A 115,343-nucleotide genomic window follows, 5' to 3' on the forward strand; every position below is an offset into this window, starting at 1 on the left:
AGGCGTGATTTGCACCTGACGGGTGCGCATAGATGAAAGAATTTGATACGTTGTTCCGTTATACTTGTTCGTCTCATCGACGATGAAAGCGCCAGGTCGGCTCTTGCTGTAAGCGGCAATGACATATCCATAGTCAGCAACACCGTCTGCAAGATGGGATTCCACTTCGAAAACATCATTGGTCACTTGGTCCGTGGATTTCAGGGCGATTTTCTCAGTGCTCGCTGTGAATGTTCCGGCAGGCTGACCTTTATAGGTTAGTGTGTAGGTTGTCCCTGCTTTTTGAGTCGGAACCGGAATAAGGTAAGTGGAAGTGGAGCCTGTTTTGAGTCGTGGAACGTTGCTGATCGCCAGGCCATTGTCAAAAACAAAGTTTTTGGAAGCGGGCTCCAGCTCTAATTCAGCCGTCGGAATCGGCGCCGAGAAGGTAACTTGCAGCGTAATGGCATTCAATGCCTGCAGCTTGGTCACTTGAATTGGCGCTATTTGCTGCGCTTCAACAATCAAAAGAGCGGCTTGACCGCGAGTCACTTGACTGCCTGTGAGCGAAGCGAAGCTTGGCAGCTGCTGTACAGCTGTTTTTTCTACTTTTAACACGTTGACAATCCATTCGGACAGTTGGTCTGCAGAGACGGATTGGGTTGGTTGAAATTGTCCGTTAGTCCCTTTCATGATGCCAAGAGAGCTGAGCGAAACCGCATAATCATAAAACCAATCGGCTTTGGCAACATCTGTGAAGCTGTTAGCTGCTGCCGCATTCAAATTCACATGAAACGCCAGAGAAATCATTTTAGCTAATTCTGCGCGAGTTACCGATTGATTGGGCTTGAAGGTATGGTTCTCGTAGCCAGAGATAATTTGCTGCTGAGCTAATTGTTCAATCGCGGTCTGTATTTGAGCAGAGCTGGCGGAATCAGTGAAAGGACTGGCGGCAAATGCGTTAAACGGAACAATAGCGGACAAACCTACGGCGGCTGTAATGGTCAAAACGGCTAGTGCTTTTTTGTTGTTTTTCATCTATAACACTCCTATTCGATATTAAGTTTTGTTAGCGTGCTGTCGTCTACAAGAACAAGCTTACACGTCAGAGCATTACAATCGAATAAAAAATCAGGCATCCACATTACAAAATCGTAAAAATGAATGGTTGCAGTTTTACACATGGAGAGACGAGGAGCTTCTTTTGCTGCATCTGCATTTTTACATTTTCACTTCCAAAGTAGAAAGATAAAGGCCCTACAACTGTCAAAGATGCGAGTGAGGGCTCAGATCTTTAACGGCTGTAAGGCCATTTTGAGGATGAATATGGAAATTAACTAGCGAAAGTATCTCGCTTGCTGTCTTGTTGAATGATGCTGTGTGAAGAGGAACCCGTGAGTCTTTGCGGCGGAAAGATCTGACGAACAGAAGCTACAATAAACGCGGCCACTGCGGCTTTGATCGCATCGCCAATTAGGAAAGGATAGCAGCCTTGTACCATTGCTGTAGCAAACGTATAGGCAGGAACTTTGTACATCAGCCAAGGAACTCCGGCAAGGTAGAGCAGTAAAGAACCGAATATTTCAAGAACAAGGAAAGTAGAAATGAATCCTATTACACCGTTTTTCACGCGAATACGAGGTAAAATTAGACCAATTAATAGAGCTGAGAAAGGCCAGATCATGATAAAGCCTCCAGTGGGACCAAGGACAATGCCAATTCCGCCACTCCCATGCAGCATAGGGAAGCCAAGCGCAGTAAGGACTACGACGAGAGCCATACTAAGAAAGCCGTATCTGGCGCCCAATAAACCACCGGCTAGCATAACGGCTAGCGTTTGCAAGGTAATTGGTACAGGGGAGACTGGGAGTGAGATTTTGAAAAAGCTGAATAAGACGAGAAAAGCTGCAAAAAGTGCACTGAAAATAACGCCGCGCAAAGTAAGTTTCATATTGTTCATCGCTCCTGTTTCTGTTATTGTTAGGTTATTGTCAACCTTATGTATTTGCGTTAGTTTACAATCAACAATCAGATAATAGCATATCTTTTGGGAAAGTGGAAGGAACAATTTATATATGTCAAAAAGAGAGATTTTAGCTTCATTACAGCAAGCTTCGGTTGTTTATCGAACAGAATCGGGAGAAGGCCGGCGTGTATGGTCCGACGTTACTATGGACATTTGCAAGGGAGATTGGATCGTAGTTATAGGTCCAAACGGCAGCGGCAAGAGCACTTTAGCCAGTGTACTGCTAGGGTTATGTTCGCTATCCAGCGGCGGGATGGAGCATCGTCAGAAGTCTCTCGTCACCCGAGGTGTGCTGCAAATTCCAGACGCACAATTCGTAGGAGACACGATTAGGGAAGAGCTGGACTATGTGCTGCCCCAGCGGAAATTCGAGGCAGAATCGCTTGCTGCATGGTATGCAGAAACGTTGTCGGCTGTTGGATTAACACTCCCTATCGAGCGATCGTTGAATACGCTGTCCGGCGGACAAAAGCAGCTGGTGAATCTAGCGGCAGCACTTGCCGTGCAACCTGAGCTTCTTATCTTGGATGAACCTACAGCTATGTTGGATCCGGCAGCAAGGAAAGAAGTAAGACAAGCTGTAAGAGAAGCTTATCAGCGAGGGACTACGGTGGTGTGGATTACGCATCGTTTGGAAGAAGTGGCGGATGCTACGCGGGTCATTGGTTTCGGCGAAGGCCGGATATCGTTTGAGGGGGAGCCGAGGGCATTTTTTTATGGCGAAAATGGGTACGATCTTCCCGTTGTGACACCTTGCATGGAGCTCGGGCTCGATGCGCCTTATGTCATTAAGACAGCGATAGGTCTCTTGCAGCAAGGATGCCGCTTGGGATTGCTCCCTCTTAGCATGGAAGAACTAGCTGAGGCGGTGGCATCATCATGGGCCTAAAGCTCACGGATATTCGGGTGCAAGCTCCCGATGACCCCAGCAATGATCTATTGAAGGACATCCAATTTGATCTGGCTGATGGATCGGTTACGGTGTTGATCGGACATACAGGATCAGGAAAATCAACACTTTTGCAAGTTATGGCGGGTATCCTTGAGCCTACTGCAGGAGAAATTACGCTAGATCAGCAGCCTTTGTGGCAAAAAAGGAAAGTCAACCAAGCTCAGCTGCTTCGGCTGGGCTTGACGTTCCAATTCCCTGAGCAGCAATTGTTCGCACGCAGCATTCGTCAAGAATTTGCTTACTCCCTGCGTCCTTATAAGCTGGAGAAGGCAGAACGAGAGCGCCGTATGACTGCGGCATGTGCCGACCTCGATCCGCATGGCGTCTTCGTCATGGATAGGTCGCCTTTTGCGCTGAGCGGCGGCGAGCAGCGCCGGCTCGCGCTCGCCACAACTTTCGCCACAGGGCCGGACTGGCTCCTCATGGATGAGCCAACCGCCGGCCTTGAGGCGGCGGCCGTCCGCGAATTGCTGCGCCTTATTCGCGAGCGGGAGCGTGGCGGCTTCGTCATCGCCACCCACGATCTGGACACGTTCCTGCCGTTGGCAGACCGTGTCCTCGTGCTAGACCGCGGCGAGCTCGTCTTCGACGGCACGCCGGAAGCCTTGTGCCGCGCGCCGGAGCTGCTGACGCGCGCGGGAGTCGGCCTCCCGAGCTGCGCGGAGGCCGCGGCCGCGATGGCGCGCTATGGCATCGCCGTCGCGCCAGACCTGCTTACGCCGGCGCTTGCTGTGCCGGCGATCGTCGCGGCGCTGCGCGAACGCGGCAGCATTGCTCCGGCGCCGCGCGCGGCAGCGCCGAGCTCAGCGGCCACGCGCGAAGCGAGCGTGGCTTCGCCGCCGCCTCAGGCCGCGTGGCTGCGGGTCGACCCGCGCGCGAAGTGGCTGCTCTACCTGCTGCTCGTCATCGGCACGATGCAGCAGCAGCAGTGGAGCGGCCTCGCGGCAGCAGGCCTGCTCCTCGGCTTCGCCTTTCTCGGCCTGCCGCGTGCGTTGCTTCGCGGCAGCTGGAAGATCGCGGTGCCATTTCTGATCTTTATGGCACTTTCGATCCTGCTGGCCGGAATGGATTGGACCACGCCAGAGGGACAGTTCCGCCTGGGCTACTCTATGGAGCGCGGCTGGAGCACAGCATTTACCGTGACCCGGTTGTTTCTGGTCATTTTGGACGGCTACTGGTTAGCGGTGACGACACCATACGGACAGCTCGTCGAAGGGCTGAATTGGGCCTTGAGATATTTCGGCAAAATGAAGCTCCCCGTCGCCTCCTTCTCCTTAGCCGTGTCGGTTATGTTTCGCTTCATACCGATGATACTGCGGGAATGGCAGCGATTCTCAGCCATCGTCCGAGCGCGGGGCAAAGCCGCCATTCGCCCGGGTACGGTAAGATCGCGGGATATCCCAGCGCTCGTTGTTCCTTTGCTGCTCGCCATGTTTCACAATGCGGAGCAGCTGACGGTTGCTATGGAAATGAAGCAAATCGACGGAAACAAGCTGCTTCTGAAGAAAAGCACGCTGAGCTGGAAGCGCAGAGATAGCTTCTGTGTCGTTCTGGGCGTTGTTGGTTTTGGACTTCTTATTTTGGTCCGTCAATAGGTGGGACTGATGCTGAGGCAGGGTAAGGCATGGAATGCGTGGAATGCGTGGGGATGATGCATGTATGTATGGGTAGCGGAAATGCAAAGTAAGACAAGGCGTGAAGTTCGTGGAATGGAGTTGGAGGGGCGGGTCCAGCATAGAAGGGCACGTGAGAGCATGAAATCGGCTGCTAGAGCGATGTGCAAAGCAGTGAATTATTGGAGGATGGAGATTCCTCGGATCCTACTAGCGCCGAAGCTGAAACGGAACTACGATACGCTATTTCCGAGAAAAATGGCAAATTAGACTCGAAACGGAACTACGATACGCTATTTGTCCCCAAAAGCTCAATTTGAGTTAAAAACGAAGCAAATAGCGTACCGTAGTTCCACTTGCAGAGAAAAAGTCGCTATTTTGCCCAAATAGCGCCCTCTAGTTCCGTTTCACTTGAAACGACCGTCGTTTCTCGTCTACCAGCGTGCAAAATGGCATATTTACAGGAGAAATTTCATCAGAAGGGGATAACCCCCTTGAAATCTGATATCTTGTAAGACAGTACCAGTACTCTTAGCCGTACAATGTCATCCTACTAGCCAATTCTGCTTGCTCCTCGCTCACTCGTGCCAAGCGCTATCTTCTTCCACTATCCTCATATTGCGTCATCCATCACGATCCTTCCTCATCGCCCGCCTGTCAGCGTATTTTCTAGCTCCCATCCTTCTACATCCTCATTCATCACCTGGCTCATTCCAGTTCACTCCTCGTCCCCAACCCCACCATTTGTCTAACTGCCCAACAGCTTTATACACTCGACAGACACCTCATAAGCACTCCTCATCCCAAACTCATAATTTGTCTAACATGCCCAAGCTTTGCACGCTCCACACCTCACAAGCACTCCGCATCCCAAGCTCATAATTTGTCTAACATGCCCAAGCTTTGCACACTCCACACCTCACAAGCACACCTCATCCAACCCCACCATTTATCGAACTCTCCCAAACTTTACACACTCGACACCTCACAAGCACTCCCCATCCCAACCCCATCATTTATCCATCTCCATTCCCTTTGTGCTCCCCCTAAACAAGTCATGTTGAGACTAAGAGCCTCGTATACTATACTTTGATTAAGAATATGGACGGCGGTGAACTATGGAAGCGGAATACACCTTATATGAGCAGCAAATGGCAAGACAACTGAAACGCTGGGAAATCAGGCAGCAGATAACTCCGAATTTCGTGGAGAGGGCTTCCAAATCGGTCCAAACCGGGATTAATAATCTGATCCCCGACAAGGTTCACAAAACGATAACGGCAACGGTCAAAGGCATCATCCAAACGACCTTATTCGGCATCAATTATATTCCGGCGCAAGAGCCGCTCTATGATGTTTCTTTAGCAGACAGGGATGCGAAGGCAGAAGAGCTGTTATCTCTTTATAAAAAGATTGCCGCAGCCGAAGGCGCAGGGGCGGGAGCGGGAGGCATTCTGCTTGGACTCGCCGATTTTCCCATTTTGCTCGGCATTAAATTGAAATTTCTTTTCGAGCTTGCTCACGTGTACGGCTACTCGACCAAGGACTATAGGGAGCGTTTGTTTATTCTCTACGTTTTTCAGTTGGCCTTCTCGAGCCCGAAGAAGAAAACCGAATTGCTTAAAACGATCAAGAATTGGCATGTGATTTCGGATTCCTTTCCGCCTGCAGCAGCTTATTTGGATCAAGTAGATTGGCAGCAGCTGCAACAGGAATATCGGGATACGATTGATTTTCGCAAAATGCTGCAACTTATTCCCGGAATTGGCGCCGTTGTGGGGGCGTGGGCGAACTTTGGTTTGCTGGAGGAGTTGGGTGTGGCAGGGATGAATTGTTTTCGGCTGCGCAGGCTGCAGGATAAGGTAAACACCGGAAGCAAAGAACAGTAAGAGGGAAACCTCGATGTTTTTTGCTATGCCCGCAGTCCCGCGCCGGCAGTTCCGCACCAGCACTTCACCAGCACGATCGTGCCTTACTCTTCCTCGCCTAACCTTTCTCACGGTAATCCTAATGCCTTTTCTCCTCCAAGCCGTGCATCTTCGCCCTCCAAGCCGTGCATCTTCGCCCTCCAAGCCGTGCATCTTCGTCCTTCAAGCCGTGCATCTTCGCCCTCCAAGCCGTGCATCTTCGCCCTTCATGCCGTGCCCCTTCGTCCTTCATGCCATGCCCCTTCGTCCTTCATGCCATGCCCCTTCGTCCTTCATACCGTGCCCCTTCGTCCTCCAAGCCGTGCATCTTCGCCCTCCAAGCCGTGCATCTTCGCCCTCCAAGCCGTGCCTTTTCGCCCTCCAAGCCGTGCATCTTCGCCCTCCAAGCCGTGCATCTTCGTCCTCCAAGCCGTCCCCTTCATCCACCCTTCATCCTTCGTCCCCCTCATCCTTGTTCTTAATCATCCAGCCCCTTCTCTCTTGCTATCATCAACCCTTCACTTCTTCCCTCGCTCTTAAAAACCGCCACCTCCCAATCTCTAAATAATCTACCTCTAGCCTCTAAATGCCCTTACTTTGCTTATGTGTAATCAAGACCACGGAAGACTCATATGATAAGGAGAGAGCCAAACCGCCTCAACACCCTGATCTAGAATGTGATTATTTTCACATACTTTTCTTTCTCGGTTTGGTCATCAGATTTTACCGCGATTCATTAGATCATACAGAGATTCATCGGAGGAGAGGATGGTTTAGATGAAACCAGCGAAAGTGGTTATTCTGGGTGCCGGGTATGGCGGGATTGTTACCGCGATCAGGCTGCAAAAACTGATCAGAGCCGAAGAAGTGAAGGTCACTTTGGTAAATAAGCACGATTATCATTACATGACGACGCATTTGCATATGCCGGCTGCTGGAACCGATCATCATGAGAATGCCCGTGTTGCGATAAGTGAGCTTATAAATGAGCGGAAAATTCACTTCGTGAAATCGACGGTACAGCAAATTTTGCCTGAGGAGAAGAAGGTCATACTGGCTGATGAAACGCTCACCTACGATTACTTGGTTGTGGGCTTGGGCAGTGAGACCGAGACATTCGGCATCCCCGGCTTGCGGGAGCATGCGATGTCAATTAACAGCATTAATAGTGTACGATTCATTCGTCAGCATATCGAGTATATGTTTGCCAAATATAAGCTAACTTCCAAGCATAAGGAGTACCTGACTTTTGTTGTGGGAGGCGCAGGTTTTACGGGTACGGAGTTTGTTGGAGAATTAGCTGATCGCCTTCCGGTACTTTGCAGGACTTATGATGTGGATCCCGCCCTTGTGCAAATTATTAATGTGGAAGCCTCGCCTACGGCTCTGCCCCCGGGCTTGCCGCACGACCTGGTGGAATACGGCATGGAAGTCATGCGCCGCAAAGGGGTCCAGTATAAACTTTCTACCGCGATCAAGGCTTGCGAGTCGGACGGTGTGCTGTTAGGAGACGGGCAATTTATTCCTGCGGGAACGATTATTTGGTCGGGAGGCGTTCGTGGCAATTCTTTGCTTCAGCAGGCCGGATTTGATGTGCAGCGCGGTCGTGTTCGAGTGGATGACTACTTGCGCTCCTTCCAGTATCCCGACGTGTTTATTACGGGTGATTGCTCTATTGTTATGAGCCCGGAAGGAATGCCTTATCCGGCCAACGCCCAAATTGCGGTCCAGCAGGGCTGCAATACAGCCCGAAATTTACTTTATACCTTGCGAGGAAAGCCGCTGCGACCTTTTGCTTATGATTACAAGGGGACGGTAGCTTCGTTAGGCAGGGGGGAAGCCGTAGGCATTCTGAAAGTGAAGAAGGTGAAAGGGAAATTCGCTGCTTTGATCAAAAAAGTGATTGATGCTCGCTATTTATTTCTGATTGGCGGCATTCCCTTGGTGTGGAGAAAAATGATTTTCAAACAAAAAATAACGACACGCAATCATCATGTCAGAAGTTAATGTCAAAAAAGCTGCCGCTGAGGTAGCTTTTTTTTGTTAAAAAGCTCCAGATTAGCGAAATCCGAAGAGAATAGAAGTAAAACAAAGATTTAAATCGTTGTAAGCGAATTTATGAGTGTTTGAGAGGATGGAATTCAGCTTTTTAAGACTTTTCAATCCTTTACTATGGATAAAGAAGAGAGTAGTATTCAGAACGTACGTTACAACTGAATATTTCGCTTAATTTTCTTGATAGAAAAGCGGGGGAACCAATGGTTTCAACGGGGTGAGTAAGGTCCGTTCTTATGCGACCTTTAGGGCAGATTTCTCGCGGCCCGAACCCGACAGCTAACCTCGTAAGCGATCGTGAGAAAGGAGAACATGTGGCTAAGCACAAGGTCGATCCTTGTGTTTTTTTGCGTCCTAAATGGGAAAAAAGTACTCAACACTAGGTTAATTTGGGGGAATTTCGCAGCATGACAAGTGATTCACTGAAAAAAATTGTATTCGGCAAGCCGCTCAAATCGGCAGAACTCGAATCTGAGAAAATGCAGGTCTGGAAGGCACTACCTATTCTATCTTCAGATGCACTCTCATCGGTAGCATATGGTACGGAACAGATTTTACTTGAGCTTGCAACTGTCGGGATTGCCGCTTTTGCGTTCTCATTGCCGATCGCAATCTCCATTATTGCGCTGATTACGCTGCTTGTTCTCAGCTATCGCCAAGTGATTGAGGCCTACCCTATGGGTGGTGGCGCCTACATGGTTGCCAAAGAAAATTTAGGCATGGTATGGGGGAGACTCACCGGGGTCTCGCTGCTTATTGATTATACGTTAACCGTCGCAGTCTCGATTTCGGCCGGTGTGACGGCGATTACTTCGGCTTTTCCGATTACGGTACCTTATATTATACCCATTGCGTTAATCCTTGTTTGGTTGATGGTTTGGCTTAATTTGCGAGGCACATCTGAATCAGGCACCGTTTTTGCGATTCCGACTTACTTTTTTATCTTTTGTATTTTATTGCTGATCGGCAAAGGGATTTATGATATGCTGAGCGGCTCGATGAATATGCATGCCATTCATTTCGCACCAAGCTCGATGACGAGTTCTTTAACACTGTTCGTGATCCTCAAAGCTTTCTCTTCTGGTTGTTCGGCCGTGACAGGAATCGAGGCGATTTCTGATGCGGTACCGCATTTCCGTACACCGTCCGTGAAAAATGCCAAGCGCACACTCGCTTCGCTAGGGACTCTACTGGCGATTGTATTTGGCGGCGTGACCTTGCTCAGCTTGGGCTACGGGATTGTGCCTGATCCGCACGGACATACATCGGTGTTGTCGATGGTGACGGAGCAAGCCTTCGGGCGTGGTACGCTGTATTTTGCCACACAAATTGGCACTATGCTGATCTTGGTGTTAGCGGCCAATACGAGCTTCAACGGCTTCCCGATTTTGGCGTCCATTATGGCTCAAGACAAAAACTTTCCACGCATGTTCTCCTACCGGGGAGACCGCTTGTCCTTTCATTACGGGATTGTCACATTAGGGGTTCTGGCTAGCATTCTTTTGATTATTTTCAAAGGCAAGACCGATGCACTTATTCCTTTATATGCCATTGGCGTCTTTTTATCTTTTACATTGGCTCAAAGCGGCCTGGTCCGCAAATGGTTGAGAGAACGCGTGAAAGGCTGGGTCGGCAAATCACTTATTAATGGTTTAGGAGGCATTGTCTCTTTTGCCGTGCTGCTGATCTTTTGTTTCACCAAATTCAGCGAAGGCGCTTGGATCGTCATTATTGTGACGCCAATCCTGCTCTGGCTCATTACGAAGGTGAGTCATCATTACGATGACGTTGCCAAACAACTGCGCATTGATATTGAGCATGAGCGTGTTTGCACCAAAGAGCCTGTGATTATCGTGCCTGTTGCGGGAATTCACCGCGTTGTTGCGCAATCTTTGAACTATGCCAAATCCTTATCTCCTAACGTCATAGCTTTCTATGTATCGTTCTCAGACGAGGATGAAGAAGCGATGCAGGAGAAGTGGGATAAATGGGACCCTGGCGTTCGTCTCGTTGTGTTCAAATCACGTTACCGGACGATTCTGAAGCCGCTGGCTGAATTCATCGAACGCATTGATACCCATGTCTCGGATAAACAATCCATTATGGTGATCCTGCCCCAATTTATGCCCAAAAAATGGTGGCACCGATTGCTCCACAATCAGTCTGCTGCGCGTATTCGTTCCAAACTCCAATCGGACAAAGATATCGTTGTCGCAACAGTACCCTATCATTTGCATGAGTAGAGTTGTACAATAAAGGGGAAAACTGTGTGAGAAATAGAACAGAGGTGAACCCGTTATGGCAAAGAAAAAATGGTCGTCTACAACCGCTGATACCAGTGTGCAAGATAAACCAGCAACGCTAAAGGACTTACTGCGCCCAGAAATTCTGGAGGGGCTGAAAGCTCAAGCAGATGCAATGAAAGCGGAGGAACAAGCGCGCAAGGATGCGATCCGAGCTGAGGCAGAAGCTGCACGCAAGGCGGAGGAGAAACGGCTGGAGAACGATTTTGGACACCTGCTCGAGAAGAGCAGCCTGGACTGGAGAAAGCACAAATGAGGGAGCGCAGATTGTGCTTCCTCTTCTTTCTATTTGCGATGATTGCGCTATCAAGCTGCGAGGCACGCAGTTCGCACACAGCTTCTGTTCCAACAACAAAGACAGCCCCTGACGCAACATCAGGGCTGGTGCCAAAACAGACATCAGAGCAGATGCCCAAACAAGCATCAGAGCAGGTGCCAAAACAAATATCAGAGCAGGTACCCAAACAAACATCAGAGCAGATACCCAAACAAACATCAGATCAGATACCTGCTCCAACTACAGACCGCACACCGAGCCAAGCTTTAGAGCCTACACTGGAATTAAACACACAGGCCCATACTGTTGAGCCTACACCAAGACTGCCTTCTGAATTTACGTCATCCTTATCCACGTCTGCGTTGACAGCGCTAATCGACCGTTATAGCAAAGCGGTCCCGAAGAAGTGGGGTGAGCAAGTTTCTGGAGTACGGACACATCTGGTGACAAAAGAAAAAGCAATAGCGCTGACATTTGATGCATGTGGCGGCAAAGAAGGCAGCGGATATGATGAGAAGCTGATCAACTATTTGATCAAAGAACATATTCCAGCTACCTTATTTGTTAATTCCAGATGGATCATTGCGAATCCAGACACCTTTACCAAGCTCGCTGCAAATCCCCTATTCGAGATCGAAAATCACGGGACCGAGCATCGGCCCTTATCTGTCAATGGGAAGCCTGCTTATGGCATCGCAGGGACGAAAAACGTGAGCGAAGTCATTCACGAAGTGATCGACAATGCGGACCGGATTGAGCAGCTGACAGGGCGGCGGCCTGTATTTTTTCGCTCAGGCACGGCTTATTACGATGATGTCGCCGCAGCGATCGTTCACGATTTGGGCGCCCAGCTGGCAGGCTACAATGTCCTAGGAGATGCAGGTGCGACGTACAACACCGATCAGGTCTACCATGCACTAATGAAAGCAAAGAGCGGTTCCATCATTCTCGCGCACATGAACCACCCCGAAAAAGACACAGCAGAAGGCGTCATCAAAGCAATCCCTGACTTGCAAAAGGCAGGCTTTCAATTCGTCCAGCTTTCTACATATCCGTTAGAGTAGAAAGCAACCTCATTCCGCACAAAAGAAAGCTGAGCCTGCCGAAAAAGCAGTCTCGGAGGTGGAAAAGCTGCTACTGCCGCTGAGCCTGCCAAAAAGGCCGGCTCAAGCTCGGAAACGGCTCAAAACCGACCAAAGTCGCACTGAGCCTGCCGAAAAGGCCGGCTCAAGCTCGGAAAAGGCTCGAAACCGACCAAAGTCGCACTGAGTCTGCCGAAAAAGCAGTCTCGGAGGTGGAAAAGCTGCTACTTGCCGCTGAGCCTGCCAAAAAGGCCGGCTCAATACGCGAAAGCACCCACCCCGCGCTCTTATCTTCTTTTCATCTCGAAAAATTCACATGCATCGCGATCATAGTACGTCAAATCGCTGACACGCGTTTGCACGACAATCGTTTTCTCGCTGAAACGGAGGATGATGGCATTCGTATCGACGATATGATCATCTTTGAAAATGCGGACAGGAGCCTGTCGATCCATGGCTTCCTGAAAATCGACATTCGTTACTAAACGCTGATTACTAGCCATTGTGGTACATGCCCCTTACTTGTTTAAAATAGTTCCTTTATTGTACCACAAGGTGCCTGTGAACTCCCGAAATGCGCGAACGCCTACGCCTAGCCGAGCATATAGTGTAGCACCAAGTGCTGCTTAGGCAGAGAGGATGCGTGATTCGAGTGGAGATTCAATTATTGCCGATTCATTGGGTCTATCTCGTATTTATTGGCTTTATTCTTGCGCTTTTGATCAAGCGAAGAGATACAACGATGATTTGTGTAGTCGGTATATTTGCTCTGGGCTTACTGGCAACTGAAACGTTGAGCGGCTCGGTGTCCGGAATTTTCAACAGCTTTCTGTATGCAACGAAAGAACTGATGGGTACGATCATGATTATCTCCATTGTTGTGGCGATGAGCAGGGTACTCATTCGAACGGGCATCAATGAAGCGATGGTAGCCCCATTGACGCGGTTTCTGCGAACACCGGCACTCGCTTTTTGGGGAATTGGGATCATCATGATGGTGACCTCATGGTTTTTCTGGCCTTCACCTGGAGTGGCCTTGATTGGAGCGGTTCTGCTTCCGGTGGCGGTTCGTGTTGGTTTGCCTGCACTAGGCGCAGCGATGGCGATGAACTTGTTTGGTCATGGGATTGCACTATCGGGAGATTATATTATTCAAGGAGCGCCCAAGCTAACAGCAGATGCAGCCGGATTGCCGGTTAGCTCGGTCATGGAGGCCAGCATTCCACTTGTGATCGTGATGGGGCTGGTGACGACGGTCACGGCATTTTGGATGATGCGCCGGGATATTAAGAACGGAACCTGGCGGGATGGTCTTGTAGCAAGCGGCACAGGGGATAGCGGCTCGCTCCTTGCCTCAGACGAAAAAGCGAAGGTTAGCTTAACGCCAAAGGTGAAAAAGACACTGGCGATCCTTATCCCGCTGCTTTTCGCTTTGGACGTCGTGGCGATGTTCGTACTCCATCTGCAAGGCGGAGATGCCACCGCGCTCGTGGGCGGCACTGCTGTGTTCATCTTGATTGCAGTAACGCTGCTCGCGCACCGCAATCAAGGTCTGGAACAAACGACTTCTTACCTCATCGAAGGTTTTGTATTCGGTTTCAAAGTGTTCGGCCCCGTTATTCCGATCGCGGCCTTTTTCTACCTTGGCGACTCGGCGTTCACGGAGCTCTTCGGTAAAATACTACCCGAAGGGTCGCACGGGATCGTGAACGATCTCGGCGTCGCACTGGCGGGGCATGTACCCCTGAACGGCGCGGTTGGCGCCGTGACGCTCACTGTCGTCGGCGCGATTACCGGCCTCGACGGTTCCGGCTTCTCTGGCATCTCCCTCGCGGGCTCGATTGCCCAGCTCTTCGCGACGGCAATCGGCTCTGGCGCGGCTGTGTTAACCGCGCTCGGGCAAGTGGCCGCCATCTGGGTCGGCGGCGGCACCTTGATTCCGTGGGCACTCATTCCGGCCGCGGCGATTTGCGGCGTCAGTCCGTTCGAGCTTGCTAGACGGAATCTGAAGCCTGTACTCTTCGGCCTCGGCGTGACGACGGTCGTGGCGATGTTTTTGGTATAAACGGAGTAAGCATACAGCGGCAGTTCTGGGCATGTTATTTCCTAGGCAGCTGCTGTGTGCTTTTTTATTGTCTTTCGAAATCAGCGATATTTCGAGACAGGTGCAGGTAGGATCTCCTGCGTTGGAGACAATGGACGGAAACCACGCGGAATCGGAGTTGCCTATTGTCCACTTGAAGCAGTAAGCTTACAGAACAGATGAATCTAGGAAGTTGGAGATGAGGCAGATGGAAGCTAAATTTTGTATGACTTGCGGAGCCGCAATGGAATCGCGCGATGTGGATGGCACGGTACGCAGAGCCTGTACGGTTTGCAGCTTTGTGCATTGGGGCAACTACAGCATTGGGGTGGGTGCGCTGGTGATGAAGGATGAGAAAATTCTGCTTGTACGCAGAGCGCAGGAGCCAGGCAAGGGCCGATGGACGAACCCCGGCGGATACATCGAGCAGCATGAGCTGATTCAAGAGACGATTGTGCGCGAGGTGATGGAGGAGTGCGGTGTTAGGGCAGAAGTCACACGCTTGGTTGCAGTGCGCGATTTGCCTAGAAGCATACATAATGTTTACATTGCATTTGAACTGGATTATATCAGCGGAGAGCCTACTCCGGACGGTGTTGAAGTGGATGCGGCTGGCTTCTTTAGCTTGCAGGAGATGGAGACTATGCCAGTGGCCGATTTTACACGTTGGCTCATTGATGTAGCTCTCCATTCCACACAGGCCGGACTCGTCGAAGACGAAGACCCCATTATCCAAATGGATGGATATGGCTTGTATCGCGTACCGAAGGTGTCTGCTCAATGAGTGGGCCCATTGGACTCAGAGGCCATCACTTGCTTTGTCTATTGGGTTACCGGGGCATGGGGTACTCCAAAGAATTTTGCGAGAATATGACCGAAGTTTATGAAACACTGCGCCAGCAGCCGGAGACGATCATAGAAGTCGTTCTTGGACCCGACGATCTCTGCGCAGCTTATCCAGCGAACGAAGTCGCGCATTGTGAGAACAGATCGGTCTATGAACGGGATGCGGAAATCGTGGAAAGGCTTGGCCTGCAGGTAGGCATGAAGCTCAGTTGGTCGGAGGTTTGCGGCCAAGTGGCCGATTTTGTGAAGCCGGGGGATATCGGCCAGCTTTGCGCGACATGTCGTTGGGAGCCTTATGGCGTATGTGCGGAAGGTGTGCGCTTGATCGGGGAAGGCGGCGAATTGCCGCCTGTGCCGCAGAATAAATAAAATTTTCCGACCCAAAAAAAAAAAGCTGCCCTCAAGTAGTTTTATCTACTTATAGGACAGCTCTTTTTTTAGGCAAAAACACTCAGATCGGAGCCCATTTCCAGCTTTTCTTCCGGAGAAGAAAGCACATTGGCAACCATTAGAAGATCGTCGACAGGGCGAAGGAGCGACCGAAGTAGACGACTGTCCCGCTGCTCAGGCGCAAGCCACATCTCCGCTTGATCTTGATCGAGGATCGCAGGCATATGGCGATGATAAGGGGAGACCAGAGAGTTGGCATCCGTCATCAACATCATACAGGTACGCATTTCCTCTTGGCCGGACGGAGCTTGCCACACATCGTACAGACCTGCGATGCCGAACGTGCCGCTGCGCATTTTGAACCTAGTCCACTGGGTTTCCTTACCTTCTGTCACACTCACATAAAAGCTGCTGCACGGAATAATGCAACGCTGCTTTCTAACGATACGCTCGAATACGTGATTGGAGAAGATCGAATCGCGATCCCCGCAGACGGCATCCTTGGCCCAGAACGGCATTAATCCCCAACGGAATTCATCAAGGAGACGTTCGCCCTTTTTGTTCATCATGACCGCAGAAACCGACTCCGTCGGCTTCACCTCATAACGATTGGAGCTGCAGGAGAGCAGCCGATCAATACGGAATTGCTTCATAATATCGTTAACGTCAGCAAGCATAGCTATGGAATGGCACATCGTTATCACCTCATTTGATTTTGGCTATTATTGGCGGAATTCACCAAAATCATGTATGAGGTTTTTTCTTTTTTTGCAATAAGGTCACTTAATTGAAAAGTATCTTATGTATTATAGTGAAAAATGCGCATGAATGCGGTTTTTTCCGTTTCTTTTGGCTACGTACAAGCACTCGTCCACCTGTTGGAACCAGGCCTTCTTCATCGTATTCCGATTATAGGGAGCGAGACCGATACTCATCGTTAAGGCTTGACCGGGCATCTCGGGGATTTCCGTTTCGCGAATGATTTGCATTAATTGTTCGCACACTTCCATTACTTCCTTATGCGATTTGCCCACGAACAGAACCGCAAATTCCTCACCGCCATAGCGGAAAGACATATCATCGGGTCCGAGCACTTCTTTCAGCAGGGAACCAATGGTTTTGAGCACAACATCCCCAACCCAGTGGCCGTAGGTATCATTAATTTTTTTGAAATTATCAATATCCATCAGCGCAAGCTCAAGGGGAGTATCGAAGGGCATATGTGAAATCAGATGATCCGTATGGTCTTGAAAAGAGCGGTGATTGAACAGTTCGGTGAGCGCATCAACTTTGGAAAGCCGATCGATCATCACATTTCGAATGAGCAGATCCTGCTCGCGAACGACTGATTCTTTGAGCAGCGTAATAAGGGCCAAGCCTTTATTCATGATAGCGAAACAGACGAGCGCCGTTGAGGTGACAACCGTTATGGAGACAATGACTTCATAAGGGGTAATCGTTATGTCATTATTAGCCTGGTTAAATAATAAGGCTATTAAACAAACCATGCCTAAACTATAAGCGAAGACAATATATTTTTTCTGAAAATAGATAGATGCCATAATAATAGGAATGCTAATTAATTCATAGCTTTTCGAGAGTTCAGGAATACAGATGATATAAATACTAACCGTGGTCATGGTCCATATAATCATGATAAAATCACTGTATTGTTTCAGATAGCGGACGGCCAGATAACCGGCTCCCATGAGGGAAAGCTGCAAGCAAGTCGGGATGACTTGAAATTGCATGAAGCTGGTGCGCCACTGTGCAGGCTGATCATACAAATCAAAGAAAAATCCAATCATAGCGGCTACTTCATAGATGAGCAGGATCCACCATAGAAGATGTATTAGCTTACGATTCCAAATATGATCATTCGCCGGAAGTTGTTCCATCGGAGGAAGGCCACTTTCCTTTCAAGGTAGCAGTTATTGGAAAAACGTTTTGTGCCTTATCAGATCATTGTAAAGAATAACACCCCATTTAGGCAAGCAATGAAAATAGAGAGTCATTCAGGAGGGCTATGGCAGTTCAAGGGTATATCCATGCATGGGAACATTATAAAGACGAGCTTGCTTTGTTGGATAAAAAGCTGGAGCTTCTATATAAACGCCGCCAAAAGCTAACCCCAGATCCGCAAACAGATTCGTTTCGTGGGATGTTTGTGTCCGAAGATGAATTCATCCGTTTGGTGGGCGGGATCGGCGAGCAGGCGGAGATCGACGAGGAAGAACGTCAGATTCTAGCAGCGATAGGGGACTTAGAGACGTTCGTAGCAGAGCGTCTGGACCAAAGCCGGGAAACCGGCGTGTTCCTTCCTCTGTCCTATATCACTTCAGTTTTCGGACTATCTCAGGTAGAAGAACGGTTCGTGATGCTCGGACTGGCTGTGGAGCTGGACCGCAAATACGAGCGGATTTTCGGCTTTCTGCAAGATGATTTGACCAGCAAAACACCGAATATCAGTTTGGCGCTGCAAATAGCCTGCAGCCATCCGGAAGAAATGCGGGCAGCACGCACTACCTTCATGGCTCCGGAAGGCAGACTGGCTCGCTATCTTCTTCACAGGGACGAGCAGCCAAACAGCAGTCAGTCGTTATTGTCCAGGCCGCTGCTGCTCGATAAGAGAATCATTACCTTCCTGATGGATTCCGGTGAAGTGGATCCGAAGCTGAAGCCGGCGGTTCAGATGGTTTACCCGGATGACGAGCTGGACCCTCTGCTCGTCCATGAGGATTTTCAACTGCGGCTGCGAGGCTTCATCGGCGAGATGCTGCAGTCGCCGGCAGCTGAGCGCAAGCGGCTCGCGTTCCACGTGTGGGGGAACGCGGGCGCCGGCAAGAAGCTGCAGGTCATGCACCTCAGCCGCTTCTTCAAGAAGCCGCTGCTGCTCGTTGATCTGGCGGACGTGCTTTTGCACGCCGTGAGCCTGGAAGAGCAGCTGAGCGTGATTATTCGCGAGGCGATCCTGCATCAGGCCGTGCTGTGCTTCACACGGCTGGAGGTGCTCTACCCAGAGGAGCCGGATTTGGCGGCGCAGCAGCGGCTCGGACGGTTTCACGAGCTGCTGGACGGCTACGGCGGCATGGTGTTTCTGCTCGCCGGGACGTACAACCGGCAGAGCTGGAAGTCCAAGGAGCGGCTGCTCCTTGAGCATGAACTGCAAGTGCCGGACGAGGGAGGGCGTGAGCGCCTCTGGACGGCATTCGCGCGCGAGCTTGGCGTGAGCGCGGATCTTGACTTCGCGGTGATGAGCGGCAAATTCCGCTTCACCCCGGGACAGATTCGCCGCGCGCTGACGCTGGCTCGCGGGTACTCCGCCTGGCAGGCGGGAGGGGAAAGCCCCGCCGCTGCGCCGCTGCGGGTCGATGCGCTCTACAAAGCATGCTACCAGCAGGTGCAGCATAAGCTGGAGCGCAAAGCGACGCGCATTGAGCCGCGCTACGGGTGGGAGGACATTGTCCTCCCGCCCGAGCAGAAGGATCAGCTGCGCAACGCTTGCAATCAAGTGAAATATCGCGGCGTCGTCTACGGCGATTGGGGCTTCGAGAAGAAGCTGGCCTACGGCAAGGGGCTCAGCATGCTGTTCGCCGGCCCGCCGGGCACAGGGAAGACGATGTCTGCGCAGGTTGTGGCCGGCGACCTGCAGCTTGAGCTTTACAAGGTTGATCTTTCGCAGGTGATCAGTAAATACATTGGCGAGACCGAGAAGAACCTGCACGAAATCTTCGAGGAAGCGCAGCTCAGCAATGCGGTGCTGTTCTTCGATGAAACCGATGCGCTGTTTGGGAAGCGCTCGGAAGTGAAGGATTCGCATGACAAGTATGCGAATATCGAAACGGCCTATCTGCTTCAGAAGATGGAGGAGTATCAGGGGATCACGGTGCTGGCGACGAATCTATTAAATAATATTGATGAAGCCTTTCTGCGGCGGATCAATTATGTCATTAAGTTTCCTTTTCCGGATAGTGAATACCGTGAAAAGATTTGGCAGGCGATGTTTCCGGCAGCAGCCCCTCTTAGCGACGACGTCGATTTCAAATACTTGGCGCAGCGCTATGAGATTGCTGGGGGAAATATTAAAAATGTGGTGGTTTCATCGGCATTTTTGGCTGCTGAAGCGGGTCAACCCATTCGCATGCAGCATATCATCAAATCGATCCGGCACGAATTGCAGAAATCCGGTAAAATTTTGGCTCGACAAGAATGGGAAGAGTATTGAGGCATAGGGCGATAGTATGAATGCAATGCAGCGTCATTAATGTGAGCACAACAGCGCTTCTCGGAGCGTGAAACGGAACTAGGGTACGCTATTTGCCTGAAAATGGCCTATTTCCAGTTGAAACGGAACTACGATACGCTATTCGCTTCCGTTTCCTTCTGAAACGTGCTTTTTGGAGCAATTAGCGTACTGTAGTTCCCTCGCTGCCCATTTCTCCTGATAACCCGCATATAGCGGATCTCAGTTCCCTTTCAGGCAGCGTTTAGGCACGTTTCAGTTTCCTTAGGCACCCTTTAGTCACCCTTCAGGCACCTTAGGCATATTCAGACATATCAAGCCTCCAATTCCACCGATTCAAGTGGTTTTGGAGGTTCTTTTGTCTACCTAAGAATTGGGCGGCACCAGGCATCAACCATGTTCAGGCAGAAAAATAAAATCTCATGTAAGGTATTTTCGATCTTTCACGAAACTCTTAAATAATCGCTATAGTCATCCTAGCAATTTGCAATTATAATAGAAAAAGGTACACAATGTGACATATTCCCCATAGTTTCAACACATGAAATAGGTATTTTGAGGCAGGAAGTGAATCCCATAGGCGATTATTCGGTAATTGCTGATGTAAGTGCATCTTTAATCAAGCTGCTTAGAGAAAACATGACCCCGGATCCCATTCCCCAACCAGAGATGATTGGGCTCGCTTCGCCTGTCGATAAAGGTGATTTCTACTTATCTCTTTATTTGTACAACATTCGCGAAAGCGGCGATAATCGTCGTACACATATGATTGCCCGAGGGACGAATGAAATTCAGTTTCCGCCTATGGTGGTTGATCTCAGCTTTTTGCTGACGGTACAATCCCCAGCCGAGCTTCAATCCAGAGCGTTGGATGAGCATCGGATCATAGGCAGAGCCATGCAAGTGCTTTATGATCATTCCGTACTTCGAGGTTCAATGACCGTAGGCACCCTAGCCGAGCAAGATGAAGAAGTGCGTATTGTGATGGACCCTCTTAAGGGAGAGAGTATGTTGAATTTATGGAATTTCGCTGAAACCCCTTACCGACTTTCAGTCAGCTACACAGTTGGGCCTGTTAACATTGATTCAACGCGCATTCGAACGACCAAAAGGGTTTCAGAAACCGATTTTCGTATCCAAGGTTAGGAGGGGTAGGTTGTGGACCATATTCGTGTATCGCAATTCAAAAACCGCGTCTCCCTTGTTGTGTACGTCATCGATGCAAGCACCTCCAAAACCCCACTTGGCAATACCACCACCGTTTATCTCGAAGGCACCCGTTCGAAAGCAATCAGCAAGTCGAACGGTTCCTATATATTCAATGATTTGCCGCCTGGTGATTATCGTTTAACCGTAAACAGCGAGTACTATTTTCAAGAACAGTCTCTGATCACCATAGGAACTGACAATTACATAGAGATTATTCAATTGAAGCCGCTTCCTTCTTATCCTTTTTCCCAAGGCATCGGGCTGATCCGAGCTATGCTGCAGAATGCGGCGGGTTCTCCGATACGGGATGCTCAGCTGCAGGCAACAATTCTGACTGAGGAATGTGCCCGGGCTCGATTAATGGTCGACCAAGCAGAAAAAGGCGCAATAGAAGTGACACTTGGTTCGTTTACAGGAACGATTGCCGCAGGTGATTCCTACATACTGCGTGGCCGAGGTGCCAAGCCTTCTGAGGAGTATATTCGTATCGCAGAGGTGCTGGAGCATCAGAAACGGTTTCGTTTAGAGCGGAAGCTGACCAAAGCCTTCACTAGAGGAGCCTTGCTGCTGCCTGTTCAAGAAACCCGCGTAACCGAACGGGGTGAGGTTGTTATCGCCTTTCGCGGAAATCGCGTGCAAGCCTTTCAAACAGAGCTAATGATTACCTATGGCACGGATCGCCGAGCGCTCACGAAGGAAGTTTTCGTCGCAGAAGGTACCACAACAAACCTTGGTATCGTTCGTCTCACCTAACCCTATTTAGTAGAATGGACACGTCCATCTTCTATACAAAATGACAAGCAGAAAGGAGAGAACTGGTTTCATGTCTATGGCCGTATTCATTTGCAAGAAGAGCCATCTGACTGAACTGGGGAACAATGGCTGACTATTTATCACCTGGAGTCTATGTGGAAGAGTTTGACAGCGGGGCACAACCGCTTGAGGGTGCAAGCACAAGTACGGCCGGGTTTATAGGGCTTGCGCAAAGAGGGGAAATTGAAGGTGTCCCCCAATTGGTTACAAGTGTAGCTGATTTCCATCGTTTATTCGGCAGCTACTTGTCAGAGAACGAATTTGGTGAGTACCGCTTCCTTTCTTATGCTGTTGAGCACTTTTACTTAAACGGGGGTTCCCGCTGTTATGTTATGCGCGTAGCGCCAACTGACGCTAAAGTAGCTAAGAACAAAGCGGACAGCAACAAAGAAGCTTCCATTCTAGAAATCTCATCCAAAAACCCTGGTACTTGGGGCAACCAAGTTCGCATCGTGGTTGTACCATCCAGCAAAGCCAAAACACAAATCTACGAAGTGCTTAGCGAAAAACAATACCGTGTGAAAAATAACGCGGGGTTCAACGTTGGCGACGTCGTGGCTTTCGAGGCAGCTGGCCAAAAGCAATACAACAAAGTCATCGCTTCCCAAGATAACATCATCGAGCTTGCTGAAGAGCTGGACGGCGATGTTGTGGATGCGGGTCTGCTTCCTTCCAAAGTGTTAACTACTTCTGAGTTCACGCTGCATGTTTTCTATGGCGATGAAGCTGAGACTTACGAGAAGGTATCTCTGAACATTTCCGCTGCCAACCATATCGAGAAAATCGTTTCCCGTTCCAACATCATCACGGTGAAGGATTTGACAGAAGGCAAGGATCTCGGCGCAATCGCTCCTTTTGAAGTGCTTTCCGGCGAGAACGAGTCGGTTGGCAAATTCCAAATCGCTTTGTCAGGCGGAAGCAACGGTTCCATCGCGCAAGTGACGCCTGATGTGTTCATGGGTGTAGACCGTGGTCCTGGCAAACGTACAGGTATCCAGTCTTTTATCGATAACGATGTCGTCAGCATCATTGCGATTCCGGGTGTAACAGAGCCTACTGTGCAATTATCCCTAGTTGCGCACTGTGAAAACTTGGGCAGCCGCTTTGCGGTTCTCGATATTCCGCGCGAGAAGACCAAAGTAGCGGATGTTATGACGCACCGCAATATTTTTGACAGCAGCTATGCAGCTATGTACAATCCTTGGTTGCAAGTTTTTGATCCATTAGATAAAAGAAACATTTACATCCCGCCATCCGGTTCTGTTATTGGGATCTACTCCCGTTCCGACCAAACACGCGGCGTTCAAAAAGCGCCTGCCAACGAAGTCGTTCGCGGCGCAGTTGGTCTGGATTGCCAATATAACAAAGGCGAGCAGGATATCCTGAACCCGCAAGGCGTAAACTTGATTCGTCATTTCGCAGGACAAGGTATTCGTGTATGGGGAGCCCGCACCACTTCTTCCAACGGTTTATGGAAATATGTGAACGTAAGACGTTTGTTCATCTTCATTGAAGAGTCGATCAAGAACGGCACGAACTGGGTTGTATTCGAACCCAATGATGAACAGCTTTGGGCTCGTGTACAACGGACCATCGATGCGTTCTTAACTCGTGTATGGAGAGACGGCGCCTTGATGGGGGGAAGTCCTTCGGAGGCTTTCTACATTAACATCGGGCGCAGTACGATGACGCAGGATGACATTGATAATGGTCGACTCATCTGTGTGATCGGGGTTGCTCCAGTGAAACCTGCCGAGTTCGTGATCTTCCGCATTACTCAGAAAACAAGAGAAGAATAGTTGAAACGTTAGATATTTTTCATATTAGGAAAGGGGTATTATATGGCTGGCGAACGTAGGGATCCATACCGCAATTTTAGATTTCGAATTGAAGTAGAAGGTATTCAGCAAGCTGGATTCAGTGAAATCTCTGGATTTGACGCTTCCCTTTCGGTAATTGAATACCGTGAAGGCAACGAAACGATTACGCCTCGGAAGCTTCCGGGACTTGCCAAATACGGCAACATTACGTTGAAATGGGGGGTTACTGACTCCATGGATATGTACAACTGGATGTCAGAATCCATTCAAGGCAAAATCTCCCGCAAAACGGTCACGATTATCGCGATCAACGAAGAGGGCGGAGATGTAGCGACATGGCAGGTTATCGAAGCATGGCCGTCCAAGTACTCAGCTCCAAGCTTCAAGGGAACTGGGAACGAAGTTGCGATCGAGAGCTTAGAGCTTGCTCATGAAGGCATGACGCGCACGAAGTAATGATAGGTTAGAGTAGGCGCCGGGACGTGAGTTCCGGTTCCTGACTCTTCTTTTTTTCAATCATACAAATAGCTAAGGAGGCACCATGATGGCTTTCAAAACGGAATACGAGTTCGAGCTGCCTAGAGGATATGTGGATGATAATGGTACGCTTCACAAGAGAGGCGTTATGCGACTTGCTACAGCCGCAGACGAAATTCTGCCCATGCGCGATCAACGCGTTCAGCAAAATCCCGGCTATTTAACGATTATTTTACTTACCCGTGTCATCACGAATCTTGGTGATTTGCGTGCCATTGATACTCGCGTAGTGGAGAAGTTTTTTACAGCGGATCTCGCTTTCCTGCAAAATTTCTATCGCCAAATTAATGAAATGGAAGTGCCAAGAGTACACACAAGCTGCCCGAAATGCGAGCATGAGTTTGATGTGGACGTGTCTTTTTTGGACGAGATGGCGGGGGCATAACGGGATATCCCATTGACAAGATCTATGAAGAAGCGGGTTTTATTGCTTACTATTTTCATTGGACACACGATGAAATCATGTCAATGGAGCACCGGGAGCGCCGAACGTGGTGTGAGGAAATCTCCCGCATCAACCGCAATTTGAACGACGATGGCAAGAAGCAGCCTGACAATCCATTTGATGTGTTCGGTAAGAGGTGAGTAAGACATGGATATGTTAAATTTTCATAATATCGGCGGGGCCTTTCGATTCGTGGTCGAGCTTGATGGCCTTATCGCTGCGGGCTTCTCGGAAGTAACCGGCATGAAGTCTGAGGTAGAAGTAAAGCCATTGTGGGAAGGCGGCGTGAATACGCACCCTCACTATATGGTTCAACATACCAAGTTTCCTAATATAGTTCTAAAAAGAGGGATGTCCAACTCCAACGAGCTTTGGGAATGGTATTATGCGGTCTCGCAAGGCAAAATTAAGCGGATGAACGGTTCCATCATTTTGAATAATGCGGAAGGCAATGAAATGTGCCGTTGGAATTTCTTTCGCGCGTTTCCCGTGAAATGGAATGGGCCTGATCTAAATGCAAGCAATGGCAATGTGGCCATTGAGTCGCTTGAACTGGTGCATGAGGGCTTGAAAACCATTTTCAAAAATTAAGTAACGTTAGCTAAAGCAAACCATAAAGGGGGATTGTTTATGAAATCTCGACAATCACATAAACCCCGTGGTAAGAGGAAAAAGGCCGCCCTTCTAGCCTCCGCTTCCTGCATCCCAGCTACTGGTCATGTAGGACGACAATCGAACCTTTTTGCAACTGGCGTTATGGGCAAGTATGGCTTTTGGCGCAATAATTATTTGGGGCTGTTGGCACTTATTTTTAACAAAAAGGGTCCGCTGAATAAGAAAGAATTAGCTGCTTTAACAGATACAAGTGCTCAAGCGTGGGTTATCCAGCTTCAATTGCAGTTAAACAACTTGCAGCATCCCGAATCGGCATCGCTAATCACGAAAAAACAAACCATCCGCCAATTACAGCAATTACTTGCGAATAGCGGATATCAGCTTCCTTCACCGAAGACAAGTGAACTACCTGCCAAACAAGCAGGCACAATGAAAGCTCATCAACAACAATTCGAGCCTACTCGCAATCCATCTAAGAACACCGGAACGAAATCCGGGTTCGTTAACAACGTTAATAAAGGAAGCTCACCACTCATTCAGCGCTCCATCGGGCAAATTGCCGCTTCTATCGGTATGTTGGCAAACAGCCGCAAGAGCAGTGCTGATGCGCAGTTACATAAGGTGAGCGGACCTCAACATACAAGTCTTTCAGCAAATTTCCAGCTCAAACGCATACAGCTGTCCCACAAAAGTGTGACCTCTAATGCTAAAGTAGTTAATCACGTTAAAGCATTTGGCAATACTTCACAATGGCTGGAACAATTTCAAGAAGGAAAGCCAAGCGCAGGCGCATTGGTAACAACCGAACCGAAATTGAGTCCCATAAGACCTCAACCTGCGAAGGAGCTTTCTTTTTTGCAGGAAGCGGGACTTTTGATGCATCAAGTGATTGGGCAGCAAATGCGCCCAACCAGCAGCCTCAGCAACCAGCAAGATCAATTGATTGCCGGGATTAATATTGAAGCCGTTACTGGCCGTATGACATTAGCACGATCAGCTCACAAGGGGTTGCCAAAGCTAGGGGAAGGTCCTTTTAGTGAAGGTGCTGCACCTGCAACTGTTCAATTTATTAAGAGCCTATTAGCTAGGCATATAGCGGAAGAGGCTGCGCCTTCTCCAGTGAATGCAATGCGCCAAGAAGTACCGATAAGCGACGATTCCAAAGCTAGTGGAATATCAGCCAAATCTTCAGCTAGAGGCTTTCTAAAAGGGAGTCATCGGCCATCAGCTATTCAAGCAGCTAGTCTGACATCAACGTTGCCTTTTGCTATGCAATCTGCAGCAACAAGGCCGCCTGCATCTAGGGAGAGCAGTCAGAGCACAACGCAAGTTTGGCGAAAGCAGATCGAACAAGCGAATGATCCTAAAGGGCAAGTGCAAAGCCAACAGCAAGATCACTTGGAAGTGCGAGCACGAGTGCAAGAAGAATTACTAGAGCAAGTGCAGCGCAGCACTCTTCTGCGAGAAGAGCACATACGGGAGCAACAACGGATACAAGAGCAAAGCAGCATGAATTTGCAGGAGCAGTTACAGAACTTGCATGAACGGTCGGAAGAGCAAGAGACTCAAAGGCAACAGGCGCAGGCGTGGGAAGTACGAAGACAAGAAGCGCAAGCGCAAGAGGTACAGGCACAGGAAGTACGTAGGCAAGAAGAACAGAAGCCAGCAATACAGGTGCAAGAGTTACGAGGACAAGAAGTACAGAAGCAAGAAATACAGGCGCAGGAAGTAAGAAGACAAGAAGAGCAGAAACAAGAGATACAGGCACAGGAAGTACGAAGACAAGAAGAGCAGAAACAAGAGATACAGGCACAGGAAGTACGGAGACAAGAAGAGCATAAACAAGAGATACAGGCGCAGGAAGTACGAAGACAAGAAGCGCAGAAGGAAGAAATACAGGCGCAGGAAGTACGAAGACAAGAAGCGCAGAAACAAGAGAAACAGGCACAGGAAGTACGAAGACAAGAAGAGCAGAAACAAGAGATACAGGCACAGGAAGTACGGAGACAAGAAGAGCATAAACAAGAGATACAGGCGCAAGAAGTACGAAGAGAAGAAACGAGTGAACAAGATAAACGCAGTGACGAAGTGCAAGGAACAGAACGGCAAAAGCAGCGAGAAGAACACCAGCAGCTCCTGAGACTGCAAGAGACTGAAAGGGCGACTACTCGGCCCCTCCTGCGTGCAGTTAGCAAGAAGGAGCAAGTGCAAGGCCTCGTTATGGGGAGTTTAATTCATAGGAAGTCTAGTGTGACGGAGAATGGCGTAGACACGGCGAGGAAAATCCAAAGCAATGAGCAATTGTTGCAGCAACTTGTTCAAAAACCAAGACAACGCTCTTCTAATGACTCATTAGTTAGAAGTACATATACAGATTTAATAGGTAAACCAGAGTTATTTTCCAAGGATTCCAAGATGATAGGGCGCAATCCGCGAGGGAGGCAGCCGCTCACACAGACAGGCTCACTGACCCTGGGAGATATCCAGTCGAAGAGTTTGTCTTCTGTGATATCTGCAAATGGGTCGGAAGCTAGTTCGCAGAAAGTGATCCCGACTAGTCCGAGTGAAGGTTATCTTGCCAGTGTTCAAGCAAGCAAGGTTGTACAAGAAGCTCAGCGTCTTTTTAGGACAGCATCGAACTTAAATCACAATGAAGATTTTCAGGCACCTAAAGTGCGTAGTGGTGAGGATTCCCAAAGTTTATCTTCTGAGATATCTGCAAAAATGGCGGAAAACAGCTTAGGTAAGGCGATTTCAACTACTCCGGCGCAAGGGTCTCGTGCAGGTGGAATAGCTAGGGATTTTGCGCAAGAGGCCGAGCGTCTATTCCGGTCTTCTGCCAAACGTGATGGTCAACAAGAAAGTCAAGAAATTGTAGACCGCAGGCAAACCGTCAGTCAAAATGAAAATCAGCGATTACCATCTTCCTCTAATAATACGGATGCGATTGATTTATCTGCTGAGATCTTGGCAAAAGTGGCGCAAAATGGTCTTCAACCAATAGATGATCCAAGTCCATTTGTAGGATATCGTGCTGGGCTTCAAGCCAGTAGTCATTTGCAGGATGTTGGACGTGTATTTCGCAAGGCAGCGGGTACGGAAAAACGGGATGTTGAGGGGCAGAAACAGCAATTGTTTCATGAAGAGCCCCAAAGTGGTTATGTGATTCCGTCGGTGAAGAGCACACCGACCTCTTTAGCAGATGAGATCGCTGCAAGAGCAGCTGTATCGAGCATGAATAAAACTGCTTCAAGCTTTTCGATAGCAGATGATGTTGAAGTCCATGCAGGACACAAAGCTTCGCGTAGATCGGGGCGATTGGGACCCAATATACAAGGAAATGAACTACGTAAAGCTTACCTTGCAGATGATTCGAGTTCTAGAACACGAAGCAATCCAGCTGCTAACAATTTGGCTGCGGAAATCGCTGCAAAGACAGCTGAAAGCAGCTTGAGGAAAATAAGCCCAAGTCTTGTTACGGAAGTAAGATCACTTAGTTTACAACGCAGGTTGCCAAATGATCAGGAGATAACTCCTTCTACTGTTCAAACTGCAAGGCGGCGTGCCCCCAAAGGGCAGACGGAAGAAAGTGCAACCGAGGCAGCGTCCACAACACGCCTAGCAGCAGAAGATCAGCACCTTCCGCAAACGATTTTAGAAAAAAACAATGAAAAGGCAAATCAACAAACGGCCAATACCGCTGTGGAAGTGGTTAGAGGAACAATGAGCCGTTCACCTGTAGAAATTATCAGAAGAACGGCTGAGCCTACGCGAGCGGAGCAGGTTAGACAACGTTTGAAGCAGGGGCAAGCGAGCTTAGTAAGTTTAGTAGGCCGGACGAGCTTCACCAATCGTCCAGGAGAGAATGAAGTTGGGAGTAAGCTACCAACTGAGGCGGCAAGAGCCAGACGAAGCAAGCGTCCGTCTGGCGAAGAAGTTTGGCGCGGGGCGCAAGTCGAGCATCTTCAGAGGCAGGCCAATGCTGCTGAACAAGAGCGCGAGCATCGCAAAGAGCAGGGTTCGGAGAATCTGCTGGAAGCCGAAGGCTTGCAGACAGATTGGGTGGAACGAACCATCAGGGCTAGAGTGAGCGCGCTGGAAGAAGAGCGCGCGCAAGGGGCACAGCCCGCTGCCGCTTCGCGGGCAGCCGAACCTGCCGGCGGCGCGCGGGCTGCGCTCGCGCCGATGGCTCGCCAGCCCGTAAGCATGACACCGCGTGTCATGCCGCTGCTGGCGAGCAGCGCAGGAGCGCTTCGCGCCGCTCCTGCGGGCCTAGCTGCGGCTTCGCCTGCCGCAGCGGCAACCCAACTGTCCGCCCGCGGGACGGGCAGTCTCACACAGGCGGCTTGGCCGAAGGCAGCCGCCGCAAGCACCGCAGCCGGCGCGCAGCGAAGCGCAAGCATGACCCACAGCAGCAGCCCAAGTCTGGCTGCTGCCATAACAGCGAAGCCGCTGAGCACGCAGGTGCAGCGGCAAGCGCAGAACGCCGGCGCATCAAGCCAAGGCGCGCTGGGAAGCGGCGTGATTGGCAGCAGCATAACGCAGGCGAGGCAGGACTACGCAGCCTCGCAGCAGCAACCGTCGATGCTGGAGCACAAACAGGCGCAAGCTGCGCCCATCGAGCAGAGCGCGCTAGCTGTAGCGCCGCTTGAGATGGACTGGCTGCGCGCCAAAGCCAGCGCAGACCAAGCGCAAGCTCCGGCTGCTCCTGTCCTTGAGGCAGCGCCGAAGCTCACAGAGGAGCAGCTGCAGGAGCTGATCAAAGAGCTCCCGCAGCTGGACATCGCCAAAATCGCGGACAAGGTGTACCGCGAGATCGAGAAGAAAATGAAGTTCGAACGGCAGCGTCGCGGACTATAATATTAGAAAGGAATGACCTGAATGGCACTCAAGAAAGCGATGATTATCGTCGATAAAGGAAACAGCAAAGAGAACGTACCCGTTTTATTTAACCCAGGCGAATATACACTCGACACGAAAAACAGCTACTCTTGGAAAACAGTGCCAGGTCTGTCCATGCCGATTGGTCAATTCGTGAGTGGCGGAACAACATCGCTTTCCATGGATTTTTATTTTGATACGTATGAAAAAGGGACAGACGTCCGTGACTATACGAAGAAAATATCCGGCTTGCTGGATGTAGAGAAGGAACTGCATGCGCCGCCGATTTGCCGATTCGTCTGGGGCTCCTTGGATTTTAAAGGGGTCGTAGAGAAAGTGACGCAGCAGTTTACCATGTTTTTGGACACCGGAGTTCCTGTCAGGGCTAAGCTGAATGTCGTTTTTCGTTCTTGGCACAACAAAAAAGAGCAGCTTCAAACGATTCCCCGCCACTCTGCGGACCGTACGAAGCAGAAAATGCTGAACCAAGGCGAGCAGCTCTGGATGCTGGCAGCCCATGAATATGAAGATCCGACGTTGTGGCGGGAAATCGCCAGAGCGAATCAGATTGATAATCCACTTAAAGTCGTAACGGGGCGCCGCATTTCAGTCCCAAGATTGGACTAAGCCGATGGCCACATTACAACTGGATTCAAGCTCTTCGACCTATGATGAACTAGCTAAAAAGTATAAAGAGTTCTTTGCTCCGGCTTATCTCATTACCGTTGACGGAGCGAAAATTTCGGAGAATATGGCGATTGCCACCATCCGAGTGGAAACGTCGATTGATGGCACAGCGGATTCTTTTTCATTCCGAGTCACGAATGCCTATGATGTCATGAAGAACGATTTCCAGTGGATTTCCGAGTTTACGTTAGGCAAGGCCATTGATATCAGCCTGGGTTATGTCGATAAATTTACTCCTGTATTTACGGGATTTATTACTTCTGTTGTTGTTGATTTTCCAGAGGACGGTGCGCCAGGTCTCATCGTGCGGGGGATGGACATGTCTTATCTGATGATGAAGGGCACGAGGTCTCGTTCATGGAATAAAAAGAAATATAGCGATGTGGTTACAGAGATCGCCAAAACGTATGGTGCCAAGGTTCATATTGATGCAACCACGACAGAATTTCCGACGATTTCTCAGAGCCAAATCAATGATTTTCATTTTATTCAAAACTTGGCTAATTTGGTGAACTACGATTTCTTCATCGTTGGCAAAAATTTATATTTTCGCAAGCCGCTTACGGAAATGACGGCTGTCATGACACTCGAAATGGGCAAAACGCTGCGCAGTCTTACGATTGACATGAATCTATCCGAGCAAATTACAGGTGTAACGGTTCGGGCTTGGGATAACAAAGAGCTGAAAGTGATTCAGGGCGAATCAGGCACGATTGCCAAGCTGGGCTCCAACTCCAAGACAGGCAAGGATTTGCTCGCTTCCAAAGGGGATTTCGTGGAACATATTTATACGAATGCGGCATCTGCGGAGGAAGCGAAAACCTATGCGGATGCACTGCTTAACCGGCGGGCGATGAAGCTGATTAGCGGTACTGGGGAATGTATCGGAATTCCGGAAATTCGGGCCGGACGCTATATCAAGCTCAGCGGTGTTGGCAAGAAATTCGATCAGCCTTATTATCTTACTGGGGCTACGCATATTTTTGATGATGAGGGCTACACAACTCGCTTTCAGATTGGAGGGAATGCGGTATAATGTTCAAGGCTCCCGATATCACGATAGGCGGTGTGACGGATTTCGCCAGCCAGAAAATAGGCGGAGTCATGGTCGCTGTTGTCACGAATAATAATGATCCTGATAAGATGGGCCGTGTGAAATTAAAGCTGCCTATGCAGGAAACCGATACCGAAACAGATTGGGTGCGCATCGCAACGTTTATGGGCGGCAAAGATATGGGCAGTCTATTCATCCCGGAAGTGAATGATGAGGTATTGGTTGCCTTTCATCTGGGGGAACTGCGCCAGCCCTTCGTCATTGGCATGCTTTGGAATCCGAAGAATATGCCTCCTGCTCCTGCGGAGAAAAATGATTTGCGTATGATCAAATCACGCTCTGGTCATGAATTATCCTTCAATGATAAAAGCGGTGACGAGAGCATTAAGATCAAAACAAAAAAGGGTCAAATCATCGAACTGAAAGATAAAGATGATAGTATTTCGATTGCCGATCAGAGTGGCAATAACCAAATTCTGATCAAGGGCGGGTCAGCCAATGAGATTTCGATCGTGAGCAGCAGCTCCAAAATCACGTTAAATGCCAAAGGCGATGTAGCCATTGAAAGCACAAAAGAAATCAAAATTAAGTCAACGCAAATTAATATAGAAGCTTCGGCTACGATGGCTCTGAAGGCAGGAGCTACACTGGATCTGAAGTCAGACGGCATTATTAATATTAAAGGCAGCATGGTCAAAATCAATTAGCGAGGGGCGGGGATGGGATGTCGGAAGCATTTTTGGGACGAGGCTGGAAATTCCCAATTCAGGTCGACCCTGCTACAGGGCGAATTCGGATGTCCGAGTATGAGGAAGACATTGCTGAAGCGATCCGCGTCATCCTCGGCACGACGCAAGGAGAAAGGGTCATGCGGCCTAGCTTTGGGTGCGGCGTTCAGGAATTTATTTTCGGCTTAACGGATGACACCTCGCTTCATCTACTGGAAAGCAACATTCAGGAAGCGATCCGCAACTGGGAACCGAGAGTTCACGAGGTGGATGTGAAAGCTGTGCCAGAAGCCGATGACCCCGGCAAAGTGATGATTCGGATTTCGTATCTGGTTCGTACGACGAATAACTTATTCAACCAAGTGTATCCTTTTTATTTATATGAAGGTTCCAAATAGAAAGAGGCTGCGGAAGCGATGACAATATGTACAGAGAGGAGGTGGAGCTGTGCAACCTCCCAAAATTGATCCTAGGGATATTCCTGATTTGATCGCGCAAATGAAGGAAATGGCACCTTATTACACGCCGGAATGGCGGTTTACGCCGGATAACCCAGACCCTGGTTCCGCGTTGTTCCTCATGTTCGCCGATATGTTTCATGACAATATCAAGCGGCTGAATCGTGTGCCTACGAAGAATTTAATCTCTTTCCTCAACATGTTCGATGTGACTTTGCTCCCGGCGCGTCCGGCTAGCAGCTATGTGACGTTTGCTCTGAATGAAGGCACGAAAGAGTCCGTATATATTTCAGCGGGAACTCAAGTTGCGGCCGCTGCCGAGGATGGCTACATTTTGTATGAGACTGCCCGCAGTGCGCTTCTCACTCCCGCATTGCTGACAGACGTCTACATGACAAGCCGGAAGCAGGATCAAATTGTACGCATATCCCAAGACTTTGTTGCCGCATCTCGGCAAGGACAAGCGTGTCCGACGAAGCTATTTTGCTTGCAGGATGGCGACAATTTGCAGGAGCATGCGATTTATTTGCAGCACAGCTCACTTTTCACCATCTCCAGCACAGCGCGTATTGAAATTGAATTCCGCAATTCCAAGAGGCGCTTTGATGAGCTTGCGATGACCAGCCAGCTGGCGGACCCTGCGCTGACGGAGTGGCTGTATGCCACCGCGGACGGCTGGAAGCCATTTGATCACGTCGAAGCTAGCGGCAATCGAATTCTTCTGTTGAAAGGTCAAGCAGGTGAGCTTGCCGAGCAGGAAGTGAACGGAACAGTTGGGCGATACATCCAGTGCCGTTTAAAGCCGCTTGCGCAGGGTGGAAGAACACTGGCAGACAGCAAGCTTTCCATGGATCATATTTCATTCAAAACGGATTATGTGGATACGCTTGAAACAGGCGGCATTCAGCCCGATATGATGTTTTATAATGATATTGCCGCAGATCGGACAGGGTTTTATCCGTTTGGCGATCAGTTTGCGCTGTATGGTTCCTTCTATATCGGGAGTCAGGAAGTGTTTACGAAAAAAGACGGCGATATCAAGCTGAGCTTCGGACTTCAAGCGATTCAGAATCGTTTTCAACCGGAACTGACCGAGCAAATGGATTGGAAAATGGTAATGAAAAAGTCCAAGTTCGATAAGCCGCCGGTTACGCATGTTACCGTCATGCAGGTCGCTTGGGAGTACTGGAACGGCTCATCCTGGGTGCGGCTTGAGGTAGGTAAAGAAGCGGAGAAGCTATTTTATTACCCGCATGAGCAAAAGGTGCGTAAAGATATTCACTTCCGCTGCCCAGCGGATCTGGAAGCTACCTATGTGAACGGCAATGACAATTGGTGGATAAGAGCGCGGATTCTGCATATCGAGAATGCTTATGTGGCACAAGCGATTTACCTTTCGCCGTGGATTGACGAGGTCGCATTAACGTATCACTATGATGATCGTCTGTATCCGGCGGAAAACTGCTTGGCGTTGAATAATACGGTATTTGTAGATCGCACACGTCATAGCCGGCAGTTGGAAGGGGGCTTTGAGCCCTTTCAACCCTTGGAAGGCAGTCATCCCGCCTTGCATCTTGCTTTTGACACACCGCCAGTGAAAGGTCCGATTTCCTTGTTCGTTTCGGTGAAACAGCAGCGATTCTCTGAACAGGATATCCCTTTGTTGGAATGGGAGTACCTGCGGGCTGGATTAATGCCTGGACTTGCGCCGGAATGGGTGGCCCTTAAAGTGATTGATGGCACCAACGGCTTGACGCAGAGCGGAACGGTGCAGTTCGTTGGACCTTCCGATTTTGCCGGAACCTCGTTATTTGGGCGAGATGGCTACTGGGTTCGTGCGGTGAATCGTGATAATAAATATGATGATTTGACAGGCAGTGTCCAAATTCCGATGATCCACGGATTATATATGAATACGGTACATGTGCTGCAGCAGGAGACGATCATTGGAGAGGTTCCTGATCCGAAGGGGCTGGAAGAACTGGAATACCAGTTAAGCCGTGGCAGCATCGTATCGGAAGAAGTATGGGTGGATGAGTCCGAGTTCATAACCGAAGAGGAAATTGTGGAATATGAGCATGCGGGGACCCCGACTATGGATATCAGTCGAGATTCGGAAGGCAACCTGCTGCAGGTATGGGTTCGCTGGACGGCCGTTCGCCAAATGGCGGATTCCGGGCATCGGGATCGTCATTACATGATTGATCGTACCTTCGGCCGAATTCGGGTAGGCGACGGCATTCATGGGATGCATCCTCCCAAGGGCGGACTTGAGCAGTTGAAAGTAACGTATCAAGTGACAGCTGGTCAAATTGGCAATGCGGCAGCACGGCAAATTAATCAGATGCAGGATTCGATTGCTTTTGTCGGTGAGGTATACAACCCAGAGCCAGCCTCTGGCGGGTGCCAAGCGGAGAAGCTGGACTCGGCTTTACAGCGCGGACCTGAGCTTCTCAAGCATCGAGACCGGGCCGTTTCGTCCAAAGACTACGAGTGGCTGGCGCGTGAGGCTTATCCGAACATTGCCAAAGTCGCCTGCATTGCGAACCGCAATGCCTATATGGACAAAGAGGTCGGGGCCATGACCCTTGTCATTTTGCCCAAAGAAGGCCAGCAGGGCAGCTCGACATTCCCGGAATTGAAGAAGCAAGTTGAGCGGTATATTCTGCAACGGGCTTCCAGTTTGGTTGCATTTCCCGAACGATTGCAAGTTATCGAACCGGTATATATGGAAATCTCCGTGTCAGCAATCGTTGCTGTGGAGGGGATGGATGCTGTTGTTGCTACAGAAATTCAAGCGATGGACAAGCTGGATCGCTTCCTCGACCCGCTTACCGGCAACTTTGACGGCAAAGGCTGGGGAATTGGTCAGCAAATTCACCCATCGGTTTTCTACGCGTTATTGAAATCCATTCGAACAATCAGCCATGTAGAGAAGCTCTACATGACCGTATACAAACTGGAAGACAGCGAACGAATTGAACTTGACGTGAACCGTCTCCCAGCTCTGCCGCATGGGATTATCGTGAGCGGGAAGCACAAGGTCGTCGTGAATGCTCTGTAGCTGCTAGGCGGTTGTGAGCAAGTCGTTAAAAGTAGCCTATTCGAAGGAGGTGAGTACAAGTGCTGCCGATTCCTAATTTGGATGACCGCATGTTTGAACAGATGGTGCAGGAAGCCCGGAAGTCGATTCCGAAGCTATTTCCGGAGTGGACGGATGAGAACGAGCATGATCCGGGGATTACGCTGCTGGAGTTGATGTCGTGGGTGACGGAGATGCAGCAGTACTATTTGAATCGCGTGACAGAACGCAGCGAGCGGAAGTTTCTGAAGTTGCTTGGCATTCGTCCGCATGAAGCGGTATCCGCCGTTTGCGAGGTATCGTTCACAGGCTTGCAGCAGCAGCTTGTGCTCCCGAAGGGAACACCGCTGCAAGCGATGGATCAGCGTTATGAGACGGTTGGCACGGTTCAGCTCGTGCCTTCGACTCTGGAGAAAGTACTGGTTCGCACTGAAACAGCGGCGGGTGACTTCACTTCGAATAACCATGCGAAGATCGCATATTATGCTTTTGGCCCTGAGGCGCGTAAAGGGGCGCATCTGTATCTAGGATTTGATCGCGCATTGCCAGAGCAAACGGAGATCTCGATTTCTTTTAAATTGTTCGATCGTTATCCGGTAACGATGGCTAGCACGGTTAACGGAACAGCGCCAATGATATCATCGGCCAAGGTAGCTTGGACTTTCGCGGGCGCAGGACAGCAAGGAATGAGTGAAAGCTGGCTGCCCATCGAATCGGTCAGTGATACGACTGTTCACTTATCGCAAAGCGGTGAACTCCGTTTTCGCGTCACATCCGAGATGAAGCCGATCGCCTTGTACCCAGCGGATGATCGCAGCCGGTATTGGATTTGTTGTACGCTTGAGGAGGATGGCTACGAGCTGTCGCCGAAGATTGAGAAGGTAAGCCTGAATGCTGTGAAGGCGGCTCAGGTGGAAACCTTTAGTGAAGTTACTTCCTTCACGAGCAGCGGAGAGCCGAATCAGAGCTTTGAGGCAAGCTCTTATCTAGCCTACAACGGCCTGCACACGATACAGGTGCAGGACGAGCAAGGGCGCTGGCGCGACTGGCAGGCCGTCGCGCAGCTTGATGCTTGCGGGCCGGCTGATTACTGCTGCGAGCTGCAGCAGGATTCGGCCCGTCGTGTCACCCGTCTGCGCTTCGGCGACGGCGTGCACGGCAGCATCCCGCCGCAGGGCGCGCAGCGGGTGCGGCTTATTGCCTATACGGCCGAGTTCGACTACGGCCGTTATGTCGGGGGCAGCAAAGGTCTGCCTGGGCAGACCTTTGAGGTCAGCCGCGGCCTGATCTATAAGCCCAGCAGCCTGCTGCTGCAGGTGGGCTATAGGCCGCGCGGAGAGACCAGCGTCGTCTGGGACGACTGGCAGGTCGTGGATGACTTTGACAATTCGAAGTCCACGGACCGCCATTACGTCTACGACGCTGCTGTCGGAACCATCCGCTTCGGTAATAACGAAGCGGGTCTTACGCCGCCGAAGTCCGTGGAGCCGAATATTCGGTTCATCCGGCTGCAAGCCGGCGGGGGTGTGCGCGGCAACGTGAAGGACGGTCTGGTGACCGGCTTCACGGAAGTGCCTGGCGTGAGCGTCACGAACGCCTTCCCGGCACGGGGCGGCCTCGAAGCGGAGACGCTCGATCAAGCGAAGCTTCGCGTCCAGCGCGAACTCAGCACGCCGACAAGAGCCGTAACCGCCGAGGATTATGAGGCGATTGCCAAGGCGACGCCAGGGCTGCGCGTCGCGCGGGTCAAAGCGATTCCGCTCTATAAGCCAGGCATGCGGGATTATCCGAAGATCAAAGCGCCGGCGCAGATGACCATCGTTGTCGTTCCATACAGCGAAAGCGATAAGCCGAAGGCAGGCAAGGGCTTTTTGCAAACCATCAAGCAGCATTTGGATCGGCATCGTCTTTTGACAACCGAACTTCATGTGATTCCGGCTGAATATATCAAGCTTACCGTTCATGCCATTGTGGTTATGGAGCCCAAATTCAAAAATGAACAGCGGGCAATTACACAAGCGTTAAGACTATTGCTCCAGCCGATGGATCTTGGACAGGGCTCTGAGGGCTGGCGTTTTGGACGAACGGTCTATAAGGGCGATATATACGGCGTCATCTCACGCATGAAAGGCGTGGTTTATGTGCAGGACATCTGGCTGGATGCGGAAGGTACAGGTTTTCATAAAGATGCCGCTGGTGATATTCATATCCCGCCATATGCGCTGGTTTACTCAGGTGATCATGAAGTAGAAACGATTAGTCAGACCGATGTATAAATTATTATGTAGAGACGAGATGAGGTGACGAACGATGCAGGATGGACAAACTTTTTTTTCACTGAACAAGCCGCTGGATTGGGAGCAAGGTTATGAAGCGAATATCCATATGCAGGAGCACGGCTTCTCGATCGGGCAAACCGAAAAGTACAGCATTCATCGCATCGTTCGTACGGATGAGCTGGAAGGTATTCCTACAATTTGCGATATGGCGGTGGGGCCTGGCCGGAAGCTCATTTTACTGGATGAGGCATCGAATGTGTGGGTCTATGAAGATGAAAGCCGCCATCGGGAGCTGTTATTCCGTCAGGGTCATCACTTGTTCAGCAATCAAGCGATGCTGGCGTCCATGTCAGATCTCCTTGTCATCGCGGATGCGAATCCGGCTAGTGAAAGACGACTTGCTGTGTACGCTATTTCGAATGGACAAACGATGTGGGCTTTGAATGAATGGGATGGACTAGAACTATTCCCGCTGTCGGTTAATACGAAATTAGCATCTGCCACTACATTGTATACGACGGTTCCTTTGGATATTAGTGTTGGTATGAATGGAAATCCGGAAGTCCCCCAAGGCGGCAGAATTGGCATTATTGCATGGAACGCAGCTGGCGAGGTTATGCAGGTATACGAGCATGAAGCTCACCGACTGGAAGCAGCCTCTGAGATAACAGCGCTTCATTCGCGTTATTTTACCGCTGCGGCTGAGGGGACATTAGCGCTGCTGGATGCCAAACTTCGGACGGTGACGATCTTCCATGAGGACGGTCGGGATCCGCTGCATTTTAAGCTCGAGCAAGAGGGGCGGTTTGCAGGCATTTCCATTGATACGAATCATAATCTCTTTATAGGGGATAGCGGGTACGCCCAGCAAGAAGGGGTCACCGAACGCTTTATTTTGAAATATCGCGGCAATGGCGAGCAGATGGATAAGGTGACAGGCTTTCGGGGGCGAACAGATAAATTGCTGCATGACGGGCGCAACCGTTTGTATGTCTTTGATCGGATCAGCGGACAGATTAGTATGCTCGATCTGCGTGCGCGCACGATGCTGCTGGAGGATACTCAATTGCCGGAGGCCGTCTATTTCTCAGCGGAGCTGGATACGACAGAGACGGAGCTCGAGTGGCACAAAATCCGCTTGGAAGCAGACATTCCCGAGGAGACGCAGGTTCGTTTCTCTTATTTCGCATCGGATGAGAGCGAGGGGCTTGTGGATGGCGATTACGTGTCGTATACGAGCTATTTCACGGACCCTGGCATTCCGGTCCATACGAAGTTGACGGCAACGCGTGACCTATGGTCGGAACCGATTTTGAATCCTAAGGATGCACTTCTCATGAATGCCCGGGGTCGTTATCTCTGGTTCAAAATTGAGCTCATCGGCAGTGAACAGAAATCGCCGTTTATCCGTAAGCTGCGGGTGTATTACCCGAGAACCTCCTTAATTGCCTATCTTCCCCCGATGTACCAGCAGGATGCTGAACATAGTCCTTTTCTGGAGCGGTTTCTGGCGATGTTTAGTACGTTTTTCGATGACATGGAAGATAAAATTGATCATATCTCCGCGCATTTTGATCCGGATGCTGTCTCCGGCACTTATCTGGAGTGGCTGGGCCGTTGGCTGGCGATTACGGATCATGAAGCTTGGGGTGAGGTCAAGCTAAGGAAGCTGATTAAGCAGGCTCCTGAGCTCTATAAGCTGCGCGGGACTCGCGAGGGCTTGATCAATATGGTGAAGATTTATACGGGTTCCGAGCCGTTCTTGCTTGAATATTTTCAATTTAAGCAAATGCAGGAGACATCGGAGCTGCGGCAGCTTTTTGCCCAGTTGTATGGCGATAATCCGTATTGCTTCTGCCTCATGCTTAAACCGGAATTCGTCCGTACGGATGCCCAGCGAATGACGATCGAGCAGATCATTGAAGATCACAAGCCCGCCTACACCGAGGGCAAGCTAATCGTGCTTCAGCCGTGGATGTACGCAGATATGCATACGTATTTGGGCATTAACACTTACTTATCTGAACCTACGTTATTAACGCTCGATCAGCGTTCGTCAATGCCTTACAACACGGTATTGATCGATATCGACCGCGATAAACGAATGGATATACATACACGCTTGGGACTGGATTCCGAAATCGAATAAACGAAATGAGCCTTAGAAGGTGAGGGGAAAGTTATGAAAAAAACACGATATTACCCGTTTGAACGAAATCGGTATTTCTATGGAAAGCTGTTGACGGTTAGGGATTTCGAGTCCGAGCAAAAGTATTTCAACGACAAGCGCCGAATGATGAATCGCCTGCTGCATGGCTCCGGCGTGCTGACAGGTCTGCAGGTTGTTGCGGTGGATGATAAATCCGTTTCCGTGGAAATGGGGGCTGCGATCGACGCGCTTGGCCGGGAAATTGTTGTGCCGACACCGATGACGCTGAAGCTTTCGATGATGGATGGATTCAGCAACAATGAGTACGCGAAGAACGTATATCTCTGCATCGCCTATGATGAAAAGGATAAAGAGCCTGTTCATGCCGTTGCCAATTCATCCGTTCGTTCGGATGAAATTAATGATTATAATCGGGTGTTGGAGAGCTACCGCGTATTTATTCGCGAGGATGCGCCTGACCCGGCTTCGCTGCCTTTGGCCAATTTGTCGGATCAGACGGTCGTGCTGTATCAAGATTCCAAAGTGCGTGTTCTGCAAACAACACCACGTTATGTGAACCCAGGGCAATTGTTCGAGATGAAGCTGCGCTTCGAGAAAACGCTTAAGGCCGGCCGATTATCCTTTCAATATGAATTAGCGGCTGATCGTGTAGAAGCGATGGATGGCACAACCATAGCGTTCCAAGAGCCGCAGGATGAACCGGATAGCGAGTATGAAATGAAGGTACTGCTTAGAGCTGACAGTACAGCTTCTGTGAAAAGCACAATTGGCGTTCAGCAGGGTTCGGCTGTTTTGAAGCTTGATGACAGGCAGTTGGATATTCAAGCGCAAGCGGTTGGCGAAGTGCAGATTATCCCAACATCCGTTCATGAGAAGCTTATGAATGATTTCGTGAAGCAGTCATTGGAAGCATCTTTAGAAGCTCCTACGGAACCATGTATTTACCTGGCTAAGATCTGCTTGATCAAAATGGGAGCAACCTATGTTATTGAAAATGTTGAGCAGGTTCCATTCGGCGAATATGTTTATAACTCTTCGGTCATGTACAGACTTGGGCAAACGAGCCAATATCGCGAGGATACAGCTGGTCAGTTCGTGACCAAGTCCAAAGTGAAAACCTTGGCACCGGGTCAGCCTCCGCAGTTCAAAGTGAACTATAATAAAGCGATCAGTGAGCTTTCATTTGATTTAAGCATCCCCGCCGGTGGGGGCAGCGGTATTGCCGGTATTCTGAGCGGTGTGGTGGATATTCCCGTCGAGCCTTTTACGAAGATCGCGGTATCGCCATTCGGGCGAGCGACCAAGAGCTTTTTCTCCGGCGAAATCGCGCATGGCCTCGGGGAAGGCAATGTGCTGATCATCACGAGTCTGGAAGAGAGCAGCGGCGATGCGTTCTCCGATATGCTGTCCAGCGGGGATCGTGTGTATGGCGGAGCTTCCGATGTGTTCAAAGGCAGTGAATTTGAGCCGGATGCGCCTGAAGTGAAGATTGGCACTATCGCTTATCCGCAGAAAGGGACATTCCGTATCGGCGTCAAAGTGCAGCAAACTTCGGAGCCAATGAATGTTCGCGTTCGGTGGTGGGCGTACAGCGCTGAGATGGCTAGCACGGTGCGCAGCGGCGGCGATTCCATTGAGGATGCGCTATCTGCCGCGATGCGGGAAGCGGCTTCGGCAGGCAGTGGCGCGGAGTAGATTTTGATTCAAAGAAATAGGCTGTGATCTAGGGTATATGTAAACAAAGAAATCTCTCCTTTTGTTCAAATGGTTGGGTGGTACCTCCATTTTGCTAAAGAGAGGTTTCTTTTTATTATTCTCTGGGGTCTTTCAGACTTTTGATACAGCTCCTTGTCTGTGGCCTCTAGGAAGGCTTTTTTTGCATTTCACTGGATAAACTCCAGTCAAAGCAGCATTTCCTCCTTCCGAAACCCGATAACACTGTAGTAATTCCAGTGGAATTTGGGTTTGCGGCCTCTAGGAAGGTGTTTTTTGCATTTCACTGGATAAACTCCAGTTAAAGTAGCATTTCTACCTCCCAAGCCTGATAACATTGTAGTAATTCCAGTGGAATTTGCCAACAGGGTTGGGGTTGCAGTCGCAATTGCAGATGCTATTGCAGTTAGCGGTACCCAATTGAGCCACTAAAACAGAAGGGGCTGCCTCGCAGTCATTTTCGACTTTTGAGACAGCCTATTTTTGTTGTTTGTAGTGGTAAATGACATCTGTTTGAGACAAATATAGGTTTGCAGCGCACACTTCTAAATATTCGATAAAGAAGCAGTCTCCGTTTCCTTCAAAATCATAGCTTTCTTCTGCTTCTCTCTACCAAATGCGAGGAAGTAGAGCATGAAAACGACAAGCTGCAAGACGGCTATGACGAGGCAAATATTACTATAAATAGAACCGGATGAGTAGCTGTATAAAGGGTTCCAATGCGGGACTCCTGCTGATCCAAGATCCACGACTTTGCTGTATATGCCAATCGCGATCCCTTGCGAGATGAAATTGACCATCGACAACATGCCCATGCCAACGCCAACTTGATCTGTAGGCAAGGTTCTTGAAACCGAATTGGATAAGGCGATGACGATGAAGGATTGCCCCACATTGCCGAGTATTAGAAAAACAGCAATCAACAGCGGGGAGCCGCCGGTAAAAGTCGATAGCAGCACAAAGCAGCTCAACAGTAAGCTCGAAGCCACTGTAACGACAAACGAGTTGCCTTTGATATCTGCGAGTCTGCCTCCTTTACGTCCAAAAAAGGCAGAAGCAATGGCAGCCGGGACCATCGCGAAGCCGATCCAAACGGAGGGCAGCTTTTGAATCTCCGTCAAGAGGAGCGGACTCAGCACAAAGAGCGAGCAGCAGGTTCCGCTGACGAGGAACGCAATGGTTAATCCAAGGGTATACTTCTTATTTTGAAAAAGTTTGGGAGCAATGAAGGGATCTCCGGCTGTGCAGATACGTGCTATAAATAATCCCAAGGCGATTAGTCCACCCAGTAGAAGCCAGAGGCCCTTGGTTACACTGAGCAGGAATAAGCCGATGGCAGCACCCAGCAGCAAACCGCCGATCCAATCGAACTTGCCAGCCGCCCGCGGTTGTTCATTCCCCAAATATTTCCGGTAAAAGGGAAGTGTGATCAGCACAAGCAAAGTGACAGCGAATAACCAGCGCCAGTGCAGGGTACTCACGATTAAAGCCGCGATGACGGGTCCCAGCGCATTACCGAAAGCCAAACCAACTGCGGTCATGCTCAGTGCGAAACCTCTTCGCTCAGGAGCGAAGTAGCGCAAAGGGATAATCATCGCAATAGCGGGAATAACAGCGGCTCCAGCCGATTGCAGGCATCGTGCGATTAAGGCCATTGCAAAGGTATGGGAGGCCAGACCGATCAAGGAGCCTACAGTGAATAGAAGGAGTCCGAAGGTCACCAAGCTCTTGAGCTTGTAGCGATCTGCCAGCTTTCCATAGGTGACTGCGCCAATGGCATAGATCAGAATGTAGGCAGAGGAGAGCCAACTGACCTGTGCGATCGTAAGGGAGAAATCCAGACTAATCTTAGGCAGGGCAATGTTGAACATGATGCCGCTCATCATGGAGAGTGTCAGGGTGAACATTAAGACACGCATTAATTTGTTGCCGATTTGCTGCTGATCTTGTGTGGATACTTTCATAGGGGATCACGTCCTTTTTAAAATAGACTGTCAGTACTGACTGACAATGCTTTGGTAAAAAAACTAGGGTTTCAAAGCCCTAGCAAAAATTTTTACGCTATTCTGAATAAATGGCTCAAGTGAAATACTGGCATAGTATTTATGGCTGTCGAGATCATTCATGAATGCCCCGAAATGCATCATCATAAAGGCGAAGGCATGCGCCTCCGGGTCGACAGGAATTATTTTCCCTTTTTCGGCCATCGTGATGAAATAATTCGTTAAGATATCCAGCAGCTGCAGCGGATGCCTATGCGTTCGTTCGCGGAATCCGGGCAGTTGGCTTTCTTCTTTGAAGCTGATTTGAATCATTTTCCGGTTGCGGTTCATGATTTCATGATAGGTTTTACTGACCAGAAGCAGGTCCTCTTCCAAGTCCCATACGAGCTTTTCACTAAACAGCTTCTTCATCTCTTCCGCGTAGTGATAGCGGTCGAATGCCGCTTCGAGGAGTTTCTGCTTGCTGCCGAAATGACGGAAAAGGGTTTTCTCGCTTAGCCCAGCGGCGGTGGCAATTTCAAGGGTGGTTACTCCATTGTAGCCTTTTTCCGCAATTAAATTGAGCGCCGCTACCAGAAGCTTTTCGCCGCTTCCCAGCTTGCTGTTCTCCATGCCATCCCTCTTTCGTAACGATGTCAGTACTCACTGACATTATAATAAAATGATTATGGGATAAAGTCAATGTTGAAATAGTCGATTTCAGCAGCGCGCCAAACAATCATTGCCCTGATGCGGTTACAAGGGTGTTCCACTCTGTAGAATAAGGCGTTTGCTTCAAGCGACTGGAAGCCTGCGAAAGTGCAGGTTTTTTCGGAGAAATCGTGTGAAAAGTGGAAATGCCTGCGAAAGTGCAGGTATTATTAGCCTTTTCATCCTCAAATCCAGAAAAATCCTAAAAAGCATGCAGATACGCAGGAATTTTATCATTTTGGTGATACCAAGAGCATAAAGGATGCATAATTGCTGGTTTCTGCTAGGTAACTGGAATGAAGGCTGCCCGCGAGTAGTTTTTCTGCTTCGGGGCGGCTTTGTTTTGCTTGCGGCTGATAGGGCGTCACTTTTAACCAAAGAAGCTAATAACCAGAATGCCGATCAAAATGAGAAGCGAACAAATAATGCGCAGTGTACCTTGTTTTTCTTTGAGTACAACTATGCCCAGAATGGTGGCAAACACGGTGCCGATTTCTCGGATTGGCGAGATATGGGCGACAGGGGCATATTTCATAGCGAATAAAAATAACAAGTAAGAGCCCGGATTAAGGAGCGCACCAAGTAAGATGATTCTGGCATTCAGCTTCCATTCCATGCGGATCTGTTTCGAACGGAGGACGATCGGCGTCAGGGCAGCCATGAACCCGATATTCGTTACTTCTAGCAATGAGATCGCGGAAACATGCTGAAGGTTGATGCGATCAACAAAAACGTAAGAGGTCGTACATAAGCCGACACTAAGGGCCATAAGGAATGGTTTGACTGTACCTGCGCCAATGGATGTTGGTTTACGGGTGAAAATACCGCTAAGCCAAAGAAATCCAAAGACCATGCAAAGCAGTCCAAGCCACCCATATCCAGATAAGGATTCACGAAGAAACAAGACGCTGCCGATGGGAATAAACAGGGTACTGGTGCCGCGCATAATGGGATAGACCTGTGAAAGATCGCCCATATTGTACGTTCGAGCCAACAGCAGGGCATAGACGCTTTGAAGACAGGCAGATAAAAGTAAGAATCCGTAGGCTTTCAGAGACAAAGGATTCATCCACAGTTCTCTGATTAAATAGGGAAGAAGCCCGATTGTGGTTACCATGACGATAGCCCACAGGAAAACACTTTTATTGTGGCTTCTTTTGGTGAATAGACTCCAGACGGCGTGCGTAAGACCTGAAGCTACGACAAGGAGCAGTGAAACGATAAACACGGAACCATCTCCAAACTATGAGTGAAAGTAAACGCGAGGGCATGCCCAGACGCGAATCCTAAGTAAACATTGTAATTGGGTACATGTTGTTGTATTCATGTTGTTTTATAATAAAATCATGTTGTTTGTTGACAATTGTATCTCCTATTCCTTCTGGCTGTCAATGCAAAATTTACGCCGCGTTCATGAGCTAGTACCTCACTGAACTAAGCCCGTTCCTGCGTCAAAACGAAAGAATGGGCTTTTTCATAAAAATAAGCGATCAGATAAAAATCGTCGATATACGAGAAAGCGATTACAATTTATCCTTGGTAAGCAAGTCATTTAACTAAGGAGGGATTTAATACAATGTCTAAATTGCTTCGATCGGTAAGTCTGCTATGCCTTTGTCTGGTCGTGGTGAGCGTAAGTGCAGTAGGGATCAGCCCAAGGTATGCACAGGCAAGTGATGAGTACGATGGGTTGAGGACGAAACTGCAGAGACTGCTTCTCGGTGATGGGGAATATGTTGTGCCTGTAACGGACGCCCTGCTTCAGACGAAAATTTCAACCATGGACAGCCTCATATCCTCATGCTCTGCCGCACAAGCGCCTTGCACAAGTGGCAAAGGGTACTGGGATCTGATGAACCGCAGTGTAGATCGTACTTATTTATGGGTGGACATGCCTTTTACGAGTACGGACAGCTTTACCAAATCAGGGGATATTTCTGGTTCTTATGGGCGTTTGTATGCGATGATTGTGGGCTATTACACACCAGGTTCGGTCATGTATCAGAATGCCGCGCTCAAAATAGATGTGATTAACGCACTGGATTGGCTGAATGTTCAGAAGTACAACACGACCGTTGCGACCTATGGCAACTGGTTTCACTGGCAAATTGGGGTACCGCAGATTCTGACCAAAACTGTGCTTCTAATGAAAAATGAGCTGACGTCTGCGCAGGTAACCAGCTATATGGACGCTGTCAATCGGTTCATCCCGAACTCAGCGGCCAGAACCGTGAGCGGCAGTCCGGTGATGACCGGTGCGAATTTACTGGATCAAGCGATTGCCGTTGCCTACAGAGGCATAATTGTGAAAGATTCAGCGAAGCTGGCTGATGCCCGCGATGCGCTGAGCAGCGTGTTTGCTTATGTGTCTCCAGCGTCTGCCGTCAATACATCGGCCCGTGACGGGTTTTATGCGGACGGTTCATTTATCCAGCATGCGGCAATGCCTTACATCGGCGGTTATGGAACATCATTGCTTAATGATGTAGGCATTCTGCTGCATATCTTAAGCGGTTCCAGCTGGGATGTTACGGATACGAACAAATGGCATGCGTACCGGTGGATTTTCGATTCCGTGGAGCCCTTCATTTATAACGGGAATGTCATGGATATGGTGAGAGGGCGGAATATCGCCTATGGTCCTGCATTAGGTTTAAAGGATACGGATCCCATTCTCACCGCCAAGGGGCTTATGTCTTCGATTTGTTATCTGCTGCTGACAGCGCCTGCGACGAATGACCAGCTGGGGGCCGCATATCCCGGCAATCCCAAACAGGCGATTCAGAGTATGCTGAAATATTGGATTACGCAGGATTCGACGAATCAAATTCTGGATGCGGCGCCGATTTATCAATATGTGCAGCTGAAACAAATCGTAGCGGATGTATCGATTCCTTCTCGAGGGGAGAAGCTCGGACAGTTCCTGTTCCCGAATCAGGATCGTGCTCTGCAGCTGCGGCCTGGCTATGGATTTGGCATCAGTATGTCATCCAAGCGGGTAGATAAATATGAATCCGGCAACAAAAATAATGTCAAAGGCTGGTACACCGGCGACGGTATGACCTATTTATATAATGCGGATAAGGCGCAATATGAAAACTACTGGCCAACCGTAAATCCGTATCGTCTTCCAGGCACAACAGTGGATACTCAGACGCGGACCACCAGCAGCAACTGGACGAATTACATGAGTCCGAATAGCTGGACAGGTGGGGCTGAACTGCTGGGCAGCTATGGGGCCATTGGCATGGACTTGAAGGCGCCCGGTGATATTGGGAATGGCGGAGCGATTGTGACGCCGTCGAATTTGACTGCCAAAAAATCATGGTTCACCTTCGACAACGAAATCGTAGCGCTTGGAGCAGGGATAACGAATACGGGACAATCGGGGAATGGCTGGGATGGAACCCCGCGTAAGGTAGAAACCATCGTGGATAATCGCCAAATAAGCGGCAGCAATGTTTTCACCGTGAATGGCAGCGCACAGCCGACCACATTGGGCTGGTCATCCGCGCTAAGCGGAACCAACTGGCTGCATCTGCAAGGAGATACGGGCGGCAATGACGCCAGTGTTGGATACTATTTCCCAAGCGGCACGACGATTCAAGCGAAGCGGGAAGCGCGCACGGGGACTTGGAACGAGATCAATCAAGCAACGGCTAACGTATATACCGTGTTTAATACAGAAGATTCTTATGTCAGGCAAAATGAAGCCAATCATGGGACAGAGTCCACGCTGCTTGTGAAGAACGATTCCGGCGGCTATGCCAGAGAAAGCTACCTGAAGTTTGATGTCAGTGCTTTTGTACCGGATGGGGTTGCCTTTGACACGGCCAAAGTGACGCTGGTTCCGACCTCCGTTGGGACAACAGCGAATACAATTCAGCATACCGCTGAATGGGTTGCGGACAACAGCTGGACCGAATCGGGATTGCTTTGGGCGAATAAGCCAAGCTCAGTACCGCTGTCGCCGCTTCAGCAATGGAGCGGGATGCAGGCAGGGACGCCGATCACGATTGATGTGACCCAAGCCCTGCAAGCCGCACTTGCCGGCAATCAGAAAGTATTTTCACTGCGGATTGCGGCAACTTCGCCAGCGGACGCTAATGGTTGGGTTTACTACGCCAGTCGAGAAAATGCGAACGCTGCCTATCGGCCTAAGCTGGTGCTGAGCAATTATAAAGAACAAGTTGCAGCTAATTACATGACGCTATGGATGAACCACGGGACGAATCCAAGCAATGCAGCTTACAGCTATGTCATGCTTCCGAATATGAGCAGCGCGCAAGTGCAGAATTATGCGGCGAATCCTACAGTCGCGATCGTAGAAAATACGACAAGCGCGCAAGCTGTCAAGGAAACGGATTTGAACCTGGTAGCCGCGAATGTATGGCAAGACGGGCTCAAAACAATAGGGGATGGCAATGGCGGCAGCTTGATCACCGTCAATAAGAAGTCGTCTTTGCTGGTCCAAGAAGCCGGAGGTTTGTTGGATTTGGTCATCAGTGATCCGACTCAGGCTAATACGGGAACCATTGAGGTCGAGCTGAACCGCATCTATGCGAATGCCATCTGGCTGGATACGGGGATTACCGTTACGCAGTACAGTCCTACCCTGAAACTGTCGGTTGACGTTAACGGTTCCTATGGGAAGTCGTTCCACGCCAAGTTTGGGAACACAGTCCCAACCATGATTTCGAGCTCGGCCGATGCCTGGGTGCGGGACGGCAGTACCGGGAATACGAATTACGGGACCGCAGGGTATATGGAGGTTAAAAATGAGAGCGTCGGCTACAACCGCACCGCTTTCGTGCAGTTCGATCTTTCCGCCTACAGCGGAACGATGACGCGGGCAGCGATCCTGTTGTCGGTAGGCGGGACACCCAGCGTTGATGTGAGACATCAAGCGAAGGTGGTTGCGCAGCCATGGTCTGAGAACACGTTGACGTGGAACAATAAGCCAGCAGCCTCTCTCCCGCTGGCAGAATGGAAAGTTCCTGCGGCAGGCAGCTATGTCTGGATCGATGTAACGGACCAAGTACGGAGCGCACTCTCCTCCGCGAATAAAAGCGTATCGATTGAGGTTTCCTCGCTGACCAGCGGCTCTGCGACGTATGTCAGCTACGGCTCCAAAGAGAATGCGACGGCGGCAAGCCGGCCTGTTTTGCGGATTACGCCGTAGATCAGCGTTGAAGCCGTTTCATCAACGTCATGATGGGATGAATAACCTTCAGCACCACATTCAATGTGGTGTTGGAGGTTATTTTGGCTAATGTGTGGGAGAGCCTGACGTGTAGGCAGTGGATGCAGGATGCAAATACACAACGAGCGTGGATCGCGCGGCTGCTTACCCCAAAAGATGCAAAAGTGCAGGTATTTTCCGTGAAATCGTGCGAAAAAGCGGAAAACCTGCAAAAGTGCAGGCATTTTAAGCTTTTCGGACTGAAATCAAACAATAAGCTGAAAAAGCCTGCATTTTTGCAGGAATATATGAATTTGGGGTATTCCAGAGAGTAAAAGGATGCACAATTGCAGGTTTTCGATTATCGGCTAGATCAGGAGGGCATTTAGTAGATGGTTCTTGTCAGTATGTAAGTTTTTTTGCCCGCCAATGGTACCTCGTGCGCCACTAGTTAGATTATCACTCCAATACGCCAATGGTACCTCGCTCGCCACTAGCTAAGTTATCATTCCAATGCGCAATGGTAGCTCATTCGACACTAGTTAGATTATCACTCCAATGCGCCAAAGGTACCTCGCTCGCCACTAGTTAGGTTATCATTCCAATGCGCAATGGTACCTCGTTCGAGACTAGTTAGGTTTTCACTCCAATGCGCCGATGGTACCTCGTTGGACACTAGTTAGGTTATCACTCCAATGCGCCAATGCTACCTTGTTCGCCACTAGCTAGGTTATCACTCCAATGCGCCAAAGGTACCTCGTGCGCTACTAGTTAGGTTATCACTCCAATGCGCCAAAGGTACCTCGCTCGCCACTAGTTAGGTTATCATTCCAATGCGCAATGGTACCTCGTTCGAGACTAGTTAGGTTTTCACTCCAATGCGCCAATGGTACCTCGTGCGCCACTAGCTAGGTTATCACTCCAGCGCCAAAGCCAACGCGCAATGGTATCTCATTCGCCACTAGTTAGCTCAGTACTCATATGACCAAATGGAGTATCATTTCCTAAATTAGTTAACCGTGCCTACTTACCGGCACAAGCCAGCTGAGCCCTCTTTTTGCCCAATAGAGCATTGCGCTTCCCCTGCCAATCCGACATCCGGTTGACAGGTTCATGCCGTGACCCTACACTAATAAAAACGACAAAAAACAACGGCATATATAAACTATCGGTCATGGCAGGAGGCCAACATGTCTTTAACCTTTGAAGATCGCAGGATGACGATCCTGAATCAGCTGGAGATGGAAGGAAAAGTCCAGGTGCATCACCTGTCGGAGCTGCTTGCCGTTTCGACGGAAACGGTGAGGCGTGATTTGGATCGGCTGGAGAAGGAAGGCAAGCTTCGCAAGGTATACGGCGGCGCCGTGAAGATGCGCATGGAGCTGGTGGAGCCGCCTTTTCTTAAGCGGGCACAGATGATGAGGCCGGAGAAAATGGCGATTGGGAAACTTGCCGCTTCGCTAGTTCAAGATGGCGAAACCATTATGCTGGACAATGGGACGACGACGATTGAAATGATGCCCCATTTGAAGGATCGTACGAATGTCACCATCATTACGCACTCTATTCCGATCCTGAATCTAGCTTTGGAAACCTTTAGAGGCAGAATTATTTTTGCAGGCGGAGAAGTGAATGCCGAGTATAAAGCTGTTAGCGGCATTTTAACGGATCAGACGCTTGATCAATTTAAGGTGAATAAGGCGTTCGTCTCGGTTGGCGGTATTTCGTTGGCTGATGGAATTACGGATTTCCATTTGGGGGAAGCCGTTATTTCACGGAAGATGATGCAGCGGGCGGAGGAAGCGATTGTCCTTACGGACCATACGAAGTTCGGGATGGCTACCTTTGCCAGAGTGTCCAAGCTGGAGGACATCTCCATGTTGATTACGGACGCAGGATGCCCGAAGGAATGGATTGATACCATAGAGGCGCTAGGTATTGAAGTATTGATCAGCGAATAAGCAATGAAGGATAATCGTCTCGAAACCGGCTCAATTAGCGGTGGAACGGGCGGTTTTTCTTTTGTCTAGGAGCTCATTCTAATAAAATGATGATGCGCCAAATAACGCCGATTCCGTTTCTGAAGAAAACAATACCAACGAAGAATTGCCGATATACGGCACTATTCTGCATCGTATATGCTTCATTCACAGGCCACCCCCGCTTTCACGGTGGGAACGTCGGATTATACAAATAAGGGGAGTGTTTCGATGAAAAGACAATCTCAATTCAAAGTGCTGCCAGTTGCGGCATCCATTCTTGCGCTATCGTTAGTAGCCGCTTGTGGAAACTCTGGATCTTCAACAAAAGAAAGTGCAGCTCCTGCAGCAACGGCAGCGGCTTCTAAAGAACCTGTCAATGTGAAGTACTGGACACCACTTAATCCTAACGCGAAAGCAGTTGTCAAAAGCTTAAGCGAGCTGCCCTTCGTCAAAGAATGGGAAAAGAAAACGAATGTGAAAGTGGATTTCCAGCATTCCTCAGGAAACACCACACAAGATGATATCCAGCAATACGGGGTTATGATTGCTTCTAATAATTTGCCGGATGCGATGCTTTGGAACTGGAACAATGTACAGGGCGGCTTGTCCAAAATGTTCAAAGACGGCACCATCATTAAATTGAATGAGCTGATCGAGAAAAACGCGCCGAACCTGAAAAAGGTACTGGATGAGAACCCGCAAATCGCCAAGCAAATCAAAGCCGATAACGGCGACATCTATGTGCTGCCTCATTTGCGTGCAGGCAAGTATGGTCAATACAAAACATTCAGCGGCATGGTTATTCGTCAAGACTGGCTCGATGAGCTCGGGCTCAAGCAGCCGGAAACGATTGATGAGTGGGAAACGGTGCTGAAAGCTTTTAAAGAGAAGAAAAATGTGATTCCTTTCACGCTTCGCAAAGACTATCCGATTTCTTTCGCTGATTTCGCGGGAGCCTATGGCGTAGCGGGTATGGGAACTACGGCGACATCCGACAGCTTCTACCTCGATAACGGCAAGGTGAAGTTCGGACCGGCGCAGCCGGAATTCAAGCAATATTTGACGACGATGCAAAGATGGTACAAAGAAGGTCTGATTGACCAAGACTTCGCTTCGAATGATACGAAAACGATGGATGCGAAAATCACATCCGGCAAAGCAGGAGCCTTCTACGGCTTCATTGGCGGCAGCATCGGGACTTATATGCCTGCTCTGCAAAAAACGGATGCCAAAGCGCAGCTGTCTGCGGTTCAATATCCGGTCTTGAAAAAAGGCGACGAGCCGAAATTCGTCAAAGCGGCATGGGAGTACGATAACGTAGGCACAGTCCTCACTAGTGCCAATAAACATGCAGCTGAGACGGTCAAAGCGCTTGATTATTTGTACAGTGAAGAAGGCGCGCTGCTCAAAAACTTTGGTATTGAAGGTCAAACCTATACGAAAGAAAACGGTCAACCGAAATATACGGACTTGATCTTGAAAAACCCGGACAATCTGCCTATCAGCCAAGCTATGGCTAAGTATTTTATTGCCAATTACAGCTTCTCCGGCTTAGATGACGATCGTTACAACGATCAGTATTACCAATTGCAAGCTCAAAAAGATGCGGCCAAAGTATATGCCAAATATACAGCAAATGCCTTCAAAGTCATGCTTCCTCCAGTGGCGCTGACAACGGATGAAGCGAAGGAAACAGCGAAGATTTTGAATGATGTAAGCACGCTTCTGACTGAGAAAATCACGAAAGTGATCATGGGCGCCGCGTCCATTGAGGATTTCGATAAAGCGGTTGAACAAATGAACAAAATGAACATCAACCGTGCTGTCGAGGTGTACCAAGCGGCAACGGATCGTTTTAACAAACGCTAAACGTTCAAATCAGATGCGGGGGAGCCAGCCTCCCCTTTTTGATCTCTACAAAAGGAAGTGAAATGATGGGGAATTCCATCCGGGTTTTAACGAACGACCTGAAGAAAAATCGCGCAATTTACCTGATGGTGCTGCCTGTTGTGCTGTACTTCTTTATTTTCAAATATTTCCCGATGTACGGTGCGGTTATTGCCTTTAAGGATTTCAGTCCAGCCAAAGGGATCTGGGGCAGTGATTGGGTAGGCTTCGTCCATTTCAAAGATTTCTTCCAAAGCTATTATTTCCTGCGCGTCCTGCGCAACACGTTTCTTATCAGCTTTTATCAACTGGTTTTTGGTTTTCCTGCACCGATTATTTTGGCTTTGCTGCTTAATGAGATTCGCCAAAAGCTGTTCAAATCGATCATCCAGACGGTTTCTTATTTGCCGCATTTTATATCCATTGTCGTCATCTCCGGTTTAATTATTGATTTCACGAACCGTGGTGGTATTGCGAACAGCATTATTACTTTTTTTGGCGGGCAGGATACAGCGCTGCTGAATGATGCGGGTAATTTCCGCAGTATTTTTGTCAGTACATCGGTTTGGCAGGAGCTGGGCTGGTCGTCCATTATTTATTTAGCGGCGTTAAGCGGAATTAATCCTGAGCTCTATGAAGCTTCTCGTGTAGATGGAGCTGGACGTTTCCGCCAAATTTGGAGTGTTACGCTGCCTGGGCTGATCCCTACCATTATGATTTTGCTGATTCTTCGCATCGGCGGCTTGATGGAGGTTGGTTTCGAGAAGATTGTGCTGCTTTACAACCCAAACACTTACGAAACGGCAGATGTGATTTCATCCTTCGTTTACCGTGAAGGTCTTGCGCAAGGCAATGATTACAGCTATACAACAGCCGTAGGCTTGTTCCAATCCATGATCAATTTCATTCTGTTAATTAGCGCCAACAGCATATCCCGCCGCTTCTCAGGGAGCCGGTTGTGGTAGGAGGTACGAACCATGAAAACAAGCGCAGCTGAGCGAGTCTTTGATATGGGTAATGCCATACTGATGATGCTGCTGATCATATGCACACTTTATCCGTTCTATTATGTGGCAGTTGCTTCGATAAGCGACTCGAATCTGCTGATTCAGCATACGGGGCTGTTGTTCAAACCGCTCGGATTCAATCTCGCCGCTTTTGAGAAGGTGATTGCGAACCCGAACATTTTGACAGGTTACGGGAACACGCTGATCATTTTGATTGCGGGTACGGTAGTAAATCTCTTTTTTACAACCATTGGCGCCTATGCGTTATCGCGAAAGTTTGTCATGCGTAAATTTCTGATGATTGCTATCGTGTTTACGATGTATTTTAGCGGAGGATTAATTCCGACGTACTTGCTGATCAATAATTTCCTGCATATGGGGAACAGTTATCTGGCTCTCATCCTTCCTGTGGCGATCAGCACGTGGAATCTAATCATCATGCGGACGTCGTTTGAAGCGATCCCAGAAGGGCTGCTCGAATCTGCCAAGATTGACGGGGCGGGAGAGTACCGCATTTTATTCCAAATTGTGGTCCCGCTCTCGATGCCGGTTATTGCCGTGATGGTGCTCTATTATGGAGTGGCTCACTGGAATTCCTGGTTTAATGCGATGCTGTTCCTGCATGATCGGGATAAATTTCCGCTGCAGTTGATTCTTCGTGAAATTCTCGTCCAGAACAGTACAGATTCGATGACGACAGGGACAGGCAATGCCAGCGATACGGAAGCTATTGGACAAAGCATTAAGTACGCGACGATTATGGTCGCAACGCTGCCGATTCTTATCGTATATCCTTTCCTGCAAAAATACTTCGTCAAAGGCGTCATGGTTGGCGCTGTGAAAGAATAGCCCTAAAGCACATGAACCCATTTCCTGCTCTCTTTTTGGAATTTTCAGAAAGAAGGAGCGGGTTATTTGGGTTTTTCCCGTTTCCACAACAATTCATAAAAAACGACGATCCGCTAAAAAACGATGATGTACAGGTGATATCAGAGATGGGATAATACAACGTACAGCAAGAGTAAGGGAGGAATTTCATTGAAGCGGAGCGTGTTTCTATTCTGGTTGTACTCCAATTTAACCATTCTATGTATTCCTATCGTCATCACGATGGTCGTATTATTTCAATCCCAGCATCTGTTAAGCTCGGAAGTAACACGTTCCAATGAAGCGCTGCTTAATCAAGTGAAGCAATCCTTCGATAATCAATTTAAAGATATTAAACGGATGGGACTGCAGCTTTCATTGGACCCGAAGGTGACTAAATTTATCAATCAAACGGATTTCAGCACACCTGAGGTGAAGCTGGATACGTTGGAGCTTATCACCTCCTTGCGGTCTTACGGAGCTTCTAACGGGGATATCACCGATCTGTATATGTATATGAAAACGGAGCAAATCGGCGTGTCGACCTCAGCCATGAATGAGGCGGATCTGCTCTTTCAGTTGTTCCACGGCGATAGTGAGATGACGATGGCGCAGTGGCAGGAAGCTGTAAATAAAACGTATTTCGGGAACTTTGTGAAATTCGGAAATAGCGACATGGTGTATTTGCAATCGCTGCCGATTCAAAATATGAATGACGCCAAAGCAACGCTTGTCGTGCTTTTGAATATGGAAAGACTGAAAGCGGCCATTGCCAATATCCAGCTTGCGCAGTCCGGCAGTGTGCTAATTATTGATTCAAACAATCAGCTTCTAACGGCGGCTGGCGAAACCTCCCACCTCTCTGATATCGACTACGGGCGTCTGACCTCTACGGAGGGCTCCTTTCAACAGAAATGGGAACAAGGCGAAGTCACGGTTTCTTACGTTTCCTCGATGGAAAATGCTTGGAAGTATGTCGCAATCGTTCCATCCAAAGTGTACTCGGCTAAAGTGGGTCAGCTGCGCGATTGGATCTATGCGGGGTTGTTCTTATGTATTTTTGTTGGCGGGCCTATGTCCATCTGGCTGACAAAACGGCATTACATGCCTATCCGCCGCATGGTAGATATGATTTCGCCGAAGGTCAAATCGAATCTGGCAGGCATCGGGAACGAATTTTCACTGCTCCAGTCGTTCATGACAGAGAATGCGGCGTTCCAAGACAGCGCGAATCGGACAATTCGACTGCAGCAAGACGTGCTGCGCAGTCATTTCCTGGCGCGCTTGTTGAAGGGGCGCGTGGAAAGCGGCTCCGCGCTTGCGCAATCCATGGCTTCGTTCGAGCTGCGCTTCGCAACGAATAAGTTTGCGATTTTGCTGTTTCATATCGGAGATTATGCCGATTTATTCAAGGGTTCCGGGCCTGGTGACGCGGAGTCACGGCTGCAATATGTGTACTATATCGTCACGAATATTACCGAGGAGTTGATCGGCAGGAAGCATAGCGTTTATTCGACCGAAGTCGAAGGAATGGTTGCCTTCCTGGTCAATATCCAAGGCGACGATGAAGTGACGGCGAAGCAGGAATTAATTGAGGTCGCGCACGAGGCGCAAACGATCATACAAGGCAAATTCTATATCCAGCTGACGATCGGGATCAGTGACATTCATCCGTCAGTGACAGGCATTCCGCATGGCTTCGAGGAAGCCTTGGAAGCCCTTGAGTACAAATTCGTCATTGGTCCAAGCCAAATCATTCCTTATGAGCGGATCAAACGGCCGAAGAATGAACTGTATTATCCGCTGGATACAGAGCGGAAGCTGATCAATCATATCAAGACCGGACAATACGAAGAAGCGATGGATGCGGTCAGTGAGTTGATTGTGACGAACGTATCGGATGGCACATTGTCTTTGCAGCTTGGGAAGCTGCTGATGTTTGAATTGATAGGCACCATTCTGAAGGCGATCGAGCATTTCCAGCAAGGTCCCAACGAGCTGGCGGTCGAGAAAACCGTGCTGATTAAACAGCTGACCCAATGTGAGTCTTTTGCCGAAATAGAGGATGAGATCTATAAATTCCTGAAAATTGTATGCGATTACGTCGATTCCAAAAAGAAAAGCCACAACACGAACCTGAAGGATCAAGTGTTGACCTACATCGACGAACACCTGGCGGATATGGAGCTGAGCCTCACCTCGTTATCCCTGAAGTTTGAAGTGAACGCGCCGTATTTATCAAGCTTCATTAAGGAACAATCCGGTGAAACGTTCATTGACTATGTGAACAAGCAGCGAGTACGGCTAGCGAAGAAGCTGATGACGGATACCGATGATACCATCAACGATATTACGCAAAAAGTCGGGTTCACGAACAGCAACACGTTCATCCGTGTGTTTAAGCGGTATGAAGGGATTACGCCGGGGCAGTTTCGGAAGGGCGAGTAGGGGGAGAGGGGCAAGTAGGCAGGGAGACAGGGAGACAGGAGACAGGAGACAGGAGACAGGGAGACAGGGAGGCAAGGAGGCAGGGAGACAGGCAGACAGGCAGACAGGGAGACAGGGAGGCAAGGAGGCAGGGAGACAGGCAGACAGGCAGACAGGGAGACAGGCAGACAGGGAGACAAGGAGGCAGGGAGACAGGGAGACAAGGAGACATGGAGACAAGGAGACAAGGAGACAAGGAGACAAGGAGGCAGGGAGACAAGTAGGCATGGAGGCAGGGAAACAGGCAGACTGGGAGGCAAGGAGACATGGAGACAGGGAGGCATGGAGATATGGAGACAAGGAGGCAGGGCCATGAGCAGCCTCTCGGTTGCCAGGTGGCTGACTTGACTCTAATAGGATGACTCAATGGACGTGAAAAACGTGGAATGTTCCGCAGATTTCTCCTCGGTTCATAGGGATATGTGCCTGTGGTTGCAAAAACCTGCGATTATGCATCTTTTATTGGTCAAATCATCCTCAAACTAGCAAATTCCTGCGAATGTGCAGGCTTCTGGAGCTCTTTTTTGATTTTAGGTTGGAAAGTGCGACAAAGCCTGCACAATTGCAGGCTTTTCGGCTTTTTGAATGATTTTGTTGAGAAAGCCTGCACAATTGCAGGCTTTCCTGAGCGCGCGTGTAATCCTAAGCGCATTGCGGCGGTTAAGCCCCGCGCGATGAACGGACATTTGCCGCTCCTTGTACATGGGCGGACTTGAGCGGTTCATCTAATGCGGCTGCGCAGCATGATGCTTGGGCCTGAACTCGCTCGGCGACTGGCCCGTCCAGCGGCGGAATTGACGCGAGAAGTGGCTCGCAGACTGGAAGCCGAGCTTGTCCGCGATGTCTGTCATCGGCAGATGGGTCGTGACGAGGAGCTCTTTGGCCAACTTCAGCTTCTGCTGGCTGACATACTGGCGCGGTGACAGGCCGTACACCTTGGAGAAAAGCTTGCTGCACTGGCTGCGGCTAAGGTTCATCTCCTTGGCCACCCCTGCGACGGTAGTTTCCTCACAGAGGCCGAGCGAAAGCTTCTCTTCGATGGCGTGCGCGACATCGGTCGTGAATAACGAGGCGTCTCGGCTCGTTGCAAGGGCGCGCGTGTTTATCGCAGCAGCTTGCCTACCGGCAGTCTCTGCTTGCCAGCTCGCAGCCGATGCCTGCTTGTTAATCAGCGATGTTTGCCTGCTGGCAGCCAATGTTTGCTCGCCCAATGCTGATGATTGCCCGCTCATCGCCCACGCTTGCTCACTCACTACCGATGATTGCCCGCTCATCGCCCACGCTTGTTCACTCACTACCGATGATTGCCCGCTCATCGCCAACGCTTGCTCACTCACTACCGATGATTGCCCGCTCATCGCCAACGCTTGCTCACTCACTACCGATGATTGCCCGCTCATCGCCAACGTTTGCTCACTCACTACCGATGGTAGCCCGCTCATCGCCAACGCTTGTTCACTCACTACCGATGATTGCCCGCTCATCGCCAACGCTTGCTCACTCACTACCGATGATTGCCCGCTCATCGCCCGTGCTCGCCCACTCACCAACCCCGCTTGCCCAACAGCCGCAGGCTGCCCGCGAAACAAAGCAAGCACATCGTGAATGATGAGCAGGGTGTAGGACTGGAGCAGCAGCTTATCCTCGAAGCGCAGAGGCGTTGGCTGCGCCACTGCTGCCGAGCCTTCTTGCGCTACCAGACGGTTGCGGTGCATGACCGTCTCCAGTTCGCTTACGTAGTAGCGAAGCTTGCTCCCGGAGGCTTCCTCTCGCGTGATATATCGAAAAGGCGTAGCGGCAAGCAGGCTGCGAATCTCCGTATCATCGAGATCAAAATGCACATTAAAGTAGCTGTAATTAAAAGCCGACGGATTGGTCGTTTGATGCCGAACGCCGGATTTAATCAGCAGCCAGTCTCCCTCACGCATCGTCACCGACTCGCGGTTCATGACATGCACGACTTCGCCTTCCAGGCAATATAGCAGCTCAAACAAATGATGATGATGCCGTGGATACTCCCACCCTGGAGGCTTGATCCCAAAGTGGCAGCCTATGACTTGAAGGGTTTGAATCAGGTTAGGGAAACGATATAAATCTTCCGTAGCAGGGTCCTCCCTTGCTTTAAAATGGTTCTTTTTATCATAGCATCGAATTGGCACATTTGGTATAGAAAATGATCCATTTGGAGATTGAGATGCGTGTATCCTTCAGCGATGATAAGAGGAGATCAACACTAATCGTATTCATAATCCGGAGGGATATTTGTGGCTATTTTAGAGGCAAAAAACAAACAATTTTTATTAGATGGGACGCCAATTCAACTGTTGTCGGGGGCGATCCATTATTTCCGCGTCGTCCCAGAGTATTGGGAAGATCGGCTGCTGAAGCTTAAAGCTTGTGGATTCAATACGGTGGAAACCTATGTGCCTTGGAATTTGCATGAGCCGCAGGAAAATGTGTTTAATTTCGAAGGGCTCGCGGATTTGGAAAAGTTCATTAAGCTTGCAGGCAGTTTGGGGCTGCATGTTATTGTGCGTCCGAGTCCCTACATTTGTGCAGAGTGGGAGTTTGGCGGGCTGCCGGCATGGCTGCTGCAATATTCGGATATGAAGCTTCGCTGCATGGATACGATGTATTTGGAAAAAGTGGATCGCTACTATGACGAGCTGATTCCTCGGTTGACTCCGCTGCTAAGCACGAATGGCGGGCCTATTTTGGCGGTACAAATTGAGAATGAGTACGGCAGCTACGGCAACGACACCGCTTACCTAACTTATTTGCGTGATGGATTGATCCGACGTGGGGTGGATGTTTTGCTGTTTACGTCGGATGGTCCGGAAGACGGCATGCTGCAGGGCGGAACGGTTCCCGGTACGCTTGCTACTGTCAACTTCGGATCCAAATCTGAAGAAGCTTTCGAGAAATTCCGTGAGTATCGTGCGGATGAGCCGCTTTTTTGCATGGAGTACTGGAATGGCTGGTTTGATCATTGGCTGAAACCACACCATACGAGAGATGCCGGTGATGTGGCTGATGTTTTCGATCGTATGCTGCGTGCGGGTGCATCGGTTAATTTTTATATGTTCCATGGCGGGACGAATTTCGGCTTCTATAATGGCGCTAATTATCACGATAAATATGAAGCAACGATCACCAGCTATGATTATGATTCGCCTTTATCCGAATGCGGGGATGAAACTGAGAAATACAGAGCGGTCCGCTCCGTGATCGCCAATTATTTGGGTAAAGCTGAGGAGGATTTCCCGGCATGGCCTGCGCCTATTGCGAAGAAAGGATATGGGCCTGTCGCTTTGACTGAAAAAGCAGATCTGCTTAATCATTTGCCGCTGCTTGCTGAGCCCGTAAATCGAACCTTCCCGGAGCCAATGGAGAAACTGGGTCAAAATTACGGCTTCATCGTGTATTCAACCCAGATATCCGGGCCGCGTACAGGTGAAAAGCTGCATCTGCAAGACGTGCATGATCGCGCACAAGTTTTCTTAGACGGTGTCTATCAAGGAACGGTAGAGCGATGGGATGCCCATCCACTCCCACTGGACATTCCGGCGCAAGGAGCGAAGCTGGATATTGTGGTCGAGAACATGGGTCGTGTCAACTATGGTCCACAATTGAAAGATTATAAAGGAATTACAGAGGGTGTGAGGATGAACAATCAGTTCTTGTTTGATTGGACGATCTATCCACTCCCACTGGACAATTTAGAGGCAGTTCCCTTTGAGCCATCAACGACGGAAGAGGAAGAGGAAGAGGGAGACCGTCCAGCTTTTTACCGTGGTGAATTTACCGTTGAAGAGGCTGGAGATACGTTCGTCCGATTGGATGGTTGGGCCAAAGGCGTTGTTTGGATAAATGGGTTTAATTTGGGGCGTTATTGGGAAAAAGGGCCGCAGCGTACATTGTATCTTCCTGCCCCTTTGCTGAAACAGGGTACGAATGAGATTATTGTTTTGGAATTGCACCATGCGGAGAAGGCCGTCATTGAGCTTACGGATACGCCGGACTTAGGATAATTCACAAGTGGAGGAACTCATTATGACATCAGCAGCGCCTATTCAACGAGTCATCATTTTGGGTATGGATGGGGCGGGAGCTTTCGTCCGAGAAGCACATACACCGCACATCGACAAGCTGCTCGCAGGAGGTGCCCAAACCGACCGTGCGCAGACCGTTTTCCCTTCGAACAGCGGGGAGTGTTGGGGTTCGCTGCTGCATGGTGTAAGGCCAGAGAAGCATGAATCCCACTTGCATATACAAAAAGAGAAGACCTATCCGCAGGATTCGTCTACTCCTTCCTTATTTCACATGCTAAGCAGCGCAAAGCCAGATAGCAGGATGGCATCTTTCGTTTGTTGGGCGCCGATTCAGACTGGTATTATAGAGGAATTGGATGTCATGGATAAATGCCAAGCGCCAGATGATGAATTAGTCCCTGCTATTGCTGCCTATCTCCGGGCAACTCCGGATCTTAAGCTTATGTTCGTGCAACTGGATGATGTGGATGCTGCCGGACATCGGCATGGGTACGGCTCTGCCGAATACTTGCAGGCAATTTCGCATGCGGACGGGCAGATTGGTGAGATCTGCCAAGCGCTTCGAGAAGCCAATATGCTGGAAGACAGCTTGCTTATTGTGACAACAGATCATGGAGGCGGCGGATTGGACGCTTTCAATCACGGTAGCGATCATCCCAAAGATATGACTGTATTCTGGGGATGCACAGGTCCGGGGATTTCCGCTCATGCCGACCTTAGCAGCTTGAATATTATGGACACCGCTGCTGTCGCTTTGCATGCGCTTGGTCTTCCATTCCCGCAGGACTGGGATGCGAAACTGCCGGACGGATTGTTCATCCAGGCATAGGTGAATGAAGCAAGTCAGAGGTCTGACAGCAGTTTGATGAGAGATCAGCTCGAGTTAACTCGGCTGTTCTTTTTTTTGCCTATAGAGCAGCATATGCGCCAACTGGTTCTTATTTGGATCTTAAATACCAGTATGCCAAGGGGGATTAGTGATGAAAGCTGTTTTTTCTTTAAAAGGCAAAGTTGAAATCTTCGATATCCAAGAACCTGCTATGGCAGTGAACTACGTCCGTATCTAGTATCCTATAAGCTGCCCGGCTTTTTTGTTTTATTCCGCTATTTGTCAGGTTTATCTCCTTGCCTGAACGAAAGCATCATGCGAGAATAGGAATTGGACAAATTTATCGCGATACAAAACAAAAGGAGTCATTGCAGCATGATACATATAAGTTTAGAGATGATGATTTTCGTCATCGTTGGGGGATTTCTGGCAGCCTATGTGGATTCGGTCGTTGGAGGAGGCGGGCTTATCTCGGTACCGCTGCTGCTGGCAACGGGGCTGCCTCCTGCTGTGGCGCTAGGCACCAATAAATTGGCGGGCACGATGTCCTCATTGACCAGCACCATTTCTTTTATGCGTTCGGGCAATATTGATTTAAAAGCCGTCAAAGGCTTGTTCCTCTTATCTTTGTTAGGTGCCGTGTGCGGGACAATGGTCCTGCGGCAGATTCCTTCGGACTTCTTAAAGCCGTTGGTTGTCATCATGCTGATTTTGATCACTATTTATACGATTTTTCGTAAGAGCTGGGGAGCCAGCTCTACCTTTCAGCAGTATTCCATCAAGACGGCCTTATTAATGGGCGGTGCGGCATTCGGATTAGGTTTTTACGACGGTTTTTTTGGACCGGGGACGGGTTCGTTCCTTATTTTCGTTTTTCTGATGTTGGGCTTCGATTTTGTAAAAGCAGCGGGGAATTCGAAAGTGTTGAATTTCGGCAGCAACATCGCTAGTCTAGCGACTTTTATGGTATTAGGCTCCATCAATTACAGCATTGGAATTCCAATGGGATTGGCGATGGTAGCGGGATCTTTTCTAGGCTCGCGGATGGCGATTCGGAAAGGTACGGCCTATGTTCGACCTTTATTTCTAACCGTGTGTTTACTCCTTATTGGCAAGCAGATTTGGGATCTCCTATAGGGTCAGCTAAAAAAGGAACGGTTTCGGTTGCGAATTGACCGATGGTTATGCTATGATTTTGACATCATGTTTCATAAGGAGGTGAAGGTAGGATGAATCGAGAGTTTGCAAACAACCGTGTGAGCCAGTTACCCATTGCGATGGCTGGCATCGTTCATGCAGCAGTCAAAGACGCGAGAGGTCTGTCCAATTTTGCTCATACGGTACTACAACTCACGAAAAGACGCCTACCTTAACCTCGAACGGATCATTCGAAAGGTCGTAGGAATTTTCCTGCGGCCTTTTTTTGTTGGCTGCTTGCGGAAGGATGGGGTCTTTCTATAACCAGGAGGCTCCTTATATGTTAATGATAAATGCTCAAAATGTGAAGAAATACCACGGTGCACAGCTTGTTCTGGAAGATGTCACTTTCGAAATCCATCAGGGTGAACGCATCGGCTTGGTGGGTCGCAACGGCAGCGGGAAATCAACGCTGCTTCGCCTGATTGCCAAAATGGAAAAGCCCGATGAGGGCCAATTAACGGTACGCAAAGACACGAGGATTGGTTATCTGGCACAAATTCCTACAGAGTGGGAGAACGGTACGGTGTATGATGTGCTTGCCGTTGGCTTTCATGAGCTGATGGACTGCCGGGTTGTGATGACCGAGCTGGAGCAGCAGATGGCCGGTGTTGAAGCAGCGAACGATGCCAATCTGCTCGATCAGTTGCTTAAGCGTTATGCACAGCTGCAGGAACGTTTCGAGCGCGAAGGCGGGTATGAAATGGATGCCCGCATAGACCAAGTGGCGAATGGGCTGCGTATTGCCCGCGAGTTTTATGAGCGGAGCTTCGCTTCATTATCCGGAGGCGAGAAAACGAAAGTTGCCCTCGCGTCTCAGCTTATCGGAAAGCCGGATTTGCTCCTGCTGGATGAGCCTACGAATCATTTGGATTTGACCGGCGTGGAGTGGTTGGAGGATTATCTTGCTCATTATGAGGGCGCATGCGTGGTCGTATCTCATGATCGTTATTTTCTGGATCGGGCCGTTACGAAAATGGTCGAGCTGGAAGATGGAGAAGCATCGATCTATCACAGTTCCTATACGGGGTATGTGAAGGAGAAAGAAGTCAGGCTCATGCAGCAGTTTGCCGACTATCAGGAGCAGCAGAAGGTTATCAAGAAGATGAAAGAGACGATTAAGAAGCTGATGGAGTGGGGCCGAATTGGAGATAATGAGAAGTTTTTCCGCCGTGCGGCCTCTATGCAGAAAACGCTGGATCGGATGGAAAAGCTGAAACGTCCTGTTCTCGATCCTAAAGCGGCAGAATTCAGCCTTAAGCTGGACGATCGTTCTGGTCGAAGGGTTCTACGTTTTGAAGAGGTGGATAAACGTTATGGCGATAAAGTGCTGCTGCACAGAGCGAATGGTTTGCTCCAATATGGTGAGAAGGTCATGCTTGTCGGGCACAACGGCTCCGGCAAAACCACCCTGCTTAAGCTGATCCTAGGCGAAGAAATGCCTGATCAAGGGGAGCTTGAGGTGGGCGCTCGCGTTGATATTGGCTACTTGGCACAGCAAGCTTATCCGGAGGATCATAAGAAAACGGTGCTGAGCTACTTCTGTGAGGAAGCGAAGATGGAAGAAGGCGCAGCGCGAGGACGGCTTGCCGCTTATCTCTTCTATGGAGCCGATGTGTTCAAATCGGTGAGCTCGCTCTCGGGCGGCGAGTGGACGCGGCTGCGTTTGGCACTGCTTGTGCTGCGCAAGCCTAACTTGCTCATTCTTGATGAGCCGACGAATCACATGGACATTGCCTCGCGGGAAGCCCTGGAGGAGGCGCTCGAGGAGTTTCCGGGAACCGTGCTGGCGGTGACACATGACCGGTATTTTATGAACAGGCTGTCTCAGAAAATATGGGAGCTGGATCAAGGGCGGATCACTGTCTTTCTGGGCAGCTTTGATGATTATAAGGTGAAGAGAGTTGAGCTGATCGATAGTCAGCAAGGCGAAGTTGGTTCATTTAATAAAATGGCTGCTGCAAGCGCTGTGGGTAAAATAGCTTCCGATTCTGCAGCTCGGGAGAAGTCGGGAAGCTCCTCCGCGTATACGCGGGAGCGGCTTGAAAAGCAGATTGCCGATGGCGAATCGCAGTTGACTAAGCTGGACGAACGCTTAGAGAGTAATCTGGCGAACGATGAGCTCGGCCAACTATGGGCGGAAAGAGAAGCGGCGCAGAAGCTGCTGGATACGCTCTATGAGCAGTGGATGCGGCTAGCAGAGTAGAGGGATAAGCGAGTTGCTGCAGCTCGCGTTAAGTGGTTGCTCTGATGGTAGCAAATTCGGTAACACGAAGATTGCCATGTTCCCGGAAGCGGAATCTTGCTGACATTTGCCATTTGGAGTTTTGGGTTAAGCGAAAGCTTAACCCTTTTTTGATTTTCTGGGGGGGGGGGGATCCAGGAAAGCCGAATCGAGCCAGCGGAAAAGAGACTGTCGCGAGTTATTCGACAGTCTCGAAAAGGCAGGCTCAAGCTCCAAAAAGGAACAAACCCCAGCAAACCCGAACCGAGCCAGCCGAAAAAGCCGTCTCAGTGGAAGAAAAGCCGCGAACCACCCCTGAGCCAGCCAAAAAGGCAGGCTCAAGCTCCAAAAAGGAACTAACCCCAGGAAAACCGAACCGAGCCAGCCGAAAAAGCAGTCTCAGAAGAAGAAAAGCCGCGAACCGCCCCTGAGCCCTAGCTTTCTCACACATGTCCATGAACTCAAGCATGTATCCACTGCACAGGAACCTCAATACGCTGCGGAGCGTACTGCCCGTTGCACTGCTCGAGCAGCAACTTAACAGCCGATAAGGCCATCTGTGCTTCATCTTGCAAAATGTGTGAAATCCCCGGGATTTCAGGATCATCGAAGGACACCAGCTCGATTAGCGGATTCAAGCCTTCTTCCTGATGCAGCGCATGGTGCGTGAGCCTGGCCATTTCAGCGGTCAGAGCAAAAACAGCCGTAATGCTCGGATGCTGATGAAGGAACTTTACAATATAAGCGGAGGTGTCCCCATTTCTGAGGATGTCGATGGGGACGTGGCACCATAGGCTTTTATCTATCAGAATGTTGCCGTCAATATAAGCTTTCTCGAAGCCGTGGGTCCGATCTTCAATCGTAGTATTCGTGTTATCGGGGGAAATCAGCGCTATTTGCTGATGGCCTTCGCTTAACAGATTGGTAACAGTCTCATAGGCGCCGCCCCAATTATCGGAGGTAATCCGGTAGGTATCAATATTACGCAAATAGCGGTCGATGAAGACGAACGGATATTTATCCAGGGATAGCCGGAGCAGCGATTCATTATAACTTTCGTCCTCCGTAGGGAAAACAATGATGCCGCGCACACCCTGGGTGTTGGTTAATTCTTGGACGGAACGAGATTCTTCCGTGGAGGATTCGCGTGTGATATGCAGGACAAGCTGATACCCGGCTTCTTTGACGTGAAATTCGATATAGTCGACAAGTCGTTGAATGACTTTTGTCTTCATGGTAGGGATAATCAGACCTATGTAATAAGCGGCAGATGGTGCGTTCGTGTGACTTTTTGGAACCTCTGCAAGGAAATTGGGGTTAGCTGAAACGAATGTTCCCTTTCCTTGAATGCGAGTGACCAGCCCTTCGTCAACCAATGCGGCCAAAGCATTTTTCACCGTAATTTTACTGACCATAAATGCATCCATAAATTCTTGTTCGGAAGGCACGCGATCTTTGGGGCGCAGCTCTCCGGTTAGAATTTTATCTTTGATGGATTGGTAAATTTGCTTATAAAGAGGAATTTTGTTCATATGTCATCACCTGATTCATCATAGTCTTAGCTTTATTGTACTGAGAAAACACGTAAAAGGAAATACAAAGTGAAGAGAAAAGTATAATAATAATACTTTATGTGATTTTTTATAATCAATTTAATATAAGTGGCGAGGGATAGCTAGCAAGATCCTTACGAAAGGGAACTGTGGTCCGCTATTTGACTCAAAATCCAACATTTGCAGCTGAAAGGGAACTATGATCCTCTATTCGGCCCCGAAATGGTGAATTCCATCAAATATAGGCCAATTAGCGGATCGTAGTTCCGTCTCACTAGCTAAATGGCTGTTTTTCCGAAGTATAAGGGAACATAGTTCCCTTTCACTGGATCAATGCTGGTTCAATGCTAGTTCAATCTGTTTGAATTCAACTTGACCCAAGTTGGGATTCAGCCAGAAGCATCAGAAGCAGCTAGACTCAGCTGGAAGCACCAGAAGCAGTAAGTATCAGCAAGAAGCATCAGAAGCATCAGAAGCATCAGAAGCATCAGAAGCAGTAAGAAGCAGTAAGAAGCAGTAAGAAGCAGTAAGAAGCAGTAAGAAACATCAGAAGCAGTAAGAAGCAGTAAGAAACATCAGAAGCAGTAAGAAGCAGTAAGTATCAGCAAGAAGCATCAGAAGCAGTAAGAAGCAGTTAGGAATAGTAAAAAGCAGTATGTATCAGCGATAAGGTAGTAAGAGGCAGTAAGGAGCAGTGAGAAGCGGTAAGAAGCAGTAAGTATCAGCAAGAAGCACCAGAAGCAGTAAGAAATAGTTTGACTCAGCAAGAAGCATCAGAAGCACTTGTAGCAGCAAGAAGCAGATAAGAGCCACCTAGAACCACCTTAAACCAATAAGCAACCAGAACTAATCAGAACAATTTATTTGCATTATAAAATAAATCCCTATCATTCACGTTGTTAAGTATAATAAACATAATTTTATACTAAATTGGATATATTATTATAGGATTTAATGACTTATAATTCGTTATGTAAAGCGCTTACAAGGTAACGAGCACGGTTTTAGGATCATCAAATTTATCTTTAGGGGGATATATCGAATGAAGAGGAAGCTACAATTATCGTCTGCTACACTCTTGGCATCCATGCTTTTATTATCTGCTTGTACATCGAACTCTAGTACAAATAATGAGGCAGCTGAAACCAAAAATGACAGTGCAACCAAAAAGGCAGCGCCTGTTAAGCTGAGCTTTTGGACATTTAATGAGCTGCATCAGAAATTTTTTGAAAGCATGGCGGAGTCGTGGAATAAAGCTCACCCCGAGCAGCCGGTTCAATTGGAAGCGACAACATTCCCATATGATGATAATCACAATAAGCTGCTGGTGGCGCTGCAATCTGGAACGGGCGCTCCGGACATGGCTGACATTGAGATCAGCAAAATCGGCAACTATTTAAAAGGGGATGTTCAGCTGGCCGCGCTGAATGACATTGTTGAACCGGAGAAAGCCAATCTGGTGATGTCTCGTCTAGATAATTATGCGAAGGACGGCAAATATTACGGTATCGATTACCATGTTGGCGCACAAGTCATTTATTACAATAAGGAAATTCTCGATAAAGCAGGCGTGAACGCCGACGAGATTAAGACGTGGGATGATTATGAAAAGGCTGGCAAGCAAGTGCTTGAGAAAACCGGCAAACCGATGACGACCGTCGAAACGACAGATCAATGGAGCTTGTGGCCTATGGTAGTCCAGCACGGCTCGGACTTTCTGGACAAGAACGGCAATGTGACGCTTGGCGATCAAGTGAATGTAGAATCATTGACCTATCTGCAGAAGCTTGTGAAGGAAAAAGTAGCCGTTACAGCGCCAGGCGGCTTTCACCATGCAGAGGAATATTACGGCTTCATGAATAAAGGCGGCGCAGCTTCCGTGTGGATGCCGATGTGGTATATGGGGCGTTTCACGGACTATATGCCTGATCTCAAAGGCAAAATCATCATTAAACCGATGCCGGTATTCAAACAAGGGGAGAAGCGCTCTTCCGGTATGGGCGGTACAGGGACGGTTATTACCAAACAATCGAAGAACCAAGATGTAGCTAAGAAGTTCCTATCCTATGCCAAATTGTCCAAAGAAGGCAATATTCAGATCTGGTCACAACTAGGCTTTGACCCTATTCGCTCCGATGTGTGGAACGATCCGGCGCTGAAAGCAGACAATAAATTTACCGCTTATTTTGGCAAAAACCTTTGGGATGTTCTGATTTCTGTGAAGAATGAGATCGCCCCTACCAATATCAAAGAGAAAACGCCGGCTGTTTCTGACTACATCAAAACGAAAACCATCTTCCAGGCGCTTAATGATATGAAAGATCCGAAGCAAGTTCTGGATGATGCCGTGAAAAATATTAAGTAAACTGAACGCCCCGCGTTCTGCTGCTGGCTTTGCACTAGGGATGCACTTGAGCAAAGCTGGCAGCGTTTCTAGAGAGGAGTGGCGATTCGACGATATGAATAAATTTCTGTATTCCTCCCGGGTGGCTCCCTATGTATTCGTTTTGCCTTTTGTGCTGTCGTTTCTTATCTTCTTCGCATATCCGGTGATATCCACGATTATGATGAGTTTTCAAGAAGTGCTGCCTGGACAAACTCATTTCATTGGATTAGCGAATTATAAGAATTTATGGAGTGAATCGTTCTTCACGGCGTTAAAAAACAGCAGCAGATACACGTTTTGGACGCTGTTGGTGCTTATTCCATTGCCGTTAGTACTTGCTGTATTTCTAAATGCGAAGCTGACTAAAGCGAGTGCGTTTTTCCGTTCCGCTTTGTTTATTCCTTCTCTCACATCGGTCGTTGTGGCGGGAACTATATTCCGACTTGTTTTCGGCAGCTTGGACGATTCGGTGATGAATGCTTTTCGTCATTTGCTGGGCATGCCAACGATCAATTGGTTGACGAATTCTGCGACAGGCATGTTAGTTATGGTGATTCTGGCCACTTGGCGTTTCACTGGGGTTAATATTATTTATTTCCTGTCGGCGCTTCAGAGCATCCCGCATGAGCTATATGAATCAGCGGAGATTGACGGGGCTAACACGTGGGATCGCTTTTGGCGAATTACACTTCCTTTATTGAAGCCTGTCGCTATTTATGTGATTACGATTTCCATCTATGGCGGGTACTCCATGTTTACGGAAAGCTTTATTCTCTGGAACGGCAACCGCTCCCCGAATGACATTGGTTTGACAATGATTGGTCTGTTGTATCGTGAAGGCATTGAGAAAAATAATCTAGGCTTTGGTTCGGCGGTTGGGATTACTTTGCTTGCGATTACGATGGTGTTAAATGTCATTCAGCTGAAATTTTTTGGATTGTTCAGGAAGGAGGATTAGGGCATGCAGATACAACGACATAAATTCCTGCAAACCTCCTTGCTGTTCTTATTGTTCATCGTACTTGCTGCGCTGGCGCTGTTCCCGTTCTACAGTCTTGCGTTAGCTTCATTAAAGCCGTCGAAGGAAATGCTGCGGTATGGACTTAATGTGAAGCTTCAGCCTGAACTATTATCGTTCCATAACTATGCGTTCTTATTTTCGGCAGCAGCGAAGAAGTACCTGATTTGGTACAAAAACAGTATTGTGATCTCGATTGTGTACACCGCATTGTGTCTGCTGCTGTCTTCGATGGTGGGCTACGGCATAGCGATGTATCGGTTTAGGGGGAGGAATCTCATATTCCTCTTTGTCCTTCTGGTCATGATGGTGCCCGTGGAAATTATTATGCTTCCTTTGTATAAGCAGATGATTGCCTTTCACTTGATCGATACGTACAGCGGGGTCATTTTGCCATTCGTTGTGGCTCCGCTGCCGATCTTCTTCTTCCGGCAGTATGCCGGAGGACTGCCCAGGGATTTCCTTGATGCTGGGCGGATTGACGGCTGTTCAGAATATGGCATCTTTTTCAAAATCATGATGCCGCTTATGGCGCCGGCTTTCGGTGCCATGGCTATCCTGCAAGCTCTTGCGAGCTGGAACAGCTTTGTTTGGCCATTGATTGTGCTCAAAACAGGCGATAAGCTGACCCTGCCGATCGGCTTGTCCAGTCTTATAACGCCTTACGGCAATAACTACGACATCCTCATTGCCGGTTCCGTACTGGCAATCGTGCCTATCCTTATCGTCTTCATTTTCTTCCAACGGTTCTTTGTATCGGGCCTTACTGTTGGCGGAGTGAAAGGATAAGGGACGGGGAGAATGACAAGCCTCAACTACACAGACAGTATCAAAGGAGAATAACGATGGGGAACCTAGAAACCAGCTATATCACACCATTTTTGGAGCAGCGCGCTGATCCATGGATGTATAAACACACAGATGGCTATTATTATTTTACCGCTTCGGTACCGGAATATGATCGAATTGAAGTGCGGCGTTCGGCGACGATTGCAGGCTTGAAAGAGGCTCAGCCTGTCGTGGCATGGCGTAAATATGCCGAAGGTCCCTTAAGTGCCAATATATGGGCGCCTGAGCTCCATTTTGTAGCGGGCAAGTGGTATATCTATTTTGCTGCTGCGAGAACGACGGAAACGAATGAAGGGCTTTTTGATCATCGGATGTATGTGCTCGAAAATAGTTCCGCCAACCCGCTTGAAGGGGAGTGGGTAGAGAAGGGGCAGCTCCGCACCGAGTGGGAAAGCTTTGCACTGGATGCAACTACTTTCGAGCATCGTGGTGTCCGGTATTTGGTTTGGGCGCAGAAAGACTTGAATATTCCCGGTAATTCCAATCTTTACATCTCAGAAATGAGCAGCCCATGGACGCTTCGCGGCAAACAGGTCATGATTACGACGCCGGAGTATGATTGGGAAATCATCGGCTTCAAGGTGAATGAAGGCGCCGCGGTGCTGAAAAGGGGAGGGCGCATTTATATCAGCTTCTCAGCGAGTGCGACAGATTTTAACTATTGCATGGGGCTGTTAACAGCGTCGGAGGATGCTGATCTGCTGGACCCGCAAGCTTGGACGAAATCGACCTCGCCTGTTCTGACGACCGATGCAAGTATCCGCCTCTTCGGGCCCGGACACAATAGTTTCACATTGTCAGAGGACGGCACCGAGGATATCTTCGTTTTCCATGCCAGAAATTACAAGGAAATTGCAGGCGATCCCCTGTATGATCCCAATCGTCACACCTTTGTGCGTGTGCTGAAATGGCACGAGGATGGCACGCCAGATTTTGTGGGCTCTGTATTGGCTGATTAGAATTTGCTTCTGAACCTCTACCTCGCTGTTTGTGAGGGAAGAGGTTTTTTGCTGTTTCAGAAAAGATTCTGCCACCGTTCTGACATGGATGTGGGTTGTCTGAATGTGTTAAGCTAAGAGTACTTAATCAAGGAGGCGATTGCTATGATCCAAGTATTTCCCGCGCACACGCGCAATGCGACCGATTTAGGCTGGCTGAAGAGCTATAAGAACTTCTCATTCGGCGATTATTTTGATGAAGAGAACGTTGGTTTCGGGGTTATGCGTGTATGCAATGACGATGATATTGCCGCCGGTCGGGGATTTGGCCCGCATCCGCATAGCGATATGGAGATTGTCAGCATCGTTCTTAGCGGAGCTATTAAGCATGAAGATAGTCTGGGGCATGTTGCGGTAACAGCAGCCAATGGCGTTCAGCGGATGTCTGCGGGCAGCGGCGTCATTCATGCCGAATACAATGCATCAGAAACGGAACCGATGAGCCTGTTCCAGCTATGGTTTATGCCGGAGAAGCGGGGGATGGAGCCCTCTTTCGAGAATGTCACCTACGAGCCTGACGCGATGATCAATGCTCTTCTGCCTGTGGTTACGCCTGAAGGCGGGGAACACAAAGCGAAGATTCATCAAGATATGAGCATTTATTTGAGCAAATTGGAAGCAGGGAAAGAGCTTGTTTTCACACAAGGCGAGAATCGCCGCATTTTTCTCATGGTGATCAGCGGCAAATGTTCAGCCAATGAGGTTATGCTGGAAACGAAGGACAGTGCGCGTATGCAAGCTGAACAAACCGTCACTATCCAAGCGCTGGAAGATACTCATTTCATGTTGATAGATCTGCCATAATGGAGGAAGGAGGCTGCGGCAATGAAGGAAATCTTTTTGGTTAAACATGCGGTAGGCGGTCGAGCATTTATTGATACAGGCAAAAATCCTATCCCTTATACGTGGAAGCAGGTCGAAGACCAATGGATTTTTACCGTGCAAATAGAGAAAGCTGAGCACATTGCGGAGCTTTTGAAATGGAAAAATGAGCTGAATGTATTCATCTTTCAAGAAATCGAGAATGAGCCCACGCAGAAATTATGGTTTTATGTAGGCGACGATTCGGTTCATTATGCGGAGGAAACTGGCGAATTGACGATTGTTGCCAAATCCCAAATCGTTTATATTCCAGAACAGTTCAGCGCACAATTGTAAAATCACATCAAGGGGAGCTGTTAAGGGGATATCATCCAGAGCAAGCTGCCATGAATATTGGAATGGAGTCCTACGCATGAAAGTTCAGGATCAACTACTGGTGAAGGCAATCCCTTTTATCCAAGAATGTTATAGCGAATTAGGCAAAAGCGAAGCCGAAACGAACAGCCGCCTAGCAGATATTACGCAAGCTATCCAGCACAAGGGCTGCTACGAGCATACGACGGAAGAGCTGGAGCACGGTGCCAAAATGGCATGGCGCAACAGCAACCGCTGTATTGGGCGATTGTTCTGGGAGACGCTGAGGGTTCACGATGCGCGGCATATTGTGACCGAAGAGCAGATGGCTGAGGCGCTTTTCAAGCATATTGAAGTCGCGACCAATGGCGGGAAAATTCGCCCGGTGACGACCATCTTCCCACCTGTACATGATAAGGGAGAGGCGTTTCAGATCTGGAATGAACAGCTTATTCGCTATGCTTGCTATGAGACGGAGGAAGGGCTGGTAGGCGACCCGGCATCCTTGCATTTTACGAAGCAATGCCTAGCTCTTGGTTGGCAAGGGGCGGGAACTCGTTTTGATGTGCTGCCGCTCGTCGTGCAAATCGGAGAAAGAGCACCACGCTTGTTCGAAATACCTAGCAGCTTACTTTTGGAAGTACGAATCTCGCATCCGGAGATAGTGGCTTTCGAGCAGTTGAAGCTGCAATGGTATGCCGTACCGATCGTCTCGAACATGCGGCTTGAAATCGGCGGTATCTCCTACACCGCAGCTCCGTTTAATGGCTGGTACATGGGAACCGAGATTGGCGCGCGCAACTTCGCGGATGAGGCCAGGTACAACCTGCTGCCGCATGTGGCAGCGATTATGGGGCTGGATACCCGGCGAGATGCGTCCTTGTGGAAGGATCGTGCCCTGGTTGAGCTGAATATCGCCGTGCTGCATTCCTATCAGCAGCAAGGGGTTGCTATTGTGGATCATCATACGGCTGCCAGACAGTTTCAGCGCTTTGAAGACAATGAGCAGAAAACGGGTCGCGATGTGACCGGTGACTGGTCTTGGTTAATTCCACCGCTGTCACCGGCGACGACGCATGTGTTTCATCAGCACTATAAGAATGAAGTGAAGCTGCCTAATTTTTTCTACCGGAATGAATAAAAAATATCTTTAGGCCTGCGTGTCGTTCACCGTTGTTTGGTCGAGTGTGCGCAGGCTTTTGCATGCCGTCTTGGCAGCGAAGAGCAGATCCGCCAATTTATAGATAATACGGACAAAAGAAGACACGCTATGTTACAATAGAACGACTGAAAATTGACCGGTGGCCAAAGCATAATCGTAGAGTCGCTTGTTTTGTGTTGCTAGATATCTGAAAAGAGGATTTTGCTATGAAAAAAGGGCTCTGGTACGCTATCCTTGCTTATATCGCATGGGGCTTGCTGCCATTATATTGGAAATCGTTTGAATCGCTGCTCGCAGGGGAGATCTTGTCTCACCGAATTACGTGGTCTTTTGTGTTCATGGCTATTTTCTTGCTGCTAAGCAAGGGGCGCTGGCCGGAAATTCGCAAGATCGCGACGAATGGAAGAATACTGCTGCTCATCGGGGCTAGCGGCATTCTCATCAGCTCGAATTGGCTCATCTTTATTTGGGCTGTCAACAACGGTCATGTGATCGAGACGAGTCTTGGCTACTATATTACTCCGCTGTTTAATGTTATGCTGGCTGTGCTTTTTCTTAAGGAGAAGCCAACGGGCAGTCAATGGCTGGCGGTTGCTCTGGCAGGAATCGGAGTTATCCTGGCAACGATTGATTATGGCCGATTCCCATGGATTTCTCTGACATTAGCATCTACCTTTGGCTTATATAGTCTAGTGAAAAAGAGAGTTTCCTATGATGCCTCTATTGGACTTGCAGGCGAGACGACGGTTGTCTTTCCGATAGCCCTCGCCTATATTATCTACTTGCATGCCGCTCATCAAGATTCCGCGTGGTCATTGCCGCCGATCTCTTTGATCATGCTGCTACTCTCAGGTGTGGCCACTGCGCTGCCCTTGCTGTGGTTTGCCAAAGCGGCTTCCCGTCTTCCGCTTTCGATGCTGGGATTCATTCAATACATTGGTCCATCCATCACATTGCTGCTCAGTATATTCGTATTCAAAGAAAAGTTTTCTCCGATGCTCCTCGTCAGCTTTGCCTTCATCTGGACAGCGCTGATCGTTTATGCATTGGCTTCTATGAAAGTGTCAAGGACCGCCGCAGCGAAGGCGAATTAATAGAACCGTTCGAGAGACTGCTCTCGGACGGTTTTTCATTTGCTTCAGAAGGCGCAGTCAAGCGGCATATGCTGCTCATGAATGGGGCTGCTTCAATAGTGGAAGGAACTGCTTGGCTGCTGGCGAAAAATGTTTATTGCGATGATGGACATAACTGATCCCTCGTAGAAATTGAATGCCTTGGACAGGCACTTTGACCAGCAAGCCATAATTAATTTCCTGCTGAATCGCGAAGCTGGAAACGATGGAGACGCCTAGATTATGAATGACGCCTTGTTTGATGCCTTCCAAATTGCTGATTTCCAAATAGTTGGGAGGGGCGAATCCGTGCTCTTTAAATTGATCTTCCAGGTAAAGACGTGTAGCGGATTTATCCGGTTTGAGAATCAAGGTTTCATTCACCAAGTCTTCCAGTGTGCATTCCTTCTTCTGCGCCAGTCTGTGCAAAGGATTCACGATCAGAACAAGTTCATCTTGATAAAAAGTCGTCCGTTGATAGCGGGCTTCGTCAATCCGTACCCGATCGGACAGCACTAAGAAATCCACTTTATTCGTATCGAGCATGTGAAGCAGGTGGTTGGAAGACGTGATATTCATATTGATTTTAATATTGGGAAATGCCGTTGAATACGTGCGCAGCATGCTGGGAAGCAGGTAAACTCCGACAAAGTTGCTTGCCCCGATAGATAAGGTTCCGAAGGATAGATCCTCCAGCTGCCTCATATGGTCCTTAGCCGAGTGAAGCAAATTAATGATTTGTTCAGCGTAGGGTTTGAATTGCTCGCCTTGCTTCGTTAAGTACAGTTTTTTTCCGATTCGGTCAAAAAGGGGAACGCCTAATTCTTCTTCGATGCTCTGAATCTGCATACTGACAGACGGTTGAGAGCAATAGAGCAGCTCAGCGGCCTCCGTAAAATTAAGACATTCGGAGAGCGTAATAAAGGTTTGTAATTTGTTTACGTTCATAATGCCTTGTCACCACAATTCATTCAGTAAACTATCATTCATGAAATAACTATAAGATTATCTTATTATAATCAAAATACAATCAAATTGTATAATAGTAACTCGATTCTTATAATGAAAGTGTTGCCAGGTAATTAAGGGGATGTCAAATGATGTGGATAGGAGTGATTATTAAGCAGGAAGTGAGAAACCGGCCTCATCGTTATACTGGTTTGAAAGCGAATACATTAATGAGTTGAGGAGAATGTACGATGACCCAAATCCTAGCTGCCACGGAAAAGGATGGCAAGGAACCACCTCTCCAGAAGAAAAGCAAAGTGGAAGATTTGATGAAAAAGTGGGGAATCCCGCTTGCGGCTGTTGTAGGGCTGCTTTTATTTTTCATGCCTACGCCGGCAGGGCTGACGATAGAAGCTCAGAAAGCGATTGCTATTTTTACAGCTTCATTGATTCTTTGGATAACGACACCGATTCCGATTTATTTAACATCGATTATGGCTATTTTGCTGCTTCCGTTAACCGGAGCTGTGAAGGATCAGGAGATCGCCTTCGGGACATTAGGCTTCGACGTCATTTGGCTCATGGTGGCAGCCTTCATCCTTACTTCAGCCATGATGAAATCGAATCTGGGCCGAAGATTTGCTCTATGGATGGTCACGAGCTTCGGGCAAACACCCAAAAGGACGCTGCTCGTCCTGATCATTATTAACTTTGTGCTCGCTTTTTTCGTCCCTTCGACAACGGCAAGAGCTACACTGATGGTGCCGATTTGCTTGATTTTGCTGGAGGTATACAAAGCTATGCCTGGTAAAAGCAACTTGGGCAAAGTGATGATGCTGCAAGGGGTCCAAGCGGATGCGATTGCAACTTCCGGCGTGATGACCGCCACCTCAGGCAATATTATCGCAGTTGGCTTCATTAATGAACAAGCAGGCGGCCATATTGGTTATATGGATTGGTTGCTCGCTTCCATGCCTACGGCAATCATTACAATGGTGCTGACATTTTTCATCGGACTCAAGCTATTTTCTTTCAAAGGGGAGTCCAATTTCCAAGATGCCATGGGCATGCTGAAGGATGAATTAAAGAAACTGGGTTCCTTTTCATTGAATGAAAAAAAGGCATTAGTCATCTTTGTTTGCACCGTTATCCTATGGGCTACTGGAGATTATCAGAAAGATTGGTTTGGCTTCGCTATCAGTACGGAGCAGACGGCCGTGCTTGCCGCGCTCTTCTGCCTGCTTCCCCGAATTGGGGTGCTGACCTGGAAAGAAGCCAACATCAAATGGGAGCTTATGATCTTCGCAGCCGGAGCTTATGCGGTCGGCAATGCCCTTGATAAATCCAAGGGTGCGGAGTGGATCATCAAGAATGTTGTCAGCTTTTTGGGACTGGAGCATATGAATCATGTCTTGGTGTACGTGGTGGTTGTGTTCCTAAGTATGTACAGCCATCTCATCTTCACGAGCAAAACGGTGCGTGTAACGATCTTAATCCCAGCGTTTATCGCCTTAGCCAAGTCCCTAGGAATGGACCCAGTGCCTTTGGCGTTAGCTGCTGCGATGACGATGACCTATACGATTACACTGCCGCCGCATTCCAAAGTGAATACGATTTATTTCGGAACCGGCTATTTTTCCGTGCTGGATCAAGTGAAATATGCGATTGTGACGTGCTTTATCGGTGCAAGCGTAATCAGCTTATCCATCTTTACCTGGTTTAAAATACTGGGATTATAAAACACATTTTCGGAGGAAACCATGCTAAAAAGAAAAGTGATTTTGGCCATTGCTGACGGTGTGGGAGACCGTCCTCATCCTTTGCTCAACCATGAAACGCCTTTGGAATATGCGCAAACGCCTAATTTGGATTACCTTGCGACTAGAGGGATAACCGGCATGATGAACTTAATTAGTCCTGGTATCCCGGTAGGTACTGATATGGGGCATCTTATCCTGTTCGGCTATCAGCCGCATCATTACCCTGGGCGTGGACCGATTGAAGCTTTGGGAATCGGCATGACCATTAAGCCTGGAGATGTTGTGCTGCGGTGTAATTTTGCGACGGTAGACGAGAAGGGAATCGTAATTGATCGTCGGGCAGGCCGAATACGTAGGCAAACGAATCTGATCGCTGAGGCTGTCAGCGGCATGGTGATTGATGGGGTAGAGGTCTATGTCAAAGAGGCGACGGAGCATCGGGCTGTTTTGGTGTTGCGGGGCGAGGGCTTAAGCGAGAAAATCAGCGATTCAGATCCTAAAGCCCCGAATGACGGGGTGCCGTATTTAGAAGTAGAGCCGCTGGATGCCTCCGAGGAATCTATCAGAACTGCTTCTATCGTTAATCGCTTCCTTATACAAGCGCATGAAATCTTGATGCATCATCCTGTAAATCAAGAGCGGATGGAGCAGGGGAAGCTGCCTGCGAATTTTATTCTGACTCGGGGAGCGGGACGCATGGCTGAGCTTGAGCCTATCGCCGAGCAGTTTCAGATCAGAGGGAGTTGTATTGCAGGGGAAAGCACGGTTCTCGGCGTTGCTCAGCTGGCAGGGTTCAAGATGATCACCGACAGCCGGATGACGGGAAATATCGATACGGATATCCACTTGAAAGCCAAACTAGCCATCGAACAAATAGCTGAAAATGATATCGTCTACGTGCATATGAAAGCACCCGATGTGAAAGGGCACGATAACCTGCCGTTCGAGAAAGCCAAAGCGATCGAGCTGTTCGACCAGATGGTGGGCAACATCCTGCAAATGCTGCAGGACGATACGTACCTTGCCCTTGCGGCAGATCATTCCACCCCGTGTGAAATCGGGGAACATACCGGTGATCCCGTTCCGATCCTCATTTATGGTCCCAGTATTCGAAGAGACAGGGTCATGGCCTACAATGAATTGGACTGTGCTTACGGGGGGCTAGGGCATATGTCCGGAACTGATTTCGTTAGGACCTTGCACGGTTTAATGGGCATTGTGAAGAAGCAGGGGAATTGATTTTTTCTGTCTAAGGGGAAAAAAGGGGGCTTTCGCAGGCTTCGGGCTGCGAGCTGTGGAAGCCTGCGCTTTGGCAGGCTTTCAACTATTTTGACCTGATTGGTCGGAAATGCCTGCATTTTGGCACGCTTTCAGCTATTTTCACCTGATTTGATCGGAAATGCCTGCACTTTGGCAGGCTTTCAGACACTTTCACCCCATTTGATCGAAGAAGCCTGCACTTTTGCAGGCATTCGACGTGAGGGTGTGGCTGGTTGGAATCTCGCTGGAATCTCACAGGAATCTCGCCGAAGCCGGCAGATTGCCTCGGAGCGTCTATGCCGCGATTTTTTCGCGAATTCCTGCGAATATGCATCCTTTTCGTCCTCAGAATCAGCAAAATCGTGAAAAGCCTGCGATTATGCATCTTTTGGAGAGCTTTTCCCGAATTCAGGAAGGAAAAGCTCAAAAAGCCTGCATAATCGCAGGCTTTCTGCTATTTTCACCCGATTTGCTCGAAAAAGCCTGCACTTTTGCAGGCTTTCAGCGTGAGGGCTGTGGCTGACTGATTGGCTGGCTGCTATCTCGCTGGAATCTCACAGGAATCTCGCCGATGCCAGCAGATTGCCTCGGAGCGTCTATGCCGCGATTTTTTCGCAAATTCCTGCGAATATGCATCCTTTTCGTCCTCAGAATCAGCAAAATCGTGAAAAGCCTGCGAATATGCATCTTTTGGAGAGCTTTTCCCGAATTCAGGAAGGAAAAGCTCAAAAAGCCTGCATAATCGCAGGCTTTCTGCTATTCTCACCCGATTTGGTCGAAAATGCCTGCACTTTTGCAGGCTTTCAGCGTGGGGGCTTTGGCTGACTGGCTGGCTGCTATCTCGCTGCTATCTCGCTGTAATCATCCCGAAGCTGCTAGATTGCCTCGAGTGCATCTATGCACTCATTTTAATCATCTAAGAAATCCGACGCTCCACGGCCTCAATAGCTTTCCCGCGAGTCGCAGCATCCACTGGACCGCCGTGAGCTAGCTCAAGCGCCCATAGGACTGCGCCCGTGGCTGGCGGGACTTGGAGAATAATGAACTGACAAGTATGATCGGTCATGCTAGTCACATAGTCCTTATAGGTTTGCAGCAGCAAAGGACTTTCGGCTTTAACCCAGACAGAGCCTGCCAGGATGATGTCGACGTGTTGTCCGAAATCCAGATTGTGCATACAGCCAACCGTGGAATAGGCCAATTGCTTAGCTGTGTTATCGAGAATCGCTAGAGCTATGGCATCTCCCTGATCGGCGGAGGCAAATAGAATTTGCACCAGCTTGGTGATGGGAAGGCTTCGCTTCAGCATGCCATCGAGGGCAAACTCCATGAACAACTCTTTGCGGTCAATTTGCAGCAGCTTCATGACAGGGCTCTTCAGCTCAGTTTCTGGTCCCATGCGGTAGAGAGAATCATAGACGGCTCGAAGGACTTTGCGGGCCAAGAAGAATCCGCCGGCTTCATCGCCGGATAATTCGCTGCCCACGCCGCCCACTTGCAGGCGGTTGCCGCTGGGGGAAATCCCCCCGGTTACGGTGCCGGAGCCATTGATGGAACAAATGCCGTAACCTTGCGCACTGCCGGCTTTGACACCGAGGAACGAGTCGTTGTCCAGTGCATAGTTCGTGAAACCAATGCGCTCAATGACCTCGCACAATTGCTCCTTCTGGGAAGGGATGTCCGCACCCGCCAATCCGAAGGCACCAGCTGCAATATCCGCCATAGTCAACTGATTGCGTGTCAGTAAATGCTGGATATGCTCGTTCATAATGCGGAAAGTGCTAACGTAAGCATCCTTGAACTGCTCATGACTGCAGGTGCTGGTATGAATGTGATCAATAAAATTCCCCTGTATATCAAACAAGAAGTAGTCGGTTTTGCTATTCCCGCCATCGACGCCAATGATATAGTTTCTACTCATAGCTTTTACTTCTCTGCATTGAAAAATTGAGGAAGATATGCTTTATGGGCTTCCTTCAATTCATTGAAACACTGATGGGCAGCATTGTAATCGCCAACTAGCGGATTCATTAACAGCGCGCGCATTGCAGCATCTTCACTGCCGTTCACGGCTGCGGCTACCGTTTCGCGCTCATAAGCTTTGACCATACGCATGTAATCAATGATGTGTTGGTTGTTGAAGTCTTTCACTTTGATCGGTTCAGCGCCATTTTTCCCAATGATGGCACAGACCTCAACGGCGTCGGTGTCTTCCATGAAGTCCAGTGCGCCCTTGTTAAGGAGGTTAACGACGTGAACCTCTTGTTTGTCGTTATAGATAGCATCGACCAAACTGATGGCTACTTCTGAGTAGTTAGCGCCGCCGCGAGTGGAGAGCAGCTCCGGTTTGATGTGCAGCTCCGAATCCAAGTAGATATTGAGCAGCTCTTCCTCGATTTGCATGCATTTCTCGCCGCGCGTCAATTCGCTTTCTTTCAGCAATTTCAGCTTCTTCTCTTTGAAGTAATAATATTCCATATAAGAGGAAGGGATAGCTCCCACCATTTGAATGACTTCTTTGCTAAAGCCGCTGGAAGGGATGTTTTTCATCGCTTCGCTGTTAAGTCCCATTTCAAGGGCGGTTTTCACATATTCTTTGCCGTCCTGTTCAATTGCGGTAATCCAGCTTAGATGATTAAGTCCCACATAAGTGAAATTAGGATGGTCTAGGTGCAGCGTTTCACGAATGCTTTTGAACATATTGTAAGGAACGTTGCATAGGCCCAGCATCTTCACATCGGAATGATTCAGCAGGGCTTCGGTAATAATGCCGGCAGGATTAGAGAAATTAATGAGCCAAGCATCCGGACACAGCGCTTTCATCCGATCGGCAATATGGAGCATAACGGGAATGGTGCGCATAGCTTTGAAAAATCCACCGATACCGCATGTTTCTTGACCGATTAAATCATATTTCAATGGAATGGTCTCATCGAGCACACGGGCAGGCAGCTTGCCTACGCGGATTTGTGACAATACAAAGCTCGCATCCTGCAGCGCTTCATCCAGGTTCTCAGTAAGAATGACGCGGCAGGGCATATTCGCAGCAAGGATCATACGTTCACATAGCTTTCCTACAATATCCAGCTTCCTTGCATCAATATCCATCAGAACAAGTTCAGCTATCGGCAGCGCATCTTTTCGCTTAATCATGCCTTCAATCAGTTCTGGGGTGTAAGTGCTTCCTGCTCCAATGATGGCTATTTTTAACGTTGAATTCATTCCCGTATTCACCCTTCCTAGTTAACTCAAGTATGCCATAATTATAGCACCGTATTTTCAAAATCTGCAATATAATTTGGAATTTAATTTTAATTTGATAGTTTTATTTTGAAATAAAAATTTATTTACTGGTATGCCAAATTCCGTCAAATTTAGATATTCATCTTGTTTTTTTTGGAAATTATACGTATGATGAAAGTGAATTTCAGCTCTGAAACTCTAGGATGAGTAGGGAAAACATATGTCCATTAACGATAATATTTTGATTAAAATCCGGGAAATGAAAGATAGCTTAACACCGGTAGAGAAGCTGGTAGCGGATTATATTTTAGAAAATTTAGAAGATATCCCGCATCTTTCCATCAAGAGTCTTGCTCAATTAACGAAGACCAGCGATGCATCCGTGCTCCGTTTCTGCAAAACGATGGGGTACAAAGGGTACCGCAACTTTATAGTGAGTATTTCAGCGTCTATTGGTTCTATGGATGAAGAACAGCGGGATCAGTATACGGATATCCAGCCTGGAGATGACTTGTCCATTATTATCTCTAATATTTCTCGGAATAATAGCAAATCGATCGAAGACACCCTCAGTGTCATTGATAAAAACGAAATCGCGCGGGCGGTTAAAGTGCTGTGCGACAGCAATCGCATCGTATTTTTTGGAATCGGCGCTTCCGGTTTGGTCGGTATTGATGCGGAGCAGAAATTTTCGCGAATTAACAAGATGTGCCATACTTATACGGACGGGCATAGCCAGCTTACGGCGGCAACACTTTTGGGCAAAAGTGATGTGGCGATCTTTATTTCGAACTCCGGCAGCACGCTGGAAATTCTTGAAGCGCTCGAAATTGCCAAGAAGAACGGTGCCTGCATTATCGCGATCACGAAATATAACAAAAGCGAATTAGCGGACAAGGCGAATATTGTCTTAAGCATTTCGACGCCTGAATTAACGATCAGGAGCGGTGCCATGGGATCGCGCATTGCGATGCTGACGGTTATTGATATTCTTTTTGCCGGAGTTGCCAGCAGTGAATACAAGCATGTGAAGAAGTATTTGAGCAAAACGCATGATATTATCGCCAGCAGCAAGCATCGGCGATAATGAATAAGGCAATGGCAGGGAAAGATAAAGCCATTGTCTTTTTTTGTTGTAATTTAAAATAAAAAATCAAATTTTTATTGTAAAATAAAATAAAATTTCAAAATGTATTGACCATGATGAAATTTTTCGTTAGTATACAGGTATGAAATTCAAACAAACAGGACAGGAGGATGGCTATGGATGAGTATCTGTCAGGATTGACTACGGAAGAGATTAATGAAAATACGCTGACGATAGATGAATGTACAACGGAACAAATGCTTCGTTTGATGAATGAGCAGGATGCAAAGGTGCCTAACGCTGTGGCAGCTGAGATACCGCAGATTATGAAAGCGGTTGATATTTTGCATCAGGTTCTCAAAAACGGTGGCAGAATGTTTTACGTAGGAGCAGGATCCTCTGGCAGACTCGGTGTGCTCGATGCTTCTGAATGTCCGCCGACTTTTGGGATTGATCCGCTGCTGGTGCAAGGTCATATTGCCGGAGGCGATGGGGCGTTAAGAACAGCAGTTGAAGGCTTTGAGGATAACGCAGAGGAGGGGGTCGCACTCATTGAACGATGCGGCGTGACCGACAAAGATGCTGTGATTGGAATTACAGCCAGCGGAAGCGCACAGTTTGTCATTGCAGGCTTGAAGAAGGCAAGAGAGCTAGGGGCTGCAACGATTGGCGTTGTGAATAACAAGGATTCCAAATTAGTTGCTGTCTGCGATGTATGTATCGCGCCTGTTGTTGGGCCGGAAGTCATTATGGGATCTACCCGATTGAAAGCGGGGACAGCACAGAAGCTGGTTCTCAATATGCTGACAACATGTACGATGGTCAAACTTGGAAAGACATACAACAACCTCATGGTCGACATGAAGGCAAGCAATATCAAGTTGTATGACCGTTCCGTACGCATTATCAAGATAGCGACAGGTGTAGAAGACAGCGTAGCCATTTCTTATTTGGAAAAAGCTTCGATGAACTGCAAGCTAGCGATTATGATGATCAAAACCGGCATGGAAGCTCAAGAAGCTGAGCAAGCCTTGAACCAATGTGACGGAAGCTTAAAAAAAGCAATAAGTACCTTTATCAAAGTTGTATAAAAAGCGCATTATAAAAAAGGTTCCTATACTGGGAGGTATGCTTTTTATGAAAAGAAAAATGCACGTATTAGCATCTGTCGTCGCTTTAACTATGGCTTTAACTGCTTGTGGAGATAAATCCAGCAACAATACGGCAAGTACTACGACGCCAGCTGCATCGGCAAGTACTTCAACGGCTAAAGATACCATTACAGCGCTGCTTCCACCGGTTTCACCTAACTTCCAGAAAAATTTCGAGCAAATTTCTAAGGATTTTACGGCTCAGTATCCGAATCTAACGTTGAAAATCGAACCAGCGAGCTGGGAAGATGTGAAGCAAAAATTGGATACGCAGGTCAATGCAGGCAGCCCGCCGGATATCGCATTCGCTGGTTCTGACAGCATCTCCAAATATGTAGAGCAAGGTCTGCTTATGGACATCACAGGCACAGCGACACCTGAAATGGTAGGCGATTATGACAAAGCGCCTCTCGAATATATGAAGAACGGCAAAGGGCTATACGGATTCCCAGCTTATATGGAAGTACATGCTTTGGGCGGAAACAGGGAGTTCCTTGAGAAAGCCGGCATTGATTGGAAGAAAGTACAGCAAAATGGCTGGACTTACGACGAATTCCGTCAAGCGATTAAAAAAGGTGTTGTAACGGAAAACGGCAAAACACGCTATGGCTTTGTGTTTGCGGTTAAAGGCGTTGCAGCGATTGACTACCTGGGCGTTATGGCGAAGAATGCCGGGATGCCTGCCGCTTTCAATAAAGACTTGAAATATGCCTATACGAGCAAAAACTACCTTGGCTTGCTGAAAGATCTTCGCGCCTTGATCGATGACGGCTCCATGCCGAAAGAGCTTAGCTCCGTAGACGCGGGGAAACGTTGGAACATGTTCTTGACGGGTCAAACGATGATCACAGGTAAAGGTCTTGCAACGTTTGAGAACTCCGCCAAAACGAACAATGCCAAAATTAAAGCGAATGACGGAAGTGCCGTGAAAGACAGCATTCCGGTGGATTATATCGTATTGCCAGCTCCAACGTTCCAAGGCGCGAAGCCGTCTTCCTCAACAGTTGTTGATGGATACTTGACATTCCGCGGGAAAAAGGAGCCAACAGCTGAGCACAAAGCGAACGTTGTCAAAGCAGCTTACTTCTTAGCTAGCGGTAAAGTTGCCGCGACAACGAACAACGATCTATTTGCTGCTGGCATTACACAAAGTGGGCGCAAAGCAGCTGAAAGCATGAAAATTGACAGAATGCCTGAGAACGTAACGGCTGTTGAAAACATGCTCAAAAATGCAACGCCAGCACGTCCTGATATCCCTTCTGATCTTGGTGCCAAAGCCATTAAATTGGAAACAGAAGTTATTGTTCCTAAATTCCAAGGTCTAATTGCCGGCGAAGTTACGCCTGAAGCGATGTATGAGGCTGTTAAAGCAGCTGCCATTGCAGCGTTTGGCGATAACGGAATTGTAAAAGACTAAATGAAACTGTAAGCCTTTCGGATAGTCCTGTTGACCAAACATGACTATCCGAATTAGTTTAAACCAAGTTTTCTGAAAGGGGGGTTTGACAGTATGGCTCATATCGCCGGATCGATGAAGAAGAAGAGATTCAAAGCAATTAAAGGAGAAGGAGCATGGGGTTATGCGTTTATTGCCGTCGCCTTAGTCGTGTTTGCGATGTTCACCGCATATCCAGTCGTAAGCGCCTTTATCATTTCTTTGCAGAAATATAAGCCACTAGGTTCTACCTATGTTGGATTAGAGAACTATACCAACACGTTGAAAGACGCTTTGTTTTGGAAAGCAATGCGGAATACGCTCGTCTATACGGTGTTGACGGTCCCTGTCAATTTACTCCTGTCCATGGCTATTGCGGTCTTGGTTCTGCCGCTCAGGAAGAAAACGCAGTCATTCTTCAAAGCCGTGTATTATTTGCCTGTTGTTGCTTCAGGCGTAGCTTTGTCGGTTGTATGGCTGTGGATCTTCGACCCTCTGGAGGGCGGTATTCTCAACCAACTCATGCGTTTCTTCGGTCTCAGCAATCAGAACTGGCTGGGCTCCAGCAGCACGGCGATGTTCTCTTTAGTTCTGATGTCCTGGCTATCCAGTCATGGCACAAGCATTATCATCTATTTGGCAGGTTTGCTGGGCATTGATGATTCCTATTATGAAGCGGCAGAGCTCGATGGTGCGAACTTTTTTCAGAAGCTGCAGTACATCGTGATTCCAAGCTTGAAACCAGCTACCTTATTTCTCTTGGTGACCGGAGTTATCGGTTCCTTCCAAGTGTTCCAAAACGCTTATCTGATGACAGGCGGCGGACCGAACAATGCAACAACGATGGTTGGCTTACTGATTTTCAATAATGCGTTCACGTACTTCGAATTCGGAAAAGCAGCGGCGCAATCCTTGATTCTAGCAGTTATCATTGCAGGAATTTCGGTAATCCAGTTTAAATATGCAGGCAAAGACGTCGAGTATTAAGAGAGGGGGATAAATAATGGCTTTATACAGTAATCACGCAGGGAATCCGAAGGTAAAAACCATTCGAAATTCAATCATTTTTATCGCCCTTCTACTTTTTGCTTTGGCGACCATATTTCCTATTTACTTCATGGTGATCTCATCCTTCAGTGATCCGGTCGAAGCCGGGGCAGTGAGCTATTCCATTTTACCAAGCAAATTTACATTCGCATCGTTTAAGTATTTCTTTGATTACAGTGAGTACTCGTATCGGTGGATCTTAAATTCCCTGATCGTAGCTGCGACTGTGACGGTTTCCAATGTGATTTTTGCCAGCATGGCCGGTTATGCATTTTCCAAGCTTCGCTTTAAAGGAAGAGGTTTGCTGTTCGGTTTGCTGCTAGTTTCGATGATGATTCCTTATCAAGTAACGCAAGTGCCTTTGTACATTCTGGTAGTTAATGTATTTGAGCTTCAGAATACGTATACGGCATTAATTATGCCGGGTATTGTTACGGTTTATAATATTTTTCTAGCCAAACAATTTATGAGCAGTATTCCTACGGAAATTATCGAATCTGCCAAAATCGAAGGCTGCAACCAGTTCCAGATTTACTATCGAATTATTCTGCCTTTGTCCAAAACCGTCATGGCCGTTATGGCGATTCTGACCTTTATGGACAGCTGGAACACCTTCTTTTGGCCGCTTCTCGTCACAAATACGATGGATATGCAAACCATTCAGGTCGGCTTGAAAAACTTCCGATTTGCCAATACAACGTTTATCGCGCCAATGATGGCAGGGGCAACCATTTCTGCACTGCCAATGTTCATTCTTTTCTTCAGCCTGCAAAAGTACTTCTTGGAGGGTGTAACCGTAGGAGCGGTGAAGGGATAAAACAAAGGCGTTTAGAGGGGGCAGCCTGATCATGATTGTATCCTGGGATGATGCGTATACGCAGCCAGTCATTGATTTATGGAACGAGGAAGCCGTGAAAGATGGCTACAAAGAATTGTCGCCGGCAAGCTTTGAAGCGATATTCTTGTCTAACCCTTATTTTGACAGAAGCAAAACCTTTGTCTTATTGGTCTCGGATCAAGTCCATGGCTTTGCTTGCGGATGTACGGGCGATGACCTTCCTCTGGGAGATGTTGCCGGATATATCACCTGTCTTGTGCTGTCCAGTGAGAGTAGATCGGATGAAAACTATAGACGGATGTTAGATGCTTTGGAGATGAGCTTTCAACACGCAGGAAAAAAACAAGCGGACATTCTCTTCTTTAATCCGATGTTATTGCCATGGTATATCCCCGATACGCCCAAGCATGAGCATAATAATGCACCGGGTGTACCGGTAGATAGCCGGTTATACGATTTTTTGCTTGCTGAGGGATACACGGAACGGGCCAAGCAATGTGCGATGTACCTGAATCTCTCAGGCTTCACCATCCCGCAGGAGATAAGAGCCAAGGAAGACAAGGCTGCTGCTCGGGGGTACAAGGTGGAGTTGTTTGATCCGGAGCGTCATTACGGCGTGAAAGAAATGCTTAATGGCTTTAATAATTTACTATGGCAAAAGGAAATCGGGCAATGCGCGGCAGACAGCGTGCCAGTGGTCATTGCTGCATATAAAGATCAAGTGATCGGATTTGCAGGCCCTGTCATTCGCCAAGCGAACGGCCGAGGTTATTTCGCTGGCATCGGCGTGCTTCCAGAGCATGAGGGACATGGTCTGGGCAGTATTCTTTTCTTCAAGCTTTGTGAAGCTTTTCAGGCAATCGAAACCGACTATATGTCGCTTTACACAGGCAGCACGAATCCGGCGATTCGCATTTATGAAAAGGCTGGGTTCAAAACCGTCAAACAATTTTCTATCATGAGAAGGGAGTTTGTACAATGAGTGAAGAAAAGCTAACGATTCTGGCCATCGGTGGCCATGTAGGCGATATGGAATTAACGGCAGGAGGCCTGTTGGCAAGCCATTCGTTGAAAGGCGACCGGATCGTGACCTTGGCGCTGACAGCCGGTGAACGCGGCGTTCCCGCTGGCAGAGATAGAATGGAATACCGCGAGCAGAAAGTTAATGAGGCTAAAGGTTTTGCCGAGATGCTTGGCGGGGAATCGTTCGTCTTCGACATTCCCGATGGCGAACTCCAGGATAATGATGAGATGCGCTTCCGCGTCTGCGATGTGATTCGGCAGGTACGCCCGAATGTGCTGATTACCCATTTCAAAAACAGCATGCACAAAGACCATATGACAACGCATCGCATTGTGAATGACGCTCGGTTCTATGCCGGCCTGTCTTCGTTTGAGCGAGAGCTTCCTGCGCATTTTGCATCCAGACTGTATTATGCCGAGAATTGGGAAGATGCCGTTGACTACAAACCCTATATCTATGTAGATTTTTCAGAAGAAGCTTATGACTTGTGGGTGAAGGCGGTTTCTTTGCATTGGTTCGTAACTGGCAGCAAATCTTTCCCTTATCTGGAATACTACAAGCATCTAGTCCGGGTTCGCGGGATTGAAGCTAGGAAGCAATATGCGCAAACCTTCATGATTCCCGAAGAAAATATGCGTGTTTTCAAAACTGAATTATAAAAATCTAACGAACCTCTACAAGCGGCCGCTCTCTCTAGAACGCCCTCGATAGAGGTTTTCTACATCAAACAGGAATGAGGAGCATTTATGATCCTTAACGGCATTGATTGTATTCAGCAGTACGCTCAGCTTTTCAAAGGGAAACGACTGGGGCTCATAACGGCGCCTTCTGGATTAGACCGCAATTTCGCATCCACGATCTCGATTTTGCACGAACAGTTCAACCTCGCAGCCCTATTCTCCCCGGAACATGGCGTTCGTGGCGATCAAGCGGCTGGTGCCCTGGTAGAAACCTATTTGGACCCGATCACACAAGTACCTGTGCATAGTTTATATCGTAAAGATTCCAAGCGGCTAAGTCAGGCTCATCTGGATGAGGTCGATATGATCGTCTATGATATTCAGGATGTGGGTACCCGGTATTATACATTTATTTACACGATGCTGTATGCTTTGGAAGACTGTGCAAAAGCAGGGAAGCCGTTCGTCATCTTGGACCGCATCAACCCACTGGACGGGGTGACAGTTGAAGGCAATCTGCTCAAGCCGGGCTATCAATCCTTTGTCGGCAATTATCCGCTTTGCGTACGGTACGGTCTGACTGCCGGCGAGGTGGCTATTATGGCGAATGACCAGATGAACTGGCAGTGCGAGCTGCATGTGGTACGCTGCGAGGGTTGGGAGCGGAAGATGCTCTTCCCTGAAACAGGCCGCCACTGGGTCATGCCATCTCTGGGAATTCCCCGCTTTGACACGGCGCTGCTGTATCCCGGCACCTGCCTGTTCGAAGGCACCAATATGTCGGAAGGCCGGGGGACCACGGTTCCATTTGAAATTGTCGGGGCTCCGTTCATTGACGCTCAGAAGCTGGCCGACGAAATGAACGGCAAGAAGCTGCCAGGGCTCGTATTCCGTCCGGTCTATTTCAAGCCTACTTTTTCCAAATTCGAGGGAGAGTCTTGCAGCGGCGTGCAGCTTCATGTGCTGGATGCTCGCGCGTTTCGACCTTTGGAAACCGGTATTTCCCTGATGTATACCATGAAGGACAACTACGAGCAATTCGCTTTTCTGCCGCCTGTCAAAGAGGGATCTAGACCTTTTATTGATTTATTGGGCGGAGATAAGCACTACCGGGAAGCGGCGGTCGATGTTCCGAGTTTATTGGAGCAATTCCGTGAAGAAAGCCGGCAATTTGCCCAGATGAAAAAGCAGTATCACCTATACGAATAAATGCATTTCGGCAAAAAGGAAGTGATCAGATGAACAGATATGTGGCGGGACTGGATGGCGGTGGTACCAAAACTGCGGTGAATGTAGCCGATGACAATGGCAGCTTGGTACACACATTTACATCAGGGCCCATTAACTATAACGGACAAGACGAGTTAAGCATCCAGAGGAGCTTTCAGGAAATTTTCAATACGATTGCCCAAGTTTGCGGCGGACTATCGCATTGCGCGCAAGTCGTCATCGGGGCGGCGGGTGTCAGCAATCCTATGGTTGCCGCAAAGCTTGAAGCCAATGTCCGGGCATGCGGATATCAAGGAGAGCTGCTCATTACGGGCGATCAAGAGACGGCTCTTTGCGGTGCGCAGGAAAGCGAGCACGGCATCATTCTTATTGCAGGTACAGGTTCTATATGTTATGGCAAAAATGAAGCTGGCGAGGCTCACCGCAGCGGTGGTTATGGCTACCTGATTGATGATGAGGGCAGCGGCTACAGCATCGGCCGGGATCTGCTTGCCGCCTTGGTGCGCTCAGAGGATGGTCGTCTGCCAAGAACTGTGATCTCTGGGTTGGTCTATGATCAGCTCCAGATCTCAACGGTGCAGCAAATTGTCGGATTTGTGTATGACAAGCAAACCAACAAAAAGGATATCGCTGCGCTTGCTCCCATCCTGTCGGCTGCCTGCGAGCAGGGCGATGAAGCAGCTTTGAGCATTGCGGCCAAAAGTGCAGGAGCCTTATTCGAGCTGGCAGTTCCCGTCGTGGAGAAGCTGTTTCTGGACCAAGGATGCCTTGCGATGGCTGGCAGTGTGCTGCTTAAGAATACTTATGTACAGCAAGCTTTGGTCAATCGACTGAATGAAAGCTATCCGGAATTAATCTGTATGACGGCCAAACAGGATGCAGCCAGAGGTGCTGTATGGATGGCGTTAAACCGTTTGAATAAATAAGTGAAAGCCGATTTGCTCGGCAATAGCAGCAGGTAGAGGTTTGCTCATGAGGGAGAGGGATAAAGAATGACAAAGATTCAAGCAATGACGCTTCGGGAGAAAATTGGGCAAATGCTGCTCTGCGGTTTTGAAGGCACGGAAGTAACAGAAGAGCTGAAGGCGCTCATTACCGAACACCGCATCGGGGGTGTTATCTATTTTGCGCGCAATGTGGCGAATACCCAGCAAGTTGCCGGGTTATCCAACCAGCTGCAGCAGATCGCGATGGATGCCGGTGCAGCGCCTCTCTGGATTTCGATCGATCAAGAGGGCGGCATGGTTGCTCGGATTACGGAGGGGATCGCTTTAATGCCTGGGCAAATGGCGCTGGCTGCTGGAGCAGATGCGAGTGCGGGATTAAATCACGCTGCTCATGCGGCATATGAAGCTGCATGGGTATCCGGAACGGAGCTAAGGGCGCTTGGGATCAATATGAATTTTGCTCCGGTGCTGGATATTAACAACAATCCGGACAATCCTGTCATTGGTGTCCGCTCATTTGGTGAATCCAGCAAGCTTGTAGCTGAATTCGGACAGAAAGCAATAGCGGGCTTTCAAGATGCCAATGTCGTTGCAACCGCCAAACATTTCCCAGGGCATGGGGACACAAGTGTAGACTCGCATCTGGATTTGCCAACGATTCAGCATGACCAAGAACGCATTCGCTCTGTGGAGCTAGTCCCTTTTGTTCAAGCGATCGAAAATGGTGTTGATGCGATTATGTCTTCGCACATCTATTTCCCGGCACTGGAGTCAGAGAAATTGCCGGTGACTTTATCCAAATCGGTCTTAACCGGCCTGCTTCGCGAGGAACTTGGCTACGAGGGTGTAATCATGACCGATTGCATGGAAATGCACGCTATTTCCGAGCATTATGGCACGGTCTCAGCGAGCGTTATGGCGGTCGAGGCCGGTGCTGATCTCATTCTGATCAGCCACCGACGCGACCTTCAGATTGAGGCTATTGCGGCAATTGAGCAAGCCGTAAGCGAGGGACGTCTAACAGAAGCGCAGATTGACGCTTCCGTCAGCAGAGTGCTCGCGCTCAAGGAGCGGCGCGGTGTGCTTGGGCCGCAGCTTGGCGAAGCGGCTGAAGTTGGAACGGAGGCGCACTGCGCCGTTGCGCAGCGCCTCAGCGAAGCGAGCATCACGCTCGTCAAGGACGAGCGGCAGCTGCTGCCACTGCGCCGGACGAGAACGCTCGCGATCGCCGTGGCCGCAGCCGTTTCGTCGGGCGTCGACGAAGCCTATGCAGGCCCTGCGAGCTTGGGAGCTGCGCTGACCGAGCACGGACTTGACGTGATCGACCGCGTGCTGCCGCTGCAGAAGGTTGGCGAGCTTCGCGAGGCGGTTCTTGCTGACGCGGCGCATGTGGAGCAAATCGTCATCGGGACGTACAACGCAAGATTCCATCCCGCGCAAGTCGAGCTGGTGCGCGACCTGCAGGCGCTTGGCAAGCCGCTGGTCGTCGTTGCGCTTCGAGTGCCTTATGATCTGCTGGAGCTGCCGGACATATCGACTTTCGTTGCCGCTTATGAAAGCCGCCCGCTGGCGCTGCAAAGCATAGCCAGATGCTTGCTTGGCGAGCTGATTCCGCAAGGCCGCTTGCCGGTCTCGCTCGGGACTAGCTACCCTGCGGGCTGGAAATGGGGGGGCGGGCTATGATGCTCCGTACACTTTTGAACCAAACATCGCTGACAGTAGCTGGCATCATGTCAGGTACTTCCCTTGACGGCATCGATGTAGCCATAGTCCATATTGATGGCTGCGGCGTCGATGCCAAAGTCCGGCTGCTGCACTTCGAAAGCTTCCCTTACGAGGACGAAGTCCGAGAGAAGCTGAAGCAATTATGCTCCATCGAGCATTCCAATTCAGCCCTTTTGTGCGGCATGAACTTCGCGATTGCCGAGCGCTTCGCTGAAGCGGTTCGCAAGACGGCGGCAGCTGCTGGGATGAAGATGGAGGAGATCGATCTCGTCTCCACCCATGGGCAGACCGTGTGGCACATTCCGGTGGCGGATGAGGCAGATCCTTATCTGCCGAAGTCGACGCTGCAGATCGGCGACTTGTCCGTTCTCGCCAAACGGACCGGAATACCCGTCGTAGGTGATTTCCGCACCGCCGATATGGCTGTCGGCGGCCAAGGCGCTCCACTTGCGCCTTACGGCGACTTCATCATGTTCCGCGATGCGGCCAAAGGGCGCATCCTTCAAAACATAGGCGGGATCGGCAACTGTACCGCGATTCCAGCTCAAGGGACGGAAGTAACAGCCGCGAACTTCCCGACTTCCGTCTCAATCGAAACCGGCAATCTGATTGCTTTCGATACGGGTCCGGGGAATATGATCATGGATCAAGTGGTCTACGAGTTGTCCGAGGGTCGGCTTACCTATGATGCAGATGGCGCATGGGCAGCGAGTGGGCAAGTGAACAAAGAGCTGCTTGAGGAGATGCTGGCGCATCCTTATTTCACGCAGCTTCCTCCGAAGACAACGGGGCGCGAACTATTCGGCAAAGCGTATACCGCCGCATGGCTCGATGCTGCTTCGGGGCGCGGGCTTGCTCATGAAGATATTGTCGCCACAGCAACAGCGTTTACGGCACATTCCATCGCACGCGCGTATAAGGATTTCATCTTCCCGCAGTGTTCTATTGCGGAAGTGATCGTGAGCGGCGGCGGGGCGCGCAATGCCACCCTGATGCGCATGCTGCAAGAGCTGCTCCCAGACCAAGCCGTCCTAGCTTCGGACGAGATGGGCATCTCCGGCGATGCCAAGGAAGCCATTCTGTTTGCCCTGCTGGGCAACGATTGGATTCACGGCGTACCGAACAATTTGCCTTCGGCGACAGGCGCTCAAACGTCAACAATTATGGGCAAGTTGGCCTTGCCGTAGGTTGACGTGGGAGTGAGGAGGCTGTTTCGGGGGAACGCCACGGAGTTGGCGTGAGCCGGCGAAAACCGCCGAGTCAGCAGCCGATGTGGAGTGAATGAGCTGTGAGCCTATGTGAGCCTGCCAAAAAGGCAGTCTCGCGAGTGGAAAGCAGGGAAACGGCACGGAGTTGGCGTGAGCCTGCCAAAACCGCCGTCTCAGCAGCCGATGTGGAGCAATGAGCTGTGAGCCTGCCAAAAAGGCAGTCTCGCGAGTGAAAAGCAGGGGAAACGGCTCGAAGTTGGCGTGAGCCGGCGAAAAACACCGTCTCAGCAGCTGATGTGGACTGAACGGCCTGTGAGCCTGCCAAAAAGGCAGTCTCGCGAGTGAAAAGCAGGGGAAACGGCACGGAGTTGGCGTGAGCCGGCGAAAACCGCCGTCTCGGCAGCCGATGTGGAGTGAATGAGCTGTGAGCCTGCCAAAGCCGCCGACTCGGCGGTCCATATAAAAACAAACAGCTGCGAGGTGTCTGAAAGAGACGCCTCGCAGCTGTTTTTATTTGGTAGAGCTCACCTGAAGCAGGTGGGCTTCTTTGGTTTTGTTGAAGTGTGTCAAGGTGAAGAGATAGTCACCTTGGTAGTAGCTGTTCGTGTAGGTGTCAGCGCCTGCGCCTGCAGCAGCAAGCTCCATTACGGTGTAGCCTGCCTCGTTAGGCTCGCCGCGCTTTTTGACGGTCTCGATGACGGGCTGCAGCAGCGCCAAAGGCTTCGAGCCCCAAATGCTGAGAGAAGTGACAACGGCCTCCTTCGGATTGGCCTTGGACGGCTCTACCAGCAGCGACAGCTGGTAGGCCGGATAACTCAGCAGCAGCTTGACGGCTGCTGTCGGTGCCGGGTCGGCCTGACCCGCGGCCGGCCCTTCCGCAACGGCGCCTGCGGCCGCCGTTTCCGCGGTTGCAGCGGGCGCCTCCTGGCCCGCAAGCATGACGCTGGCATCCTGCAGCGTCACCTCCCCAGGTTTGCCCAGCAAGTCTTCGACTTTCTTGCTGGACAAACCGAGGAAGCTCTGCAGGCTGACGTAGCCGCCTGCAAAAAAGCTCCGCAGCAGCGGCGCGCCATCTGCGTCAAACAAAGTGCCAAGGCCGTCATAGACGCCAGCCTTGAAGTCGCCCTTGTAGACGAGTTTGCCCAACTCGTCATAGCCTTCACCGGCACCGCTTAGGGTGCCGCTTTGGAACGTGCCTTTGAAACGAGGCACGCCTTTGTCGGTGAACGAGGCGCCTTCTCCGCTGTATGTGCCTGCAAGGAACTGGCCTTTGTATTTGATCAGGCCGTTCGCGTAGAACTCGGTGCCATCTCCGGAATAGCTGCCATTCTTAAAGCCGCCTTCATAGACGAGCAGGCCTTTCGGATCAAAAAGCTTGCCAGCACCGTTATACTGACCCGCCGCGAATTCACCTTCATAGAGGGCGATGCCGCCTGAGGAGAAGAGTTTGCCTGCCCCATTGTAGAGGCCGCCGTTAAACGCGCCTTCATATAAGAGATCGCCGCTGGGCGCAAACAACTTCCCGGCCCCGCCGTATTTGCCATTTTGAAACTCACCGATGTAGAGTACTTTCTGGTTCTGATCATATTGCGTGCCTGCACCATTAAAGGTGTCTCCGACGAAAGCTCCTTTGTACTGCATCGTACCGTGCTCGTTATAGAGCGTGCCGCTGCCGGATTTCTGGCCTTTGTCGAAATCACCTTCATAGGCGAGTTGACCATTTTTGTGGAAAAGCTTGCCTTTCCCGGCATAGAGACCATCAACCAAATCCCCTGTATAGCGGGCATCCTTGTCTGTGCCTACCACTTTGCCGCTGCCGGAGAAGCTCGTTAATTTCGTTGAATTCTCCTGAAGAACAGGCACGCGGTTCAACCATTTATTCACAATCGCCGGCGGGCGGATGAAAATAAAGAAGAGAAGTACGAGAATAAACAAAGTGATGAACAGAAGCAATCGTTTGGAGATGTAGTAGGAGCCGACCAGCACGTAATTCTTAAGTGAGGTCTCGCGTGTCTGGAGCATAACCCGGAGGATTTGCTGAAACTTAATGATCGCTAGTTTAGGCAGCCTTCCAATCGTTGCGATGGCTTTCATAACATGGCCGATGAAGGGTGCGACGACGGGCCTTAGCACTTTTTCAATGGTTTTAATCGGCTGGATCTCCAACTGTGTTCACTCCTAGTGGGGATAATTAATGAGGTTGTTCATTAAGCAAGTTAAGGAACTTGTATGGTCATTTGGCCAGGTTGCTGAATTTGAATGACGCCGCCCCAGTTGCACATGCATTTGGAGGAATTGTTCAGAGCGGGCATATTCGCGACGAGTACGGTCGGTGAGCCTGGAGCCCAAGGCGCAGCGGTTACAGGTACGCAAGGCATAGGCGTTAAAACGCCGAGCGCAGCCGCAGTTGCCGCGGCAACCATCGGATTCGCCGGTGAATTGCACATGCCGAACGGCAAGATGTTGACCATGGGCTTATTATCCATAATGTTGGCAATCGGCATGGCGGTCATGACCATATTGGCCGGAAGCACCATTAAGGTGCCGGGGGCAGCGCCGAAGGAGCATTGCAGCATCGCTCCGCCGCAAACGAGATTTCCCATATGTATTTCTCCTAGTTAAGAAGTTGTCATATTTTTCGCAAGTTTCTATTACTTTCATACTACTAGAAAAGCAGATAACCAGCAATCTATTACTATATTCGATGGAATTCGCTAAATTTCTCCAAAAGAGAGTGCGAGAGTTAGAGAGATATTGTACTATAAAGAGAAGAGTAGTACGGAGCGGAGGGGTTCATCGTGGCAAGGGGAAATGGAGTAAAATGGGGGCTCGTTCTGCTTCTTGGGGCGTCTTCTTTCTTAACGGCAGGCTCCAGAGCAGAAGCTGCAACAGTAAAATCCTTAACGATGGCGGAAGCGATGGATCAAGGTGTGAAAATAAGCCCTTTGTTGCGGGATGCGCGGACGGAAATTTTGAAGAAAAAGCTGGAGCTGGAGCAAGCGCAGCATGCAGTCAAGAGCGAGGAAGCGAAAGCTTCCGGGCTTTTTGCCAAGCCGCATAATTTGAGTCAGGATCTGACGATCCGTTTGAAGGTGCCTGAAGCGAGCAAGCAGCTGTATATCGCGCAGGAAACGCTGCGGCAATCCATGAATGGGGTGCGTATTGATGTACAGAAAGCGTATTTAACCGCTTTTCAGGACGCATCGGCGGAAGATCAGGCCCGGAGCAAATGGGAAGAAGCGAAGGCAGCTGTAGATACGGTAAAAAAGAAGCGTCAATTCGGACTCGCCGACGAGGCCGAGCAGGATAAAGCGGATAAAGCCTTGGAGAAGGCTTCCTCTGACTACAAACAAGCACAGCTGGCAGCCAAAGCAAGTCGATTGGCGCTTGGCAAGCTGCTGAACATAGATATGGAGAATAAAGTCGAGTTCACCTTTGAATCGGATTATGCGGATCTGACTCAACAGCAGTTGCCTATTTATAGTGCAAAGGCACTAAGCTCGTCACTCAGCTTGCTCAAAGATACAGAAGATCGCCGATTAGCGGATAATAAGCTGAATACAACTCGTGATCTGTACAGCTCCAAATTCGGCTCCGCACGCATGAAGGTAATTGATGGACTGTACAAAGCTCAGGATGTAGACATGGAGCTGTTCCAAGCCAGCTACGAAACGACGCTTGCTCAGGTGAAGAAGGATTGGGAAGGTTTCTTTATGCTGCTTGGCTTCATTCCGATTCCGAAATCACTGCTTCAAGGGGAGTTTGATGGACTTCGTTATTTAGATGATCTGAGGGACGCCCTGCCGATTGCGACAATGGAGCAGAATAAGGCGATGCTTCAGGAAAAAGAAAGCCGCAATGCTGTAATTGCTGCTGTGAGGCAGTCCTTTTTGGAAGCAAAAGGCGCGGAAGAGAGCTATGCGCAGGCGCTGCGCGATCGTGACAATGCCAAAAGCAATTTGGACAAGGCTGCCCAAAAAGTGAAGCTAAGCTTGATGAAAACGGATGAGCTGCAGGTGTTCAAAGAGGCAGTGAGATCCACAGATCAACAAGTGCTTTCAGCGCAGGTTAGTTACAAAACAACACTCGGCAAGCTGGATCTGGCTACCGGAGGAGCTGTAGAGAAGACGCTCCAGAAGGGGATTCTGCCCTATCGCAATCTGGATGATGGACTGGCGGCAGCCAAGCCGCAAAAGCCCAAAGCGCCTGTGGGAACTTGGAAGCTGAAGCCGGCCGTTGGTCCTTTGCTAAGTGATTTCAGCGTGACAGTGAATAAGAAGCTCGGTGCAACGGAGTATGCCGTGTTTACCAAAGAAGGTCGGGCGATTGGCAAACGGATGAAGATGACGAAGCCAACTCGGAACCTAACATTGAAGTTTAGCCATATAGAGAACCTTAAAGTTGTTCTTTACCATAAGGGGAAGAAGCTGGATGAGTTTCTTTTGGAGGGGAAAGGCAATGCGGGGCAGCTTGCGGCTGCAAGCGCAGGGGACGGCACTCCTGCCGGTTCCGGAAGCGGGGCATCTGAGGGAGCAGGGAGTGAAGCTGGGGAATCAGAAGCTGCTGGATTAGGGACTGTGATCATCGGTGCTTACAAAATTCAACTCGACGCATTGACCCCTACGGCCTATCAGGCAGCCTCGGCAACGATCGCGAAGTCAGGGCAGGGCATGTACTTTCAATCCGAGGAAGCCGGAGCCCCGTGGATTGCTCTGGATACTGTCGTAGACCCTAGTGCTTTAAGCGATCCTGCCAGCTCGGCCGTTCTTTCCAAGGAAGCGGCGTCAGCTTTGAAGGTAGCCGTTGATATAGCCAAGCCTGGTGCTATCGCATCTGTAGAAACGCCTGCACAATTGCAGCAGGAGATTGATACGTTAAAGAAAGATATCGTCAAGCTGGAAGCGGCGAAAGCCGCAGCCGTTACGGACATGAAGCTGGCCGATATCGTCGATTTGGCGGTACAGCTGAAGGATGCACAGGCCCGGCTCGGGATGCTGGAAGCGCTGCTGGGCGGCGACGCCGCAGCTGCGCTGAAGCAGATGGAGCTTGTGAACAACCCGGACGCGCTGATCGCAGCGCTGTCCGAGGAAGCCACCGCACCGCCGGACGGTGGCGGTAGTCCTGGCGGCTCTGAGCCAGCCGCCGGGAATGCGGCCAGCGAGGATCAGCTGGCCGAGCAGGCCGAGCTCCAGCAGATGAAGCTGGAGCAAGCCATCGCCGCCGGCGAGCCGGGCGCGGCAGCAGCTGCGCTGCAGCCGCTGCTGGCGACGCAGGCGCAGCTCGCGGATGCGCAAACCGGCGCATCCACAGGCATAGCTTCGCTCGCAGAGGCGAAGCAGAAGCTCCAAGCTGCGCTTAGCGCAGCGCAGCAGGATACCGAGCGGGTCGCGACGCTGACCCGTTCGCTGGCGGCCGTCGACGAGGCGGTGCAGTCGATGGAGAAGGATGCGCTGTTCGCGCAGCTGGCTGCTGTGCAGGAGGTGGCGGCTGAGCTGCCGCCTGATGCTGCCGTGCAGCCGCTGCTTGAACAGCAAGTCACTAAGCTGCTCGGGAAGCTGCAGCAGCAGGAGAAGGCGAAATACAGCGCAGCGGAGCTTGAAGCGCTGGCTGACCTGTCCGCTAGGTTGGCGGACACCAAAGCGATCGACATTCAACCTATTGCGGCAGAAAATGTCCTTTCGCCGAATATTTACATCAAATTCGACGCTCCGCCTGTTATAATAAACGGGCAGGCCTATTTACCTATACGATCGGTGTCCGAATCGTTCGGAGCGGCGGTGGATTGGGCGCAGGATAGCATGACGGTAACCGTCAGCTCAGAGTCTGCTACTATCACCTGCCGAATCAACGATGCCACGGCTTACATAGATGGCGAGCCTTTCCAGATCGAAGCTCCGGCGCTGCTTTTGGCCGGAAAGACGTATGTGCCATTAAGGTTCATATCTGAATCCTTGGGCCTACAAGTCGATTGGAATGCGCCAACCCAAATCATTCAGATTGCTAATTAAGAGGAGATTAAAAAGCGATGAAGAAATCGATTGCGGCATTGCTGCTCGTCCTGCTGCTTCTGGGCGCTGCCGGAAGCTACCTGAGCGTGCACAGGGACAGCTTTACACTTTGGCCTTTTCACAAAAGCATGCCGTTCGACGGCTTATCGAAGGCGATCTCTGATCATCAGAACAACTTGTTCGTCATTGACAACGCCAAGAAAACGATTCACAAGGTGAACAGCGAAGGTGTTCTGCAATTCTCCATTACGAGTGACTTGGGGAAGAACGGGGAAGTGTATCGTTTTAATGACATGGCGGTGGATGATCAAGGCTATTTATATACGATTCGAACGCTGCTTGATCCTTACGGCATTGCGGTGAAATCAGAGCAGATCGTCCGCTATACGCCAAATGGGCAGTTCGATCGCAGCTTATTTACGCAAGAGTATACGGATTCGCAGACAAGAAGGTACAGACTGGGCTCCTTGCGAAATGTACAGGTTCGCGAAGGCATGGTGTACTTTTTCAATGATGAAGTTACACAGTTGGCCTTGTATCAACAACCAGTGAAAGAAATCTCCTCCACTACGCCTCAACTCGCTTATACTGTCAAGCTTCCTGAGAACAAATATGTGTCTGAGGCAGATGGCTATAAGCCTAATGAGATTTATTTCTCGACGCGCAGCGGGGAAATTTATCGTGCTTTTCAAGATGGCCGCTCCGAGCTTGTTTATCCGCTGCCGGGCATTGACCGCACACGACGCAACTTTCCCGAAAGCATGCATTTGGATAACCAAGGACGCCTCATTTTTATCGATTTTAACAGCAAAACGATCTCTAGACTTGATCCCAAGCAGCCCTACATTATCGAGGGACTTGTGAATGAGGAGAAGGTGAAAGCGAGCGGAGTTGAGCTTGCATTCGATGCAACGACGAGCAGTATCTCTGAGGACGACAGCCTCATTATCGTAGAAGCAACGCAGATCAATCGCCGTCTTCCGGACGGAACCATTACACCCTCTCTAGTTGAGGTTCAGTACAGCAGCGCCATGCAGACCAAGGTTATTCTGTTGTGGTCCCTTGCTGTCGTCGGGATTATTCTACTGTTGATTGCGGTCAAAATTATTTTCTTCAATCTGCTGCAACGCAGACTTCCTCTCATGATGAAGCAGATTTTCATTCTAATCCCCGTCATTGCCGTGTCAATGATTCTATTGTCTACCGTTATTTACACGAGTTTCTCCAAGAAAATGGAAGAAGAAACCTTCAGTGAGCTTATTCTGTTAGCCAGAAACGGCCAAAACCTGATTGATGGAGATAAATTGCAAAGTCTCACATCTCCGCTTGATTACAAAGGGACAATCTATAACTCCTTCCGTAAAAAGATTCAATCGGTCTTTGAAAACAATGAACAAGATGATAACCAAGGCTTTTACAAAGCGGTGTATAAATACGAAAATGGGATTATTTATCGCATTTTGGAAGACGATGACGGCATGCACATGTTTAATCCTTTCCAACAAACGCCGGAAAATCAACAAGTCGTTCTGGAAGGCAAGCCGGCAACCGGGCAATGGCAGGATTTCTCGGGCGAGTGGCGGTATGCCATTGCGCCGATTTACAATTCATCGGGTAAAATTGTCGGTGTTTTTGAAACGAGCAAAAACTTGGATGGCATTTTGCGGCATCGCCAAATGGTGTTGAACTCCATTATTCGCAACATTGTTTTTATCTCAATCGGCTTGCTGCTGGTCCTGTTTCTAATGACCTATGTACTGTTATCCTCGATTCGCAAGCTGCGCAATAGTGTAGGCGAAATCGCCAAAGGCAACTGGGATACGGTCGTTACAATTAACACACGAGATGAAGTGTCCGACTTAGGGGACAGTGTCAATATCATGGCGTCGCGCATCCGTGAATATATCACGAAAGTCGAAAATTTCAGTCAGTCGTACTACCGGTTCGTGCCCCAGCAATTCTTGCGGTTCTTGAATAAAGAAAGCATTCTGGATGTCGAGCTTGGGGATCAGGTTGAAAAAAATATGTCCATATTAATTTTCAATATTCGTGGTTTCTTTCACATTTCGAAGAAGCTTTCACCGGAAGAAAACTTCAATTTCGTCAATTCGTTTCTTAAGCGCTTCGGTCCCTATGTCCGCAATCATCAGGGTCTTATGAATAAGTATCTAGGCGCTGGCTTCATGGCGCTATTCCCCAATCGGGCTGATGAAGCACTGCTGGCCTGCATTGAAATGCGCAGAGAGTTGGAAATATACAATTCCCATCGTGCCAAGGTAGGGTATCAACCTGTAGATTTTGGAATAGGCCTGCACAAAGGGCCGCTTCGCTTAGGCATTATCGGGGAGGAGCAGCGTTTGGAAGGCAATGTGATTTCCGATGGCGTCAATGTGGCTACGATACTGGAGAAAATGACAGAGCCGTTAGGCGCATCCATTCTGATTACCGATTATGTGGTGCAATCGTTGGAGCAGCCAGCGGGTTTCCATTATCGGAATTTGGGCTTGATTCAAGTTGAAGGCGTGAAAGAGCCGCTCCATTTGTTCGATGTGTACCAAGGGGACCCGGAGACGATCCGTACTTTGAAAGACAAGACCAAAGTCTTATTCGAGCAAGCGGTGACTTATTATCAAGTAGGACGATTTTATGATGCGAGGGAAGCTTTCTTAATGGTTATTAAGATGAACCGTCAAGATAAAGCGGCACAGCTTTATTTCTATCTTTGTGATGAATACTTCCAACACGGTACGACGGCTGAGTGGAATGGGACTTTATCGGTTTCCTAATGAAAAAAGGGGCGAATCTGGCGTGCAAGTACACGAATTGACCACGGAACAAGATGCCTTGCGCATCACGAATTTTTATTTGTCCTCGGCATCTTTCGATGACCAGCGGCATACACCGGGAGAGCTGGAGCATTATCGCAATGCTCCGCTTCTTAGCTTGACGCAGCGCAACCATCGACACTGGTTTATTGAGAATGAAGCCGGCGAGATTATCGCTGTGACCAGCTGCAAGGAAAATGAACATCAGTCCGGCGGCTTTCTCTGGGATTATTTGGCGGTTCATCGAGAGTACCGCAGGCATGGATTTGCCAAAATTTTGTTTCAAGCATTAGAAGCCTTTGCTCGGGGTGCGAAGGGAAGATACCTATTAACCTACACCTGCGACTTGCCTGAGTATCAACCTATTCAAAAGATGTTTCGAGCCAATGGTTTTGAGCTCATCGGCACATATCCCAATTATTACTATGAAGGCGAAGCTCGATTAGCTTTCTACAAACCACTGTCCTAGTGACAGAAATGAACTGATAGATTGGACCTGATGATATGCAAGGAAGTTTAACCGGGTGGTTGGGGCTGCGCACAGAAGACATGCGCAAACTTTGGATGATGCTGCCAATTTTCTATTTTAGCGGGATTGCCGAATCCTTGAACTATACAGCTTTCATGGCGCTTTTTAACCAAAGATTCGGCGTGCAATATTTGCCTTATATCTATATTTTTGAAGCGGCCATCATGCCGCTCGAGGGTTGGCTTTTGGCCAAATTGGCGAATCGGCTGCCCAAAGCGAAAATGATGACCACACTTTACCTGATAATGATTGGGCTTTTAGCAGTGAATGGAGCGGTATTGCTCGGATTTAAGGCAGGCGGCATTGATTTCCGCTACTATTATCCTATTTTATTTCTGTCTTCGAACTTTGTTGTTCGGCAGTTGACGCTTTTGCTTTGGAGCACAGCCTTTGACTTGTGTCCAACGCAGCAAGCGAAGCGGATGATGCCCGTGTTTATCGCTTCTACGACAACAGGCGGGATTACGGCGGGATTACTTGCCCATCAAATCGGTAAGCTGCTGGGGACGGAAGCTGTGTACGCGCTAGCTCCGGTGTTAATGGTGTTAGGGTTTGTGTTTTTTCGAAAAGCATTAGCTCGTTATTTGGTGCCATTGACGTTGAAGGAAGATATCCGATTGAAGACGCAAAGTGCTGCTGAGCCCAAAGAAGAGACGCAGCTTCCAGCAGGCTACTATGCCAAACAGATGCTGCGCAGCCCGTTCCTGCTTTGCGCGGTTGCTTTGATGACGCTGATGCCTGCCGTCTATTTTATGATCGAATACCAATACTTTACGGCTGCTGAGGCTAAGTTTCCAGTTGAAGGAGATTTGACCTCGTTCTACGGCTTAATTACAGCGATCCAGTTCACATTCTGTTTGCTCTTGCAAACGGTGTCTACGCGTCTAATGAATTGGCTTGGCGCAAGCAATATGCTGCTCGCGATTACTGTTGTTTTCTTCGGGGGCTTTGGCTTGACGGCTATGTTCCTGAACCAATCTCTTGGAATTTTCATGGTTTCTGGTTCCTATGCTATTTTCTATATCTTGCTGTACTACATAGCAGAGCCTTGCTATCAGCTGTTTTTCAAAATGATGCCGATCTCCAAAAGGGATGGCTACCGCTATTTTGCTCAGGGTGTCGCTGCGTCCGGCGGGATTTTGATCGGTTCCTTGCTGTCGCTTCTGCATTCCTTTGGCTTGATACAGCTTTCTCCCCTGGCTTGGCTGGGAGTGGCAGTAGCTGCAATTCTCGTCGTTGTTGCTTGGTTTGGCAGAAATCTGTATGTTCGTGAGTTGGTGAAAAGTGTGCAATCGTTGCACGCCGACCTATCGGAGATCGCAGGCTCCTTTATTGGGGGCATCCGCAGCTCCAAAGCTTTATCTGCGATGCTCGGTTATTTAAAGCACCCCAACGATTACGTGCGGGAGCTCGCGCTGGAGGTGATCGGGAAGGCGAAGGATTCCGCATTTCTGCCTCATCTCATTGGCATGATCGGCGAGGAAAGCTCACGAATTCGCCTGGCTGTGCTAAGGGCTATGAATCTGCAAGGCGCTACGATACAAGATCTCGTGCAAGTCGCTTCCTTCTTGGAAGATGAAGACCCGGAGGTGCGGGCGGAATGTGTGAAACTCATATCCAAAGCGACGCATTTGCGCAGCCAATCCCATTTCTTCATTCGCGTGAAGCTGTTGGATAACCATCCGAAAGTGGTGCACGAGGGCGTTAAGGCGCTGTATGCGCTGGAAAGCGAAGAAAGCTATCAAGCTTGTGACGAAGCGATTATCAAAATGCTCGATAATGGCGGCGAGTGGGCCGTCTACGGCTGTCATACGGTCGCTGATTTGAAGCTTCATACTTATGCGGCATGGGTTTTGTCTTTGCTGGATGATCATCGTCCGGCAGTCAAGGTTGCTGCCGCACATTGCATTGGACAGCTCCAACATGTGGAGGCTATTCCTTTCCTCCTCACGATGGTACCTCTTGCGGATCAAGAGATGCGCAAAGCGATACTGCAAGCATTCGTGGATATGGGTGAGAAAGCGTTGCCTGCCTTGCTGGCACACGTGAACCACGCGAATCCTTTTATATGGAACGCGGCTGTGACGGCGCTCGCAGAGCTGCTTGATGAAAGCATGCTGCGCAAGCAGCTTGTTGATCCTTGTGTAGCCCGCATGCTGGCGTCCACGCAGGAAAGAGCATTGCCTGCTGCACTGAATGAGCTGGGGATGAAAGGATTGGCGGAGCTTGCCGGCCAGCGCTGCACAGAGCTGCACCAAGCGCTCGTTGGAGGCGCTTGGGCGGTGATGGCGAAGTTCGCAGACGAGCGTGTGGTTGCAACTCTCCGCGAAGCTGCGGAGGACGAAAGCGACGAGGTTCGCGATAACGGGCTCGAAGTGCTTGCTGAGGGGTTGGGAGATCGCCGTCTAGCGCTCGCCTTGCTGGAGCTTCTGAAGCAAGACGATGCAGCCCATAGCTCGGTCAAGCAAGAACCTCATCTTATTTTGCAAGAGGCGAAGTCGTGGTCGGATGATTGGCTCAAAGATATTGCCAGTTACGCACTAAGTTCATTGGAGCGTGTTGATATGAGAGAAGAACGCAAGTTTTTAACGATGCTGGATAAAGTTATTTTTCTGAAGCAAGTGTCTTTATTCGCGGATCTTTCGGTGGATGAGCTTGGCTTGATTGCTGGTATTGCTACAGAAGAAGTGCATGAAGATCTGACTTATCTGCTGCGTCGCGGGCAAAGCAATGCAGCGATGTATCTGATTATTGAAGGCAACGTAGAGCTGAGCAACGAGACGGGGGAAGGGGAGACCGGAACGATCGGTGTTCTTGGACCCAAGCAAGCTTTGGGTGAAACAACGGCCTTGGACGGTTCGCCGTCTTCGATTACGGCGCAGGTTATTTTTGATGAGGTCCGTGTGCTTACGCTGCAAGGGGAAAGCTTGTCTCGTCTAGTGAGACTGTATCCGGAGATTGGGATTGGGCTGCTGCATGCTTCAAGCGCAAGAGTGAGATTGCTGGAAAACATGCTGCTCAAAATGGCGTAAGTTCGGCTGGCGTTTAATTATCAGCAAAGGGGCGACTAGCATGACCGTCGAGAGTATCAGGCTAAGCAATGATCTGAAGGAGCTGCAGCGGCTGGGTGCCTTCTTGCAAGAAATATCCGTGAGGATGGATCTTGACGCAATGATGCTGTATCGCTTGAATTTGGTCTGCGATGAGCTGGTGACGAACATTATTCTCTATGGATATCCAGAGGATGTGCCAGTGTCCGAAGCGATACGGGTCGATATTGGGAAGGTTCGAGAAGGCTGGGAGCTTCGCATTACAGATCGCGGCATCCCGTTCAACCCTTTGCTGAAGTCTGATCCGTGTGTCGATTTAGGTGTTGACGAACGGGCTATCGGAGGCTTGGGGATCCATTTTGTCAAGCAGGTTATGGATGATATTCGCTACGAACGATTGAACAACGAGAACGTGCTTATGATGCTCAAACGACGCGTACAGGAGGAAGAAATATCATGAATATTACGGAACAAATAGTAGGGAATACGGTTCTTCTTGGCTTGAACGGCCGGTTGGATGCGAATACTTCGGCGGGCTTGGAATCTGCTTTTATGAAACTGGTGGAGCAAGGGAATGGGAAGTTCGTATTTAACCTGCAAGGACTAGAGTATGTCAGCAGTGCTGGCCTTAGAAGCTTGCTGGTAGCGGCCAAAATGATTAAAGTCATTCAAGGCAAACTGGCGCTGGCCCATATGAATGATCATGTGAAGGATGTCTTTGAAATGTCAGGCTTCAGCACCATTTTTTCAATTTATGAAACCGAAGATGAAGCGGTTCAAGCCATTGCCTAGTTGTCTATACCGGCATGCGGCTCAATTCAGTATCCAAAGGAGGAGGCACGCTTTATGAATATCGTCTCAGGTGTGCTCCTTCTGGCTTGCCTTGCGGTTGTCGCCGGCTGGCTGCGCAGTGAGCGTAAGCGCAATTCAGCTGAGATGGAGCTTGGCAGAACGATGCAGCTATTCGATGTCAGCTTAGAAGTGAACTCGACGATTCACAAAGAGGATTTGCTTGTTAAAATCATGGAAACCTCTTCCCGCATCATGAATGCGGAGGCTTCGTCTGTTATTTTGGTTGATGAGGCAAAAGGGGAGCTGTTCTTCGATCTTGCGCTTGGTACCAAAGGCGACGAAGTTCGAGAAATCCGGCTCAAGATCGGAGAAGGCATTGCAGGCTGGGTCGCCCAAACGGGCCAATCCGTCAAAATTGACGATGCGGCGCAAGATGAGCGTTGGTCATCAAAAGTCGCAAAGCGAGTAGATTACCCCACGCGCAGCCTGCTTTGCGTTCCGCTTATTAGCAAGGGCAAGATCATCGGTGTCCTGCAGGTATTGAACAAGCGAGAAGGAGACCACTTTACGGATCGCGATGTACAGCTACTGGAATCCATCGCCTCGCCGATTGCGGCTTCGCTTGAGAATGCGATGCTGTACGATGCACTCGAGAAGACGACTGCGGCCAAAGAACGGATGCAAAGCGAGCTGCGCATTGCCACCGATATTCAGATGGGCTTCTTGCCTCGCGGAAGCTTGCTTGTGCCCGATGTTTTGAGTGGAAGCCCGGCTGCCACGGCTCAGACACAGGCCTTCATTCGCCCTGCTCGTGAAGTGGGAGGGGATTTCTATGACTATTTTCGCATCGGTGATCATCGGTTGTTCTTCGTGCTCGGAGATGTCTCGGACAAGGGAATTCCAGCCGCTTTGTTCATGACGGTGACCATGACGCTGCTTAAGGGGAAGATGACTGCCGAGATGACACCTGGAGAGCTTTTGACAGCTGTAAATCAGGAGCTGTACAAGGATGATTCCACTATGTTTGCAACGATCTTCTGCGGCTTGCTTGATGTTGGCACGGGACAATTGTTGTACTCCGATGGCGGTCATTGTCCGCCTTATATTTTGCGGCAGACCGGGGATGTGGAGCAGTTGAAGGGAATAAAAGGTCTTCCACTAGGTGTAATGGAGGACATGGCATACAGAGACAACGAAGTCACATTAGCGCTTGGTGATCGCCTTATCCTTTATACGGATGGGATAACAGAAGCGGAGAACAACCAACTCGAGCAATACGGCTTCACTCGTCTTCAACAGCTATTGAGCCATGAACAGGCAAGCCATCAAACCCGCTTGTTGGAACGTATGGTTGAAGATGTCGATCATTTCACAAGCGGAGCTGTTCAATCGGATGATATTGCTGTGCTTGTCGTCGACCGTAAAGCATCCAAAATGTAGCCTCAAACCGACCTAGGTATGATATAGTGAATGATATAGACTTCATGCACTCGGACACGGATATCTAAGGGAGTGCAAGCCCGTATAAATGAGTAAAAACTCAGCAGTAACTATAGGAGGTTCATCATGCCAATGAATCAAACGCGCATCAGCAGGCAGCAAGATACTTCTCTGCAAAGCAATCATCGTACCAAAAGCAGTACGCATGGGCAGTCGCAAGACCTTATGAACATACAACGAACGATTGGCAACAAAGCAATGGGCAGCATGCTGTCTGTTCAGACGAAGCTAACGGTAGGGCCTGTTGGTGACTCCTATGAGCAAGAAGCGGATCAAGTTGGTAAAGAAGTCGCTGATCATATTGCAGCATCCGAAAGCGGCGGTTCGTCCAAGCCGGACGTGCAGCGTACGGAGAGCGAAGGTGAAGGCTCGGAGGAAGAAGAGCTGCAAATGAAGCCAGCGACGGACGCGATCCAGCGTACGGAGTCGGAGGAGGACGAGCTGCAGATGAAGCCATCGGCGGAATCGATCCAGCGCACGGAGTCGGAAGAGGACGAGCTGCAGATGAAGCCATCGGCGGAATCGATCCAGCGTACGGAGTCGGAGGAGGACGAACTGCAGATGAAGCCATCGGCGGACGCGATTCAGCGTACGGAGTCGGAAGAGGACGAGGATGAGCTGCAGATGAAGCCATCGGCGGAATCGATCCAACGTAAGGGTGGCGAGGACGAAGGCGTAGATGCTTCAATCGAATCCCAGATTAAGTCCAAGCAAGGCAGCGGCAGCAAAATGGATGTGAACATTCAAGCGAAGATGGAATCCGCTTTTCAAAAGGATTTTAGCAACGTTAATATACATAATGACACGGAGTCTACGAAGCTGAGCGCTTCTTTGGGTGCGGAAGCTTTTGCTACGGGGAACGATATCTTTTTCCGTGAGGGACGCTACAATCCAGATACCCGTGACGGTCAGGAATTGCTTGGTCATGAATTGACACATGTCGTTCAGCAGCGAGGCGGGAAATAATGCCACAGGGAAAGCAGTTGCAAGCTAAACCAGCCAGTCCATCTCATCAACGGGCCGCTCAATCGCAAGCCGCCCAAACCAGCAGTACAGCGCCCCAAATGTCTCCTCTATCAAGGGATTTCTTCATGCAAATGCAGCGTACGGCGGGCAACCGGGCAACACAGGCCTATACGAATCAGCTGATTCAAAGGAGCCCCGCAGCTGCCCAGCAGCAGGTAGTACCCGTGCCTGCACCTGCAACGCAAGCAGCGGTGACACAGGCAGCTCCAGGCACACCAGCGCCGGCAGCGCAAGTAGTCCCAGGCACGCCAGCGCCGGCAGCGCAAGTAGTCCCGGGCACGCCAGCGCCGGCAGCGCAAGTAGTTCCAGGCACGCCAGCGCCGGCAGCGCAAGTAGTTCCAGGCACGCCAGCGCCGGCAGCGCAAGTAGTTCCGGGCACGCCAGCGCCGGCAGCGCAGGTAGTCCCAGGCACGCCAGCACCCGTGACAACGCCTGCGGCTCAACCGGTCTATGGGACATTGGATGCGCCGGGTACAGCCAGCAGTATCACAGATGCACAGGGTGGAGCCGTTTCAACGTTCAGTGACAGCTTTGGAGCGAGGGCGGATGACCTGAAGGATTCCTACGATAAAACCGGTGACGCCAGTACAGGACAGCAGGCAGCCTCCTTTGGCGCCGTCGCCTCAACCGCTGATTTGGTAGCGGGTCCTTTTCAAATTTTGAATGCTATTCGTGAAACGATGGAAATTTCTGGAGATAGCAGCAGGACCGTTCATAACAAGAACTGGAATTACGCAGCAACGGGATCATCGATGATTGAATCTACAGGTAAAATGGTCAGCGGATCGGCTGGACTTGTCGATAAAGCTGCGAAGTCCACCGGGCAAGTGGATGGGGTCGGAGCTTCCTCGGCAGTTAGCGATTATGCGGGTACTGTCGGCGAAGCCATTTCTGCAGTCAAGAGTACGATTATGGCGGTTAAAGGCATTTATGATCTGTACGACAAACACAGCAAAAATGGCGGCTTGGACAAGGGAGAGAAATCCAAAGGCGCCATTGAGATTGTCAGCAACGCCATTTCGGCTGCGCACTCCAGCCTCAAAGTGGCGAAAGGCATTATGGAAATCATGGAGACCGGCACAGGTAGTTTGGTCTCGGTTATTCCTGGTGTTAGTATCGCAGTAAGCGGTGTGAAAATTGCCATTAAAACCGTTGATGTGATCAAAGCAGGCCTGAATCGATCGGCCATGACGACGTTGAAGCGCGAGTTCAAAGGCAAGCATGCGAATGCTTCCTACATCAAGGCTAAGCGTTGGTTCGGCGGGAATGCCGGTGTCGATAAAGTGAAGTTGGACTTGCATAAGCAAACCCTTCGGGATAAGATAACGAATGGCAATGCCCAAGAAGCAGCAGATGCCCAAATCGAACTTGATGAAATTACCCAGTATGAGCTAGCCAAAGAGATGAAGAAGATTAACGTGAAGCGGACCACGCGCGGAGGCTTGCAAATTGGACTCGAGTTGACCAAAATTGCAGCAGATATCGCGACCTTGACAGGTGTCGGAGCGCAAGTGGGTACACCACTGAAAATTGTGGCATCAGGTGTCGGCGCAGCCATGCCGGTGGTTCGTTCTTTGAAGCAGGCAGGACGAGATCGAGCGGCCAAAGCAGACGCATGGGGCATTACCAAGGCTGTATTTAATGCGGATAAGTCAACGGAGAAGAAACATGCGAAGCGGGTCCAAGATGCTGAGTTAATTCTCGACATGATCCATAAGCTGCCTGCCAGAACAAATGCAACGCCGGATGCGTACATCACTGTTGACAGATTTATTGAGGCTGCGGGTGTAAGTACGCTTCAATTGGATAAATATAAAACAGATTTGCCTGAACTGAGAAAATTCCTTGTTGATGCTATGGCTAAACGAGAATAGGAGAAGTGAAACAGATGCTGCCTGACCTTGTACATGCACGTCACTTGGCACAATTAGGATTGCTGAAAGATATATTGGATGAAACAGGACTAGCCACGAATTTATTGGAAAAATCGGAGGCGATTCCGCTTCACGTTTTGATGGCTGGCTTCCAAGAAGACAAGAAAGGCCGTGAGCGTTTCCTTCACTTTAGCTTTTTGCCTTTAAATGATGAAGAAATTGGCGCTATTCAATTATTGCAAATTTATAGCACTTTGCCCTTTCATCTGCAAGAGGGAAGACGCGGGGAAGTCGCTTCTCTTCTGCTGGAAATCAACACAAGACTCCCAATCGGCCATTTCGGCATCAATGAACAAAATGAACTCCACTACCGCTACGTATACAGCATTCCAGCAACAAGCACCTTTGAAAGCGAAGAGGTTCTGGAAATTCTCAGCTTGTTCGTCTATATGTGCGATATGTTTGCTGAGCATGTGGAGCTGGTAGCTAGCGGTGAAGCTGACGCGGAGCAGGTTATTCAGGCTTTGCGGTAGGGAATGGCAATGGGAAGAAACCGATTTTATCCGTTAGGATGAGATCGGTTTTTTTAATGTATTGCTTTTCAAAGCATACCGTCGATTCAATAAATAGCCAAAAAGCGAAGCAAGCGACTGCTGGAATAACATGCCTAATACAACGGGAATCGCCACAGGAGGCGGGAAATAAGCAACGGCGAGGACGGCGCCAGCACTGATATTGCGCATACCGCTGTTGAAAGTAAGAGCAACAACAACGTCCTGCTCCCAGCGCATCAGCTTGGCGACAAGCCATCCCAGCATATAGCCAAGAGAGGCTATGAATAGAACGAAACCGGCTAAGCCTAGTAATTTAGCATTGAAATCTCGCAAATAGGGGGCAATCACGGAGCTGTTGATAGCGACAACGATACCCATTGTTATTTTGGAAAAAGGGCCGAGACGTCCGCTCCATTTTTCTTTGATCTGGCCTTTGGTCCATTGGTTTAGCAGCATCCCGATTAAAGACGGAACTACGATCATGAAGAAGAGACCTTTCATCATGGCCAAAGAGTCCAGTTGGACTTTCGTGCCGATCAGAGCCGATAAGGTATAAGGAACGACAAAAGGGGAGAGAATCGTGTCCATCAAAATAATGGATAACGTCAGCACAATGTTGCCGCGATAAATCGCTACCCAGACGAAGCTGGTGATCCCTGTAGGTATGGCAGCTGCCAAAATAAGACCCGTTATC

Annotated in this window: 87 protein-coding genes and 1 riboswitch (2 of these 88 cut by a window edge); of the genes, 70 read left to right on the plus strand and 17 right to left on the minus strand. The window is 49.4% G+C overall.

Annotated elements, in window-relative coordinates; all coding sequences use genetic code 11:
• Both BC351_RS07845 and BC351_RS07850 read right to left on the minus strand, forming a co-directional pair.
• A protein-coding gene (locus BC351_RS07845) for an S-layer homology domain-containing protein (protein WP_079410418.1) crosses the window boundary here: on the minus strand, nt 1-1,017 show its 5' portion. 462 nt of this gene lie to the left of the window's left edge; 1,017 of the gene's 1,479 nt are visible here — the first part of the coding sequence; it begins with the start codon at nt 1,015-1,017; its stop codon lies off the left edge, out of view.
• Between the two features lie 295 nt (nt 1,018-1,312).
• Complete coding sequence (locus BC351_RS07850; RefSeq protein WP_079410420.1) at nt 1,313-1,930, minus strand: biotin transporter BioY; 618 nt, start codon at nt 1,928-1,930, stop codon at nt 1,313-1,315.
• Between the two features lie 124 nt (nt 1,931-2,054).
• On the opposite strand from BC351_RS07850, the gene BC351_RS07855 reads away from it, so the two are divergent.
• The 3 genes from BC351_RS07855 to BC351_RS07870 all read left to right on the plus strand — a co-directional run bounded on the left by BC351_RS07855 (nt 2,055) and on the right by BC351_RS07870 (nt 6,459).
• A complete protein-coding gene (locus BC351_RS07855; RefSeq protein ID WP_079410422.1) occupies nt 2,055-2,894 on the plus strand; it encodes an energy-coupling factor ABC transporter ATP-binding protein in 840 nt (279 codons plus the stop codon).
• The gene (locus BC351_RS07860; RefSeq protein ID WP_079410424.1) at nt 2,885-4,552 is read left to right on the plus strand and encodes an ATP-binding cassette domain-containing protein; all 1,668 of its coding nucleotides are present in this window, start codon (nt 2,885-2,887) and stop codon (nt 4,550-4,552) included. Before BC351_RS07855 ends, BC351_RS07860 begins: the two co-directional genes overlap by 10 nt.
• 1,136 nt (nt 4,553-5,688) lie before the next feature.
• Entirely contained in the window at nt 5,689-6,459 is a 771-nt protein-coding gene (locus BC351_RS07870; RefSeq protein WP_079410428.1) for an EcsC family protein, read from the plus strand.
• Nucleotides 6,460-6,770: 311 nt separating this feature from the next.
• On the opposite strand, the gene BC351_RS42105 is transcribed toward BC351_RS07870, so the two are convergent.
• Nucleotides 6,771-6,920 carry a hypothetical protein gene (locus tag BC351_RS42105; RefSeq protein ID WP_158082013.1) on the minus strand — a complete coding sequence of 50 codons (150 nt, stop codon included), beginning with the start codon at nt 6,918-6,920 and terminating at the stop codon, nt 6,771-6,773.
• Between the two features lie 334 nt (nt 6,921-7,254).
• Here BC351_RS42105 and BC351_RS07875 point away from each other — a divergent pair, with 334 nt between their 5' ends.
• The 4 genes from BC351_RS07875 to BC351_RS07890 all read left to right on the plus strand — a co-directional run bounded on the left by BC351_RS07875 (nt 7,255) and on the right by BC351_RS07890 (nt 12,176).
• A complete protein-coding gene (locus BC351_RS07875; protein ID WP_079410430.1) occupies nt 7,255-8,484 on the plus strand; it encodes an NAD(P)/FAD-dependent oxidoreductase in 1,230 nt (409 codons plus the stop codon).
• Between the two features lie 206 nt (nt 8,485-8,690).
• Nucleotides 8,691-8,841: riboswitch (cyclic di-AMP (ydaO/yuaA leader) on the plus strand.
• 98 nt (nt 8,842-8,939) lie between these two features.
• Nucleotides 8,940-10,775 carry an APC family permease gene (locus BC351_RS07880; protein WP_079410432.1) on the plus strand — a complete coding sequence of 612 codons (1,836 nt, stop codon included), beginning with the start codon at nt 8,940-8,942 and terminating at the stop codon, nt 10,773-10,775.
• A gap of 55 nt (nt 10,776-10,830) precedes the next feature.
• Nucleotides 10,831-11,091 carry a YqkE family protein gene (locus BC351_RS07885; protein WP_079410434.1) on the plus strand — a complete coding sequence of 87 codons (261 nt, stop codon included), beginning with the start codon at nt 10,831-10,833 and terminating at the stop codon, nt 11,089-11,091.
• The gene (locus BC351_RS07890) at nt 11,088-12,176 is read left to right on the plus strand and encodes a polysaccharide deacetylase family protein (protein WP_079410436.1); all 1,089 of its coding nucleotides are present in this window, start codon (nt 11,088-11,090) and stop codon (nt 12,174-12,176) included. Before BC351_RS07885 ends, BC351_RS07890 begins: the two co-directional genes overlap by 4 nt.
• 305 nt (nt 12,177-12,481) lie before the next feature.
• Here BC351_RS07890 and BC351_RS07895 read toward each other — a convergent pair whose 3' ends face one another.
• On the minus strand, nt 12,482-12,697 hold the full coding sequence (locus BC351_RS07895; RefSeq protein WP_079410438.1) for a hypothetical protein: 216 nt from the start codon (nt 12,695-12,697) through the stop codon (nt 12,482-12,484).
• A 149-nt stretch (nt 12,698-12,846) separates the two neighbouring features.
• Here BC351_RS07895 and BC351_RS07900 point away from each other — a divergent pair, with 149 nt between their 5' ends.
• From BC351_RS07900 to BC351_RS07910, 3 genes are all read left to right on the plus strand, one after another.
• Nucleotides 12,847-14,259 carry a hypothetical protein gene (locus BC351_RS07900; protein ID WP_079410440.1) on the plus strand — a complete coding sequence of 471 codons (1,413 nt, stop codon included), beginning with the start codon at nt 12,847-12,849 and terminating at the stop codon, nt 14,257-14,259.
• A gap of 226 nt (nt 14,260-14,485) precedes the next feature.
• Nucleotides 14,486-15,061, plus strand: coding sequence for an NUDIX domain-containing protein (locus BC351_RS07905; RefSeq protein WP_079410442.1), 576 nt, complete (start codon nt 14,486-14,488; stop codon nt 15,059-15,061).
• Complete coding sequence (locus tag BC351_RS07910; RefSeq protein ID WP_079410444.1) at nt 15,058-15,492, plus strand: DUF1284 domain-containing protein; 435 nt, start codon at nt 15,058-15,060, stop codon at nt 15,490-15,492. Before BC351_RS07905 ends, BC351_RS07910 begins: the two co-directional genes overlap by 4 nt.
• A 68-nt stretch (nt 15,493-15,560) precedes the next feature.
• Here BC351_RS07910 and BC351_RS07915 read toward each other — a convergent pair whose 3' ends face one another.
• The gene (locus tag BC351_RS07915) at nt 15,561-16,208 is read right to left on the minus strand and encodes an SOS response-associated peptidase (protein WP_079410446.1); all 648 of its coding nucleotides are present in this window, start codon (nt 16,206-16,208) and stop codon (nt 15,561-15,563) included.
• Between the two features lie 111 nt (nt 16,209-16,319).
• Complete coding sequence (locus BC351_RS07920; RefSeq protein WP_079410448.1) at nt 16,320-17,411, minus strand: GGDEF domain-containing protein; 1,092 nt, start codon at nt 17,409-17,411, stop codon at nt 16,320-16,322.
• A gap of 128 nt (nt 17,412-17,539) precedes the next feature.
• On the opposite strand from BC351_RS07920, the gene BC351_RS07925 reads away from it, so the two are divergent.
• The 17 genes from BC351_RS07925 (at nt 17,540) to BC351_RS08005 (ending at nt 42,229) form a co-directional block, all read left to right on the plus strand.
• Entirely contained in the window at nt 17,540-19,738 is a 2,199-nt protein-coding gene (locus tag BC351_RS07925) for an ATP-binding protein (RefSeq protein ID WP_079410450.1), read from the plus strand.
• A gap of 585 nt (nt 19,739-20,323) precedes the next feature.
• Nucleotides 20,324-20,902 (plus strand): Pvc16 family protein, encoded by a 579-nt coding sequence (locus BC351_RS07930; protein WP_244208920.1) that lies wholly within the window; start codon nt 20,324-20,326, stop codon nt 20,900-20,902.
• A 12-nt stretch (nt 20,903-20,914) separates the two neighbouring features.
• Nucleotides 20,915-21,718, plus strand: coding sequence for a beta-sandwich domain-containing protein (locus BC351_RS07935; RefSeq protein ID WP_079410452.1), 804 nt, complete (start codon nt 20,915-20,917; stop codon nt 21,716-21,718).
• 125 nt (nt 21,719-21,843) lie between these two features.
• Nucleotides 21,844-23,577, plus strand: a complete 1,734-nt coding sequence (locus BC351_RS07940) for a phage tail sheath family protein (protein WP_079410456.1) — start codon at nt 21,844-21,846, stop codon at nt 23,575-23,577.
• 42 nt (nt 23,578-23,619) lie between these two features.
• The gene (locus BC351_RS07945) at nt 23,620-24,054 is read left to right on the plus strand and encodes a phage tail protein (protein WP_079410458.1); all 435 of its coding nucleotides are present in this window, start codon (nt 23,620-23,622) and stop codon (nt 24,052-24,054) included.
• A gap of 88 nt (nt 24,055-24,142) precedes the next feature.
• Nucleotides 24,143-24,520 carry a hypothetical protein gene (locus BC351_RS07950; protein WP_057304095.1) on the plus strand — a complete coding sequence of 126 codons (378 nt, stop codon included), beginning with the start codon at nt 24,143-24,145 and terminating at the stop codon, nt 24,518-24,520.
• 20 nt (nt 24,521-24,540) lie between these two features.
• Nucleotides 24,541-24,720, plus strand: a complete 180-nt coding sequence (locus BC351_RS44075) for a DUF6760 family protein (protein WP_307449325.1) — start codon at nt 24,541-24,543, stop codon at nt 24,718-24,720.
• A 7-nt stretch (nt 24,721-24,727) separates the two neighbouring features.
• On the plus strand, nt 24,728-25,171 hold the full coding sequence (locus BC351_RS07960; RefSeq protein ID WP_079410463.1) for a phage tail protein: 444 nt from the start codon (nt 24,728-24,730) through the stop codon (nt 25,169-25,171).
• A 39-nt stretch (nt 25,172-25,210) separates the two neighbouring features.
• Entirely contained in the window at nt 25,211-30,055 is a 4,845-nt protein-coding gene (locus BC351_RS07965; protein WP_079410465.1) for a hypothetical protein, read from the plus strand.
• A 21-nt stretch (nt 30,056-30,076) separates the two neighbouring features.
• Nucleotides 30,077-30,703: a CIS tube protein gene (locus BC351_RS07970; protein WP_079410468.1), complete on the plus strand. Its 627-nt coding sequence runs from the start codon at nt 30,077-30,079 to the stop codon at nt 30,701-30,703.
• A gap of 4 nt (nt 30,704-30,707) precedes the next feature.
• Complete coding sequence (locus BC351_RS07975) at nt 30,708-31,799, plus strand: phage late control D family protein (RefSeq protein WP_079410471.1); 1,092 nt, start codon at nt 30,708-30,710, stop codon at nt 31,797-31,799.
• Nucleotides 31,799-32,524: a phage baseplate assembly protein V gene (locus BC351_RS07980; protein ID WP_079410473.1), complete on the plus strand. Its 726-nt coding sequence runs from the start codon at nt 31,799-31,801 to the stop codon at nt 32,522-32,524. The genes BC351_RS07975 and BC351_RS07980 overlap by 1 nt, the downstream gene beginning before the upstream one ends.
• Before the next feature lie 17 nt (nt 32,525-32,541).
• A complete protein-coding gene (locus BC351_RS07985) occupies nt 32,542-32,943 on the plus strand; it encodes a GPW/gp25 family protein (protein WP_079410475.1) in 402 nt (133 codons plus the stop codon).
• Between the two features lie 49 nt (nt 32,944-32,992).
• A complete protein-coding gene (locus tag BC351_RS07990; protein WP_079410477.1) occupies nt 32,993-36,067 on the plus strand; it encodes a baseplate J/gp47 family protein in 3,075 nt (1,024 codons plus the stop codon).
• Nucleotides 36,068-36,126: 59 nt separating this feature from the next.
• Nucleotides 36,127-38,361 (plus strand): putative baseplate assembly protein, encoded by a 2,235-nt coding sequence (locus BC351_RS07995; protein WP_079410480.1) that lies wholly within the window; start codon nt 36,127-36,129, stop codon nt 38,359-38,361.
• A 34-nt stretch (nt 38,362-38,395) separates the two neighbouring features.
• Nucleotides 38,396-40,513, plus strand: coding sequence for a phage tail protein (locus BC351_RS08000; RefSeq protein ID WP_079410482.1), 2,118 nt, complete (start codon nt 38,396-38,398; stop codon nt 40,511-40,513).
• 33 nt (nt 40,514-40,546) lie between these two features.
• On the plus strand, nt 40,547-42,229 hold the full coding sequence (locus BC351_RS08005) for a hypothetical protein (protein WP_079410484.1): 1,683 nt from the start codon (nt 40,547-40,549) through the stop codon (nt 42,227-42,229).
• 563 nt (nt 42,230-42,792) lie between these two features.
• On the opposite strand, the gene BC351_RS08010 is transcribed toward BC351_RS08005, so the two are convergent.
• The 3 genes from BC351_RS08010 to BC351_RS08020 all read right to left on the minus strand — a co-directional run bounded on the left by BC351_RS08010 (nt 42,793) and on the right by BC351_RS08020 (nt 46,168).
• The gene (locus BC351_RS08010; protein WP_079410487.1) at nt 42,793-44,211 is read right to left on the minus strand and encodes an MFS transporter; all 1,419 of its coding nucleotides are present in this window, start codon (nt 44,209-44,211) and stop codon (nt 42,793-42,795) included.
• 63 nt (nt 44,212-44,274) lie between these two features.
• Entirely contained in the window at nt 44,275-44,862 is a 588-nt protein-coding gene (locus BC351_RS08015; protein WP_079410489.1) for a TetR/AcrR family transcriptional regulator, read from the minus strand.
• A 448-nt stretch (nt 44,863-45,310) separates the two neighbouring features.
• Entirely contained in the window at nt 45,311-46,168 is an 858-nt protein-coding gene (locus tag BC351_RS08020) for a DMT family transporter (RefSeq protein ID WP_079410492.1), read from the minus strand.
• Nucleotides 46,169-46,516: 348 nt separating this feature from the next.
• Here BC351_RS08020 and BC351_RS08025 point away from each other — a divergent pair, with 348 nt between their 5' ends.
• The 7 genes from BC351_RS08025 (at nt 46,517) to BC351_RS41440 (ending at nt 59,068) form a co-directional block, all read left to right on the plus strand.
• Nucleotides 46,517-50,122, plus strand: a complete 3,606-nt coding sequence (locus tag BC351_RS08025; RefSeq protein ID WP_079410496.1) for a polysaccharide lyase family 8 super-sandwich domain-containing protein — start codon at nt 46,517-46,519, stop codon at nt 50,120-50,122.
• 1,190 nt (nt 50,123-51,312) lie between these two features.
• A complete protein-coding gene (locus BC351_RS08035) occupies nt 51,313-52,083 on the plus strand; it encodes a DeoR/GlpR family DNA-binding transcription regulator (protein WP_079410501.1) in 771 nt (256 codons plus the stop codon).
• Nucleotides 52,084-52,332: 249 nt separating this feature from the next.
• Complete coding sequence (locus BC351_RS08040) at nt 52,333-53,973, plus strand: type 2 periplasmic-binding domain-containing protein (protein WP_079410503.1); 1,641 nt, start codon at nt 52,333-52,335, stop codon at nt 53,971-53,973.
• Between the two features lie 62 nt (nt 53,974-54,035).
• Nucleotides 54,036-54,956: an ABC transporter permease gene (locus BC351_RS08045; protein WP_079410506.1), complete on the plus strand. Its 921-nt coding sequence runs from the start codon at nt 54,036-54,038 to the stop codon at nt 54,954-54,956.
• A gap of 12 nt (nt 54,957-54,968) precedes the next feature.
• Entirely contained in the window at nt 54,969-55,847 is an 879-nt protein-coding gene (locus BC351_RS08050; protein ID WP_079410508.1) for a carbohydrate ABC transporter permease, read from the plus strand.
• Between the two features lie 189 nt (nt 55,848-56,036).
• The gene (locus BC351_RS08055; RefSeq protein ID WP_079410511.1) at nt 56,037-58,313 is read left to right on the plus strand and encodes a helix-turn-helix domain-containing protein; all 2,277 of its coding nucleotides are present in this window, start codon (nt 56,037-56,039) and stop codon (nt 58,311-58,313) included.
• Nucleotides 58,314-58,780: 467 nt separating this feature from the next.
• On the plus strand, nt 58,781-59,068 hold the full coding sequence (locus BC351_RS41440; RefSeq protein WP_144028311.1) for a hypothetical protein: 288 nt from the start codon (nt 58,781-58,783) through the stop codon (nt 59,066-59,068).
• Nucleotides 59,069-59,077: 9 nt separating this feature from the next.
• Here the strand turns inward: BC351_RS41440 and BC351_RS43250 are convergent, their stop codons facing one another.
• Complete coding sequence (locus tag BC351_RS43250; RefSeq protein WP_079410516.1) at nt 59,078-60,511, minus strand: helix-turn-helix domain-containing protein; 1,434 nt, start codon at nt 60,509-60,511, stop codon at nt 59,078-59,080.
• A gap of 105 nt (nt 60,512-60,616) precedes the next feature.
• On the opposite strand from BC351_RS43250, the gene BC351_RS08070 reads away from it, so the two are divergent.
• The 4 genes from BC351_RS08070 (at nt 60,617) to abc-f (ending at nt 66,636) form a co-directional block, all read left to right on the plus strand.
• The gene (locus BC351_RS08070) at nt 60,617-62,383 is read left to right on the plus strand and encodes a glycoside hydrolase family 35 protein (protein WP_079410519.1); all 1,767 of its coding nucleotides are present in this window, start codon (nt 60,617-60,619) and stop codon (nt 62,381-62,383) included.
• A gap of 22 nt (nt 62,384-62,405) precedes the next feature.
• Nucleotides 62,406-63,233 (plus strand): alkaline phosphatase family protein, encoded by an 828-nt coding sequence (locus tag BC351_RS08075; RefSeq protein ID WP_079410521.1) that lies wholly within the window; start codon nt 62,406-62,408, stop codon nt 63,231-63,233.
• 375 nt (nt 63,234-63,608) lie between these two features.
• Entirely contained in the window at nt 63,609-64,370 is a 762-nt protein-coding gene (locus BC351_RS08080) for a TSUP family transporter (protein WP_079410523.1), read from the plus strand.
• A gap of 340 nt (nt 64,371-64,710) precedes the next feature.
• A complete protein-coding gene (gene abc-f / locus BC351_RS08085; RefSeq protein ID WP_079410525.1) occupies nt 64,711-66,636 on the plus strand; it encodes a ribosomal protection-like ABC-F family protein in 1,926 nt (641 codons plus the stop codon).
• Between the two features lie 479 nt (nt 66,637-67,115).
• Here the strand turns inward: abc-f and BC351_RS08095 are convergent, their stop codons facing one another.
• Entirely contained in the window at nt 67,116-68,186 is a 1,071-nt protein-coding gene (locus BC351_RS08095) for a GntR family transcriptional regulator (protein ID WP_079410529.1), read from the minus strand.
• Between the two features lie 1,063 nt (nt 68,187-69,249).
• Here BC351_RS08095 and BC351_RS08100 point away from each other — a divergent pair.
• The 8 genes from BC351_RS08100 to rarD all read left to right on the plus strand — a co-directional run bounded on the left by BC351_RS08100 (nt 69,250) and on the right by rarD (nt 76,890).
• A complete protein-coding gene (locus tag BC351_RS08100; RefSeq protein WP_079410531.1) occupies nt 69,250-70,572 on the plus strand; it encodes an ABC transporter substrate-binding protein in 1,323 nt (440 codons plus the stop codon).
• A 94-nt stretch (nt 70,573-70,666) separates the two neighbouring features.
• Nucleotides 70,667-71,551, plus strand: coding sequence for a carbohydrate ABC transporter permease (locus tag BC351_RS08105; RefSeq protein WP_244208921.1), 885 nt, complete (start codon nt 70,667-70,669; stop codon nt 71,549-71,551).
• Between the two features lie 3 nt (nt 71,552-71,554).
• Entirely contained in the window at nt 71,555-72,400 is an 846-nt protein-coding gene (locus BC351_RS08110) for a carbohydrate ABC transporter permease (protein WP_079410536.1), read from the plus strand.
• A gap of 56 nt (nt 72,401-72,456) precedes the next feature.
• Nucleotides 72,457-73,419, plus strand: coding sequence for a glycoside hydrolase family 43 protein (locus tag BC351_RS08115; RefSeq protein ID WP_079410539.1), 963 nt, complete (start codon nt 72,457-72,459; stop codon nt 73,417-73,419).
• 144 nt (nt 73,420-73,563) lie between these two features.
• Entirely contained in the window at nt 73,564-74,262 is a 699-nt protein-coding gene (locus tag BC351_RS08120; RefSeq protein WP_079410541.1) for a pirin family protein, read from the plus strand.
• Between the two features lie 21 nt (nt 74,263-74,283).
• The gene (locus BC351_RS08125) at nt 74,284-74,616 is read left to right on the plus strand and encodes a hypothetical protein (protein WP_079410544.1); all 333 of its coding nucleotides are present in this window, start codon (nt 74,284-74,286) and stop codon (nt 74,614-74,616) included.
• A 76-nt stretch (nt 74,617-74,692) separates the two neighbouring features.
• Entirely contained in the window at nt 74,693-75,775 is a 1,083-nt protein-coding gene (locus tag BC351_RS08130) for a nitric oxide synthase oxygenase (protein ID WP_079410546.1), read from the plus strand.
• 227 nt (nt 75,776-76,002) lie between these two features.
• Nucleotides 76,003-76,890 (plus strand): EamA family transporter RarD, encoded by an 888-nt coding sequence (rarD, locus tag BC351_RS08135; protein ID WP_079410556.1) that lies wholly within the window; start codon nt 76,003-76,005, stop codon nt 76,888-76,890.
• 75 nt (nt 76,891-76,965) lie between these two features.
• Here the strand turns inward: rarD and BC351_RS08140 are convergent, their stop codons facing one another.
• Complete coding sequence (locus BC351_RS08140) at nt 76,966-77,856, minus strand: LysR family transcriptional regulator (RefSeq protein WP_079410558.1); 891 nt, start codon at nt 77,854-77,856, stop codon at nt 76,966-76,968.
• A gap of 251 nt (nt 77,857-78,107) precedes the next feature.
• Between BC351_RS08140 and BC351_RS08145 the strand changes: the two genes are divergently transcribed.
• The 3 genes from BC351_RS08145 to BC351_RS08155 all read left to right on the plus strand — a co-directional run bounded on the left by BC351_RS08145 (nt 78,108) and on the right by BC351_RS08155 (nt 81,399).
• Nucleotides 78,108-79,595: an SLC13 family permease gene (locus tag BC351_RS08145; protein WP_079410561.1), complete on the plus strand. Its 1,488-nt coding sequence runs from the start codon at nt 78,108-78,110 to the stop codon at nt 79,593-79,595.
• 21 nt (nt 79,596-79,616) lie between these two features.
• The gene (locus BC351_RS08150) at nt 79,617-80,855 is read left to right on the plus strand and encodes a 2,3-bisphosphoglycerate-independent phosphoglycerate mutase (protein ID WP_079410563.1); all 1,239 of its coding nucleotides are present in this window, start codon (nt 79,617-79,619) and stop codon (nt 80,853-80,855) included.
• A 223-nt stretch (nt 80,856-81,078) separates the two neighbouring features.
• Nucleotides 81,079-81,399 (plus strand): hypothetical protein, encoded by a 321-nt coding sequence (locus BC351_RS08155; protein WP_079410566.1) that lies wholly within the window; start codon nt 81,079-81,081, stop codon nt 81,397-81,399.
• A 393-nt stretch (nt 81,400-81,792) separates the two neighbouring features.
• On the opposite strand, the gene BC351_RS08165 is transcribed toward BC351_RS08155, so the two are convergent.
• Both BC351_RS08165 and BC351_RS08170 read right to left on the minus strand, forming a co-directional pair.
• Entirely contained in the window at nt 81,793-82,797 is a 1,005-nt protein-coding gene (locus BC351_RS08165) for an N-acetylglucosamine kinase (RefSeq protein ID WP_079410571.1), read from the minus strand.
• Between the two features lie 5 nt (nt 82,798-82,802).
• The gene (locus BC351_RS08170; protein WP_079410573.1) at nt 82,803-84,098 is read right to left on the minus strand and encodes a 6-phospho-beta-glucosidase; all 1,296 of its coding nucleotides are present in this window, start codon (nt 84,096-84,098) and stop codon (nt 82,803-82,805) included.
• Nucleotides 84,099-84,339: 241 nt separating this feature from the next.
• Here BC351_RS08170 and BC351_RS08175 point away from each other — a divergent pair, with 241 nt between their 5' ends.
• The 11 genes from BC351_RS08175 (at nt 84,340) to BC351_RS08225 (ending at nt 96,470) form a co-directional block, all read left to right on the plus strand.
• A complete protein-coding gene (locus BC351_RS08175) occupies nt 84,340-85,206 on the plus strand; it encodes a MurR/RpiR family transcriptional regulator (protein WP_079410575.1) in 867 nt (288 codons plus the stop codon).
• Between the two features lie 176 nt (nt 85,207-85,382).
• Nucleotides 85,383-86,297, plus strand: a complete 915-nt coding sequence (gene murQ / locus BC351_RS08180; RefSeq protein ID WP_079410577.1) for an N-acetylmuramic acid 6-phosphate etherase — start codon at nt 85,383-85,385, stop codon at nt 86,295-86,297.
• Between the two features lie 46 nt (nt 86,298-86,343).
• Nucleotides 86,344-87,774 carry an ABC transporter substrate-binding protein gene (locus BC351_RS08185; RefSeq protein ID WP_079410579.1) on the plus strand — a complete coding sequence of 477 codons (1,431 nt, stop codon included), beginning with the start codon at nt 86,344-86,346 and terminating at the stop codon, nt 87,772-87,774.
• Nucleotides 87,775-87,867: 93 nt separating this feature from the next.
• Nucleotides 87,868-88,779, plus strand: a complete 912-nt coding sequence (locus tag BC351_RS08190) for a carbohydrate ABC transporter permease (protein ID WP_079410581.1) — start codon at nt 87,868-87,870, stop codon at nt 88,777-88,779.
• A gap of 16 nt (nt 88,780-88,795) precedes the next feature.
• Entirely contained in the window at nt 88,796-89,656 is an 861-nt protein-coding gene (locus tag BC351_RS08195; RefSeq protein WP_079410583.1) for a carbohydrate ABC transporter permease, read from the plus strand.
• A gap of 31 nt (nt 89,657-89,687) precedes the next feature.
• Nucleotides 89,688-90,659: a GNAT family N-acetyltransferase gene (locus BC351_RS08200; protein ID WP_079410585.1), complete on the plus strand. Its 972-nt coding sequence runs from the start codon at nt 89,688-89,690 to the stop codon at nt 90,657-90,659.
• Nucleotides 90,656-91,360 (plus strand): PIG-L deacetylase family protein, encoded by a 705-nt coding sequence (locus BC351_RS08205; protein WP_079410588.1) that lies wholly within the window; start codon nt 90,656-90,658, stop codon nt 91,358-91,360. Before BC351_RS08200 ends, BC351_RS08205 begins: the two co-directional genes overlap by 4 nt.
• 87 nt (nt 91,361-91,447) lie before the next feature.
• Nucleotides 91,448-92,590, plus strand: a complete 1,143-nt coding sequence (locus tag BC351_RS08210; protein ID WP_079410590.1) for an exo-beta-N-acetylmuramidase NamZ family protein — start codon at nt 91,448-91,450, stop codon at nt 92,588-92,590.
• Nucleotides 92,591-92,619: 29 nt separating this feature from the next.
• Nucleotides 92,620-93,537 (plus strand): N-acetylglucosamine kinase, encoded by a 918-nt coding sequence (locus BC351_RS08215; protein WP_079410593.1) that lies wholly within the window; start codon nt 92,620-92,622, stop codon nt 93,535-93,537.
• Nucleotides 93,538-93,603: 66 nt separating this feature from the next.
• Complete coding sequence (gene nagZ, locus BC351_RS08220) at nt 93,604-95,241, plus strand: beta-N-acetylhexosaminidase (protein ID WP_079410596.1); 1,638 nt, start codon at nt 93,604-93,606, stop codon at nt 95,239-95,241.
• On the plus strand, nt 95,241-96,470 hold the full coding sequence (locus BC351_RS08225) for an anhydro-N-acetylmuramic acid kinase (protein WP_425270909.1): 1,230 nt from the start codon (nt 95,241-95,243) through the stop codon (nt 96,468-96,470). Before nagZ ends, BC351_RS08225 begins: the two co-directional genes overlap by 1 nt.
• Before the next feature lie 531 nt (nt 96,471-97,001).
• On the opposite strand, the gene BC351_RS08230 is transcribed toward BC351_RS08225, so the two are convergent.
• Nucleotides 97,002-98,657 (minus strand): MORN repeat-containing protein, encoded by a 1,656-nt coding sequence (locus BC351_RS08230; RefSeq protein WP_079410601.1) that lies wholly within the window; start codon nt 98,655-98,657, stop codon nt 97,002-97,004.
• Nucleotides 98,658-98,707: 50 nt separating this feature from the next.
• Complete coding sequence (locus BC351_RS08235; RefSeq protein ID WP_079410603.1) at nt 98,708-99,094, minus strand: DUF4280 domain-containing protein; 387 nt, start codon at nt 99,092-99,094, stop codon at nt 98,708-98,710.
• A gap of 195 nt (nt 99,095-99,289) precedes the next feature.
• Between BC351_RS08235 and BC351_RS08240 the strand changes: the two genes are divergently transcribed.
• From BC351_RS08240 to BC351_RS08285, 10 genes are all read left to right on the plus strand, one after another.
• Nucleotides 99,290-102,499: a stalk domain-containing protein gene (locus BC351_RS08240; RefSeq protein ID WP_079410606.1), complete on the plus strand. Its 3,210-nt coding sequence runs from the start codon at nt 99,290-99,292 to the stop codon at nt 102,497-102,499.
• A gap of 17 nt (nt 102,500-102,516) precedes the next feature.
• Nucleotides 102,517-105,285: an adenylate/guanylate cyclase domain-containing protein gene (locus BC351_RS08245; protein ID WP_079410608.1), complete on the plus strand. Its 2,769-nt coding sequence runs from the start codon at nt 102,517-102,519 to the stop codon at nt 105,283-105,285.
• A gap of 22 nt (nt 105,286-105,307) precedes the next feature.
• Nucleotides 105,308-105,793, plus strand: a complete 486-nt coding sequence (locus tag BC351_RS08250; protein WP_158082014.1) for a GNAT family N-acetyltransferase — start codon at nt 105,308-105,310, stop codon at nt 105,791-105,793.
• A gap of 35 nt (nt 105,794-105,828) precedes the next feature.
• Nucleotides 105,829-108,885, plus strand: coding sequence for a HEAT repeat domain-containing protein (locus tag BC351_RS08255; RefSeq protein WP_079410612.1), 3,057 nt, complete (start codon nt 105,829-105,831; stop codon nt 108,883-108,885).
• A gap of 40 nt (nt 108,886-108,925) precedes the next feature.
• The gene (locus BC351_RS08260) at nt 108,926-109,363 is read left to right on the plus strand and encodes an ATP-binding protein (protein WP_079410614.1); all 438 of its coding nucleotides are present in this window, start codon (nt 108,926-108,928) and stop codon (nt 109,361-109,363) included.
• Nucleotides 109,360-109,695 (plus strand): STAS domain-containing protein, encoded by a 336-nt coding sequence (locus tag BC351_RS08265; protein ID WP_079410616.1) that lies wholly within the window; start codon nt 109,360-109,362, stop codon nt 109,693-109,695. Before BC351_RS08260 ends, BC351_RS08265 begins: the two co-directional genes overlap by 4 nt.
• A gap of 54 nt (nt 109,696-109,749) precedes the next feature.
• Nucleotides 109,750-111,135, plus strand: coding sequence for a PP2C family protein-serine/threonine phosphatase (locus BC351_RS08270; RefSeq protein ID WP_079410618.1), 1,386 nt, complete (start codon nt 109,750-109,752; stop codon nt 111,133-111,135).
• A 126-nt stretch (nt 111,136-111,261) separates the two neighbouring features.
• The gene (locus tag BC351_RS08275; RefSeq protein ID WP_079410620.1) at nt 111,262-112,161 is read left to right on the plus strand and encodes an eCIS core domain-containing protein; all 900 of its coding nucleotides are present in this window, start codon (nt 111,262-111,264) and stop codon (nt 112,159-112,161) included.
• On the plus strand, nt 112,161-114,095 hold the full coding sequence (locus BC351_RS08280) for a hypothetical protein (protein WP_079410623.1): 1,935 nt from the start codon (nt 112,161-112,163) through the stop codon (nt 114,093-114,095). The genes BC351_RS08275 and BC351_RS08280 overlap by 1 nt, the downstream gene beginning before the upstream one ends.
• Nucleotides 114,096-114,109: 14 nt before the next feature.
• Nucleotides 114,110-114,628, plus strand: a complete 519-nt coding sequence (locus tag BC351_RS08285) for a YbjN domain-containing protein (RefSeq protein WP_079410626.1) — start codon at nt 114,110-114,112, stop codon at nt 114,626-114,628.
• Nucleotides 114,629-114,661: 33 nt separating this feature from the next.
• On the opposite strand, the gene BC351_RS08290 is transcribed toward BC351_RS08285, so the two are convergent.
• Nucleotides 114,662-115,343: the 3' portion of a bile acid:sodium symporter family protein gene (locus BC351_RS08290; protein WP_079410628.1), read on the minus strand. It continues 290 nt past the right edge of the window; 682 of the gene's 972 nt are visible here — the last part of the coding sequence; the start codon falls outside the window, past its right edge — the gene reads right to left on this strand; the stop codon is at nt 114,662-114,664.

The organism is Paenibacillus ferrarius (assembly GCF_002027705.1).
GTDB classification, from domain to species: Bacteria; Bacillota; Bacilli; order Paenibacillales; family NBRC-103111; genus Paenibacillus_E; species Paenibacillus_E ferrarius.

What these genes read in the sequence shown, in the direction of transcription:
- BC351_RS07925 (WP_079410450.1), top strand. Translation starts at nt 17,540, where the DNA reads ATGGCAGTTCAAGGGTATATCCATGCATGGGAACATTATAAAGACGAG.
- BC351_RS08025 (WP_079410496.1), top strand. Translation starts at nt 46,517, where the DNA reads ATGTCTAAATTGCTTCGATCGGTAAGTCTGCTATGCCTTTGTCTGGTC.
- BC351_RS07915 (WP_079410446.1), bottom strand. Translation starts at nt 16,208, where the DNA reads ATGTGCCATTCCATAGCTATGCTTGCTGACGTTAACGATATTATGAAG.
- BC351_RS08130 (WP_079410546.1), top strand. Translation starts at nt 74,693, where the DNA reads ATGAAAGTTCAGGATCAACTACTGGTGAAGGCAATCCCTTTTATCCAA.
- BC351_RS08050 (WP_079410508.1), top strand. Translation starts at nt 54,969, where the DNA reads ATGAAAACAAGCGCAGCTGAGCGAGTCTTTGATATGGGTAATGCCATA.
- BC351_RS08095 (WP_079410529.1), bottom strand. Translation starts at nt 68,186, where the DNA reads ATGAACAAAATTCCTCTTTATAAGCAAATTTACCAATCCATCAAAGAT.
- BC351_RS08080 (WP_079410523.1), top strand. Translation starts at nt 63,609, where the DNA reads ATGATACATATAAGTTTAGAGATGATGATTTTCGTCATCGTTGGGGGA.
- BC351_RS08255 (WP_079410612.1), top strand. Translation starts at nt 105,829, where the DNA reads ATGCAAGGAAGTTTAACCGGGTGGTTGGGGCTGCGCACAGAAGACATG.
- BC351_RS08015 (WP_079410489.1), bottom strand. Translation starts at nt 44,862, where the DNA reads ATGGAGAACAGCAAGCTGGGAAGCGGCGAAAAGCTTCTGGTAGCGGCG.
- BC351_RS07910 (WP_079410444.1), top strand. Translation starts at nt 15,058, where the DNA reads ATGAGTGGGCCCATTGGACTCAGAGGCCATCACTTGCTTTGTCTATTG.
- BC351_RS08045 (WP_079410506.1), top strand. Translation starts at nt 54,036, where the DNA reads ATGATGGGGAATTCCATCCGGGTTTTAACGAACGACCTGAAGAAAAAT.
- BC351_RS08035 (WP_079410501.1), top strand. Translation starts at nt 51,313, where the DNA reads ATGTCTTTAACCTTTGAAGATCGCAGGATGACGATCCTGAATCAGCTG.
- BC351_RS08125 (WP_079410544.1), top strand. Translation starts at nt 74,284, where the DNA reads ATGAAGGAAATCTTTTTGGTTAAACATGCGGTAGGCGGTCGAGCATTT.
- BC351_RS08210 (WP_079410590.1), top strand. Translation starts at nt 91,448, where the DNA reads ATGATCCTTAACGGCATTGATTGTATTCAGCAGTACGCTCAGCTTTTC.
- BC351_RS08105 (WP_244208921.1), top strand. Translation starts at nt 70,667, where the DNA reads ATGAATAAATTTCTGTATTCCTCCCGGGTGGCTCCCTATGTATTCGTT.
- BC351_RS07985 (WP_079410475.1), top strand. Translation starts at nt 32,542, where the DNA reads ATGTCGGAAGCATTTTTGGGACGAGGCTGGAAATTCCCAATTCAGGTC.
- BC351_RS07965 (WP_079410465.1), top strand. Translation starts at nt 25,211, where the DNA reads ATGAAATCTCGACAATCACATAAACCCCGTGGTAAGAGGAAAAAGGCC.
- BC351_RS08075 (WP_079410521.1), top strand. Translation starts at nt 62,406, where the DNA reads ATGACATCAGCAGCGCCTATTCAACGAGTCATCATTTTGGGTATGGAT.
- BC351_RS07905 (WP_079410442.1), top strand. Translation starts at nt 14,486, where the DNA reads ATGGAAGCTAAATTTTGTATGACTTGCGGAGCCGCAATGGAATCGCGC.
- BC351_RS07895 (WP_079410438.1), bottom strand. Translation starts at nt 12,697, where the DNA reads ATGGCTAGTAATCAGCGTTTAGTAACGAATGTCGATTTTCAGGAAGCC.
- BC351_RS08100 (WP_079410531.1), top strand. Translation starts at nt 69,250, where the DNA reads ATGAAGAGGAAGCTACAATTATCGTCTGCTACACTCTTGGCATCCATG.
- BC351_RS08270 (WP_079410618.1), top strand. Translation starts at nt 109,750, where the DNA reads ATGAATATCGTCTCAGGTGTGCTCCTTCTGGCTTGCCTTGCGGTTGTC.
- BC351_RS08175 (WP_079410575.1), top strand. Translation starts at nt 84,340, where the DNA reads ATGTCCATTAACGATAATATTTTGATTAAAATCCGGGAAATGAAAGAT.
- BC351_RS08005 (WP_079410484.1), top strand. Translation starts at nt 40,547, where the DNA reads ATGAAAAAAACACGATATTACCCGTTTGAACGAAATCGGTATTTCTAT.
- BC351_RS08225 (WP_425270909.1), top strand. Translation starts at nt 95,241, where the DNA reads ATGCTCCGTACACTTTTGAACCAAACATCGCTGACAGTAGCTGGCATC.
- nagZ (WP_079410596.1), top strand. Translation starts at nt 93,604, where the DNA reads ATGACAAAGATTCAAGCAATGACGCTTCGGGAGAAAATTGGGCAAATG.
- BC351_RS07855 (WP_079410422.1), top strand. Translation starts at nt 2,055, where the DNA reads ATGTCAAAAAGAGAGATTTTAGCTTCATTACAGCAAGCTTCGGTTGTT.
- BC351_RS07890 (WP_079410436.1), top strand. Translation starts at nt 11,088, where the DNA reads ATGAGGGAGCGCAGATTGTGCTTCCTCTTCTTTCTATTTGCGATGATT.
- BC351_RS07940 (WP_079410456.1), top strand. Translation starts at nt 21,844, where the DNA reads ATGGCTGACTATTTATCACCTGGAGTCTATGTGGAAGAGTTTGACAGC.
- BC351_RS08115 (WP_079410539.1), top strand. Translation starts at nt 72,457, where the DNA reads ATGGGGAACCTAGAAACCAGCTATATCACACCATTTTTGGAGCAGCGC.
- BC351_RS07975 (WP_079410471.1), top strand. Translation starts at nt 30,708, where the DNA reads ATGGCCACATTACAACTGGATTCAAGCTCTTCGACCTATGATGAACTA.
- BC351_RS08205 (WP_079410588.1), top strand. Translation starts at nt 90,656, where the DNA reads ATGAGTGAAGAAAAGCTAACGATTCTGGCCATCGGTGGCCATGTAGGC.
- BC351_RS08170 (WP_079410573.1), bottom strand. Translation starts at nt 84,098, where the DNA reads ATGAATTCAACGTTAAAAATAGCCATCATTGGAGCAGGAAGCACTTAC.
- BC351_RS08185 (WP_079410579.1), top strand. Translation starts at nt 86,344, where the DNA reads ATGAAAAGAAAAATGCACGTATTAGCATCTGTCGTCGCTTTAACTATG.
- BC351_RS07945 (WP_079410458.1), top strand. Translation starts at nt 23,620, where the DNA reads ATGGCTGGCGAACGTAGGGATCCATACCGCAATTTTAGATTTCGAATT.
- BC351_RS08245 (WP_079410608.1), top strand. Translation starts at nt 102,517, where the DNA reads ATGAAGAAATCGATTGCGGCATTGCTGCTCGTCCTGCTGCTTCTGGGC.
- BC351_RS42105 (WP_158082013.1), bottom strand. Translation starts at nt 6,920, where the DNA reads ATGAAGGGGACGGCTTGGAGGACGAAGATGCACGGCTTGGAGGGCGAA.
- BC351_RS07875 (WP_079410430.1), top strand. Translation starts at nt 7,255, where the DNA reads ATGAAACCAGCGAAAGTGGTTATTCTGGGTGCCGGGTATGGCGGGATT.
- BC351_RS07885 (WP_079410434.1), top strand. Translation starts at nt 10,831, where the DNA reads ATGGCAAAGAAAAAATGGTCGTCTACAACCGCTGATACCAGTGTGCAA.
- BC351_RS07920 (WP_079410448.1), bottom strand. Translation starts at nt 17,411, where the DNA reads ATGGAACAACTTCCGGCGAATGATCATATTTGGAATCGTAAGCTAATA.
- BC351_RS08165 (WP_079410571.1), bottom strand. Translation starts at nt 82,797, where the DNA reads ATGAGTAGAAACTATATCATTGGCGTCGATGGCGGGAATAGCAAAACC.
- BC351_RS08010 (WP_079410487.1), bottom strand. Translation starts at nt 44,211, where the DNA reads ATGAAAGTATCCACACAAGATCAGCAGCAAATCGGCAACAAATTAATG.
- murQ (WP_079410577.1), top strand. Translation starts at nt 85,383, where the DNA reads ATGGATGAGTATCTGTCAGGATTGACTACGGAAGAGATTAATGAAAAT.
- BC351_RS08000 (WP_079410482.1), top strand. Translation starts at nt 38,396, where the DNA reads ATGCAGGATGGACAAACTTTTTTTTCACTGAACAAGCCGCTGGATTGG.
- BC351_RS08140 (WP_079410558.1), bottom strand. Translation starts at nt 77,856, where the DNA reads ATGAACGTAAACAAATTACAAACCTTTATTACGCTCTCCGAATGTCTT.
- BC351_RS08285 (WP_079410626.1), top strand. Translation starts at nt 114,110, where the DNA reads ATGCTGCCTGACCTTGTACATGCACGTCACTTGGCACAATTAGGATTG.
- BC351_RS07950 (WP_057304095.1), top strand. Translation starts at nt 24,143, where the DNA reads ATGGCTTTCAAAACGGAATACGAGTTCGAGCTGCCTAGAGGATATGTG.
- BC351_RS08150 (WP_079410563.1), top strand. Translation starts at nt 79,617, where the DNA reads ATGCTAAAAAGAAAAGTGATTTTGGCCATTGCTGACGGTGTGGGAGAC.
- BC351_RS07860 (WP_079410424.1), top strand. Translation starts at nt 2,885, where the DNA reads ATGGGCCTAAAGCTCACGGATATTCGGGTGCAAGCTCCCGATGACCCC.
- BC351_RS07970 (WP_079410468.1), top strand. Translation starts at nt 30,077, where the DNA reads ATGGCACTCAAGAAAGCGATGATTATCGTCGATAAAGGAAACAGCAAA.
- BC351_RS07850 (WP_079410420.1), bottom strand. Translation starts at nt 1,930, where the DNA reads ATGAAACTTACTTTGCGCGGCGTTATTTTCAGTGCACTTTTTGCAGCT.
- BC351_RS07960 (WP_079410463.1), top strand. Translation starts at nt 24,728, where the DNA reads ATGGATATGTTAAATTTTCATAATATCGGCGGGGCCTTTCGATTCGTG.
- BC351_RS08120 (WP_079410541.1), top strand. Translation starts at nt 73,564, where the DNA reads ATGATCCAAGTATTTCCCGCGCACACGCGCAATGCGACCGATTTAGGC.
- BC351_RS07980 (WP_079410473.1), top strand. Translation starts at nt 31,799, where the DNA reads ATGTTCAAGGCTCCCGATATCACGATAGGCGGTGTGACGGATTTCGCC.
- BC351_RS08200 (WP_079410585.1), top strand. Translation starts at nt 89,688, where the DNA reads ATGATTGTATCCTGGGATGATGCGTATACGCAGCCAGTCATTGATTTA.
- rarD (WP_079410556.1), top strand. Translation starts at nt 76,003, where the DNA reads ATGAAAAAAGGGCTCTGGTACGCTATCCTTGCTTATATCGCATGGGGC.
- BC351_RS08040 (WP_079410503.1), top strand. Translation starts at nt 52,333, where the DNA reads ATGAAAAGACAATCTCAATTCAAAGTGCTGCCAGTTGCGGCATCCATT.
- BC351_RS08145 (WP_079410561.1), top strand. Translation starts at nt 78,108, where the DNA reads ATGACCCAAATCCTAGCTGCCACGGAAAAGGATGGCAAGGAACCACCT.
- BC351_RS08195 (WP_079410583.1), top strand. Translation starts at nt 88,796, where the DNA reads ATGGCTTTATACAGTAATCACGCAGGGAATCCGAAGGTAAAAACCATT.
- BC351_RS08275 (WP_079410620.1), top strand. Translation starts at nt 111,262, where the DNA reads ATGCCAATGAATCAAACGCGCATCAGCAGGCAGCAAGATACTTCTCTG.
- BC351_RS07880 (WP_079410432.1), top strand. Translation starts at nt 8,940, where the DNA reads ATGACAAGTGATTCACTGAAAAAAATTGTATTCGGCAAGCCGCTCAAA.
- BC351_RS08280 (WP_079410623.1), top strand. Translation starts at nt 112,161, where the DNA reads ATGCCACAGGGAAAGCAGTTGCAAGCTAAACCAGCCAGTCCATCTCAT.
- abc-f (WP_079410525.1), top strand. Translation starts at nt 64,711, where the DNA reads ATGTTAATGATAAATGCTCAAAATGTGAAGAAATACCACGGTGCACAG.
- BC351_RS08110 (WP_079410536.1), top strand. Translation starts at nt 71,555, where the DNA reads ATGCAGATACAACGACATAAATTCCTGCAAACCTCCTTGCTGTTCTTA.
- BC351_RS08260 (WP_079410614.1), top strand. Translation starts at nt 108,926, where the DNA reads ATGACCGTCGAGAGTATCAGGCTAAGCAATGATCTGAAGGAGCTGCAG.
- BC351_RS08215 (WP_079410593.1), top strand. Translation starts at nt 92,620, where the DNA reads ATGAACAGATATGTGGCGGGACTGGATGGCGGTGGTACCAAAACTGCG.
- BC351_RS08190 (WP_079410581.1), top strand. Translation starts at nt 87,868, where the DNA reads ATGGCTCATATCGCCGGATCGATGAAGAAGAAGAGATTCAAAGCAATT.
- BC351_RS07870 (WP_079410428.1), top strand. Translation starts at nt 5,689, where the DNA reads ATGGAAGCGGAATACACCTTATATGAGCAGCAAATGGCAAGACAACTG.
- BC351_RS08265 (WP_079410616.1), top strand. Translation starts at nt 109,360, where the DNA reads ATGAATATTACGGAACAAATAGTAGGGAATACGGTTCTTCTTGGCTTG.
- BC351_RS08235 (WP_079410603.1), bottom strand. Translation starts at nt 99,094, where the DNA reads ATGGGAAATCTCGTTTGCGGCGGAGCGATGCTGCAATGCTCCTTCGGC.